Here is a 112,080-nt window from a genome sequence, read left to right as displayed (position 1 = left end):
GAGCAGGCAGCGGTAGGCGCCGTACCGGCTCGCCCACCGACCGAAGAACAGCGCTCCGCCGAAGGCGACGAACTGGATCATCAGGATCGCAGCGATCAGCACCGAGTCGGAGAAGTGCAGCTGCTTGGACCCGTAGATGGAGGCGCTGTAGATGACCGTCTGGATGCCGTCGTTGTAGAAGAGGTAGGCGAGCAGGAAGGTCACCGTCATGGGGAAGGCCCGCATCTCGCGCAGGGTGACCACCAGCTGACCGAAGGAACGCTGCCACAGGCCCCCTGCGGCCGGCTCGAGGCCCCGCGGTGGGACATCGCGCAACCGGAGCACGGGGATGACGGTGAACCCGGCCCACCACAGCGCCGCCGAGAGGAGTGAGAGCCGGACCGCGAGCTCCTTGCTCAGCCCGAACGCGTCGTGGCCCTGCACCATCACCAGGTTCACCAGCAGCAGGAGGCCGCCACCGAGGTAGCCGAACGCCCATCCTCGCGAGGAGGCCATGTCCCGCTCGTCCTCGGTCGAGATGTCGACGAGGATCGCGTAGTAGCTCACCAGGGAGCAGCCGCCCAGGATCGAGCTCACCACCACCGCGACGGCGCCGAGCCGCCAATGGTCCCCGTGCATGAAGAACAGCAGCGCGGCGGCGAAGGCCCCAGCCCATGCGGAACCGCCCAGGTGCCACTTCTTGTGGTGCGAGCGGTCCACCAGCGCGCCCACGACCGGAAGGACGACGGCACTGGCGATCGTCGCGAAGCTGGTCAGGTACGACGGCAGCGAGCCCGCCGCCAGGTGGAGCCCCAGCACGTCGACCGTCCGCTTGCAGGTGTCGTCCGGGCTGTCGCCGCAGCCCGCCGCCCGCCCGGCGACGGTGATCATGAACGGACCGAACAGGACGGTCAGCACGGTGGTGTAGAAGGCCGAGTTGGCCCAGTCGTACCAGTTCCATGCCTTCTGCTGGCGGCGTCGTAGCACCGGGGCGAAGTCGCCCAGGCCGGGACGCTCCGACGAGGAGTCCACCGTCATGCCCCGCCTCCCGCCGGCCACTGGCCGCGAGCCGCCAGGACGTCGCGCAGCAGATCGGTACGGTCGGTCATCAGTCCGTCCACCCCGAGGTCCAGCAGCTCCCTCATCTCCTCGGGATCGTCGATGGTCCACACGTGTACCTGTTTCCCGGCGCGGTGGGCGCGCTCGACGAAGCGTCGCGTGACGATCGGTAGCACCCGGCCGCGCACGATGCGTCGGTGCGGCACCTGGAAGGCGACGAAGTCGTCGCCGATGGCCAGCCGGGCCAGCCGGAGGCTGGGGGAGAGCAGGTACGCCGCCACCTCCGCCGGGTGAGCACTGGTAGCGACCTTGCCGCCGGTCAGCCGACGGAAGGCGCGCAGGCGGCGTCCGCCGAACGAGCCGACCACGACCCGCTCGTGTGCCCCCCGCTCGTCGAGGAACCGCGCCAGTGCGGGGCCGGCGCCGTCCGACTTGAGGTCGATGTTGAACGAGGCGTCGGGGAACGCGTCGAACAGCTCGGCCAGTGTCGGCACCTGGTGGTCACCCGCGATGCGGGCGCCGCGGACCTCCTGGAGGGTGAGGTCGAGGATCGAGCCGGTGCTGTCGGTGACGCGATCCAGCACGTCGTCGTGGAAGGCCAGCAGCGCGCCGTCGCGCGTCACGTGGACGTCGGTCTCGAGGTGGGTGTAGCCGAGCGCCACCGCATGCTCGAAGGCGGCGAGGGTGTTCTCCAGCCCCTCGATCTCGGGGTGGTAGGCCCCGCCCCGGTGGGCGAAGGCGAGCACGGGGCGCGTCACGGGAGCAGTATGGCGGTTCCTCCGATTTGCCCGGCGTCGTAGCGTTCCGGACATGGTCTCCTCTACGAACAGCACCGCCAAGAACTGGTTCATCACCGGCGCCTCGCGCGGCTTCGGCCGTGAGTGGACGATCGCCGCCCTCGAGCGCGGTGACCGCGTCGCTGCCACCGCGCGCGACCTCGGCACGCTCGACGACCTCGTCGCGAAGTACGGCGACGCCCTCGTCCCGATCCGCCTCGACGTCACCGACCGTGACGCCGCCATCGCCGCTGTCGGTCAGGCCCACGACGCGCTCGGCCGTCTCGACGTCGTGGTCAACAACGCGGGCTACGGACACTTCGGCTTCGTCGAGGAGCTGACCGAGTCCGACATCCGCCAGCAGATGGAGACGAACTTCTTCGGCCTCCTGTGGATCACCCAGGCAGCGCTGCCGATCCTGCGCGAGCAGGGCAGCGGCCACATCATCCAGGTCACCTCCATCGGCGGCCTGAGCGCGTTCCCCGGCCTGGGTGCCTACCACGCCTCCAAGTGGGCGGTCGAGGGGCTGACCCAGGCCCTGGCCGGCGAGGTGAAGGACTTCGGCATCCACGTCACGCTCGTCGAGCCCGCCGGCTTCGCGACCGACTGGGGCGGCGCCTCGTCGGTGCACTCCGAGCCGCTGCCGGCGTACGAGGAGGCGCACCGGCGCAACGAGGAGGCCCGCGCCAAGCGGAACACCTCCGGCCCGGGCGACCCGCACGCCTCGGCCGCCGCGCTGCTGGAGATCGTCGACGCCGAGCAGCCCCCGCTGCGTTGCCTCTTCGGTGCCGCCGCGTTCACCATCGTCCGGTCCGACTACGAGTCCCGGATCGCCTCCTGGCAGGAGTGGGACCGGGTCGCCCAGCTCGCCCAGGGCTGAGCCGCGGCGTCCGCCGAGCCTGCCGAGGAGTCCGGGCAGGCTCGGCGGACGTGCTCAGATGTCCCGGAAGGGCTCGATGTTGGCGCCGAGCTGGTTGAGCCGCTCGGCGAGGTCCTCGTAGCCGCGGGCGATGACGTAGGTCGAGCGCAGCACCGAGGTGCCCTTCGAGGCCAGCATCGCGAGCAGGATCACCACCGCCGGTCGCAACGCCGGGGGGCAGACGATCTCGGTGCCGCTGAAGTGCGTCGGCCCCTCGATCATCACCCGGTGCGGGTCGAGCAGCTTGACCTGGCCGCCGAGCTTGTTGAGCTCGGTGAGGTAGATCGCACGGTTCTCATAGACCCAGTCGTGCAGCAGCGTCTGTCCCTGCGCGACCGCGGCGATCACGGCGAAGAACGGCAGGTTGTCGATGTTGAGACCGGGGAACGGCATCGGGTGGATCTTGTCCAGCGGCGCGTGCAGCACCGAGGGGTGCGTCGTCAGGTCCACCAGCCGGGTCTTGCCGTTGAGCGCTGCGTACTCCGCCGACCGGGTGTAGTTGAAGCCCATCTCCTCCAAGGTGGCGAGCTCGATCTCGAGGAACTCGATCGGCACCCGGCGGATGGTGATCTCCGAGTTCGTCACGATCGCCGCCGCGAGCAGCGACATCGCCTCGATCGGGTCCTCGGAGGGCGCGTAGTCGACGTCGACGTCGATCTCGGCGCGCCCGGTGACCGTCAGGGTGGTGGTGCCGATGCCCTCGACCTCGACGCCGAGCTTCTGCAGATAGAAGCACAGGTCCTGGACCATGTAGTTGGACGAGGCGTTGCGGATCACGGTGGTGCCGGGGTGCAGGGCAGCCGCCATCAGCGCGTTCTCGGTCACTGTGTCACCGCGCTCGGTCAGCACGATCGGCCGGCCCGGCTCGATGGCCCGATTGACAGCGGCGTGGTAGGACCCGTCGGTCGCCTTGACCTCGAGACCGAAGGGGCGCAGCGCCGCCATGTGCGGCTCCACCGTGCGGGTGCCGAGCTGGCAGCCGCCGGCGTACGGCAGCTCGAAGGTGTCCTCGCGGTGCAGCAAGGGCCCGAGGAACATGATGACCGAGCGCGTGCGCCGCGCAGCGACCTCGTCGATGTTGCCCAGCCGGAGCTCCTTGGGCGGGACGATCTCGAGGTCGTTGTCCGCGTTGAGCCAGCGGGTCTGCACGCCCAGGGAGTTGAGCACCTCGAGCAGCCGGTTGACCTCCTCGATCCGCGCGACCTTCCGCAGCGTGGTGCGGCCCTTGTTGAGCAACGTCGCGCACAGCAGCGCGACGCCGGCGTTCTTCGACGTCTTCACGTCGATCTCGCCCGAGAGCGTGGTCGGGCCGGTGACCCGGAGGTGGGTCGGGCCCGCGCCGAGGGCGACGATCTCCGACTCCAGCGCACTGCCGATCCGGGCGATCATCTCCAGCGAGAGGTTCTGCTGACCCTTCTCGATCCGGTTGATCGCGCTCTGGCTGGTGCCCAGCCGTTCGGCGAGCTGGGTCTGGGTGAGACCGCGGTGCTTGCGAGCGTCCCGGACGAGATTGCCGATGCGCCCCTTGTAACCATCCGTCATGCCCTCACGGTAACTCACATGTGAGATATTGCAATCTCGACGCGGCCGGTGAGCGCTTCTCACCAGGATGGCACACCTCGCGCCACGGGCGTCATCGCCACCCGCGTAGTGGCCCGCATGATGGCCCCCGTGGCGGCCAGGACGACGGCCGGGACGACGGCCAGGACGCGTTCAGCGGCGGCGCTGCGTCAGCCGCCGCCGGCGGTCGTCGCGGCGCCGCAGGTCGCGACCGAGACGCCTGTCGCCGTGGTACAGGATCGAGGCCCAGTCGACCGACTGGGCTCCGCCCTGCGCCGGCGTGGGCGCCGCTGCGACGGGGCGGCGCTTGGGCACCATCAGCCAGTTGACCACGCCCATCCCCATGTCGATCAGCGAGTTGGTGATCCCGATGTAGGCCCGGATCGCCCCCGCGGCGAGGACCGCGTTGAACACGGCGAAGGCGAAGTTCGGCCAGTTGTGGTGGTGGTAGTCGCGCCAGGCGGTGAGCAGCGAGTAGAGCACCACCAGGTACGGCACCAGGACGTACAGCCCGGGGGAGGCGGTCCGGTTGCGCACCTTCGGCGTACGGACGAACGGGATCTTCTCCCCGGTGAAGGCCTGCTGGATCGACTTGAGCACGCCGGCCAGGTTGACCGGGAGCAGCACGAGGTTGAAGCCGTAGATGCGGAACACGTCCAGGTAGCGGTGACCACACAAGTTCAGGTCGCTCGACATGGCGATGAAGTAGGGGAGCGCCGCGCCGACCACCAGCGGGCTGAGCAGCCGGCCGTCGTACGGGTAGAACAGCAGGAAGAGCAGGCCGAGGCTGGCCCAGGCGAGCGAGGCCATGTAGTTGACCCGCAGCGCGATCTCCAGGCGCTTGAGCGGGCGCCCCGCCGCTGCCCGCTGACGGCGCTGCATCCAGAACTTCGGCAGGATCAGCAGGCCGCCGTTGGCCCATCGGCGCCGCTGGACCACCAGCGAGCCGAAGTCGGGCGGGGTGGCGCTGTAGCTGAGGCGCTCGGGGTAGTTGACCAGTCGCCAGCCGGCGGTGGCGATGTCGACGCTCGACTCGGTGTCCTCGATGACCGTCCGGTCCTGGATGTAGGTCCGGATCTCGTGACCCCCGACGGTGTCGACCTCGACGATGTCCTCCAGCGCGCGGCGCCGGATGACAGCGTTGGCGCCCACCCAGAACGTCGCGTCGTAGGCGGTCATGCCCTGGTGCAGGATGTGCTGGATGTCGGTGGTCGCACCGGCGATCCGCTCGATCCGCGTCGGCGCACCGCGGAAGGAGGAGTACGGCGTCTGGACGATCGCCACCTTCTCGTTCTCCGGCTGCTCGAGGAAGTAGACCAGGCGCAGGCAGTAGTCCCGCAGCAGCTGGGAGTCGGCGTCGAGGGTCAGGACGTAGGTGGTGTTCTCGATGTCCAGGTCGCCCGGCTGGGGCGGGCCGGTGGGCGCGACGCGGCGCAACTCCACACCGGCGGCCGTCTCGGTCGGCCGCCAGCGACCGCCCATCAGGCCCAGGTAGGAGTTGATGTTCATCGCCTTGTTCGCCTCCTGGGACAACGAGGCGTAGCGCTTGCGCTCGAAGACGCCGACGCGTGCGCCGAAGATCCAGATGAGGCGGCGGTGCAACTCCAGCAGGCGTACGGCGGGCAGCTCCGCGTCGCGCTGCAGGAGCACCGCGTCGAGGGCCAGCAGGCTCAGCCGCAGCTCGCTGGCCAGGCCCATCAGCACCTGGTCGACGAAGAACTCGCTGACGTGATCCGCCACGACCTCCGTCGTACCCATCTGCTCGAGCCACTCGGCCGCGGCCGTGTACTCCTCGGCCAGCCGGCGGACGAGCGGGAGCGGTGCGCTGACGTGCTCCAGCAGTGCCTCCAGGTCGTCCAGGTCGTCCGGGCCGCCGGAGCCGCTCGGATCGGGGGTCGCCAGGGCGAGCGCGGCAGCCTTCTCGTCGAGCTCAGCGGCCTCGGTGGGCTCGGCCTCTCCGGCGTGCCCGGTCTGCGCCCCGGCGTCGCCGCCGGCGCGCTCCACCACCTCGTCGGCGAGCAGGGTGCGGGCGTCGTGGTACGCGGTGAGTGCTCGCGCGTGCGGCTTGGTGAGCGTCTCGGTGATCTCCTCGGCCAGCGCGCGGGTCTGATCGAGCCGCTTCGTGACCTCCGGATCGGTCGGGAACGGCGGGTCGTCGACGAGGAGGACCACGCGCAGGTCGGGGTACTCCTGGAGGGCGGCGCTCCACAGGGTGAGCCGGACGACGTCGGGCTCCTCGGCGTAGGAGGGCACCAGCACGGTCATCGCGTCGTGCTCGTCGGTGAAGTGCGCGTCGAGAAGGCCGCGGGGGACGCGCCGGTGCTCGCGGAACCGGCGGAGCGCGCCCTGCCGGGCGACCAGGTACATCAGGGCGGACCAGGTCAGGAACGTGACCACCGACAGGTAGCCGACCGCCTCCATGGTGAAGCGGAATCCGCCCCCGTCGTCGAGGAAACGACGGACCACTGTCGAGACGACATAGCCCACCCAGCACGTGATCGTGACTACGATGGCGACACGCCCCCACGTCAGCTTGGCGATGCTGGGCTGGAGGTGGACGATGGGCATCGGCTCGGACCGGCGCTCGGCGCCCCACTGACGCCGGGGTCCCACGGGCTGGACAGGTGTCTCCCCGGTGACTCCGCTCATTTTCTCTCCGATTCCCCTACGAAGCCCGAGATCCCTACCGATCTCAAAGGTTCGGCAGGCAGTGCGCGGACATGAACGGAAGCCGCGGAGAAATCTGGAGGGCCGTGTGGGTCAGTTCGAAGGGCGTCGACTCTCGGTGACCCGTCTCGGCATCCTGGGCGTGCTCGTTCTCGGCCTGGTCTTCGCGTCGCTGCGCGGCTGGAACTGGTTCCAGGAGAGCCGAGCTCTGGGTGCGGCTGCCGACACCGGGTTCGCCGGGTACGTCGACGTCACCGCGACCCCGCAGCTCTCCTTCGAGGACCCGCAGAACGCCGCCTCCCGCGATGCGGTGCTCGCGTTCGTGGTCGCCGACCCGCACAGCGCCTGCGCGCCGTCGTGGGGAGCGGCGTACTCCCTGGACGACGCCGCCGAGCAGCTCGACCTCGATCGCCGCATCGCCCGGCTGCAGCAGCGGGGCGGCGCCGCGATCGTCTCCTTCGGCGGCCAGGCCAACACCGAGCTCGCGGTCAAGTGCACCTCGGTGCCGGATCTGCTCAACGCCTACAAAGAGGTCGTCACGCGCTACCACGTGAACGCGATCGATCTGGACCTGGAAGGCGCCGCACTCGACGACACCGCCGCGGCCCAGCGCCGCGCCACCGCCATCGCCGAGCTGCAGAAGAGCACCCACGTCCAGGTCTGGCTGACGCTTCCGGTGGCGCGTGCGGGCCTGGTGCAGTCCGGCCAGAACGCCGTCTCGACGATGCTCGCCGCCAAGGTCGACCTGGCCGGGGTCAACGTGATGACCATGGACTACGGCGCCGACCTGCCGAGCAACGAGACGATGGGGGAGGCCGCCCAGGAGTCCCTCACCGCAGCGCACGCCCAGGTCCGCGCGCTGTGGGCGAAGGCGGGCGAGGACCTGACCTCGGTGGCCGCGTGGCAGCGCGTCGGCGCGACGGCGATGATCGGTCAGAACGACAGCGCCGGCGAGATCTTCGGACTCCTGGACGCGCAGCGTCTGCGCAGCTTCGCCGTCGCCCACCGCCTCGGCCGGCTCTCGATCTGGTCGCTGAACCGCGATCGGCCCTGCGGCGCGAACTATCCCGACGTCACGATCGTGTCCGACGCCTGCAGCGGGGTGAAGCAGGAGGCCGGTGACTTCGCCGAGGCCCTCGGCGGCAGTGCGCACGTGGATCCGATCGTCTCGGCGACACCGAAGGCCTCGGCGCGCCCGTCGACCAACCCGACGGTGGTGCCGAGCGACAATCCGGCGACCAGTCCGTACGGCATCTGGCAGCCCGACCAGGTCTACCTCGAGGGCACCCACGTCGTGTGGCACCACAATGTGTACGTCGCGAAGTGGTGGACCTCGGGCGACGTGCCCGACAACCCGCTGAAGAACGGCGATGCCACTCCGTGGACGCTGATCGGGCCCGTGCTACCCGGCGAGACGCCGGAGCCCACGCCGACCATGCCGGTGGGCTTCTACCAGACGTGGAGGATCGACAAGACCTACCACGCCGGGGATCGGGTGCTCTTCGAGGGCGTGCCCTACGTCGCGCAGTGGTGGACCCAGGGCGACAGCCCTGCGACGCCGGGGACCCTCAACGCACCGGCGCCGTGGCGACCGCTGACCGAGAAGGAGATCACCGACGCGTTGAGCGGCTCCAGCTCGCCGACGCCGACGCCGGGCCAGCAGCAGCCGTAGCTCAACCGGTCGGCGCCCGGTAGGTCTGGGCGAGGTGGCGGTAGTGCTCGGCATTGAGCCGGATCAGCTCGACCTCGTCCTCGCCGAGCTCGCGGCGGACCTTCGCCGGCACGCCGGCCACCAGCGACCGGGGCGGGACGACCGTGCCCTCGGGCACCAGCGCGTTGGCGGCCACGATCGACCCGGATCCGATCACCGCCCCGTTGAGGACGGTCGCGTTCATCCCGACCAGGACGTCGTCCTCGATCACGCAGCCGTGCAGCACGGCACCGTGACCGACCGAGACATTGCTGCCCACGCGCAGCGGACGACCCGGGTCGGCGTGCGCCGTCACCAGGTCCTGCAGGTTGCTCCCCTCGCCGATGGAGATGGTGTCGGCGTCGGCCCGCACCACGGCGTTGAACCAGATGCTTGCGGCGGGGCCGACCTCGGCGGCACCGATCACGAAGGATCCCGGGGCGAGGTAGGCCGTCTCGTGGACGAGGGGCTGGGCGTGCGGAAGGGGCAGCAGCGTCATGCGGACATCCTGCCTCAGCCCAGCGCGGCTCAGGGCTGGCGGCGGTGCGCGACGGGCGAGCCGCTCCAGGCGCGTGCCAGGCTGTCCCGGAGGCTGCGCCGGCGCAGGATCGGGGTGTCGTCGTGGGCGGCCTCGCGCATGCCCTCGACGGTCTCCACCAGCACCTCGTGCGCTGTCCGTTGTGGCGACCAGCCGAGCTCGACCCGGGCCCGCGTGCTGTCCAGGAGCGGTACGCCGTAGGCCAGGTCGAGCCAGCCGACGTCCACCTGCTGCAGGTGGGCCCGCCAGCTGAGGTCCACCACCCGCCGCAGCGTGCTCAGCGGCACCTGGACATGCCGGGCGCGGAGGACCGCGGCCAGGTCCTCGACCCTCAGGACACCGTCGGCCGCCAGGTTGAACGGCCCCGCGGCCCGCTGCTCGATCGCCAGCCGGATGCCCGTGGCGACATCGTCGGCGTGGACGAACTGCAACCGCAGCCGACCGTCGACCGGGAGCAGCGGGACGCGCTTGAGCGCGATGGCCGGCACGAAGGCGGGCACGGTGTAGCGCAGCAGCCCCGAAGCACTGGTGCGCTGGCCGATCAACGACGGCCGGGTGCGGGTGATGACCAGCGCGGGATGCTCGGCCGCCACCTGGTCGAGAAGCTGCTCGGCGCTCACCTTGTGCCGGCTGTACGTCGAGGTGGCGATGCCGTTGCGTGCCCACGACTCGTCCACCGGCCGGTCGTCGGCCGGTGCCGGCGAGTAGGTGCCCAGGGACGACTGGTGCACCAGGTGCGGCACGCCGGCCGCCACCACGGCGGCGACCACCTTGCTGGTGCCGCCGACGTCGACGCGCTCGAGGTAGTCGATGTCATGGGTCGGCTGGAAGCCCCACACGAGGTGGACGACGGCGTCGGCCCCCTCGAAGGCCGAGACCAGGCGAGCGTCGGCGTCGGCGTCGGTGAGGTCGATGGCATGCCAGCGCGCCGCGGCGTACGGGCTGTCCTCACCGGGTGGGCGGCGCGCGATGCCGACCACCTCGTGTCCGTGGCCCAGCAGGGCGCGAACCAGCGCCGTGCCCACGTTGCCGCTCGCGCCGGTGACTGCGATCCTCATGGCGAGCCGGTACCCCGTTGTCGGGAATGCCTGAGGAAGTTGAGCGTTGAACCACTTGTGAAGAAGATCGGTTTCCTCTCCTTCGGACACTGGACCCCGTCGCCGCACTCGGCCACGCGGTCGGCCTCCGACGTGCTCCTGCAGTCGATCGACCTGGCGGTGGCCGCCGAGGAGGTCGGCGCCGACGGCGCCTACTTCCGGGTGCACCACTTCGCCCGACAGCTGTCCTCGCCCTTCCCGCTGCTGGCGGCCGTCGGCGCGCGCACCAGCAGGATCGAGATCGGCACCGGCGTGATCGACATGCGCTACGAGAACCCGCTGTACATGACCGAGGACGCCGGCTCGGCCGACCTCATCGCCGGGCACCGGCTCCAGCTCGGCATCTCGCGGGGCAGCCCGGAGCAGGTCATCGACGGCTACCGGTACTTCGGCTACCAGCCGGCCGAGGGCACCAGCGACGCCGACATGGCGCGCCGGCACACCGAGGTCTTCCTGGAGATGCTCAAGGGGGAGGGTTTCGCCCAGCCGAACCCGCGTCCGATGTTCGCGAACCCGCCCGGCCTCCTGCGCCTCGAGCCGTACTCGGAGAGCCTCCGCGAGCGGATCTGGTGGGGATCGGGCTCGGACTCGACAGCCCGCTGGGCCGCCGAGCTCGGGATGAACCTGCAGAGCTCCACCCTGAAGGAGGACGAGAGCGGCGAGCCGTTCCACGTCCAACAGCGCAAGCAGATCGAGCGCTACCTGGAGGCGTGGCGGGACGCCGGTCACGAGCGCACGCCGCGGGTCAGCGTGAGCCGATCCATCATGCCCATCGTGGACGACGTCGACGCGATGTACTTCGGCGGCGAGGGGGAGAGTCGCGATCAGGTCGGTCAGCTCGACGAGTTCCGGGCGATCTTCGGTCGCACCTATGCCGCCGAGCCCGACAAGCTGGTCGAGCAGCTGCGCGAGGACGAGGCGATCGCCGCGGCCGACACGCTCTTGCTCACCGTGCCGAACCAGCTCGGAGTCGACTACAACGCCAAGCTGCTGCAGAACATCCTGACCCACGTCGCGCCGGCGCTCGGCTGGCGCTGAGTCCGGGCGCACCGTGGCGGCCCCGCGGGGGTACCGGACCCACATGAGCAGCGATGCCGATCCTCGCCCCGATGAGCAGCACGTCGAGTCCCGCGCCGATCTGCTACCCGAGGAGGAGGCGGCCGGGAGCGACGATCCGCGCGAGCAGGCCGAGGTGATCCTGCAGGAGTCCGAGGAGCGGACCCAGGACCCGGGAGGGACGGCCGCTGAGTCGGTGCAGACCAGCACGCCCGACCAGCGACCGTCCTGACCGTCGCCGTCAGCCGTCAGGGCCGGAGCGACACCTGCTCGCCCCGGCCGACGGTGCGCAGGTCACCGGGCAGCCCGCGGCGTCCCCAGGCCGTCACGAAGTCGGCCAGCGGCGAGCGGAAGACCGTGTAGTCGTCGTAGTGCACGGGGACCGTGACCCGAGGCGCGATCAGGTCGACCAGGTCCGCGCCCTGCGCGGCGTCCATGGTGACCAGGATGCCCAGCGCCCGGGTGCCGCCCAGGTGGATCACCATGGCGTCGATCGGGCCGCAGCGGTCGACCACCTCGCGCAGCCACGGACGATAGAGCGTGTCGCCGGTCAGGTAGACCCGCAGCGCCGCGGTGCCGTCGCCGGCATCGAGCTCCACGACACTGCCCATCACCGGCGGCATGAGTGCACGCGCGAACCGCGGGGCGTGCTCGCCGGGTGCCGAGGTGATGTGCAGGGTGGCGGCTCCGGCCGTGAGCGTCCGCGAGCTCCACGGCGTCATCGGGACCGCTTCGCCGAAGCCCCAGTCCCTCAGCCTGTTCGACGCCGCGGGCGTGGTCAGGATCGGCAGCGAGCGGTCGAGGTCGCGGCGCGCCACCCGGTCGAAGTGGTCGCCGTGGAGATGGGAGAGGACCACCGCGTCGAGCGCAGGCAACTGGGCCGGTTGCAGCGACGGCTCGGTCCGCCGGCGTGAGAACAGCCCCTTGCCGAGATAGGCCCGCTGCCCCTCGTGCAGGAAGTTCGGATCGGTGAGCAGCGTGAACGGTCCCAGCCGCAACAGGGAGGTGGCGGTGCCGACGAACTCCAGGCTGGCGTCCTGCATGGGCTGCGGTACCCGTCCGGTCGCTCGACCAACCACCGGGGGACAATGTCGGGGACCGGCGAGAAGGGCGAAGCATGACTGTCTACGTGGACGACTACCGCACCGAGGCGCGTGTCGGGCACCTCACCGCTCGGTGGTCGCACCTGATGGCTGACTCGGTCGCCGAGCTCGTCGCGTTCGCCGGGCGGCTCGGCCTGCAGCCGGCGTGGCTGCAGGACAAGCCCGGCGGTGTCCACTTCGACGTCACCGATCCGACGCGCACCGAGGCGATCCGGCTCGGCGCCGTACCGATCCGATGCCGGTCCGAGGAGTGGCGGCGGGTCGTGGACGAGGCACGCCAGCAGCACAGCGGACCGCGTCGTCCGCGCCGCTATCCGGTCGAACCGGGTTAGGATGTCTGCGAGGGGAGTACCTCGCCAACGTCCCTCCGGTCAGTACGGCGGTCCCGTGGCCGCCCCGGAGGACGCCTCACCCGCTGCGGCGGCGTGAGGTGGGGGAGACCTCAGACGCATCCGTCTGAGGAGACCCCTGATGATCGACACCCTCGCCTCGCCCACCCTGTGGGCGATCTCCATCGCCGCCGTCGTGGCCCTGCTGGCTCTCGACCTCGCGCTCACCCGTCGGCCGCACGAGGTCGGAATGCGCGAAGCGCTCGGCTGGTCGGCCTTCTACCTGGCGCTGCCGCTGGTGTTCGGCCTCTGGCTGTGGGCCAGCCACGGCCACGGCGCCGGGACCGAGTTCTATGCCGGCTATCTGGTGGAGAAGTCCCTCAGCGTCGACAACCTCTTCGTCTTCATGCTGTTGCTCTCCGCCTTCGCGGTGCCGAGCGACCGGCAGCAGAAGGTGCTGCTCTACGGCATCGCCGGCGCCCTCGTGCTCCGAGGCGTCTTCATCGCGCTGGGGGCGGCCGCGCTGTCGGCGTACGACGTCGTGTTCCTGATCTTCGGTGCGGTGCTCGTCGCCACCGGGCTGAAGTTGCTGCGCGACACCCTTCGCGGCCACGAGCAGGAGGCGTCGCCGGACCGCATGCGGATCGTGCGCCTCGCCCGGCGCGTCGGGCTCTCGCCCTTCGCCGTGGTGGTGGTGACGGTGCTGGCCACCGATCTGGTCTTCGCCGTCGACTCGATCCCGGCGGTCTACGGGATCACGGGCGACCCGTACCTGGTCTTCGTCACCAATGCGTTCGCACTGCTGGGTCTGCGGGCGCTGTACTTCGTCCTCCGCGGCGCCCTGTCCCAGCTCGCCCACCTCGGGTACGGGCTCGCGGCGATCCTGGTCTTCATCGGCGCCAAGCTGGCGCTGCACTGGGCGCACGGCCGGTGGCACGGGGCCCCCGAGGTGTCGACGCTGCTCTCGCTCGCCGTCATCGTCGCGATCCTGGCGGTGACGGTCACGACCAGCCTGGTCGCCGGCCGCTGCGGTCGAGAGGCGTCGGTGAAGGCGGGGAGGAGGGCGGTAGCGAGTCGGGAGCTCAGCCAGCCTCGGTGACCTGGATGCGGTCCGGGTAGAACGCCAGGTACTCCTTGATCTCGGTCATGGCCGGGTGCGGCTCCTCGTAGGTCCACACCGCGTTGTCGAGCACGCCGTCGTCGGTGCGGACGCTGAAGTAGCTCGCGTCGCCCTTGAACGGGCAGTACGTCGCGTGGTCGGTGCGCGCGAGCACCGCCATGTCGACGTCGGCGCGCGGGAAGTACCGCACCGCCGGATAGTCGGCCTCCTGCAGGGTGAGGGTCGCCGAGGAGTCGGCGATCGTGCGCCCGCCCACCGCTGCGGTCACCCGCGCGCCGTCGTGCTCGATGGTGATGGGGTGGTCCGGGCCCGGGGTCTTGATCGGCTTGTCGCTCATGTGATCTGGAACACCGCTATCGGCGGCGGCATTCCGCCCGGGCGGCGACCGGGTTCTGACGATCCTCGATCGCCTCCGTCACGCCGCCGCGCTCGTCGGCTCCTTCGCCGGAGTCGCCGTGCTGGCCACGAAGTCCTTGCGCCGGATCAGCGCGATCGAGGCCAGGCCGCCGATCACCGCGAGGCAGCCGGAGACCACGAAGAGCTGGTTGAGCCCGTGGGCATAGCTGGCGTGGGGGTCCAGGCCGTGCGCGGCACCGTCGCGCAGGGCGGCGGAGAAGATCGAGCCGTAGGCGGCGATGCCCACCGCGATGCCGATCTGCCGGAAGGTGGTGTTGGCACCCGACGCCATCCCCGACTGGTGGTGGTGGACCACGCCGACGGCTGTTGAGGCGAGCGGCGGGTTGACCAGCCCACTGCCGACTCCGGCGAGCAGCAGGCCCGGGATGAGATGGGTCCAGCCGCTGTCGGCGTCGAGGTTGGCCATGAGGAAGAGGGCGATGCCGACCAGCAGCAGGCCGGGGCCGATCAGCCACCGCACCGGCACGTGCCCGGAGAGACGGCCGGCAATGGTCGCGACGACCATCGTCACGCCGGACATCACCAGCAGCCGCAGGCCGGTCTGGAGTGCGCTGTAGCCGAGGTCCTGCTGCAGGTAGAGCGTGAGGTAGAGCAGGATCGCGAAGAGCGAGCCGTTCATGGCGAACGCAGCGATCGAGCCGCCGAGGAAGGTCGGGATGCGCAGCAGCCCGAGGTCGAACATCGGGTGCTCGACCCTCCGCTCGACGACGACGAAGGCGCCCAGCAGCACGGCCGCGATCACGAAGCAGGTGACGACGATGCCCTCGCCCCAGCTCTTCTCGCTGGCGCGGATGAGGCCGTAGACGAGCGCGACGAGCGCGAGCGTCAGGGTGCCGAACCCGGCCCAGTCCGGCCGGCGGGCGTCGGGAGCGCGCGACTCGGTCAGGTAGCGCAGGCCGGCGAGGAGGGCGACGATGCCGATCGGGATGTTCACCCAGAACACGCCGCGCCAGCTCAGCCCGCTGGTGATCGCGCCTCCCAGGATCGGTCCGAGCGCGGTGGCGACGCCGGTGACGGCGCCCCAGACCCCGAACGCGACACCGCGTTCACGACCGTGGAAGCTCATCGCCAGCAGGGCCAGGGCGGTGGCGAACAGCACCGCTCCGCCGATGCCCTGAGCCGCACGGGACAGGACGAGCATCAACGGGCTCTGCGCGGCCGCACACAGCGCCGAGCCGACAGTGAAGATCGTGAGGCCGATGAGGAAGAGGCGCTTGCGACCGTATCGGTCGGCGAGCGCCCCCGAGGTGAGCAGCAACGCGGCGAGGGTCAGCGCATAGGCGTCGGTCACCCACTGCACGTCACTGAAGCTGGTGTGCAGGCTGGTCTGGATGTCGGGCAGTGCGACAACGACGATGGTCACGTCGAGAAGCAGCATGAAGGTCGCCGCGCACACCACGCCGAGGGTCCACCACTTGCGGTCCATCGTCGGTCCTTTCGATCGGGGCCGACGTACGCCGACACGTCACCAAGCCTCGGCCATGGCACCGACAGCCAGCCGCCGCAGGCGAAGGATCCGGAGGACTATGTCGCAAACGGTGCGCGAGACGACAGTTTCGGTCATGGGAGACTGGCTCCATGGCGATTTCGCAGGGCGTTGGCGAGCGATCGTGGGACGTCGACGACCTCCGGGTGATCCGCGCACTCCAGCTGGCTCCGCGGGCGAGCTTCGCCCGGATCGGCGCGGTGCTCGGCATGAACGAGCGCACCGTCGCCCGCCGCTATCGGGCGCTGCACCGCGAGGGCGTGCTGCGCGTCTTCGGCACGGTGAACCCGGTCGCGCTCGGGCAACAGATCTGGCAGGTGCGCGTACGGTGCCGACCCGATGCCGCCGAGTCGCTGGCCGCAGGCCTCTCGGCGCGCGACGACGTGGTCTGGGTGGGCCTCACCGCGGCGGGTTCGGAGGTCACCTTCAGCCTGAGCACTGTCACGACCGAGCGTCGCGACCTGCTGCTCACTCGCACGCTCCCGCGCGCCGCGCACGTCCTGGACATCGACGCCGCGGTGGTGCTGCACATCTTCCTCGGGATGAGCCCGGACGACTGGTCGGCGCTGGGCCGGCACCTGAACGAGGAGGAGACGGCCGAGCTGGCGACGCCCCTGGTCAATCCCGCCCGCACCGCCGAGCGGTTCGAGCTGGAGGAGTACGACGCCGCGATCCTGCGGCTGCTCGCCCGCGACGGCCGGGCGAGCAACGCCGCGCTCGCGCAGGCGGCCGGGATCAGCGAAGGCCGGGCGGCGCGCCGTGTGGCTACGCTCATCGAGCGGGGCGTCGTCATCATCGACAACGATCTCGCCACCGAGGCGTTCGGCTACGGCGTACGCGCTCATCTCCTGCTCCGGGTGGCACCGTCGCACATCGAGGCCGTCGGTCGCACGCTCGCCGAGCTGCCGGAGATCAGCTTCGTGGCCAGCACCTCGGGACGCAACAACGTGATGGCGTCGATGACCTGCCGGGAGCTCTCGGACCTCTACGAGTTCACCACCGCTCAGGTCGGCGCCCTCGACGGCATCCAGAACCTGGAGGTGCTGCCCTTCCAGCGCATCGTCAAGCAGTCCGGCGGGCTGCTGGTCGACGGCCGGCTCGTGGACCCGGCCTGATCCCCGACTCGGCGCCGTGAGCCGCGTGGCTAGCGGATCGGTGCGAGACCGGCCCCGGTCCGGGTCCCGGCCAGCAGCGCTGCCCCGAGTGCCTCCGCACGAGCGCCGAGCGCGGCGCGCACGATGCGTACGCCGTGGTTGGCCACCGGGGGCAGGGCGGCCTCCAGCGCGTGGCGCGCGGCCTCGAGGAGCACGTCGCTGGTGTCGGGGCGTGCGGTCAGGTCGCCCCCCACGACGACCAGCCGCGGGTCGGTCACGGTGCAGACGCCGGCGAGGGCCGTCCCGAGGACGCGCCCGGCATCGCCGAGCAGCCGCGTCGCGCCGCGGTCGCCCGCCTCGGCGAGGTCGAGCAGGGCCTCGACCGAGGCGCTGGCGCCGAGCGTGTGGGCCAGCGCCGCGACGAGCGCGCGCTTGCTGACCAGTGTCTCCAGGCAACCCCGGGCACCGCATCGGCAGATCTTGCCGTCGCTGACCACGGGCAGGTGGCCGAGCTCGCCAGCGGTCCCGGAGGATCCGGTGTGCAGCCGTCCGCCCAGCACCAGCCCGCTGCCCACGCCGTCGCCCAGCATCACGTACACCAGGTCGTCGACGCCGGCACCCGCACCGAGGCGCCACTCCGCCAGCGCACCGAGGGTGGCGTCGTTGCCGAGGTGGACAGGGAGACCGAGACGCTCGGTGAGGATCCCACCGATGTCGACACCGCCCCAGTCCAGCAGCATCGGCGGCGAGCCGAGAGAGCGCGCGTCGATCACGGGCGCCGAGACGGCCACGCCCGCACCCAGGATCCGGGTCGGATCCACGATGCCGTCGGCAAGGAGTGCAGCGGTGCTTGATGCCATCCGGTCCAGCGACGCCGCGGGTTCGTGGTCGACGTCGAGGGCATGCAGCTGCTCGGCGAGCAGCGTGCCGTCGAGCGCGGTGAGGACGACCCGCAGGCCCGCATGACCGATATGGATGCCGATCAAGGAGCCTGCCTCGGGCGCCACGCCGAGGGAGACCGAGGGGCGGCCGCCGCCTGCGGAGTGGTTCACACCGAGTTCGACGAGCAGTCCGGCAGAGATCAGGGTGCTGACCAGCATGGAGACGGCGGAGGTGGACAGGCCGGTAGCGCGGGCAACGTCGGCCCGGCTGCAGCGAGGTCGCGCCCGGACGGCCGCCAGTACCGCTTGGCCGTTCCGGCTCAGCAAGGGCTCCCGTCCCGTGGTGGTCACGACGGCAGCCTAGCCAATGGGTTAGTTCGGAAATGGACAAAGGGGATCAAAGACGCGGGATCTTGATCCTTGACGCGGACAATCAGCGCATCTACGGTCGAGAGACCCAGGTCACATCTGCAGTTCTCGGCAGGCCTGGGGGACCCATTGGTGCGCCCTGTCTCGGGCGCCTTCTCTCGGAGCACACATGGTCAGCAGAAAACCTCGGCGCGCCGTCAAGACCGTCGGCATCGCCGTAGCAGCGAGCGCGCTCGCCACCATGGCGGTCGGCGCCAGCGCCTCCACCCACGCCTCCGCCACGCCGCCGGCGTCGCACGGCGCCGCCGTCTCCACTCCGATCTACCTCAACCGGTCCTATACGCCGGCGGAGCGGGCCGCGGACCTGATCTCCCGCATGTCCCTGGCCGAGAAGGCCCAGGAGATGAACAGCAGTCAGGCTCCGGCGATCCCGCGCCTCGGCATCGCCGCGTGGGGCTGGTGGAACGAGTCCAACCACGGCGTCAACGCCTCCACCATCACGCCCACAGGCAACGCCACCACGCTCACGAACACGACGTCGTACCCCTCCGACCTGTCCATGGGCAGCAGCTGGGATCCCCAGCTGGTCTACCGGGAGGCCTCCCTGATCGGCGACGAGGCCCGCGACACCGCGCCGGACAACCGGCTCAACCTCGACTTCTACGCTCCCACCGTGAACCTCTCGCGCGACCCGCGCTGGGGCCGCAACGACGAGAGCTGGAGCGAGGACCCCACCCTCACCGCCGCCCTCGCCGGTCAGTACGTCGACGGTCTGCAGGGGCAGACGCCCGGCGGCAAGCTGCCGAAGTCGGCCAACGGCTACTACAAGGCGATCGCGACGCTGAAGCACTACGCGGCCAACAACAGCGAGGTCAACCGCCGCACCGGCTCCTCCGACATGGATCAGCGGACGCTGCGGGAGTACTACACCAAGCAGTTCGCCGACATCATCGAACAGGCCCATCCCGGCTCGATCATGAGCTCCTACAACTCCGTCAACGGCGTCCCGGCAGCGGCCAGCGTCCAACTCATCAGCGACCTGGCCCGCGACACCTACGGCTTCAACGGCTACTTCACCTCCGATTGCGACGCCGTCTACGAGATCCAGGCCGGTCACCACTGGCAGCCTCCGACGGCCAGCGCTCCGCTGGACCAGTACGGCCGGTCGGCGTACGCCATCTCGGCGGGGGAGGACCTGGACTGCAACTGGGGCTACCACGACCAGTACAGCTACGGGAACACCGTGCCGACGGCCATCGCGCAGAAGATCAAGACCGAGACCGACACGTTCAACGTCGGCGACGTCGACACCTCGCTGACCCGGCTCTTCACCGCCCGCATCGAGACCGGCGAGTTCGACGACGAGAACCAGGTGCCGTGGGTGCGCGCGGCTCGCCAGCGGCTCGGCGGCGTGACGTGGACGACCTCGGCCGACAACAACGCCATCACCGAGACGCCTGAGCGGCTGGCCCAGGCGCAGCAGAGTGCCGAGCAGGACCTGGTCCTACTCAAGAACGACAAGGTCGGCGACGCCCCGCTGCTGCCGATGAGCGTGCCCGAGGACAAGCCGTTCAAGGTGGCGGTGGTCGGCTACTTCGCCCACCCGCAGCAGCTGTTCACCGGCGGCTACTCGAGCATCCAGACCAAGGCGGGCGCGGCGAACAACATCGATGCCTACACCGGCATCAAGTCGGCGGTGCAGGCGCGCGACCCGCAGGCACAGGTCGACTTCCTTCCGGGCGTCACCGGCGGCACCACGGCGTCGAAGCTCACCACCGTCGACCCGGCCACGATCTCGGCTCTCAAGGGCTATGACGCCGTCGTCGTCGTGGCGGGTACCGACGGCAGCACCGCCTCGGAGGACCACGACCGCACCACGACGGCGCTTCCCGGCGCTCAGGCGGCCATGATCAGCCAGGTCGAGGCGGCCAACCCGCGCACCGTCGTCTACCTGCAGACCGTCGGCGCTGTCGACGTACGCAGCTTCGAAGCGACCAGCCCGGCGATCCTCTGGAGCTCCTATCTCGGCCAGCGCCAGGGACCCGCTATCGCCAACGTGCTGCTCGGCGCGGTGAACCCGAGCGGTCACCTGCCCTTCACCTGGTACACCGACGACAGTCAGCTGCCGCCGATCACTGACTACGCGATCCGACCCAGCCAGTCGGCGCCGGGACGTACGTACATGTACTACACCGGCACGCCGAGCTTCCCCTTCGGCCACGGCCTGAGCTACAGCGACTTCCGCTTCTCCGACCTCAGGGTCGACAAGGGCAGCGTGAAGGCCTCGGGCACGATCAGTGCCTCCGCGACCGTCACGAACACCGGTGACGTCGCCGGCGCCGCTACCCCGCAGCTCTACGTCACCACGCCGTTCGCCTCCGCAGCCGCGGAGCGTCCGACCAAGCGGCTCCTCGCCTTCGACCGGGTGGAGGTGCGGCCCGGGAAGTCCGTGCGCGTGCACTTCTCCGCACCGGCCTCCCAGCTGGCCTTCCTCGACGAGAAGAGCCAGACAATGAAGGTGGACCGCGGCACCTACGGGCTGCAGCTGGCGGCCTCCTCCGCCGACGTCCGTGCGCGGGCTTCGGTGAAGGTGACCGGGCGCCTGGGCCGGGTGCCCACGACGGTGTCGGTCCGCCCGGTGGAGACGGGTGACCCGGCGGCCGACGTCGCGCAGCGGGTCGCCTTCGACGCAGGCACCCGGATCGACCCGCAGGTCACGGTCGCCACCGACGACGAGGCACTGCACGGCTACATCAGCAAGGGCCGGAGCACGCCGCTCCCGCGGGGCATCCGGATCCGCTACCGGTCCGACCGTCGCGACGTGGTCGCGGTGAGCAAGGGCGGTACCGAGCTCCGCGCGGTCGGCCCCGGTGTTGCCACGGTGAGCGTCAAGGCGAGCTACCACGGCCGGACCGTCACCACGTCCTTCGTGGTCGATGTGGCGCCGCTGCAGTTCACGTCGAACCCGACGGCGAGCTTCACCGCCGGTACGGCGGGCACCTACACGGTGTCCACCGCGACGACGCAGTCGCCGACAGCCCAGGAGGTGCCGAGCCTGTCGATCGTCGGCAAGCTGCCTGCCGGGCTGACGTTCACCGACAACGGCGACGGCACCGGAACCATCTCCGGCACTCCGACCGCCGCCGGCTCGGCGACGGTGAAGGTCCAGGCGCGGAACGAGGTGAGCCCGGCAGCGTCCCAAACGCTGACCGTCACGGTCGGCTGAACCGTCGAGTCGGGCAGACGCGGTCGAGCGCAGCAGCGCTCGGCCGCGTCTGGCGTTTCCGGTCGGCGTCGCCCGGGGGAGCAGCGGCGCGGGCCTCTTATGGGCGTGGACGATCGGCCGGTCCTTGAGGAACTAGGTCCGCGAGCACTAAAGTACGCGGACCAAGCCTCATCGTGAATTGATTCGTTTGAATTGCTGCGATGATTTCGAGGAGTGCAACATGAGTCAATTGCCGACGAGCCCACGACGCGCCGCCGTCGCGCTACGGCAGTTCGGGTCTGCACTATGTCTGATAGGTGCCGTTGCGCTGTTGTTCGTGTCAAGCGGCAGTCCTGCCAAAGCGGCCGTTTTTGCAGCTTCGCTCACTGCGGTCGGCATTGCTGTTATCGGCGGAATATGGGAGGCGCGAATAAGCTTTCGTGAAGGCCTAAAGAAGGATGCATTTACTGAAGTAGCGTCCATTGCTGCGATTCTCTTGATTAGTTTCGTTTCTTATCTGAGTGCCAGAAACTGACGGCGCACGGCCTCTTTGGATCCAAACACGGGTGGGCGCTCGTTGGCAGAGCGATCGCCAGGCTGCGGCGAGCGGGATGCGCGAGGGCCGCCGCTATCGCGCCGGTCCACCGACTAACCCCGACCAACCCCCGGTCAAGCAAGACATCGCACAGGAGATCCATGAACCTCGAACCCCTCACCCCGACCGCCCAGGCACCTGCCACCAACTTCACCGGCCGTGTCTATGTCAACCCCCTGCACGCAAAGCAAGAACCCTCCCAGCTGATCGCGAGCATCGTGCGATTCACTCCCGGCGCCCGGACCAACTGGCACTCCCACGCCAACGGTCAGTTGCTCCACTGCACCGACGGTTCCGGGCTAGTCGTCACCCGCGACGGCACCGTGATCCGCATGCGCGCCGGCGACACCGTGTGGACCGCACCAGGCGAGGAACACTGGCACGGCGGCACCAGCCAGAACATGATGTGCCACATCGCCATGCTCGAAGGGTCAGACGGCGGCGACGGCACGACCTGGCTCGAGCCGGTGGCCGACGAGGAGTATCAAGCCGCGCAGGCATGAGTCGCATCACACCCGGGAAGTCCCGGTGGGGGAGTCAGGGACGACACCGATTAGGGTCGGCGCAGCAGTCGCGTTGCCAAGGTTATTGGGGCTGGTTATGAATCAAAATCTGTCTGCGTTGCTTGGGCTGTCCAAAAGCAATGTGCGCTTCAGTCATCTGTCTGCTACCGACAGAATCGAAGTTGTATTTTTGTTCATCGCTTATGTGATTGGCCTGATTGCCGGGATCGGCACTTACCATGCCTTCGTGGCCGCGGCGGTGGTCCGATGGGGTCTAGCCTTGATAGTCGGTGCGTTTGTGTGGGCTTTGCTATCGGCGCTCGTGGTGGTCACATCAACGCTTCTCGTACGGCATATAGGCGATAAGAACAATTCAGGTGGACCACCAGGCGGCGGTTCATACTGAACCGTCCTGGTCCGTCGGGAACAGCCGACGCAGCTGTACACGTGGGGCGGATGAACGGATCTGTGCCATCACCTTGGTCGCCCGGCGCAACTCCCGTTAGGTGACTGGTAGTGAGACGAGTTCGTGCGAGACGAGTCCCGCTTTCGTGGACGATCTGCGTTGGGCGCGGTCGCGGTGCGGTGGTGGCACGGTAGGCGAGGGGAGTGCGACGCGGTTGATCGTGCGGCTCCATGGACCGCCGTAGTGCTCGTGCTGGGCCGGCCGTGCGCGCCGTTGATGCTTTGTTCCTGAGAATCACCTGGCTACGTCGGGGATTTTGCTGAGAGGCCGCCTCGGTTTCCCCGAGATTTGCTTTGCCTCGTGTGGGGCATCTGGTGAGCCTCATGGGCTCTGGCGCTGGAGGGGCCCGATGCGCGGTCGTCTCGTTGGTCTGTCTGGCTCGGTTGAGGGGCCAGGGGTGCGCACGCTGCAGGTGGCGGTTCTTAGCCAGGTGCCTCGCGCCGCCAATTTGAACTAGACGATGAAGCGCGACCGGAGGCACCAGATGCTTCGTTCTCTTAACTATCAAATGCACGCCGTGGTCGCCGAACTCGAGCAAGGCCATGACGTAACAGTACGGCCGCCCGCAATCAGACTGATTTCCTATTCTGGCCTCAGCTTCTTGGCGATCCTACTCCTCTCCTCTATTGCAGCGAAGAATGACGTCGCAATCTCGGTCGGCGACCTATGGCTGCTGATTTCTATTCTTATATTTCCTAGCGCCTTTTTTCTTTGGCTCATGGGTAGTTATACAGCCCTGAAGTTGTCTAATCCGGGTATCGTGATCGTGAATCCTTTCACCGAAGCGAACATCCCCTGGCATGAAGTTGTGAGCATCTCTGAAGATACAAATGGGCGTATGAGGTTTGAAACCGCGACCATATCAGCCAGCTCTTGGGCGGTCGGAGCCTCCAATTGGGAATCATGGCTAAAGAGACCTGATCGCGTTCACCGTTTCTCCGAGATTCTCACGAAATATATCGACCCAGAAACTTCGTCGGCATCATCGGATTTTTCGGCGTGGATTAAGTGGCGACTACCACGATCTGCAGTCATATGTTTCTCGATCGCTTGGGCCGTGGCGAGTGCGGCGCTTTTCCTGACGTGAGCCGGGCGGCTCATCACAGCCGCACACGAGTTCTCTCACCTGCTTCGATCCGTCCTACCTAACTGGTAGGCACGGGAGTTCGACGGCCGGGAGTAGTCGTAGTGTTCGTGCGTCGCTGGCGATGCGCGCCGGTGGATGGGTGTTCCTGAGAGTCACCTGACTATGTAGGGGATTCCGCTGAGAGGTCGCCTCGGTCTCCACGAGATTTGCTCTGCCTCGCTTGGGGCATGTGGACGAGCCTCAGGGCTCTGGCGTGGGAGGGGCCCGATGCGCGGTCGTCTCGTTGGTCAGGCGGACTCGGTTCTCGTGCGGGGGCTGTTGCCCTGGCGACGCCGAGCTCAAGCACTCGGTGCTCGGGCGTGGGCTGTTCGCGCATTGGCACTGTTGTTGGCGGTGTTCGGTCTGCAGTTGGTCGCGGTGGCGACGGTGGCGGGTACTGCGTCGGCGGCGACGGTGACCACGGGGACCGGTGGTCAGTTCGTGGCGGCGACGGGGCGGGTGATGGACACCCGCAACGGCACCGGTACTTCCACCGGTGTCATGACCCCTGGCAATTGGCGCTCCCTGCAGGTGGCGGGTCTGAGCCAGTTCAACCTGCCAGCCACCGGCATCTCTTCAGTTCAGGTGACGCTCACGGCGGTGAATCCGACCGGCGAGGGTGCCATCCATGTCGGCGCCACGACCAGCTCGACGGCCAACGCCTTGATCTACAACGACGGCGTCAACGGCACCGTCACCAACACCGCGATCGTGCCGGTCGACGGGAACGGCAAGATCTATCTCGAAGCGACCGGATCCTCCACCGACCTGCTTGTGGACCTGGAGGGCTACTACACCGCCGGTGCACCAGCCGCGGCCGGATATGTGCCCTCACCCACGCCGGCGCGAATCGTCGACACCCGCAACGGCACCGGTCTACCGCAAGCCCCTCTGACGAACGGGTCCACCCCGACCATCACCGTGGCCGGTCACGCCGGCGTCCCGGCTGGCGCCTCGGCGGTGTTTGTGAACTTCGAGGTCCTCAACGGCTCGACCTCGGCCGGCTATCTGCTGGCCAACGCCTATGGGGCACCGACCTCGCAGTCCTCGCTGAACTTCCCCGGCAGCGTGTCCACCGCCTTGGGAGCCGTCGTGCCGCTCTCAGCCGACGGCAAGATGTCGGTGAAGTACGTCGGCGTGTCCGGCTCCATAAACTTGCTGGTCGACATCGCCGGATACTTCGCTCCCGCCGGGGGCACCCTGGCCGGAGGAGGACAGGGTGCCTTCACCCCGGCTGCGACCCGGGTCGTCAACAGCGTGACGATCCCGGCGTCCACGACGCAGACCTTTCCCGTCGCAGGTGTCAACGGAGTGCCTGTCGCGGGCAGCGGGATCACCGCGATCGCTGCCAACGTCCAGCTCGTCAATGCTGGCTCTGCCGGTGGCTGGTTGGCGGTCTACGCCGACAACGCGGCCAGTGCCGGCGCTGCGATAGACGACGCTCCGAACTCCACGCGCAGCAACTTCGTGACCGTGGCACTAGGACCCGATGGTGGCATCAAGATCCAGAACGGTTCACCGACCGACTCCGTGCGGGTCTATGTCGATGTCCAGGGCTGGTACACCAGCCTGTCGACCAACGTGGTGGTCAACCAGCAGAACACCACCCAACGGCAGGTCAACCTGAAGGCCTCGACGGCCGGTGGCGGATCGTGGGTGACCTACAAGTACCGGGTCGGGACCGCCGCATCGACGGCGTTCACCCCGATTCCGAACAGCGAGCTCACCGACAGCTCCAACTCCAGCCCGACCCAGCCCGTCACGACGAGCGGCAGTCCCGCAGCATTTGGCGCCTATACGTGGAACATCGCCGACACTCTTGGCACCTCGACCACCGACGCGCTGGTGCAGGTCGAGGCCTGCTACGGGCAGTCCTCGACCACCGCGGACGCCGATCTGGTGTGCTCGATGCCCTCGAACATCACCTACTCCCCAGCCGGGTTCGGCATGGCCAATGCCACCGCCGGCGTCGGGCCGGGCACCTTGTCGCTGCTGACCGGGGACTACCAGCTCTCGGCGACCGATGCCGCGGTCGCCTCCAGCGTCGACGGGCTCTCGATCGGACGCTCTCTGACCACCCTGGCACCCGCAGCAGCGAACACCACCGCGACCGGGGTCTTCGGTCCGGGCTGGTCGGCCGACCTGTCCGGCCCCAGTGCGGGCCAGGGAGACCTCACCCCGATCGACCACCACCCTCAGGGCTACCTGGAGTTCACCGACGCGTCGGGCTACAACGCCTACTACGCCGCCACCACGAGCCTGACCGCCTACCCGATCACGTTCGCTGGGGTGGGGGACAACGCCGGGGACGGCGAGTCCGTCAAGATGACCGGTGCTTCGACCATCACGATGGCCGATCCCGACGGCACGGTGACGACCTGGACCAAGGCCAGTACCGGTGCCTGGCAGGTGTCCGGCATCACCGAGGCCGGATCGAACACCACGGCGACCTACACCTACAACGGCACCGGTCTGGTCACCCGGATCATCGCGCCCACCCCCGCCGGGCTGTCCACGACCTGCACCAACGCGACGGCGGACACCACCGTCGGGTGCCGATCGCTAGTTCTCGGCTACACCACCATCGCTGGTGCCAGCCGCCTCACCACCATCAGCGCCTCCATCCCCACCGGTGTCAGCGGCTACGCCCCGACGCCGGTCGAGCACTACGACTACGACAGCACCGGTCGACTCCAGGACGCCTACGACCCGCGGATCAGTCCCCACCTGGTGACGTCCTACACCTACGACAGCACTGGACGCGTGGCCAGATTGACCGCCCCCGGGATCAATCCCTGGGCCTTCGTCTACGACGGCACTGGCCGGTTGATCAAGGTCCAGCAGGCGGTGCCTGTCACCGACCCGACCACGGGCACCTTCGCGTATCAGTTCGCGACCTCGACCATCGTCTACGGCGTCCCCAACGCCGGGATCGACGGCAATCTGCGTCCGAACCTGAACGCCTCAGTCACCGCAACCTGGGGCGAGTCCAGTGATCTACCGGTCGATGGTGACGCGACAGCGATCTTCCCCCCAGACCACGTCCCGGCCGGCACAACCGCCTCAACGGTGGGGGACAGCGACTGGCCCTACGCGGCGATCCACTACCTCGACGTGCAGGGTCGCGAGGTCAACACCGCCACCTACGGCGCCAACGACTGGCAGATCGAGTCCACCCAGTACGACACCAACGGCGACGACATCTGGGACCTCTCCGCCAGCAACCGTGACCAGGCCCTGAACCCGACCACCGGCCCGAGTAGCCCCACCGACTCCTACGTCGCGGCCATCACCAGCCCCGACCCGACGACCGGCCAGGCCGCATCAGCCCTGCGGGCGAACCTGCTGGCCACCACCACCGCCTACAACCCCCTCGACACCAGCGAGGTCACCGACACCTACGGCCCCACCCACCCCGTCACCCTGTCGACCGGTGCCGTGGTCCACGCCCGCAGCCACACCTCGACCACCTATGACGAGGGCGCCCCCTACAGCGACGTCGACCCCGCCACCGGCGCCGCCTACCGGCTGTCCACCACCGTGGTCACCGACCCCTACAACGTCGCCACCAACGCCGACTCGGCCTACCCCGACGCCTCCACCACCACCAGCGGGTACACCGCCATCGGATCGATGAGCGGTCAGACCGTGAAGAGCTCCGATGGAACAGTCCTCAAAGACTCCAGCGGCAACGCCGTTCCCCTGACCGGCTGGAGTCTGGGTCAGGCCACCACCAGCACGGTCCGGATGGGCGCTACCGCCTCCGCAGCGGACATGACCGCCACCACCGTCTACGACGCCGACGGACGCACCATCCAGACCCGCCTGCCCGGCGACACCACCGGAACCAGCCCGCGGGCGACCAACACGACCTACTACACCGCGACCGGTACCGGTGCTTGCGTGAGCCCGCTCTCGGCCGGTCTGGTCTGCCAGACAGCACCCGGCGGCCAGCCCTCCACCGGAAAGCCGCTCCCCACTACCACCGAGGCCTACGACGCCTGGGGCAACACCCTGACCACGGCGCAGACCTACGGCACCGGCACCGGCGCCACCGTGCGGACCACCACCAACACCTACGACAACGCCGAACGGCCGCTGACCACCGGCACCAGCGTGACCAACGCACCCTCGGACAACACCGACGTCCCGACCGTCACGATCACCTACGACCCGAACACCGGGCAGGTCGCCACCAAGACCAGCGGCACCGGTACTAACGCCCAGTCTTTGACCTCGGTCTACAACAGCGTCGGTGCGCTGGCCTCCTATGCCGACGCCACCGGGAACGTCACCGCTACCGGCTATGACATCGACGGACGTCCCATCACCCAGACCGACAACAAGGGCACCGTCCAGCTCGCCTATGACAGCGCCGGTGAACACCGCGGCCTGGTCACCAGCGAAGACATCGGAACCACCAGCAATTCGCGCTTCACTGCCACCTACGACGCCGACGGCAACCTCACCCAGACCTACCCCGGCGGCACCACCGCGACCGGGACCTACGACAACGCCGGCAACCAGACCGTCCTGACCTACACCAACAACGGCTCCACCCTGGCCTCGTTCACCCAAACGTTCGGCACCACCAACACCGGCACCGACCATGTGGTGGCCCAGGCCAGCACCGTCAACGGGACCCCGTACTCGAGCCAGGCCTTCACCGACGACGCCGCCGGCCGCCTCACCACTGTCGCTGACACCTACAACGGCACCTGCACCACCCGGAAGTACGGCTTCGGCGACCCGACCAGCGACGCTGCTGACTACTTCGACTCCAACCGCACCAGCCTGACCAGCTACCCCGCCGCCACCAGTGGCGCCTGCTCGAACTCGACCACCCCGACCACCACCTCCTACAGCTACGACCAGGCCGACCGCCTCACCAGCGACACCACCGGCGGCAGCACGAACACCTACGCCTACGACGCCCTCGGTCGCACCAGCACCCTGCCGGGCGGGGACGCGACCGGGATCGGGTCACACAACGCCGCCAACGGCGGACCCACCGGCGACCTCACCCTCGGGTACTACAGCAACGACATGGTCGCCACCCAGGCCCAGGGCACCGGCAGCAACGCGGCCACCATCGGGTTCACCCTCGACCCCGACCAGAACCGCATCTCTACTCAAGCCACCACCACGGCGGCCGGGGTCAAGACCATCACCAATCACTACGACGACGGCTCCGACGCCACGGCCTGGACCAGCACACGGAAGGTCGACGGCACCACCGTCACCAAGCGCTACGTCGACGGCATCGACGGTGGCCTGGACGCCGTCGTCGCCGACGACGGAACCGTCAAGCTCGACCTCACCAACCTCCACGGCGACACCGTTGCCACCATCGACCCCGACGCCACCAGCATCACCAGCTACCACGAGACCACAGAGTTCGGCCTCCCACGCGACCCCGCCACCGCAGCCGACGACTACGGGGCACTCGGCGCCAGAAAACGCTCCACCGACGACCTTGGCGGCCTCACCCTGATGGGCGTACGCCTCTACAACCCCGCCACCGGACACTTCCTCTCCACCGATCCCATCAGCGGGGGCAACGACAACGCCTATGTATATCCCGCCGACCCAATTGACGGCAGTGACTACACTGGGCGAAATCATGAGGCGAACGGCGCGCCGTCGGATCAAAGCGTGGCCGATAACCTCGGATTGAACGATCCGACGCTGAAATATCCGTATTCGGGCCCAGAAAAGACCGCGGCCATAAAGAAAGCTCAAGGCAAGGATTACATCCAGAGCGATTGGAACAAGTACAACGCTAAAAAAGTGAAAAATGAGAAGTACGCCAAACAGCGAAACAAGGAAAAGCGAAGCAATAATAACAGGAAAAATGGAAAGTCGCGCAATGACGCCGACACATCTAGTTCTGGAAGCAAGACGGCGGCCGTTCTCGGCACGGTCGCAGGTGCGGCGGCCGGCCTGGGCGGGCTCCTGCTCAAGGGAGACCAAGCCGTCGCTGAGACGGGGTACTAATATGAATAGCGTTGATCACCACACCGTGCTCACGTTCTCTTTGGCCAACCCATTGGGCCCGACGCAGAGCGACCTGCCGGTTCTCCTCGAACGAGTTGCAGCTAGAATACGCGATCTCGGGAGCGTTATGCTTCTCGATATAACCGTATCGTCAGAGTTCCACGAAGACGGTCGATGGTGGTCCGCGACCATTTATTACGACGAAGACTAATGGCAACGCTAATCTAGATCACCGGACGTAGCGGTCGATGACGGCGCGGTTGTCGTCGTCAGTGAGGCGATCGAGTGCTGATCGCGCCCACTCCTGGTAGCGCACGATCGTCTCGTCATGACGGGGGAGGGCCCCGTATTCAACGAGCAGTCCGTGGACGTAATCGCGTGTGCGTGAGCGCGGAATCTCGTCGAGCCCTTCGTGGGTGATGCGCGGGTGAACCGCCAGCTCTGTTTCTCTCACTAAACGAGAGACACCGCCGTTGATCTGCGCCGTTATCCCGCAGCACCCGCGCTGTATGCAGCACGGACTACGAGCGACACAGTTGCTGACCTGCACAGACGCCTCATCACAGCCGGAGACGAGCTCTCTCACCTGCTTTGGCTCGTCCTACTAAACCGCCGATAAGCGACATTATGTCAACTTGTAGTGTCCAGCAGCAGGCTTGGGCATCGCATGCAGACCGAGCTCCAGGCTTCGTCGTTCAGGCCATACTGGAGACATGCCGGTCCTCGGAGCACTCCTCCTCGGTACGACGCTGACAGCGGTGGCCATGCTGGTCGCGCTGACAGCCGTCGGTGGTCGCCGCCGGGGTCATCGCTATCCGGTGGCGCTGGTCGAGGGTGTGCTCTTCCCGGTCGCCTGGGCGGTCTGGTACGCGCGGGACCGCCGCGACTAAGGCGTCTCCAGCAGGATCGTGACCGGCCCGTCGTTCACCGAGGCCACCTCCATGTGCGCGCCGAAGACGCCATGCTCCACCTGGGCGCCCAGCGCGGTGAGTGCCGCGCAGAACGCGTCGTAGAGCGGTTCGGACACTCCCGCCGGCGCGGCCGCTGTCCACGACGGACGGCGGCCGCGTCGAGCGTCGCCGTACAGCGTGAACTGCGAGATCACCAGGATCGGCGCATCCACGTCGGCGGCGGACTGCTCCCCCTCCAGGATCCGCAGGCCCCAGACCTTGCGCGTCAACCAGTCGATCTGCGATGGGCCGTCGTGGTGACCGATGCCGAGCAGCACCAGCAGCCCCGGTCCGGACAGCGCACCGACGGTCTCCCCCGCCACCGACACCGAGGCTGACGACACCCTGGTCACGACCGCTCGCACGCGGGCCAGCCTGTCATAGGCTCGCCCCGTGCCCCAGGACCCGAACCAGCGCTTCCGCATCAGGCCGCTCGAGGCCGACGACGCGTCGGCGCTGTACCGGCTGATCGTCGCCAATCGTGACCACCTCGCGCCGTGGGATCCGCACCGCCCGGAGCACTACTTCACCCTCGAGGGTCAGCAGGAGCATGTCGCCGGTCAACTCGCGCGCGCCCGCAACGGGCACGACTACCCCTACGTGATGACGCTCGGTGGGGCGCTCATCGGCCGGATCAACCTGAACAACGTCGTCCGCGGTCCGCTGCAGAGTGCCGTGCTGGGCTACTGGATCGACAGCGAGCACCAGGGCCGCGGTCTGACGACCCAGGCCGTGCGGACCGTGATCGACCTGGCGCGGGACGAGCTGGGCCTGCACCGGCTCGAGGCCGGCACCATGCTGGACAACGTGGCCTCACAACGGGTGCTGATCAACAGCGGCTTCGAGGAGTACGGCGTCGCCCGGAAGCTGCTCAAGATCGCCGGCGAGTGGCGCGATCACCGCCTCTTCCAGCGCATCCTGCACGACTGACGAGCCGGTCGGCCGGCGAGCACGTACTCGGCGGTAACCTGATGCGGCGAGCGTCGTTGGTGTGACATGCGACGCATCGTGAGTGTGCTGCTGGCGGTCCTCGTCGGCATCCTGGCGGTCCTGACCCTGCCCGGCTCACCGGCTCGAGCCGGCACCGGCACCGGCACATGGACCCCACGCCCGGAGGATTATCCGCAGACCGTCACCCGGCGTGACCTGGCGATCCCGATGGACGACGGCACCGTGCTGCGGGGAGACCTGACGCTGCCGGCCGATGCCACCGGCACGGCGGTCGTCGGCAGGTTCCCGGTCGTCGTCACCATCACCGCCTACAACAAGTCGGTGACAGCACTGCCGGGCGGCAGCGGACTGGCCGGGTCGGATCCGTCGTACCTGGTCAAACGCGGCTACGCCCAGCTGACCGTCGATGCCCGCGGCACCGGGTCCTCGGAGGGCACCTGGTGCGCGTTCTGCACCCGCGAGACCCAGGACTACGGCGAGGTGATGACCTGGGCCCACGAGCAGCCGTGGAGCGACGGCGACACGGCGATGACGGGCCCCAGCTACATGGGCATCGCGCAGATCTTCGCCGCCGCCGAGCATCCCGCCGGCCTGAAGGCGATCTTCCCGCAGGTTCCGGCTGCCGACGTCTACCGCGACGTGGTGGCCAGCGGCGGCCAGATCGACGTCGGCTTCATCCCGCTGTGGATCGGGCTGGTCACCCTGACCGGGATCGTCCCGCCGGCCGTCACGGCCACCGATCCGACCTCGGGGCTGGCCGCGCTCGTCGACCATCTCGCCTCGCTCGCCACCTGGAGCGCGCCGACCATGATCAGCGCGCTGGGCGGTCAGGAGGACGCCTACGACGGCGACTTCTACGCCCAGCGCTCCCCGATCAACGTGGTCGACAAGGTCGACGTGCCGACGTTCCTCGTGGGCGGCGAGTACGACCTCTTCCAGCGCGGCACCCCGTTGCTCTTCGAGAACCTGCAGAAGCGCGGCGTGCCGACCAAGATGATCATCGGCCCCTGGAACCACCTGCAGGGCTCCTCCGGGGCGGACGTGGCGGACGCGGGTGACGGCTCGCTCGCCGAACTGCAGCTGCGCTGGTTCGACCACTACGTCAAGGGCCTGCCCGACCCGGAGCTCGACAGCAGCGACGGTGACATCGCGCCGATCACCTACTACGAGCAGGGCACCGACCGCTGGCGGACGGCTCGGACGTGGGTCGACCCGCGAGACACCCAGGCCACCGTCGTACCGCTCTCGGGCAGCGCCTCCCCCGGCACCCCGGCGACGCTCGGCACGACGGCCGGCAGCGCTGACGGCGTCTCGACCGTCCCGCCGATCCCGGTGGCGGGGTTGTGCTCGCGCTCGGCGGACCAGTGGACGGCAGGCATCATCAGCGAGCTGCAGCTGTTCAACTCCAGCTGCCTGGAGTCGAACAACCTCAACGACCAGACGGCCACCCTCTTCCGGACACCGCCGCTGACCCACGACCTACCGATCCTCGGGCCGATCGATGCCCATCTGTACGTCGACAGCACCAGCGGGGACGGTCTGCTCTCGGTAGCGGTGAACGACGTCGCACCGGACGGCACCGTCTCGCGGCTGACCGGCGGCTGGCAGGTGATCTCGCTGCGGGCGCTCGAGGCCTCGAGGACGCGCTACCTCGACGGCCGGGTGCTGCAGCCCTATCACCCCTTCACCAAGGCGTCCGAGTCGCCGACGGCGCCGGGGCAGGTCGTGCCGGTCGACGTGGAGGTGTTCCCGACGGGCGCCGACATCCAGCCGGGTCACCGGCTCGAGCTCTCCGTGCAGTCCTTCGACGTACCGCACCTCCTGCCGACCCTCCCCGATCTGCTCAGCACCCTTGGCACGATCCATGTGCACGCCTCGACGACGTACCCCTCGGCGCTGGTGCTGCCCACGCGGGACAAGGCGTACAGCGACGGCGTCGGCGTGCCGGTCACGGGCCCGCAGCAGTCGGTCACGCCCGCTGGGACCGGCGCACCCGCCACCGACACGGCGGCGCCGCACGTGCGGATCGCGGTGCACGGCCGGCGGGTCGTGGTGAAGGTGCCCGCCACAGGCACCGTCTGGCTCAAGGTCGACAGGAGGGCGCTCGCCCATCGGCGACTGCACCACGGGAAGGCGGTGTTCCGGCTGCCGCGGCTGACCGGCGGACGGCACCGGGCCAAGGCGATCTACCTCGGCAGCGTGCGAACCAGCGCCGTCAAGGTCTTCCGGGTGAGCTGAGCTCGTCGGCCACGCTCAGGCGCCGTCGAGGAAGGCCTTCGCCAACCCCTTCGGCGCCTGAGCGATCCAGCCGTCGGTGATCACCTCGCGGAGCTGGTCGACCGGGATCGCCTCGAGCTCGACCAGGACCGCCGGGTAGCCGGTGAAGTGCGGCACATGGAAGGCGCCCGGCACCGAGGCGAGCACCGCCTCCTTGTCGGCACCGGCCACCCGTACGCCGACGATGTCACCTCCGGGCACCCGCTCGCCCGCACCCGTCAGATCGGCGATGTCGCGCTGACGCAGCGGCCGCTCCCAGACGAACGACCTGCCACGCACGCTCCACCCGGTCATGTGGTCGTGGCCCTGCGTGCCCTCGACCACCTCCGGTAGGGACGTGGCGATCGACCGTACGTCGTCGAGCGTGGCCATCGCGAGGCTCAGCCGATCTGCTTGAGCCTCGGCAGAACGCGCTCGACCAGGTCGGTGGCGTAGGCCACCGGATCGTCGATGCCAGGCACGATCGTGATGGTCGTGAGGGTGGCGCCGAGGGCGGCGTACTCCTCCATCTGTGCCAGCCACTCGTCGGTCTGGCTGACGGGGTCGAGGCCGCCCGCGCCGCCGATGGTCTTCTCGATCGCGTCGTAGTCACGGCCGACGTCGTCGCAGTGCCGGCGCAACACGTCCAGCTTGTGCTTGAGGCCGTCGACGCCCTCGCGGACGAAGAGGTGACAGGCGTCGCCGTACTGGGCGACGAGCCGCAGCGTCTTCTTCTCCCCTCCCCCACCGATCAGGATCGGCATCGAGCCGTTCACGGGCTTCGGGAGACAGATCGTCTCGGCCAGCTGGTAATGCTTGCCCTCGAACGGACCGTCGTTGTCCGACCACATCTGCCGCGCGATCTGGATAGCCTCCTCGAGCATCTCGAAGCGGTCCTTCAGCGGCGGGAACGGCACACCGAGGCCGGCGTGCTCGCGGTCGTACCAGGCGGCGCCGATGCCGAGCAGCGCCCGTCCGTCGGACAGCACGTCGAGCGTGGTGGCCGTCTTCGCCAGCAGGCCCGGGTGCCGATAGGTGACACCGGTGACGAGCATCGAGAGGCGCACGTTGCTCGTGATGCCGGCAAGATGGCCCAGTGTCGTGTAGCCCTCGAGCATGGGCTCGAACGGGCCGTTCATCATCTCCATCTGGAACCAGTGGTCCATGACGGTCAGGAGGTCGACCCCGCCCTCGTCGGCGACCTTCGCCGTCGCGGTGAGTCGCTCGTGCAGCTTGTGCTGCCAGTCGGGATTGGTGAAGTTGGCGTAGTGAATGCCGAGGTCCATGCTCTGCACAGTAGCCCGGTGGGTGCAGGTGCGCTCCTCGGAGGTTGAGGCGTCATCGCGTGACCGTCGAGGTGTCGGTGCGTGACCGTCGAGGCGTCGGTGCGTGGTCGTTGAGTTGCGTCGAGGCAACTTGGTGTCCGGGGTTGGTCTGAGGAAGAACGAAAAGCGTGGGCCAGTCCCAGCGTGGCCCGGTGTCTTGGCCGGGTCGAGTGCCTTAAGCACAGTTGCGTCGGGCCACCATGGCTGTGATCCAGTACGACGAGATTTCCACGCTGGTCTGGTTGTGAGAAGAGGGTTGACCACACACATCCGACCACCTAGGCTTCGAACATGCGTTCGAATTGATCTCTCTCAGTGGTGGTCCTCATGCGTCAGATCCAGGCGGCACTTGCCACGATCGCTGCTGCCCTCGATGACGCCACGGACGCGAACCCGATCTTCCTGGGAACGAGTGAGAAGAGAGACGTGCTCGCCGCGCTGATGCGGTCCCGCGCGCGGCTCGAGGAGCTGTACCTGCGCGTGGTCGCTTCCGCGGACGACGTGGCCGAGGAGGTTGGTGCTCGGGATGTCGCTGCCTGGCTGGTTGCCCAGCACCGGGTCGAGAGTCCCGCCGCGCACGCCACGCTACGTCTCGCCCAGGCGCTCGAGGCTCGGCCGGTGGTCCGGGCACGGCTCGCACGCGGTGCGTTCAGTCTCGAGCACGCCCGCGTGATCCTCCGTGGCTTGGACGACCTCCCCGACGACCTACCCGCCGAGGTGCTGGCGCGAGCGGAGGTCACCCTGTGCGACCTCGCCGGTGAGCACCGGCCCAAGGACCTGCGCCGCGTCGCCAGCCATCTGTTGGAGGTCATCGCCCCCGACATTGCGGAAGCCGCCGAGGCCGAGGCGATCCAGCGGCTCGAAGAACAGGCCCAAGCGAGAGCGACGCTGTCGATCACCGACCTCGGTGACGGGACGACCCGCATCCACGGCATCGTGCCCGAGGTCGTGGGTCATCGGTTGCGGACCTACCTGCAGGCCTACACCCAACCCCGGGTAGCTGCCCTGGAAGCCGACGGCAGGGTCCAGCCCCGGAGCCGGCTCCTCGCGCACGCGTTCGCCCAGCTCCTGGAGAACACCGACCCCACCCGACTCCCCGCCCACGGGGGTGACGCGACAACGGTGGTGGTGACCATGACGCTGGACCAGCTGCAGGCCGGTCTGGGTGTTGCTTGGCTCGATGACGGCACCCCCATCAGCACCGGGGAGACCCGCCGGCTGGCCTGTACCGCGGGGATCATCCCCGCCGTCCTCGGCGGCAACTCCGAACCCCTCGACCTGGGCCGCACCCGGCGACTCTTCACCCCATCCCAGCGCAAAGCCCTGGCGCTCCGCGACAAACACTGCCGAGCCGAAGGCTGCACCGTCCCCGCACCCTGGTGCGACGCCCACCACGACCAACCCTGGTCAACCGGCGGCCACACCGACCTCGCCCACGGATCCCTCCTCTGCGGACACCACCACAGACGCGCCCACGACCCGACGTACGAAACCACCCGACTCCCCGACGGCCGCTACCGCTTCCGACACAGAGCCGGGGCCATCCTTCGTCGGTGAGCTAGTGAACGCCCGGCTCGTGCTCCTGGTGGGACCGTGGCTCGAGTTGGAACGTGGAGTGCTCGACGTCGAAGTGGCCGCCGAGGCACTCCTGCACCTGGTCGAGGATCTGCGGCGCGTGTCCGTCGTTGAAGCACGCGTCGTCGAGGACGAGGTGGGCGGACAGGCTGGGCAGGTCGGACGTCACGGTCCAGACATGGAGATCGTGGACGTCGAGGACGTGGTTCACCTCGAGCAGGTGGGTGCGGACGGCGGTGAGCTCGACGCCGCTGGGGGCGGCCTCGAGCAGCACCCGGCCGGAGGCCGCCAGCAGGCCGGAACCGGCGTGGGCCATCAGCACCGCCACCAGCAGCGAGGCGACGGCGTCAGCCTGGGTCCAGCCGGTCGTCACGATCACGACGGCGGCGACAGCGGTACCGACGAACCCGAAGAGGTCGGTGAGCAGGTGCAGGTAGGCGCCTCTGACGTTGAGGCTGCGGCGGCTCGCCTTCGCCAGCAGCCAGGTGGCGGCGATGTTCACGGCGATCCCGACGAGCGCCACGGCGAGTACGGCGCCGCCGCTCACCTCGGGATGGGTCGTCAGCAGTCGGCGCAACGCCTCCACCGCGACGACAGCGGCGATGACGACCAGGGTGATGCCGTTCGCCGCCGCAGAGAGGATCTCCGCCCGCTTCCACCCGAAGGTCCAGGCGCCGGACGGTGGCCGTGCCGCCAGCCGCATCGCCCACAGGGCCGCCGCTATCGCTCCGACGTCGGAGAGCATGTGCCCGGCATCGGAGAGCAGCGCGAGGGAGCCGGCGACGATGGCGACGACCACCTCGCCGAGCATGAACGCCACGAGCAGCACGAGCACGCCCACCAGGTAGCGTCGGTCGGCGTCGACGGAGACACCGTGGGCGTGGTCGTGCCCGTCGTCGTGTCGTTCGGCATGCCGGTGCCCGTCAGGGCGGCCCGCCACAGCGCTCATGACGTCGTCGCTCTCCGGAGTGGCTCGGCGTACTCCCTGGCGAGCCACTCCTCGAAGGTGCCGCCGACGATCTTCGCGTCCGGTGGTGCCTGGAGCACGCCGTGGCGCACCTTCCGGGCGCCCTCCCCCGGCAGCCACACCGGCACCACCACCAGCCGCCGACCGCGCGCCTTGGCCACCGCGCGGACCAGATCCGCCAGGAGGCGACGCTCGGGGCCTGCGATGTCGCGGCGTACGCGGTCGCTCGTCAGTCCGCCACCGGCAGCCTCATCCGCGAGGGCGACCAACTCGTCGGCCACCGCACCGACGTCGACCGTCTGTACGGGCTGCTTGGGACACGGCATCAACGGCCCCTTCGCCACCCAGTCGATGAGCTGTCCAGCGAAGTCGTGGAACTGCGTCGCCCGCAGGATCGCGGTGGGCACCGTGCCCGCCTCGGTCTCGCGCTCCTGCGCGTTCTTGCCGTCGTAGTGAGCGAAGGCCCCGCCGCCCAGACCGTCGATCCCGACGATGGACAGCGTCACGATCCGGTGTACGCCGGCTGCCGCGGCGGCCGTCTGCAGGTGACGGGCGACGGCGCCGAAGAAGTCGACGTACTCCTGGGAGCTCCGCGCCACGATCGACGTGGTGTCGACGACCACCTCGACGCCGGCCAGTGCCTCGCTCAGTCCGGTGCCGGCGACGATGTCCACGCCCGTGGACCGGGCCAGGACGACGACCTCGTCACCCCGGGCGCGCAGCCTCTCGACGACGCGGCTGCCGACCAGCCCCGTCCCGCCCGCGACCGCCACCCGCATCCGCGCCTCCTCATGTCGATCCCCCGCCCCGACTCTAGTGGTGACCGCGCCCGGCCGATCAGCGCTGCGCGGCGTCGGTGATGGCCGTGATCCACGACTGGTGCGTCGACGCATGCTTGGTGATGGCCAGCAGTGCGTCCATGTGCGGCTCGAGGCCGGTCACCTTGTCCAGCGGCACGCCGACGATCAGCTGGAACCCGAGCCCCTTCCACGCCCGCACGGCGCGTCCGGCGAATTCGGAGTCGGCCTTGACGAATCCCTCGTCGAGGAAGACCGGCGCGAAGCGCGGCCGCGAGCGCATCTCGTCACCGAGCCGGAACCGCAGGGCGGAGCCGACGATGAAGGCGACCAGCTCCTGCGACTCACCACCGGACTTCTCGCCGAGGGTGCGGTAGGTGGCACGCAGCTCGCCGGTGAGGTGGTCGTAGCGCTCGGCGCTCACCTCGACGTGGCGGCGGACGTCGAGCAGGCGGTCGCGCTCGGACTCCTGACCCGGCTCGCCGGCACGGAGCTGCTGCATGAACCGGCTCAACTGGTCGAAGCGCCGCTCCAGCCCGGCCTCGTCGAGCTCGGCGGTGGAACCGGCGGAGAGGGCCCGGAGATCACGCAGGAAGACCTGCACGTGTGCCGGTGCGAGCCGCCGCAGACGGATCCGGAGACGGTCGCCGGCGGAGCCGAACTCCAGCCGCCGCAGGATCGCGTTGATCGGCTCGAGCCGATCCTCGATCTCCTCGACGGAAGCCGCCATCGCACCGACCAGGGGGACCAGGTCCTGGCCGCTCCACTCGGTGAGCCGACGACGCCACTCGGCGCGCCGCTCCGCCAACCCGGTCGCCCTGATCTGCTCCAGGATCCGGGCGTAGTCGGGGTAGGACTCCGGGGTGGCGCCCAGGTTGGGCGAGTCCCAGCGGAGCTTGTAGGCCCGGAAGATGGCGACGAGCTCGTCCTCGACCCGCCCGGTCTCCGCCTCCACGTCACCCACCGCTCGGCGAAGCCGTTCGGCAAGCCGCTGGCTGTTCTCGGCGAACCGGTCGAGCTCGTCGGGATCGGCCGGCGCCACCGCGAGAGCGAACTCCTCGCTCAGGGCGGTCGTCTGCTCGGCGCTCAGGGTCACCCGCCCCGACCGGTCCATCGCCTCGAGCCGGTCCTTGACCAGGTCCTCGGACTCGACCAGCTCGCCGTGCTCGGCGTCGAGCTCGCGCTGCCGAGCGGCCAACGCGTAACGCGAAGCGCGGGTCTCGTCCAACCGGTGCTCGAGCTCGGCGATCTGCTGCTGGAGCGCCTGCAACTGGTCGTCGCTGTCCAGGATCGACGCGCGGCGCTCCTCGACCTCCGCGATCCGGCGCTCGGCCGCCGCTACGTCGATCTCCTCGAACCGGACGCCCACGACGGCCTCGTGGGCGGCCTGCTGCGCGCTCAGGACCCGTAGGCGGCGATCCAGCTCGGCGACCTCACCGTCGAGCTCGCCGAGCTGATGCTCCAGCGCGGCCAGCTCGTCGTCGATCTCGCCGAGCGCCGCCTCGTTGGAGAACCCGATGATGTCGCGGCGCTCACCGCGACCGTGCGAGCCGCGGCGTCCGTTGCGGGTCTGACCCGAGGCCGTCACCCGCAGACCCGGACCGGCGAGGTCGGCCGCGGTGTCGACGCACAGGGCGTTGCGCGCGGGCTCGGCGACGTACCGCTGCACCCACCCGGAGAACGGCGAGTCGCAGAACAGCAGCTTCCCGGCCACCCGCTCAGGGTCGGCAGGGTCGAGGGCCGCCAGGTGCAGCTCGGCACCCTCGAAGGTCAACCTGCCTCGGAGTCGCAGACCGTCGATCGCGGCGGAGAAGTCGTCCAAGCGGTCCACCGGGACCAGCATCATCCGAGCAGCGCTGCCCAGGACCGTCTCGATCGCGGTGCGCCACCGGGCCTCCTCGGGCGCGACATCGATGAGCTCGGCCACGAACGGCAGTTCGGACGCCGACAGCCCACTGGCGCGCGCGACCTCGGCCCGCAGCTCGTGCAGCATCGCCGGCACGCGACCCGCGCGGCCGTCGAGCGAGCCGCGCTCGCGATGCAACTCCTCGCGCCGTTGCAGCAGGGGGAAGCTGCGCTCACGCGCACGGTCACGCTCCTGGGCCAACGCCGCCTGGCGGGCGGATCGCCCATCCAACCAGGTCCGCGCGCGCTCCTGCAGCACACCGAAGGCGGCCACGTCACGCAGGGCATCCTCCGGCCCCTGATCGGGAGCGGAGACGATCGGCGCTATCCGCTCCTGCAGGGCCTCGCGGCGCGCCAGGCGCTGGTCACGGACGGCCTGCTCCTGCTCCAAGGTCAGGCCGAGGGTCTGCAGGCTCGCTCCCCCCGCGGCGCGGTGAGCGTCCTTCGCTGCCTCCAGGTCGCCCACCAGTGCGGCCTCGGCGCTGGCACCGTCCGCGAGAGCAGCGGTGGTGGCCCCGCGCTCGGCCCGGTTGGTCTCCACGGCCCGCTCCAGCAACCGAGCGTGCGTCTGCAGCAGCCACAGCCGCAGCGGGGTGTCGTCCCCGGAGACAGTGACCCCGTAGGCGTCGAGCTCGGCGGCCCGTGCCCTCGCCCGCGTGGCCCGGGACGCCAGCTCGGTGATGGGCGCGAGGATCTCGAGCTTCTGCTCCTCGGTGCGCATCGCCGCGTAGGCGGTGTCGAGGTCGTCGAAGTGCTCGACCGCGCGGTCGGCGGCCGCGTAGGTGGCAGGCCGCTCGAGAACCATCTCCTTGTAGAGCTCATCGACGCTGCGCACCTGGTTGCCGGCCTGGATCCGCGCCAGCAACCGGAGCGCCTTGGAGCCGTCACCGTTGGCGCCGATCCCCAGCCGGGCGTGGAGCACGGCGGCGAACTCGGCGTAGGTGCGGTGCACGCGGACGCCCGGGAAGAGCTTCTTCAAGGCGTTCGCGTGGAACCGGTCCGGCACCGCCGCCTCGATCGTCTCCAGCGGCAGCCCGGACTCGTGGGTGACCAGCTGCATCTGCACGTCACCCGACCGGGTCGCCCGGCGCGGCACGTAGTAGGTGCGCACAGCGGTGAAGCGGCTGCCCTGGTCGTTGACGAAGGTCATCGCGATGGCGCCCCACGTGTCGGCGTTGCGACCGCGCAGCAGCTTCTCCACCGGCCGGCCGGTGCGGGGGTCGTCGACGACGTCGACCGCGCCACGCAGGTAGGAGAGCAGGTTGCGCTGGCCGACGCTGCGGGCACGCCCCGCGACAGCGTCGTTCGACGCGCCGTTGAACTTGGTGTCGGACGGCATCATCAGCGCCGTGTAGGCGTCCAGGATGGTCGACTTGCCCGCCCCCGATGCCCCGGAGAGCATCGTGGCGTCGCCGGCGACCGGGATCCGGGTGAGGCCGCTGAAGCCGCCCCAGTTGACCAGCTGGAGGAGCTCGGCGCGCCACTGCAGCGTGTCGTCCGCGGGGGTGGCGACCACGTGCTCCTCGAAGAGGCCGTCGTCGTGCTCGAGCGTCTCGTCCAACATCAGATCGCCTCCTCGGCTCCGAACAGACCCTCGCCCTCGCCGGCGGATCCGTCCGGGTCGTCCTCGCCACCGTCGGCGGGCACGCCCTCGCCCTCGCCCGCGTGCGCGTGCCGCAGCGCTGCCAGCAGCTCCTGCAGCACCTCGATCGGCAGCAGCGGCTCCACGGCCTCGCTGACCTCGAACCGCTCCTCGTACGACGTGGGGAGCAGCAGCCCCGCCTTGGCGATCGACGCCACCGCGTTGCGGGTGCGCCGCTCGTCCCCTGCCTCGTCGGTGGCGTGGGCCGGCCGGAAGCTGGCCGCGTACTCGACCAGGTCGGCCACGTCGACGAAGACACGTTCCTCGCCGTCTGCGGACCCGGTGCGCAACCGGTCGCGCAGATGCACGAGCACGATCGTCTCCTCGCGCGTCCAGGCCAGGTCGTGCAGCAACGTCGGGAACCGCTGCCCCGCCTCACCGACGGCCTGCCGCTTCCAGGCCACCTCGCGGAGCCGGTCGATGTGCAGCTCCAGGAACAGGTCGTTGAGCCGCGACCGCAGCACGCGTTCGTGTGCGACCAGCACCTGCCAGTCCCGCGGATGACTGCGCGCGCTGATGAAGCGCTGCTTGAGCAGCGCGACCAGCGCCTGGCGCTGGGCATGCTCCAGGCCGCCCTCGTCGCCCTCCCAGAGCGAGACGGAGCGCTCGTCGCCGAACACCTCGTCGATGCCCGCGATGCCCGCGAGGTTCGTGACGTCCGGGGCCGCCGGCACCTCCGACTTCTCCGTCGCCGCCGACTCGTCGATGCTCATGAGCGCTCCTCCAGGTCGGACAGGTCGGACAGGGCAGGCCCGTCGGGCAGGTCGGGCAGATCGGGCAGGTCGGGATCGGGCAGCGCCAGCCGCGGTACGGCGAAGGCCCGCGTCGTACCGTCGGGGCGGATCGTGCCGTAGGACTCGGCCTCCGGCGGGGCATCGCGCCCCTCGTCCGCCCGCCAACCGCGATCGGCGGCCAGGTGCAGCAATCCGAAGATCTCCACCGGGCGGCGCAGTGAGGGCTCGAGCTCGGCGAACAGCTCGCCCAGGGTCGCCGGCGGGATCAGCGCGCCGAGGGCGTCGTCGAGCCGCTCGCGCAACTCCCCGATCTGCGGGCCGCCCTGAGCGCGCAGCTCGTCCAGCGAGAGCACCGGCGCCTCACCGGCGTCGGCGAGCCTGATCCGCTCCGGCAGCACGTCGTCGGCCGGGTCGTAGAACCGCTCCCGCAGGTGCTCGATCCCGGCGCGGCCCGGCAGGAGCGGCACGTCGTGGGTCGCGCGCGGCCCTGTCCGTGCCATCCACGACATCAGCTCGGACTCGAGCTGGCGCAGCGTCTGCTCCAGCTCGCGGTCGCGGGCGGCGTCGCGCCACACGATGTACTCCCGCAGCGTCGCCGTGACCTTGGAGCGCTGGGCCAGCACCCGTTCGAGGCCGTCGCGGACCAGCCGCACGGTGCCGCGCAGCTCGGCCCTGTCGGCGTCACCGAGGATCCGGTCCGAGAGCGGGTGCTCCAGGAGTGCGTTGAGATCCTGGCGCAGGCCGGTGACCAGGGCGTCGTCGCGCAGCAGCGCGAAAGCACCCTCGAACGCCCGGCCCTCCTGGGTCGAGGTCATCAGGGCGTCGGCTCGGGCCAGGTACTCGTCGATCACCTCGCCGGCCGGACGGTCCTCGGCCCGGAACGCCGTCAGGATCTCGGCGCGGATCTGTGCGTAGCGCTCCTCCACCCGGGCGAAGTCGCTCGGCAGCGCGGAGACCAGCGACATCAGCTCGGTGAAGCCGTCGACCATGTAGTCCTCGGTGGCATCCACCAGCTCGGCGCCGTCCAACAGCCGGTCGCGCTCGCCCTGCAGCCGCGCGATCTCGGCGGTGAGGATCTCGACGCGGGCGGAGCGATCCGGGTTGGCCTCGGCGTTGAAGCGGCGCACCGTGCTGACGATCGTCGCCACCCGGTGCTCGCTGAGCGTGGCGCGGTCGCGGGCCAGGCTCTTGACCAGCTCGAGCGCCTGCTGCGCGTGCGAGGTCAGCGTGTAGACCTCCTGGCCGGTCTCGTCGAGTGAGCGGACCAGCCATTGGCCCCGCATCCAGCGGTGGCACAGCTCGCGGCCCGTCCCGGCGGGCACCTCCTCCCCCGAGGCCTGCAGCTGGGCGAGGTGGGTCTCGACCTGGGTGTGCAGCCGCCCCGTGGGCACCGGCTTGTTGCTCCGGTCGAAGGCGGACCGGAAGACGGTGATGATGACCGGCGCCTGGCGCTGGTGGAGGAGCGTGAGGGTCGGCTGGGCGAAGGCACCCTTGACGCGCGCCAACTCGTCGGCGATCTGGTCCACGGCCCCTCCCTCGCTGTCTCGTCCCCGGTGGCGGAGGGACAGCATTCCAGAGGCGGCCGACAATCGCGGCAGCGAGGCGACCAGACGGATCGGGGCCGCTCGGTGCTAGGCCTCGAAGGTGCCGTGCTCGGCCAGGTGGCCGCCGAGGTAGCCGGCGCCGCCCGACAGGCCAGCGCCGATCAGGCCGAGCGCCGCTCCCAGGCGGTGGCGGCCGCGACGACGGGCGATCCACGAGCAGGAGTACGCCGCCAGCGCGGCGGCGTTGCCGGCCGCGTGCACCACGCCCACCCGCCGGTCGCGGCGCTCTGCGAGCGCGTGCCAGTCGGCCAGCCCGCTCAGCGCGGTCGGGAGTGCGCCGAGGACGCCCAGCCCCACCAGCCGGGTTGCCGCCTCCTCACTCCCCTCGGGCCCGACGAGGTCGAGCAGCGTCGCCGACATCCACGCGCCGAGCGGGAAGTCGGTCAGGGTCGGGTGCAGGTGATGACCGAACCAGTCCCCGCGCAGGGCACCGAGCAGGCCGGGGCGGCCGGCGAGGACCTCGGCGTACCTGCCCACCAGGTCGACCGCGTCGTCGAACGCGGTGTCCTCCTCCAGCGTGCGGGCGAGGTCGATCAGCGGACTGCGGGGCGCGTTCTCGGGAGTGCTCATGGGTCGCCGGTGCCCGCGCGACCCGACTCCGAAGCGCCAGGGCTCCCAGGCGCCGTGTCGCGTCGGCGCCTAGCCGCGATGTTCCCCGTGGCCGGCGTGCCCGAAGATGCTGCCCTGCCGCGCCCCCGTCCCCACATGCAGGTCGTACGCCGACTCCGCGTGCACGATCAGGTCGATCCCGGCTACCTCGTGCTCGGGGTCGATCCGGAAGCCCATCGCCCGATCGACCGCCAGGCCCAGCAGGCCCGAGACGGCGAAGGCGTAGACCAGCACCACCAGTGCACCGAGGCTCTGGCGCCCCAGCTGGGTCGCTCCCCCGCCGTACAGGAGACCGTCGACGCCGGTCGGTGCCACCGAGCTCGCCAGGAGGCCGATCAGCACCGTCCCGACGATGCCGCCGACCAGGTGCACGCCGACGACGTCGAGCGAGTCGTCGTACCGGAAGCGGTACTTCAGCGCGATCGCACCCGCGCAGACGGCGCCGGCGACCACGCCCACCACGATCGCGCCCAACGGCGTGACCGAGCCGCAGCTCGGCGTGATCGCGACCAGGCCGGCGACCATGCCCGAGGCGGCGCCCAGCGAGGTGGCGTGCCCGTCGCGGACCCGCTCCACCGCGAGCCAGCCACCGGCGCCGGCCGCGCCGGCGACGAGCGTGGCGGCGAAGACCACCGCCGCGCCCTGGTCCGCACGCAGCGCGGAGCCGGCGTTGAATCCGAACCAGCCGACCCAGAGCAACCCGGCGCCGAGCATCACCAGGGTGAGGTTGTGCGGACGCATCGCGTCGTTGCCGAAGCCGACCCGGCGCCCCAGGACGAGTGCGAGCGCCAGCCCGGACGCCCCCGAGCAGATCTCCACGGCGGTACCGCCGGCGAAGTCGATGAGGTGCACCTTGTCGACCAGCCAGCCGCCGGTGTGGCCGGCACGCGAGCCGTCGAACACCCAGTGGGCCACCGGCGCATAGACCAGCACAGTCCACAGGCCGATGAACACCACCCAGGCGCCGAAGCGCGCCCGATCGGCGATCGCCCCGGCGACCAGACCTCCGGTGATCACCGCGAACAGCCCCTGGAAGCAGGCGAACAGGATGACCGGCACGTGCAGCCAGCTGGTCCGGCCGCTGACCAGCGACTGCAGCCCGATGTACTGGAACGGGTCGCCGACCAGACCGCCGCCGGCGTCGTCGCCGAAGGCGAGCGAGTAGCCGACCACCACCCACACCAGCGTGATCACACCGAGCGCCGAGAACGTCATCATCATCATGTTGAGCACGCTCTTGGACCGGACCATGCCGCCGTAGAACAGCGCCAGGCCGGGCACCATCAGCAACACCAGAGCGGCGGCGCCGAGCAGCCACGCGGTGTCACCGGGGTCGACGACGGTCGAGACGAGAGGAGACACGGTCGTCGAGGCTCCAAGCCCGATGTTTCAACCTTCGACACCGACTGTTACAGGCACGTTAACGCTGCCTGGCACGTCCCTGGACCGAGTAGCCTCGGGGCCACCCGAGGAGGCGCCATGTCCGATCAACCCCCTTCCCCGCAGCCGCCCGTGCGCGGCTATGCGCCTGTCGACGGCCCTCCCGGCAAGGTCCGCTCGACCGGCCTGTGCATCCTGCTCACGGTCGTCACGCTCGGCATCTACCCGCTGGTCTGGTTCTACTCCGTGCACGAGGAGATGAAGCGGCACACCAACCACGGGATGGGCGGTCCGCTGGCCCTCGTGCTGGCCTTCTTCATCAGCTTCGTGATGCCCTACCTGACCTCGGGCGAGGTGGGCGGTCTCTACGAGCGCACCGGCCGCGCTCGACCGGTCTCGGCTCTGACCGGGCTGTGGTACTTCCCGGGCGCCCTGATCATCGTCGGACCGCTGGTCTGGTTCATCAAGACCAACGGCGCACTCAACGCCTACTGGCGCTCGCAGGGCGCCGCCTGACGAGCCGGCCAGTGGCCGGCTCGTGCACGTGATCCTTCACCACGGCGAAACCTGCGCGTGACACGCCCGTCCTAACGTCGCGCCATGGAACCGGGGGTGGAGTGGATCACGACAGCCGCTGGCAGCGCGTACGACGAGATGCACGACTCGGACGGCCCGGTGCGGCCGGAGTACGAGGCCCTGCGCAAGTCGCTGGACTCGCTCGACGGGGTCGATCTCCGGGCCCGGATCGACGCGCTGGCCACCTCCTACCTGGATCAGGGCGTCACCTTCGACATCGGCGGTGAGGAGCGCGCCTTCCCGATCGACATCGTGCCCAGGGTCATCACCCACGACGTCTGGTCGACCATCGATGCAGGCGTCCAGCAGCGGGTGCGCGCCCTCGAGGCGTTCCTCGCCGACGCGTACGACGCCGGCCGCGTCTTCGCCGACGGGGTGGTCCCGCGGACCACCATCGTCTCCTCCGGCGCCTTCCACCGCGAGGCGGCCAGCATCCTCCCGGCCAACGGCGTGCGCTGCCACGTCGCCGGCGTGGACCTCATCCGGGACGCGGACGGACGGTTCCGGGTGCTGGAGGACAACGTCCGGGTGCCCTCGGGGGTGTCCTACGTCATGACCAACCGGCGGGCGATCGGCGCGGCCCTGCCCGAGGCGATGTCCGAGCACCGCATCCGGCAGGTGGCCGACTACCCGCAGCGGCTCCTGGCCGCGTTGCGGGCCGCCGCTCCCGCCGGGGTGTCCGACCCCACCGTGGTCGTGCTGACCCCGGGGGTGTTCAACGGCGCCTACTTCGAGCATGCCCTGCTGGCCCGCACGATGGGTGTGGAGCTGGTCGAGGGCCGCGACCTCGAATGCCGCCGCGGGCGGGTGATGATGCGCACCACCCGCGGGCTCGAGCCCGTGCACGTGATCTACCGGCGGGTCGACGACGAGTTCTTGGATCCGGTGCAGTTCCGTGCCGACTCCATGCTCGGCTGCCCGGGGCTGGTCAACGCGGCTCGCGCCGGCAACGTGACGCTCGCCAACGCCATCGGCAACGGCATCGCCGACGACAAGCTGCTCTACACCTACGTGCCGGACCTGATCCGCTACTACCTCGCCGAGGAGCCGGTGCTGCCCAACGTGGACACCTGGCGGCTGGCGGATCCCGAAGCCCGCGTCGAGGTGCTCGACCGCCTCTCCGAGCTGGTGCTCAAGCCGGTCGACGGCTCCGGCGGCAAGGGCATCGTGATCGGTCCGGCCGCCTCCGCCGCCGAGCTCGACCGGCTCCGGCAGGCGGTGCTCGACCGGCCGCGCGCCTGGATCGCCCAGCCGGTCGTGCAGCTGTCCACGGTCCCGACGTACGCCGACGGGGCGATGCGACCGCGCCACGTCGACCTGCGACCGTTCGCCATCAACGACGGTGACCGGGTCTGGGTGCTGCCCGGCGGTCTGACCCGCGTGGCGCTGCCGGAGGGCGAGCTCATCGTGAACTCCTCGCGCGGCGGCGGTTCGAAGGACACCTGGGTCCTCGCCGGGCCCGACGCGGTCACGCCGGAGTCCGCGCCACCACCGCCCGCGCCGGCTCCGATCGCAGCCTCCCCGCAGGTCACCGGGCCGGCCCTGCGCGACCTCACCGCGCAGGAGGAGCAGCAGCAGCAGGCTCGGGCCGCGAGCGGCAGGGAGGCGGCATGCTGAGCCGGATCGCCGAGTCCCTGTTCTGGATCGGCCGGTACGTCGAGCGGGCCGACGACACGGCCCGGATCCTCGACGTGCAGACCCAGCTGATGCTGGAGGACCCTGCCGTCGTCGTGCCGGCCACGTGCCGGGCGGTGCTGTCCATCATGGGAGCCGAGCCGCCCAAGGACGGCGTCCTGGACGCGCGCCGGCTCCTGGACCTGCTCGCCTACGACCGCACCTCGCCGGAGTCCATCGCCGCCAGCCTGCAGGCTGCCCGCGAGAGTGCACGGCGCGCTCGCGAGACCCTCTCCGAGCCACTGTGGGTGGCGATCAACACCACCTACCGGGCGATCCCCTCGGGTGCGTTCCGGGCGATGGGCCCCACCCGCGGTCTGCGCTGGGTGCGCGACCAGACCGCCCTGATCAACGGCACCGCGGAGACCACGATGTCGCGCGACGAGGGCTGGCAGTTCCTCATGCTGGGGCGCTCCTTGGAGCGGGCGGACATGACGGCACGGCTGCTCGCCAGTGCCGCGCTCTCCCCCGGCCACGCCTGGACCACCGCCCTGCGGGCCTGCGGGGCGCACGAGGCCTTCCTCCGGTCGCGACGAGGCCTGGAGACCGAGCTGGAGGTGGTGGAGTTCCTCCTCCTGGACCGGCTCTTCCCCGGCTCGGTGGTCTTCGCCATCACGCGGGCCGAGCGCTGCCTGGCCAGCCTGGAGTCGGCCTCGCGCACCGGCGTGGAGAACGACGCCCACCGCCTGCTGGGTCGCACCCGGGCCGAGCTGGAGTACCGGCCGATCGAGGAGCTCGTCGCCGACCTGCCCGCGGCGATGGACCACTTCCAGCGTGCCTGCGCGACGGTGACCGACGCGATCACCCGTCGGTTCTTCTCCGGCTCGGAGGCGCTCGCCTGGCAAGGGACCCGATAGGAAGCATGCGATGGACCTGAGGATCGTGCACGTGACCGGCTTCGAGTACGACGGCCTCGTGCGAGCGTCGTACAACGAGGCCCGGATGACGCCGCAGACCGACAGCACCCAGACGGTGGGTCACTCGCGCGTCGACGTCACGCCGCAGCCGTGGGCGCACAGCTACCGCGACTACTGGGGTACGGCGGTGACCGCCTTCGAGGTGCTCGATCCGCACCGGGCGCTGACGGTCACGGCGACCTCCACCGTGCGCACCGCGTCCCGCCCCGAGCCGGTCGCCCACGCCTCGTGGGACGAGGTTCGATCGGGCCGGCTCGTCGACGATCTGGTCGAGTTCCTCACCGTCTCCGACCGGGTCAGACCCCCGGCCGACCTGCTCGCGCCGGTGCACGCGCTGGTGGACGCGGGTGCCGCCCCGGGTGAGGTGGCCCGGGAGGTGTGTCGCCTCATCCATGCCGAGGTCGAGTATCTGCCGGGGTCGACCGACGTGCTCGCCGAGGCGAGCACGGCGTGGGACCAGCGCAGCGGCGTCTGCCAGGACATGGCCCACCTGGTGGCGGGCGCGCTGCGCAGCGTCGGCGTACCGTGCCGCTACGTGTCGGGCTACCTCCTGCCGCGGGTGGATGCGGCGGTCGGGGAGGTGGTGCACGGCGAGTCGCACGCCTGGATCGAATGGTGGGACCAGGGCTGGCAGGCCTTCGACCCGACGAACGACACCACACCCGGCGAGCGGCACGTCACCGTCGCCACCGGCCGCGACTACGTCGACGTCCGTCCGCTCAGCGGCATCTACACCGGTGCCGGCACCTCCAACATGTTCGTGGACGTGCAGCTCACCCGGCTCGCCTGACCGCCCCTGCGACCGAGCGCACGCACGGAACCGCGTCGCGGTCGTGTGACCTCAGCGCAGACCTCAGCGCAAGCGGATCGACCCGGTGTGCCCCGCACGCCAGCTGCCACCGCCGAAGCTGACCCGGTAGACACCCGGTCGGTGCACCCGGATCGTCGCCTTTCCGTGGGCGTTGGTCCGAGCGTGTGCGACGGTGTGCCAGCCGCCGGCCGTGCGGCGCGCGACGACCAGCGGCACCTGCGTCGCTGCGGCCCGCCACGGCGCTGTGGCGCTCGCGCGCAGCCGCCGGCCCGCCGCCCGCGCGGTGAGGTGGACGGCGAAGGAGGACACCCGGACCGTCGGCGAGGTGCTGGCGCCGTGCGCCGTGTCCCCGCCGTAGACGACCCGGTAGGACGTCGGGCCGTGCGGCCGCGCGCTGTAGCTCAGCGTGCCGTCGGGACCGGTGCTCCGGGTGGCGAGCAGGATGAAGCCGCTGCCGGTGTCGGCCTCCACCAGCGCTGTGGCGCCGGCGACCGGGGCACCGGTCGTCGCATCGACGAGTCGGTAGTTCAGCGTCGCCGGATAGCCGGCACCGCTCCGGCTGAGCCCGCTCGCCGTCGTCGGCGCGGCCAGCGGCAGGGGTGTGGCACCCGTGGCCTGGAGGCCCGCCAGACCGGCCGGCGTCCCGACCCCGGTGGGCCCGTCCCAGCCGGTGGCGGCCTGGCACAGCACCGTGCCGCAGCTCCCGGTCTGGCCGGACGTCACGTCGACGAACGAGCCCGGCCGGTCGGTGACGTTGCTGTAGACCGACAGGGGCGCGGTGTGGTTGCCCGCCAGGGCATAGAGCGACGCGACGATCGGAGCCGCCAGCGACGTGCCGCCACCGCTCCACCACGTCCCGCCTCGGTAGAACAGCAGCCCCGTGTTCGGGTCGGCGAGCGCCGACACGTCGGTCACCGCCCTGCCTCGCGGGCAGGCCGAGCCGCTGAGGATCGATTGGACCAGCTGGGTGACCACACCGAGCACGCCCGCCGTCGCGCAGCCCGAGCCGGCGTCGGACCAGGCGCTCTGCCGCCAGGTACCGGCGACCAGGCGGGCGCTCGTGCCGCCGGCCGCGACGACGTTGGTGGCCGACGAGGGGAAGATCGTGCCACCGGCGTACCCGCTGTCCCCGCTGGCCGCGACATAGGTGACCCCGACGCTGTTGTAGTAGCTCAGGTTGAGCGTCGCATCGAAGCTGCTGTCCGGCGAGCCGTAGGACAGCGACAGGTACGTCGCCCCGAGTCGTACGGCGGTCTTCGCCGCCGTACCCAGGTCGGCGCTGTCCGCGCTGGAGGCGTCGACGAGCAGGATGTGGCAGCTCGGGCAGACGGCGGAGACCGCCTGGGTGTCCATCGCGATCTCGTCGACCCATCCTGCGTCGGTGGCGGGCAGCTTGGTGCTGCCGCTCTGCCCGACCTCGCGGAAGCAGCCGCTGGCCGCCGTACAGGCCGGCAGGCCGAAGTAGGAGCGGTAGTAGCTCAGCTGTGCCTGGGTGTTCGGGTCGCTGCCGACGTCGACGATGCCGATCGTCGCGCCGCTGGTGACGTTCGCCGGGATGCGGTAGAGGCTGGCAAGGTCGGCGGGCGTGTAGCTCCCGGTCTTCGTCACCGCCTGCGGGACGGCGGTGTCGGGCAGCGGCGTCTGCGCTGTTCCCGTGGAGCCGATCGCGTCGGAGCGACCGGCGTCGGCGGCAGTCGCGTCGCCGACGTGTCCGTGCACCTCGGTCAGGCAGGTCGCCGTACCTGCGGCGGGATGTGCCGGGCAGGTCGTGGCGGGGACGGGCACCAGCGCCGGCTCGGGCGGCGGCGTCCACTGCGCCGCCGGATTGGGCGCGGCCGCGTCGGGTTCCGGCGCGAGGCCGTCGGCGAGTGCCGCCGGGGCCGGGAGGCCGACGACGGCACACAGAACGGCGAGCGGGAGGATGAACACGATCCGGGTGGGGGCCACCATGTGCTGCTCCGAGAGGTGGTGCGACCAGCTGGCGTCCGGCCGCTGCGACGCCTCTCCGGTACCCGCGCCGCGCGCAGGCATGTCCTGTCGCGCCCGTGCCGCGCGCCAGGATGCGGCCGATACGGCGGTGGTCCGGTAGTCTGGTGACATCGACTCGTGCTCTCGCCGCGAGTTGTCCGCACGTCGAAGCCTCGTTCTCGTAGGCGTCCGTGCGTAGCCGCCCGAGACCTCGGACCACGGCTGTTCGGCGAGAAGCCCAACAGAGAGATTCTGCGTGACCTCCTTCGCCAGTCTTGGCCTGCCCTCATCCCTGTCCGACGTGCTTGACCGACAGGGCATCACCACCCCGACACCCATCCAGGCAGCAACGCTGCCCGACTCCCTGGCCGGACGCGACGTGCTCGGCCGCGGCCGGACCGGATCCGGCAAGACCTACGCCTTCCTGCTGCCGGTCATCGCCCGGCTCGCCGCGGAGCGCCGTACGCCTCGGCCGCGGGCGCCGCGCGCGCTGATCCTGGCTCCCACCCGCGAGCTGGTCAGCCAGATCGAGGCCGCCGCCGCGCCGCTGGCCAAGGCCGCCGGTCTGACCACCCGGACCGTCTTCGGCGGCGTCGGTCAGAAGCCGCAGGTCGACGCCCTCCACCGCGGCGTCGACATCGTGATCGCCTGCCCGGGCCGCCTCGAGGACCTGATCGGTCAGAAGCACTGCACGCTGGCCGACATCGAGATCACCGTGCTCGACGAGGCCGACCACATGGCCGACCTCGGCTTCCTCCCGGGCGTGCGCCGGCTTCTCGCGGCGACGCCGAAGGGCAGCCAGCGACTGCTCTTCTCCGCCACGCTGGACAAGGCCATCGACGCGTTGGTGAAGCAGTTCCTCGCCAACCCGGTCACCCACCAGGCCGACTCCGCGCAGTCGCCGGTCGCGACCATGTCGCACCACGTCCTGCACATCGAGCGCGACCAGCGCGTCGCCATCCTCACCGACCTGGCCAGTGCTCCCGGCCGCACGGTCGTGTTCACCCGCACCAAGCACGGCGCCAAGGCGCTAGCGCGGCAGCTCAACCGCAACGGCGTGCCGGCTGTGGACCTGCACGGCAACCTGTCGCAGAACGCGCGTACCCGCAACATGGACGCGTTCCACAGCGGCGAGGCCACCGCGCTGGTGGCCACCGACATCGCCGCCCGCGGCATCCACGTGGACGATGTGGCGCTGGTGGTGCACGCCGACCCGCCGTCGGAGCACAAGGCCTACCTGCACCGCTCCGGGCGCACGGCCCGGGCCGGCAACGAGGGCACGGTCGTCACGCTGATGACCAGCGACCAGGTCAAGGACGTGCGCGACCTCACCAAGGCCGCCGGCATCAAGCCGCAGACCACGCGGGTGGACAGCGTCGCGCACCCCATCCTGGTCCAGCTCGCCCCCGGCGAGCGCAGCCGTCCAGGCGCGTTCGAGCCGGTCGTCGTGCAGCCCGAGCGCCGTCCCGCCGGTGAGGGTGCCGGCAGCCGGAAGAGCCGTCCGGGCAGCCGCGCCCGCAAGCGCCAGGCGGCCGACGGTACGGCACCCGCCCAGCGTGGGCAGGGCTCGTCGAAGGGCGGCTCCGGCAACGGCGCCAAGCAGGGCGCCAAGCCTGCGGCAGCCGCGTCCGGTACGAAGCCGGCCGGATCGGGTGGCGGTCGTCGTCGCGGCGGTCGCGGCGGCGGCAGTGGCAATGGCGGTGGCAACGGTGCCGGCACCGGTGCTGCCACCGGCGGCGGCCGGCCGCACAGTGCCGCGTCGTTCAGCTCCGGTCGCCGCTGAGACCCGCGACCCGTCACCTTGTCGCACTCGACGCGTCACTGAGTGACGGCGGTCTCCGCAGCGTGCACGAGCCTGTGACACGCTCCCCCGCCCTCCGGCAGGTTTCCCGAAGAAGCCCCCGGGGGTACCGGGCCTGATCGGCCTGCGACCGCGGGCCCGTCGGAAGGAGTCGCCATGATCATTCTCGGCCTGATCCTGCTGATCCTCGGAGCGGTACTCAGCGTGCCGGTCCTGTGGACCATCGGGATCATCTTGATCGTCGTCGGGGCTGTGCTGTGGATCCTGGGCTCTGCCGGCCGGCAGGTCGGTCCCCGCGCACACTATTGGTGATCGCGAGGATCCTCCTCTCGATACATCCAGCCATGGCGGTGGCGGCGCGAGCCGTCACCGCCATGTGCTGTCCGTACGCGTGATCAGGTCGTCCACGACACCCTCGACGCTGCCACTGCGCTCGTACGCCGCCCGCTGTCGGGTCGCGCCACCCGCCTGCAGCACACGCTCCACCCCCGCCCTGACGAGGTCCAGGTCGCCGGCCGCCTCCAGCGCCGGCCGGACGTGCTCCACCAGGGCGCCCACCACCTCACGCGCCGGCCGCAGCTCCCGCAGACCGGGATGCACCAGGGAGTCGGCCAGGCCGACGTGCGCCGCTCGCCAACTGCTCGCACGCAGGATCTCCGCCCGCCAGCGCTCCAGCGGCTCCCCCGCCGCCCACGCGTCAGCCGCCGTCTCCACCAGACCGCGCACCAGCGCTGCGCAGAGCACCGTGTCAGCCAGGTCGGTGCATACGTCGAGCACGCGCACCTCGACGGTCGGCTGTCCCTTCGACAGCCGGGCGTCGTAGTAGAGCATGCCGTCGTCACGGGCGGCGCCGGTCATCTTGAGCAGACGGGAGGTCTCCTCGTAGCCCTCGACCGACCCGAAGGCCTCGGTCGGACCCGCACTCGGCCAGCGCGTCCACGCCTGGCTGCGCCACGAGGCGTAGTTGGTGTCGCGGCCCTCGAAGTACGGCGAGTTCGCGGCGATCGCGACCAGGACCTGCAGCCACGGCGTGATCCGGTCGATCACGCCGACCCCCTCCTCGGGAGAGGCGATCGCGACGTGCACGTGGCAGCCGCAGGTCTGGCCCGTCCGAGCGGTCTCGCCGAACGTCGCGACCATGTCCCGGTAGCGATCGTTCGGCGAGACCTGCGGGTCGGCACCGCCGATCGGCACGATCCCCGACGCCACCACCGCCAGCCCGGAGGCCTCCGCCGCGGTACCGGCCGTGCGCCTCCCGGCCACGAGCTGGCGCTCGATCTCGGCCAACGAGTCAGACGGGTCGGTGCGGGTCTCGACCTGGTGCAGGAACAGCTCCTGATCGAGCTCGTCGCTGGCCGCTCGTGGGGCCGCGCCGGAACGGTCCTCGTTGGCCCGGATGACCTGGGTGGACCGAGGGCTGATCGTGCGGGTCTCCGGGTCGATGAGGAGCAGCTCCTCCTCGACCCCGACGGTGCGTGGTGTCTCCATGCCCCTCCGTTACCCGGAGCGGCACGGCCATGCTCAGGCGGTCAGGGTCGGGTAGTCGGTATAGCCCTCGGCGTCGCCGCCGTAGAACGTCGCCGGAACCGGCGCGTTCAGCTCGGCGCCCAGCCGCAGCCGCTCCGGCAGGTCCGGGTTGGCGATGAACGGCCTGCCGAACGCCACCGCGTCGATCAGGTCGAGGCCGACCAGGCGCTCGGCCTTCTCGATCGTGTAGGCACCCGCGCCGAAGATCGCTCCGTCGTACGCCGCCCGCAGCTCCTTGCGGAAGTCGTCCTGCAACGCGGGTCCGCCGGCCCAGTCGGGCTCGGAGAGGTGCAGGAACGCCACCTTGCGACGGGAGAGCTCGCCGGCCAGGTGGATCGCCATCGGAAGGTCGTCCTCCTCCAGGCCGTTGAACGAGCCCTGCGGGGAGATCCGGATGCCGGTGCGGTCGGCGGACCAGGCGCCCACCACCGTGTCGACGACCTCGAGGGCGAACCGGGCGCGGTTCTCCTGCGAGCCTCCGTACTCGTCGTCGCGGTGGTTGCTGCCGCGGCCGAGGAACTGGTGGATCAGGTAGCCGTGGGCGCCGTGGATCTCGACCAGGTCGAACCCGGCCTCGCGCGCGTTGCGGGTCGCGCGGGCGTAGTCCTCCAGCGTCGCGGCGATCTCCTCGGCGCTCAGCGGCCGCGGCGTCGGGGAGTCGGCGCGCTGCGGCAGCCCGTCCGGGCCCTTCAGGGTCGCCCGGCTGCGGTAGCTGTTGGCCGAGGCCGAGACCGGCAGCTCGCCGCCGATCAGGTCGGGGTGCGACACCCGGCCCACGTGCCACAACTGCGCGGCGATCCGGCCGCCCTCGGCGTGCACCGCATCGGTGATCTGCCGCCATCCCTCGACCTGCTCGTCGCTGTAGATGCCAGGGGTGTCCATGTTGCCCTTGCCGATCGGCGAGATCTGGGTGCCCTCGGTGACGATCAGGCCCGCTCCCGCGCGCTGGCGGTAGTACTGCGCCATCAACGGGTTCGGCACGTCGCCGGGGTCGGTCGCGCGCATCCGGGTCAGGGGCGCCATCAGCACGCGGTTGGGCAGCGTGATCGCGCCGACGGACAGGGGCTCGAAGAGAGTGCTGGTCACGCCGGGCTGCAACACGCCCCTTCCCGCGATGATTCCGGACGACGCCTGATCCGTGCGGCACGATGGGCCCGTGCCCGATGAGGAACCGCAGCCCTGGAACGGCATCGGGCTGCCGCCCGCCGCCCGCGAGCGACTCGCCCGCGCAGCCGACGCCCAGGTGGCGACCTCGCTGCTGAGCGTCCCCGACGCGGCAGCCCTGGCCGAGGTCGGCTTCGCACCGGTCGGCGAGGTGATGGGCTGCATCGTCGAGCAGGTGGGCTGGCAGGGCTTCGGCTGTGACATGGCCTACGGCTGGAACACCTCGCGTACCGTCACCTCGGGGACGCGGAGTCGCTGGGCGGGGCTGAGCCCGTACGTCGAAGCGCTCTACCGCGGATGGGACACGGCGTTGCGTCGGCTGTTGGAGGAGGCTCGCCTCCTCGGGGCCGACGGCGTCGTCGGCATCCGGCTGAGCGATCACCACCTCGGCTCGGACAACCTGGAGTTCGTCGCGCTCGGGACCGCGGTGCGCGGGCATGGTCCCGGCCGCGCGAGTGTCCCGTTCACCACCGAGCTGGCCGGCGCCGACGTCGCCAAGCTGTTGCACGCCGGCTGGGTCCCCACGGGCATCGCCGTCGGCATCGCCGCGGCCGTTCGACACGACGACTACCGGACCCAGCAGCAGCGCTGGCGCTGGCAGGCCAATACCGAGATCGACGGCTACACCGACCTCGTCCAGACCGTGCGGCACGACGCCCGAACGCAGTTCGAGCGGCGTGCCCGCAACCACGGCGGAGAGGCGGTCCTCGTCTCCGACCTGGACCTGCACGTCTGGGAGCGCGAGGTGTCGGACAACCACACCGACCACTACGCCCGCGCCCGGTTCGTCGGTACGGCGGCCACGTCCTTCCGGCGTGCCCCCGCCGATCCCACCTCGAGCCTCAGCATCCTGCCGCTCGGCCGACCCAAGGAGACCCGTCGATGACGCTCGACGACACCACCATCCCCCAGGACGCGATCAACCGCCTCAACGCCATGCGCGAGGGCGAGCACCGGGGGTTGTTCACCTCCGACCTCAGCGTCAACGAGTTCCTGCTCGTCCGCGAGGCGGGCTTCCGTCCCCTCGGCCTGGTGCTCGGCTCGAGCATCTACCACGTCGGGCTCCAGCTCAGCCGCTGGGGCAAGAACCAGGAGCTGACCACGCTCTCGGAGGCGATGTACCACGCTCGCGAGCTGGCGATGACGCGGATGGAGGCCGAGGCGGACGCGTTGGGCGCCGACGGCATCGTCGGCGTCCGGCTGGAGATCGAGTTCAAGGAGTTCGGCGAGAACATCGCGGAGTTCATCGCCGTCGGCACCGCGGTCAAGGCCGACCCGGATCACCCGTTGGCGCCACCGAACCACTCCTGGCGCAACGACCTCGGCCAGCCGTTCACCTCCGACCTCTCCGGCCAGGACTTCTGGACGCTGCTGCAGGCCGGGTACGCGCCGCTTGGGATGACGATGGGCACCTGCGTCTACCACATCGGCCACCAGAAGTTCTGGCAGGCGCTGGGCAACGCCGGAGCGAACGTGGAGATCCCGCAGTTCACCGAGGCCCTGTACGACGCCCGCGAGCTGGCCATGGGCCGGATGCAGAACGAGGCCGAGCGACTTCACGCCGAAGGGATCGTCGGCGTGCAGCTCCTCAGCCTGCCGCACCGCTGGGGCGGCCACACCACGGAGTTCTTCGCGATCGGCACCGCCGTACGGGCGTTGCGGGAGGACCACATCATCGCCAAGCCCACGCTGGTCCTGCCGCTGACCGACTGAGAGGATCGGCAGGTGTCCGATTCCCCCGACGATCCCCGCGCAGGCGACCTCGACATCGCCATGGTCGCCGCCGCGCTCCGCGCCGATGTCCGCGATCTCGAGGCCTACGCCACCGTGCTGACCGGAACCCTCGGTGATGCCCTACCGCCGGGAGCGGTCGAGGTCGACCGGAGCCGCTCCGTCGGTGACCGGCTCGCCGGCCGGCCGGGCACGGTGACGCGGATCCGGGCGCACCTGGACGAGGTGACGCTCGAGCTCGAGCCGGTGCGCGGCCGAGCGCCCCGCGCCCGGATCGTCACCGAGGTCGGCGGCGTGGTGATCTCACGTCGGGAGACCACTGTCGAGGAGTGGTCGCAGACGCTCGCCGCGGGACTGGCCGCACAGGCCCGTCGCTCCGAGGAGGCCCGGCGCGCCCTGGCGCGTCTGCTGGGCCTCTGAGGCTCACTCCCCCGCCGCTGACGGTGGAGGTGGGCTCGGTCGCGACTGTGGCTTCGGTGGCGTCGGTGGGCGCTGCGGCGTCATCGCCCATCGGATCGTGCTGGTGGCCACGGTCCCCAGCGCGCGCACGACCGTGCGCTCGGTGACCGGCAGCCACGGTAGGCGCAGCGGCCACCTGGCCCAGCGAGGCATCAGTCCGATCGCCGCCACCGCGAGCACCGTGTACGGCACCCGCTCCGCCAGGCCGAGCGGAGGCCTGAGCAGCAGGAAGCTCACGGCCTCGCGGGCCTCGGGCGTGGAGCGGAGCTCCGGACGGAAGGCCTCCAGCCGCTCCTTGAGGTCGCGTTCGGTCAGGGGCGGATCGAGGACGCCGAGACGCCGCGCCACCTCGGCGGTCTGGGCGACGTACTCGTCGCGCTCGGCGGCATCGAGCGGCCGGGCGCCGTAGGTCTGGTGGGCCGTCAGGAAGCTGTCGATCTCCGCGACGTGCACCCACTCCAGCAGGTGCGGGTCGTCGGCCCGGTACGGCGTGCCGTCCGGCATGGTGCCGCGCACCCGGCGATGGATCCGACGCACCACCTCGATCGCCTCCTCGGCGTCCTCGACGTGGCCGAAGGTGGTGGTTGCCAGGAAGGTGCTGGTCCGTGCCAGCCGGCCCAGCATGTCGCCGCGGTAGCCGCTGTGCTCGGAGACCGCCCGCATCGCAGCCGGGTGCAGCGCCTGGAGCAGCAGCGCGCGCAGGCCGCCGATGAACACGGCCGCGTCGCTGTGCACCCGCCAGATCGGCGTACCCGGCTCCGCCAGTCGGGGTCCGGGGCGGCCGTGGATCCGGTCGCGCCGGGTGGGGCCGTCGGGTCCGGCCACCCGGTCGAAGATCACCGCACCGGCGGCCTGGCGAACGCGAGTCAAGAGCACGTCAGGTCGGTACCCAGATCCGAGAGCAGGGTCGACGCGCTCGTGTTGAGCCTGCCGATCGCGGTGCGCAGCTCGGCCAGGCTGCCGGCGTCGGGCAGCGCCTTGAGCTGGTCCTGGAGGTCGGTGACCTGCGGTTGCAGCCGGTCGCGCTCCTGAGCGCTCAGGTCTCCGACCGCGTCACCGAGGGCCGAGACCTTCGCGCGCACGTCGCCCAGCTGGTCCCGGGCATCGCCGACGTTGCCCTTCCGCAGGTCGGTGATGACCTTCTGCACCGACGTCGACAGGTCGTCGCGGGCCGCGCACGCGCGGTCGGTGGCCGAGTCGCCACCGCAGGCGGCGAGGGCCAGGGCCGACGACAGCGCCAGGGTGAGCGCCGGGAGGGCGACGGCGACGGGTCGGCCCGACCGCCGGCGCGCGGTGTGGGAAGCAGTCATGGCGTGCACTCTGGCCGCACTACGGGGACGGCGCTTCCCCGGAAACCGGTGATCGCCGCGGCCGGGATCAGCATGCACGGATGGGGGCTGGAGACGGCACGGGTGGGACCATGACACCGTGCAGACGAGCCTCGCCCGCGCGGTTCCCGCCCCCGGTCCCGTCCCCGAGTCGACGTACGGCCGCATCGGCGCGCTGCTGTTGGACGCGGGGATGTCGGTCTCCGACGTACGTGACGGTCTGGAGGCGGCATGCGCCACCGCGACGCCCGAGCTGGACCTGACCTTCTCGGTGCTGCCCCAGACGGTGATGGTCAGCGACGACCGGACAGGAGAGACCCGCATGGCCAGCGCCGAGGGTGCTCTGACCTTCCGGCAGTCGGCGCAGGCCAGCCGGCTCTCCCGCGGCATCGCCCGGGGCAGCGTGGGGCTGGCCGAGGTCCCCGAACGCATCGACGCGATCCGTGCCCAGGTACGCCGACACCCGGTCGCGGCGACCACCGTGGGAAGCGCCCTGATCGCCACCGGGCTCGCCACGCTGTTCCGCTGTCCCTGGTGGGCCGAGGGTGCCGCCCTGGTGCTCGGTGCGTTGATCGGTGCCGCCGTCGCCGTCTCGGAGCGGAGGCGTCCGGCGGCCTCGGTGATGCCGTTCGTGACGGCGTTCCTCGCCGCCTCGGCGGTGGGGACGCTCGCCGACCTCTTCGACATCGGGACCGTCCCACTCGCGGCGGTGTGCGCACCCTTCGCCGTCCTGGTGCCGGGCGCCCTGATCACCAACGCTCTGCTCGAACTCACCTCGACCGACATCGTCGCCGGTGCGGCCCGGCTGATGTACGGCGCCATCGCGCTGGCGTTCATGGCGGCCGGCATCGCGGCCGGCGCCTCGCTGACCGGGCTGCACCTCGATCCCACCTCGGCGGGACTGGTGGGCGACATCCCCGGCAGCGAACATCACGGGTCGGCCTGGTCGGCCTGGTCCTCGGTGCCGCCGGAGTGGCTCTCGGTCCTGGGCGTGGTGCTGCTGGCGTTGGGCGTCAGCGTCGCTTTCGGGGCGGGCCGGCGGCTCGCCGGACTCGGCGTGGTCGTCATGCTCGGCACCTACGCCGTGGTCACCCTCGCCTCCGTCCTCACCACCAGCGTCGTCGCGTCCGGCATCGCGGCCGGGCTGCTGCTGGTGGTCGCCCGGGCGGTCGAGCGGCTCCGCGACGCGGTCCCGGCGACCGTCACCTTCCAGCCGGCCTTCCTGCTGCTGGTGCCCGGGACCGTCGGCCTGGTGGCGATCTCCTCGACGAGCACAGCGGCGCTCGCCACCGCCGGCGCGACGTTCGCGAGCGTGTGCATCGGCACCCAGCTCGGCGCGTTGGTCGCCTCGGCGATGATGGCCCCATGACCACGTGGACGCCCGGCTGGGACGCCTTCCCCGCCGACCTGCTCGAGTTCTGGACCGAGCGGCACCTGTGCTCCCTCACCACGGTGCGGCCCGACGGGCGACCGCACGTCGTCCCCGTCGGTGTGGCCCTGGACCACGAGCAGCGCTGCGCCTGGGTGATCACCTCGCGCGCATCGCACAAGGCCCGGCGGATAGCGGCGGCTCCCGACGGGTCGCCCGTCGCCGCGTGTCAGGTCGACGGCGCCCGCTGGTCCACCCTCGAAGGGAGGGCGCTGGTGCACAGCGACGGCGACGCCGTACGACGGGCGGAGCAGTGCTATGCCGGTCGGTACCGCACGCCGCGCCCCAATCCGGAGCGGGTGGCGATCCGGATCGAGGTGGACCGGTTCCTGGTCTCGCGGGCGCTGGTGGGCTGAGCACGGCGGTGCCGGTGCGGCTGCCTCCCTCGTCGGTGAGCCGACGATCCTCTACGGTGCTGACGTGCGCACCCCCGACTTCTCCGACGGCCAGCTGATCGACGGCCTGCGGGCCGCGGCCGCCGAGCTGGGTGAGCCGTTGACCAACGGCGCGTACGACGCCTGGCAGCGCGGCCGCGACATCGCCGCCTCGCCGGCGCTGCTGATCCGGCGGTTCGGGTCGTGGCGGGCGGCGTGCGAGGCCGCCGGGCTCCGCGCCAACGCCACCCGCTCGACGAGCCGGCGCTGGTCGGAGGAGGACCTGGTCGCCGTCGTCGCCACCTACCTGTCGACCGAGGGCGCGACAGGCTCGTTCGCCGACTACTCGGCGTGGGCCAGGACGCGGGAGGACACGCCTAGTGGTGCCACCCTTCGGCAGCGCGGCTCGTGGGCTGAGCTGAAACGGCAGGCGCAATCGCACTGAACGCCTGCGCGCGATCTCGACGTTGTGCGACGCTCGTCGCTGGGCTCCCCGGCCCGTCTCTCGGGACTCCCCCCACCCGGAAGGATCCTGCCTTGCCGCGACCTCGCTCCCTCCTCGGCGCGCTCACCGCCGCGTCGGCCCTCGTTCTCTCCTCGTTCCTCGTGGCAGCGCCCGCAGCGCACGCCGACGACACCGGCACGCTCACGGTCAAGGTCGTCGACCAGTACAACCACCCCACACCGGCGCTGATGGAGGTGCTCGGCGACGACGGCCTCCCTGCGGACAGCAGCGCTTCGCCGAGCGCGTCGGCCAGCCAGAGCTTCGCGCTCGCGGCGGGCGACTACGGTGTCTTGACCCTCACGACATTCTCCGGCTTCCACTGCGTGGGCATCTCGCCCTGTGGCGTCGCGGGACTGTCCTTCGACCCCGCCACTGCGCTCACGGTGACCGCCGGTGAGCCGACGGTGTACGTCATGCACGTCACCGTGCCGAGCATCAGCGGTGCCAATGCCGTCGGCTCGCGCCTGTCGGTGCACATCCCTGCCTCCCTGACCGCGGCGATGAACGTCGCCGGCGGCGGCGGCCCCAACTACACCGCCAGCGTCACCCAGCAGTGGATGCGCGGCAGCGTCCCCATTGCGGGCGCGACCGGAACCGACTACCGCACCGTCCGGGAGGACGGCTCCCGAGCCGTCCAGGCCCAGCTGACGATGACCGGCTACCTGGCCCAGTACAGCGTGCTCGGTCTCCCGACGACGCTCACCACCAACGCCGTCACGATGCAGCCGGCGCCCAAGTCCAAGACCACGACGACGATCAAGGTCCCGAAGAAGTTCAAGCGCGGTCAGCGGGTGAGCGCGAAGGTGAAGGTCGCCTCCCCGGGCTGGGTGGTCGACGGCTACGTCACGGTGTCGATCGGCAAGTTCAAGACGAAGAAGACCCTCAAGCAGGGCGTCGCCTATGTCACGCTGCCGCACCTCAAGACCGGCCACTACACGATCGTGACGAAGTACCTCGGCGCGCTCTACTACCAGGCGTCGAAGGCCAAGAAGACCAAGATCACGGTCCACTGAGGCTGGTCGCGACCGACCGTGGAGGGAAGCGCACACCGGGTGCGCCTGCCAGCCACGGTCGGTCGCTAGGGTTCGACCATGGCAGTCATCCACCGGGCCACGATCGCGCCGACCAAGGCCGAGGTGCTCGAGCGGCGACTCGGCAGCCCGGTGACGGTCCTCGGCGCCTACCGGTTCGACGACCCGGAGGGCCAGGTCGGCGTCGAGGGCTTCCTGCTGGACGCGGGTGGGACGGTGCTGCATGCGGTGCTCACCTACCGCAATGCCCCGCTCGCGGGCGCTGACGCGCACCTGATCTGCACCATGGAGCACAGCGTGCTCGGCACCCGCTGGGTCTACGACGGCCTCGGGGACCCGGTGGCCCTGGGCTGCTACGACCGCGCGCTGCGCGGCGACCAGGCCCAGGCCACCGAGGAGGTCTGGGACGGCGCCGAGCGGATCCAGACCCGCGAGCCCACCGTGCGGGTCACCCTCGTCCTGCCCGACGGGCACGACCAGGAGGCCGGCGTACCGGTGATCGCGACCGACCCGCGCGAGTCGGACGGGTCGCGAGCGCACCTGCTGGCGCGTTGGTCGGGCGGTACCGCGATCGTCGCCGCACGGGGTCATTGACCTCCCCGAGGTCCACGGACCAGGCGACCGACGTTGCGCAGCACCGCGAGGACGCCGAGGCCCCGTCGAGCTCGACCCCCGTCGTCACCGCCTTCGCGGACGTGGTGCGGCGCCAGGACGTTGCCCGGCCCCGGCGCCAGCGGCGCGCCGAGATCGCGGGCTGCGGCGGCGAACAACGGCCCCACGAGCGCGTCGTACAACCGCGGGAACACGGTGAACCCGAAGCGCATCAGCTCATTGGTCAGCTCGAGCTGATCGCGCCCCCGGCGGGTGTCGACCCGATCGAGGAGCTGGCGGGCGACCCGGTCAGGACGGCGCACCGGCGGTGGCGGCATGCCCTGGAACCCCGCGTAGTTGGCCGCCAGCCGGTAGATCGGGGTGTCGATGCCCCCTGGTGCGACGTAGCGCACGCTCACCCCGGGCACGTCGCGGTTCTCCAGCTGTAGCTGGCGCGCCAGCGCCCGCACGCCCCACTTGCTGAGCACGTAGGGACTCATCGTCGGCACCCCGAGGTGCCCGATCACCGAACCGACCAGGACGAGCGTGCCGTGGCGCTGACGCCGCAGCACCGGCAGCACGTGGCGGGCGAGATTGACCGAGCCGGTCAGGTTGGTGGCGATCACGCCGTCGAACACCTCCGCCGGGATCTGCTCGGTCCGGCCGTACGCCGCCACGCCCGCGCAGTGCACCGCGACGTCCACTCGCCCGTGTCGTTCGAGCACGGCCCCGACCAGCGCCTCGACGTCGGAGTCGAGGCCGATGTCGGTCGGGACGGCGAGGGCTGAGGCGGCGCCGGCGCACTCGCAGGCGTCGGCCGTCTCCTGCAACGCGTCGGGGTCACGCGCTGCGAGGACGAGGTGGGCTCCGGCCGATGCCGCCGCGAGGGCTGTCGCGCGGCCGATCCCGCTGGAGGCACCGGTCACCAGGAGGATCCGCTCGGAGTCGATCACGGCTGTCCGTTACCCGCGGTGCGAGCCGCGATGCCCGCACCGTCGGCCGACGCGTCGGCCCGAGAGCCGAACTCACCGCATCCGCGCCATGGCGCTGCCACACTGACCGGGTGATGGATCGAGAGCGCCGCTCGTGGAGCCCCTCCTCCCTCGCTCGGAGCCGGGCATGGCGCGAGGCGCCGTCGGTGGCGACGATCAACACCCTGCGCTGGACCGCCGCGAGCCTCTACCTCCTGGGTGGCACGATCCTGCTGATCGGGACCGCGGTGCGGCTGGGTTCGGATCGGGTCGATGTCCGCAGCATCGCCGTCATCGGCGTGGTCGGGGTGGTCGTCGGCGGGCTGATCCTGGCGACGGGGCGGCGGCTCCCCCGCTGGGCCTACCACGCGGTCATCGCCCTGGGAACCGGGCTCATCTGTGCGCTGGTCCTGCTCGGCCACGGCGATGCCGCCTCGATCGCGCTGAGCATGCCGTTCCTCTTCATCACCATCAACGCGGTCTTCCTCTTCCCGCTCTCCCAGGGCCTCGTGCACGTACTGGTCACCGAGGCCGCCTGCACGATCTGCCTCGCGGCCGTCGACATCGCCCCTGGGTCGATCGTGCTGATCCAGGGCTGCACGCTCGGGACGACACTCGTCGTCGCCTGGCTGGCACGGGCCGCCAGCGCCGCCGACCGGGACTTCCTGACCGGGCTCGCCAGCCGCCGCGGCTTCGACCGCCGGCTGGAGGAGGCGCTGCGGAGCGCCGAGCGCGACGGTCGCCGGCTCTGCCTCGCGGTGCTCGACGTGGACCGCTTCAAGCAGATCAACGACACTGCGGGCCATCCGGCCGGCGACCGGTTGCTGATCGCATGCGCCCGGAGCTGGGCACCGCTGATCCCGCCGGTGGCCACCCTCGCCCGGTACGGCGGGGACGAGTTCGCGCTGCTGCTTCCCGACAGCACCCTCGGCCGGGCGGCCGATCTCGCCGACGTGCTGCGCAGCGGTGCCCCGGCGGAGGTGACAGTGTCGGTCGGCGTGGCCGCCTGGCAGCCGGGCGACTCCGGCTCGATCCTGATGAACCGTGCCGACGTCGCCCTCTACGAGGCCAAGACGGCCGGGCGGGACCGCATCGTCGCCTACGGCGACCCGTCGCGATCGGCCAGCGAGCTGGAGGCCGCCATCGCCGCCGGCGAGATGGTGCTCGCCTACCAGCCCGTCGTGCAGCTGGCCACCGGCGAGGTGATCGGCTGCGAGGCGCTCGCCCGGTGGCAGCACCCGCAAAAGGGGCTGATCATGCCGGACCAGTTCATCCCCGAGGCCGAGCGCACCGGGGCGATCCACGCGCTGGGCGCGTGGTCGCTGGGGACTGTCTGCCGGACCCTGATGGCGAGTGCCGAGCCGCGGCGCTCGGTCGGGGTGAACGCCTCGGCGGTGGAGCTGCGCAGCCCCGACTACGCCTCGAGGGTGATCGCCCTGCTCGATGCCTGGTCGATGCCGGCCAACCTGTTGGTCCTGGAGATCACGGAGGGGGCGTTCGACGACGAGGAACCCCAGGTGCTGGCGAACCTGCGCGCCCTGCGCGCACGCGGCGTCCTCGTCGCCATGGACGACTTCGGCTCCGGCTACTCCTCGCTGCGACGCCTCGAGCAGCTGCCGATCGACGTGCTCAAGATCGACGGCGCTCTCGTCGGAGCCATCGGCGAGGACCGCGACGAGGCTCCGATCCTCGAGGCGATCGTGAGCATCGGCCGCAGCCTCGACGTACGGCTCGTCGCCGAGCGGATCGAGACCGCCCATCAGGCGGAGGTCCTGCGCCGGCTCGGCTACCACCTCGGCCAGGGCTACCACTTCGGTCGGCCGGTGATCGGGGTCCTCCCGCGCTAGGCCGGCCGACGCCGGCACGGTGGTGTCGACGCAACGGGACGGAGGCCCGCGTCGACGGGGACGGAGGCCCGAGTCGACGGGGACGGAGGCCCGAGTCGACGGTCCGGATCGCGCAGCAACCGGCCGAAACGCGCCCCGGCGGCGACGCGGTGCACTAGCCTCCGCCCATGTCCCCGAGCACCGAACCGCGGCGGCGGCGTACGGGCTCGACGGTCCGGCTGCTGCTGACCCACGTCGTCCTCATCCTGATCCCGGTGCTCCTGCTCGGGCTGGGGCTCTCGCTGGGGATCAGGGGTACGGCGCAGAGCCGTGGTCTGGACGAGGCGCGGACCGAGGCGCTGCTGGTCGCCCAGACGGCGGTCGCGCCGCAGCTCGACGGCCAGCCCCTGAGCAAGGGCCTCTCCGCTCGCGAACGCACCGCTATGACCCGCCTGGTGACCCGTGCCGTGACCGACGGGCGGTTGCTCCGGCTGCGGCTGCGCGACGAGCACGGTGCGGTGGTGTTCTCCCAGGATCCGAAGGCGAAGGGAAAGGGGAAGGGGCCGGCGTACGGTGACGATGACGACGAGATCGTCGCAGCGGCGCACGGGGACGTGGTCGCCCAGCTGACCCACCTCAACGCCGACCCGGGAGACTCCGGCCCGGTCGGTCCCGCCGCCGTGGAGGTCTACCTCCCGCTGACGGTCGGCACCTCGGCCAAGCAGATCGGCGTCCTGGAGGCCTACCTGCCCTACGCCCCGATCCAGGCCGACGTGCGCGCGAGCCTGCACGTGCTCTACCGCGACCTCGCGCTCGGCCTGGCCGGCCTCTCGGTGATGCTCTTCGTGATCACGCTCTCGGTCAGCCGCAGGCTCCGGCGTGAGCTGGCGGCCAACGAGTGGATGGCGCGCCACGATGCCCTCACCGGCCTGCCCAACCGAGCCCTGTTCGTCCAGCGGGTCGAGGAGGCGGCCGGATGGGCGGCTCGGACGGGTCGGCCGGTCGTCGTGGCGATGATGGACCTCGACCACTTCAAGGATCTCAACGACACCCTCGGCCACTCCCGGGGCGACGAGCTGCTGGGCATCATCGCCTCCCGGCTGCGGGAGCGCCTGCGCCGCTCCGACACGGTCTCCCGGCTCGGCGGCGACGAGTTCGGCCTGGTGCTGCGCTCGCCCCGTGACCCGCTGGCCGAGCTCGCCGAGCTCGCCGCTGTCGTCGCCTCCGAGGCGCAGGTGGGCGGCCTGCCGTTGTCGGTCGCGCCGAGCGTGGGCTACCTCACGCTGAGTGACGACCGGCTCTCCGCCGAGACGGTCATGCAGCGCGCCGAGGTGGCGATGTACGCCGCGAAGGGCGACCACACCGTGGTCGCCGAGTACTCCCCCGCCCTCGAGCACTTCGTCGCCGCCGACATGGAGCTGATCGCCGAGCTGCCGCACGCACTGAGCAACGGCGACCTCGTGCTGCACTACCAGCCGCAGATCGCTGCAGCCTCGGGCGAGGTGGTGGCGGCCGAGGCGCTGGTGCGGTGGGACCACCCGGTGCACGGCCTCCTCGCGCCGGGCCGCTTCCTGCCGATGGCCGAGCAGACCGACCTCATCGAGCGTCTCACCGCGTGGGTTCTCGGCGCGGCGCTCGCCGACGCCGCCCGGCTGGCGAGCCTTGGCCGACCGATCCCGATCGCCGTCAACGTGTCGGCGCGCAGCGTGGTGCGCGAGGACTTCGCGGGCCAGGTCATGGCCGCCCTGGAGGCGGCAGCGGTGCCGGCCGCGCAGCTGGTGGTCGAGGTGACCGAGACGGCCCTGCTCACCAGCCCCGAGCGAGCACGTCTGGTCCTCGAGCAGCTGGACAGCGCGGGGGTGCACGTGAGCATCGACGACTTCGGCCAGGGCCAGACGTCGCTCGGCTACCTCGCCGACCTGCCGATCGCCGAGCTCAAGATCGACCGCGGCTTCGTGACGGGCATGGCGACCGACCGCGTCCGGACGGCGATCGTCGAGTCGGTCGTGGACCTGGGCCACAACCTGGGTATGCGGGTGGTCGCCGAGGGCGTCGAGACCGAGGAGGACCTGGCCGCCGTGCGCGACCTGGGCTGCGACCTGGCGCAGGGCTACCACATCGCCCGGCCGATGCCGCTCCAGGCTCTCGTCGAGCTGCTGGTGCCGACGGCGATCCGGAGCTGAGGGCGGAGCGGCCGAGCCGACGCCGGGGCTCGCCCTCCGGTGCGGCTCCACGGTGCGGCTCCACGGTGCGGCGCCGCGCGTGCACTAGCGTCCGCACCATGGCCCGCAGCACCGATCGACGGCGCCGTCGAGCCGACTCGACGGCGCGGTCGCTGCTGACCTACGGGCTGGTGATCCTGGTCCCCGTCGTGCTGCTCGGAGCAGGGCTGGTCTGGAACCTCCAGGCGACCGCCAAGAGCCGTGGCCTTGCCCAGGCCCGGTCGGCGGCGCTGCTGCTGGCGCAGACGGCGGTGGCGCCTCAGCTCGACGGCCGCGGTCTCAGCGCCGGCATGTCGAGCCAGGAGCGCGGCGCGATGGCGCGGGTGGCCGCCGACGCGGTCGCGGACGGCCGCGTGCTGCGACTGCAGCTGCGCGACGAACGGGGCGCTGTCGCGTTCTCCTACGACCGGAGCAGCGGGCGCAGGACCGCGAAGCCCCCGGCCAGCCCGGGCGGAGACGTGACGGCGCGCTCCGACGACGACGTCGCCGCCGTGCTCACGCACCTGGACGCCGGCGGTACCGGTACGGCCGGCCCCGCCGCGGTCGCCGTCTCCGTCCCGCTGACCGCCGGCTCGCCCGCCCAGCGCATCGGGACCCTCGACGTCTACCTGCCCTACGCGCCGTACGCCGCTGACGTCGCGGCGATCCGGCGCGCGCTCTACCGCGACCTCGCGCTCTGGCTGCTCGCCGTCCTGGTCTGCCTGGGTGTGGCCGCCGTCGTCCTCGAGCGCAGGCGACGCACGGAGGCGTCGACCGAGAATGCGCTGGTCGGTCTCGACGCGCTCACCGGTCTGCCCAACCGCGCGCTGTTCATGCGGCACGTGGAGGAGGCCGTGACCTGGGTCATCGGGATCGAGCGCACAGCGATCGTCGCGGTCATGGACCTGGACAACTTCAAGAACCTCAACGACACCCTCGGGCACGCCAGCGGCGACGAGCTGCTGGGCATCGTCGCGCGTCGGCTCACCGCGGGCATCAAGCGCCCCGACGTGGTCTCGCGCCTCGGCGGCGACGAGTTCGGTCTCGTCCTGCGCGGCCCGCAGGACCCGCACGCGGCCCTGACCAGGCTCGCCGCGATGGTCTCGGCCGAGGCCGAGGTGGGTGGGCGACCGCTGTCGGTGGCCCCGAGCGTCGGCTACGTGCAGGTCAGCGACGGGCAGGTCTCGGCGCAGACGCTGATGCAGCAGGCCGAGGTGGCGATGTACGCCGCCAAGTCGGACCACACCGTGATCGCCGAGTACGCCGCCGAGATGGAGCGCTTCGGTGCGGCCGACATGGAGCTCATCACCGAGCTCCCGCATGCGCTCAGCAGCGGTCAGCTGGCGCTGCACTACCAGCCACAGATCGCCGCCAGGTCGGGCGCGATCATCGCGGTCGAGGCCCTGGTGCGCTGGAACCACCCCGTCCACGGGCTGCTGCCGCCAGGGCGCTTCCTGCCGATGGCCGAGCAGACCGACCTCATCGAGCGACTGACCGCGTGGGTGCTCGAGCGGGCGCTCAAGGACATGTCGCGGCTCTCCGCGCACGGCACGCCGATCCGGGTCTGCGTCAACGTCTCGGCCCGCAGCGTCGTACGGACGGACTTCGTCCAGCAGGTGACCGACGCGCTGCGACGCGCGGACCTGCCGGCGTCCCAGCTGGTCATCGAGGTCACCGAGACGGCACTGCTCACCAACCCCGAGCGTGCTCGCAGCGTGCTCGAGCAGCTCGCGCAGGCCGGCGTGCACGTCAGCATCGACGACTTCGGCCAGGGCCAGACCTCGCTGGGCTACCTCGCCAACCTGCCGATCGCCGAGCTCAAGATCGACCGTGCCTTCGTCACCGGCATGGCGACCGATCAGGTGCGCAAGGCGATCGCGCGGACGGTGATCGACCTCGGTCACAATCTCAGCATGCGGGTCGTCGCCGAGGGGGTGGAGACGGCGGCCGACCTCGATGCCGTACGCGATCTCGGCTGCGACCTCGCCCAGGGCTACCACATCGCGCACCCGATGGCGCTCGGTGCGCTCGCGGAGCATCTCAGCGCCCACCGCTCGCAGGAACTGAGCGGCGGCCAGGCCGCCGCGGCGACCGTGCCGCCGGCCACCGGCCGCCGCGCGCCCGAGCGCTGGTAGGCGCGGCGTTCTACATTGGCCGCATGCGCGGACACACGGTGCGACAGGCTGCCCTCGCCGTCCTGACGGCGAACGCGGTGCGTCCTCTCGACACGCGGGCGACGGCGGTGCCGGCCTTCGCAGCCGGGTGGATCACCGGCGAGCTGGCACCGCAGCTGCTGCTCGCCGGGCTGGCGGACACCGCTGTGGGCCTCGTACGGCGGCGGGTGTCGCCGCTGGGCCTGGCGCTCGCGGCCGCGACCACAGCCGGGCTGGGGTACCTCACCTGGCGCGCCAGCGGCGCCGGCGCCGCGTTCAAGGAGGTGCTCGACGAGACCCTCGCGGCCGTCTCCCCCGAGCCGTCGGCGCAGGAGAAGCGCACCGACCGGACCTCGCTGCGCACGCTGGCGCGGCCGTTCGCGCTCGCAGACCCGCGCGTGGAGGTGATCCGCGACGTCCCCTACACCGAGGGCGGCGTCAAGGCGCGGCTGGACATCTACCGGCCGCGCGAGGAGCACCGCGTCCCCGACGCCCCGGTCCTGGTGCAGATCCACGGCGGCGCCTGGACGATCGGCCGCAAGGAGGAGCAGGGCCTGCTCCTGATGAACCGGATGGCCGCGCAGGGCTGGGTCTGCGTGGCGATCAACTACCGCTTGGCACCGAAGTACCGCTGGCCCACCCAGATCAACGACGTGCGCAACGCGATCGCGTGGGTGCGCGATCACATCGACGAGTACGGCGGCGACCCGGGGCACCTGGTCCTCACCGGTGGCTCCGCCGGCGGTCACCTGGCCGCTCTGGCCGCCCTCACGGCCGACCCGCCGGTCGCCGGCTGCGTACCCTTCTACGGCGTCTACGACATGGCGAGCGACGATCCCTACGCGGTCTACGTCCGGCGCTTCCTCACCCGCCGGGTCTTCGCCGACGGAGCCACCATCGAGGACTTCCGCGAGGCCTCGCCGATCGAGCACATCACCCCGGACGCGCCCGACTTCCTCGTCATCCACGGCGACGCCGACACGATGGTCTCGGTCCGGCAGGCGCGCGCCTTCGTGGAGCGGTTGCGTGAGGTGTCCCGTGCGAGCGTCACCTACGTGGAGGTGCCGGGGGCGCAGCATGCCTTCGAGATCTTCGGTTCGATCCGCGCGCACGCGGCGATCGGCGCGGTGCAGCAATGGCTTGAATGGCACCGCCAGCACGACCATCAGGAGTCGGAGACCGCCCCGTGACCAGCACGGGCGCCACCGAGGCGCGCTCCCGCGCCGGATCAGCCGCCCGGCTCGAACGTCGGCGGCGGATCCTGGACGCGACGATCGCGCTGGCCTCCGAGGGCGGATTCGAGGCCGTCCAGATGCGCACCGTGGCCGAACAGGCCCAGGTCGCGCTCGGCACGCTCTACCGCTACTTCCCCTCCAAGATCCACCTGCTGGTCGGTGCCCTCGATCGCGAGTTCGAGCAGGCGGAGCAGCGCACGGCTGTTCGGGCGATCCCCGGTACGTCGCCGCAGGAACGCGTGATGTTCCTCCTCGGCCGCACCACCAGGCTGCTGCAGAAGCAGCCGCTGCTCACCGAGGCGATGGTGCGGGCCTTCATGTTCGCCGACGCGTCGGTCTCCGGCGAGATCCACGGCGTCGCCCGGCGGCTCAGCACGATGATCGCCCGCGCTATCGCAGGCTCTCCCGAGCACGGTGAGGCCACCGCCGCGGAGGCGGCCGTCATCCGGGTGATCTCGGACGTGTGGCTGGCCGCGCTGGTGGGCTGGGTGACCGGCCGCACCGCCCCCGAGGACGTCGAGCACCAACTGGAGGTGGCGGTCGGCCTCCTGCTCCGCTAGCCGGCCTGCCCCGGCAGCGACGCCATCTTGCGGTGGTCCCAGCTGGCGATCCGCTCCGGCTCGATGACCACCCCGACGCGCTTGCGCGCCTGGGCGTCGAGCACCTGGTCACCGAGCTCGCCGAGATCGGCTCCGCCGGCCATCCGCCTCATCACCCGGGCGCCGAGCACGCGCACCTCGTCGTACTCCTCTACCAGACGCGCGGTGCCGCGGATGCTGACGCCGCGCAGCTCGAAGTAGTCCGTGCCGTCCTCCACCAGAGCGCTGACCCGCGCGTCCCGGCGCAGGTTGGTGATCTTCTGCGAGGACGCATAGGTCCAGAAGGCGATGTGGCCGGCCTCGTCGAGCGCGTAGAACAGCGTGGCCAGGTGCGGCGTACCGTCCAGGCCGATGGTGGCGACCTGGACCTTCATCTGGTCGGCGAGGAAGCCGGCGAGCTCCTCCTCGGTGAGTCGTACGGCGTCGCGTCCGGCGGCCATCGTCATCCCTCCTCGCCGCGATCGTGTCGCGGCCCTACGAGAACACGTTCTAACCTAGCAGCGATCCGCAGGGGCGATCGGGTCGCAGCGGTTTGGCCGACGGTGAAGCAGGGCACCGAGACCCACGATCACGCCCGCAAGCAGAGCGGGCTGGACACGAAGGAGTCTGTCATGGGCTACGGCGGTGGAGCATTTCTTCTGGCGGTGGGCCTCATCCTTGCCCTGGCCGTCGACAAGCAGGTCCAGGGTGTCGAGGTGCACACCATCGGCTGGATCCTCGCAGCGGTCGGCGCGGCGGTGATCGTCCTGACGGCGATGACCTGGAACCGCGGGCGGGCCAACCGCACGGTCGCGACGACGACGCACGCGGACGGCACCCAGACCGTCCAGGAGCGTCGGACCAGCGAGTACTGAGCAACCGGGAGGGCGACTGAGCTCGGTCAGTCGCCCCAGAACACCCGGTCCACGATGCCGCTGGCCAGTCGGGTGGCCCGCAGGTAGTCGTTGACCATCTCGTCGCTCGCGTCCGCGGGGTAGCCCAGGATCGAGGCGACAGCGCGACGTTCGGTGACGTTGGTGGGCAGCTGGTCCGAGGGCCGGCCGCGCACCAGCGTCACCGCGTTGCGCATCCGGCTCACCCGCCGCCAGGCCTCGGCGAGCCCGTCGGCGTCGTCCGCCGCGATCAGGTCCGCGGCGACCGCCGCCGTCAACGCTTCCAGCGTGCGCGGCGTCCGGAGCCCGGGTACGGCGTGGGAGTGGCGCATCTGCAACAGCTGCACGCTCCACTCGATGTCGGCCAGGCCGCCGCGTCCGAGCTTGAGATGCGTCGCCGGGTCCGCCCCGCGCGGCAGCCGCTCGGCGTCGACGCGGCCCTTGATCCGGCGCACCTCGCGCACGTCGCCCTCGGCCAGCCCCGTCGCCGGATAGCGCAACGGGTCGATCATCGCGGTGAAGGCGTCGCGCAGACCCGCGTCACCGACGACCGCGTCCGCACGCAGCAGAGCCTGGGCCTCCCAGACCATCGACCACTTGGCGTAGTAGGCCGCGTAGGAGTCGAGGGTGCGCACCAGGGCACCCTGCCGACCCTCGGGACGCAGGTCGGCGTCGAGCAACAGCGCCGAATCCGAGCCGGGCGAGTTGAGCAGGCCGCGCAGCCGCTCCACGACGGCGCGGGCGAAGGTCGCCGCCACCTCGGTGGCGACACCCTCCTCGGGCTGGTGCACGAACAGGACGTCCGCGTCGCTGGCATAGGACAGCTCGAAGCCGCCGTAGCGGCCCATCGCGACGATGGCGAGCCGCGTCGGCGGCGCTGCCAGCCCCTGCTGGGCGGCCACCTCCTGGACCACCGCCCCCAGCGTGGACTCCAGCACCGCGTCGGTGAGTCGGCTCAGCGCGGCGCCGACCTGCTCGACGTCGAGCACGCCGACCAGCTCACCCGCGCTGATCCGGAACAGCTCGCGCCGCCTGATCCCGCGCACCAGATGCACCGCTGCCGCCAGGTCCCGGTGGCGCTCGACGACGCCCCGCATCTCGGCGAGCAGGCTCTCGGACGGGGTCGGCTCCAGCGAGCCGCCGAGGATCCGCACCCCCTCGGGCTCCCGCTCGAGGAGCGCGGTGGTGTAACGCGAGGTCGACAGCACGCGAGCCAGGCGCTCGGCGATCAGCCCCTCGTCGCGCAGGGCGCGCAGGTACCAGGGCGAGGATCCGAGCGCCTCGCTGATGCGACGGAAGCCGAACAGGCCCATGTCCGGATCGGGTCCCTCGGCGAACCACTGCAGCATCACCGGGAGCAGGGTGCGCTGCATCGCCGCGCTCCGTCTGACCCCGCTGCTGAGCGCGTCGAGATGCCGCAGCGCGGCCGCGGGGTCGGCGTACCCGAGGGCGGTCAGCCGCTCCTCGGCCGCGGCGAGTGAGAGCCGGGCCTCCTCGCCGGGTATCCGGGCCACTGCCGAGAGCAGCGGGCGGTAGAAGAGCTTCTGGTGCAGCCGTCCGACCGTCATGCGGTGGAAGGCGAGCTCCTTCTCGAGCGAGGCGGCGGGGTCGCGCATCAGACCCATCGAGCGGCCCAGGTGACGCAGCGACTCCTCGTCGCGCGGGAGGACGTGAGTACGCCTCAGCCGGCGCAGCTGGATGCGGTGCTCCAGGGTCCGCAGGAACGTGTACGCCGCGTGCAGCGCCTCGCCGTCCTCGCGGCCGACGTACCCGCCCTCGGTAAGCCGCGCGATCGCGCTCAGCGTCGCCGGCACCCGCAACGAGGTGTCCGCGCGCCCGTGCACGAGCTGGAGCAGCTGCACGGCGAACTCGACGTCGCGCAGCCCGCCGACCCCGAGCTTGAGCTCGCGGTCGGCGTCCTTGGCCGGGATGTGATCGACCACCCGGCGGCGCATGGCCTGGGTGTCGGCGACGAAGCCGTCGCGCTCGGCGGCGCGCCACACCAGCGGCGAGAGCTGTTCGACGTAGGCGGCACCGAGCTCGCGGTCGCCGGCCACCGGGCGTGCCTTGAGCAGCGCCTGGAACTCCCAGGTGGACGCCCAGCGCTCGTAATAGGCGACGTGGCCGGCGAGGGTGCGGCTCAACACGCCCGACTTGCCTTCGGGACGCAGGGCCGCGTCGACCTGCCAGATGGCGCCCTCGCGGGTGTGCTCGGAGCAGATCCGCATCAGCGCGCTGGCCAGCCTGACGGCGATCTCGTCCGGGCCGTCGTGCACGAAGATCACGTCGACGTCGGAGACGTAGTTGAGCTCGTGGGCACCGCACTTGCCCATCGCGATGACCGCCAGCCGCACCCGGTCGGCGCCGTCGACCTCGGTGCGCGCGATCGCCAGCGCTGCCTCCAGCGTGCCGGCGGCCAGGTCGGAGAGCTCGGCGGCGACGTCGTCGACGCCCATCTCGTGACCCAGATCGCGGGCGGCCAGCCGCAGCAGCAGCCGCCGGTACTCGACCCGGAGGGCGTCGCGCGCAGCCACCGGGTCGAGCCCGGCGACCGCGTCGAGCAGGTGATCGCGCAGGAAGTACGCCGCCGGCCTGGTCGAGCCCAGCATGGGGTCGCACAGGTCGCGCCACTGCTCCGGGTGCCGGGCGAGGTGGTCGCCGAGCGCCTCGGAGGCACCGAGCACGGACAGCAGCCGCATCGCGGTGCCCTCGTCGTCGGCGAGCTCGTCGAGCAGCTGCTCCCGATCGGGGACCGCATCGGCCAGCCGCACCAATGCGGCAAGCGCGAGGTCCGGGTCGGCGGTGCGGCCGAAGAGCGCGATCAGCGGGTCGGTGACGGTGCCGAGGGAGGCCATCCCCGCGGCTGCCGCGTCGGTGTCGGTGAAACCGAGCCGCAGCAGCAGCCCCTTGCCGGTCATGGTCCGAGGGCTCACGTCACTCCCACAACGCTCCGTTGGCCGCGGAGCGGCCCCGTGCCATCCGGGCGAAGGCCTGCGCCAGCGGGCGCCAGGCATCGGTGAGCTCCTCGGCCGCCGCCCTGGTCTGGGACACCAGTTCCTCCGCCGTCAGGCCGGCCGCGTGCACCCCACCGGCGTCGACGGCCGTCCAGGTCGCCACCACCTCGCCGTCGACCTCGGGGTGGAACTGCACACCCCACACCGTCCGGGCCAGCCGGGCCGCCTGCACCTCGCCGTGCGGTCCGCGCGCGAGCACCTCCGCCTCGGGAGGCAGGCCCACCACGACGTCCTGGTTCCAGTGCACCGCCCGGCCCTCGCCGGCGATCCGGTCCACGAGCGGATCCAGCAGCACCTCGCAGCCCCAGCCGACATCGAGCACACCGATCTGCGGACCCGCCTCGCGGCGGGCCACGGTGCCGCCGAGCGCGATCGCCGCCAGCTGGTGGCCCAGGCAGATGCCCAGCGTGGGCGCGCCGAGCAGGGCGGCCTCGCGGATCCGGTCACGGGTGGCGGGCAGCCACGGGCAGCCGGCGTCGTCGTCGGCGTCCATCGCGCCGCCGAGCACGAGCAGGCCGTCGTACTGCCGCACGCTGGGCTGCTCCTCGCCGAGGTGGGCCCGGCGCACGTCGAGCCGGCAGCCCGCCTCCTCCAGCCAGGTCCCGAACAGGGCCGGCGGGCAGGTGGGATCGTGCTGCACGACCAGGACGCGCGTCATCGGGCGGCCTAGAGCACCGGCAGCATCCGCGAGCGCTCGAAGGCGCTGACCTGTGCGCGGTACTCGGCCCACTCGGCACGCTTGTTGCGCAGGAAGAAGTCGTACACGTGCTCGCCGAGGGTCTCGGCCAGCAGCTCGGACTTCTCCGCGACGGCGATCGCCTCGTCGAGCCCGCGCGGCAGCGGGTCGATGCCCAGCGCCGCACGCTCGCGGTCGGTGAGGGCCCACACGTCGTCCTCGGCCTCGGGCGGGAGCTCGTACTCCTCCTCGATGCCCTTCATCCCGGCCGCGAGCACCGCGGCGAACGCGAGGTAGGGGTTGCAGGCGGGGTCCAGGGTGCGGATCTCGACCCGGGTGGACTGGCCCTTGGACGGCTTGTACATGGGCACCCGGATCATCGCCGAGCGGTTGTTGTGCCCCCACGAGATGTGCGCCGGCGCTTCGCCCTCGGCCACGATCCGCTTGTAGGAGTTCACCCACTGGTTGGTCACCACGCTGATCTCGGGTGCGTGCCGCAGGACCCCGGCGATGAAGCGGCGGCCGGTCTGGGAGAGCTGGTACTCGGCGCCGGCCTCGTAGAAGGCGTTCTGGTCGCCCTCGAAGAGGCTCACGTGCGTGTGCATGCCCGACCCGGGGAAGTCGGTGAAGGGCTTGGGCATGAACGAGGCCCACACCCCCTGGCTGAGTGCCACCTCCCGGATGACGGTGCGGAAGGTCATGATGTTGTCGGCGGTGGAGAGCGCGTCCGCGTAGCGCAGGTCGATCTCCTGCTGGCCCGGACCGCCCTCGTGGTGGCTGAACTCCACCGAGATGCCCATCGCCTCGAGGTAGTTGATCGCCTCGCGCCGGAAGTCGGCGCCCATCGACTGCGCGGTGTGGTCGAAGTAGCCGCTGGAGTCGACCGGAACCGGCGTCACACCGTCCGACGGCTCGTCCTTGAAGAGGTAGAACTCGATCTCGGGGTGGGTGTAGAAGGTCAGCCCCTTCTCGGCCGCCCTCGACAGCGTGCGCTTGAGCACATAGCGCGGGTCGGCGTACGACGGGCTGCCGTCGGGCATCACGATGTCGCAGAACATGCGCGCGGTGGCGGGGCCGTGGTCGACCCGCCAGGGCAGGAGCTGGAAGGTGCTGGGGTCGGGCAGCGCCAGCATGTCCGACTCGGTCACCCGGGCGAAGCCCTCGATCGCGCTGCCGTCGAAGCCGATGCCCTCGGCGAAGGCCCCCTCGAGCTCGGCGGGAGCGATCGCGACGGACTTGAGGAAGCCGAGCACGTCGGTGAACCACAGTCGCACGAACCGGACATCGCGCTCCTCGAGCGCCCTCAGGACGAAGTCCTCCTGCTTACCCATGGGCGTGAGCCTAGTGGTCGCCGGGCCTCAGCGAGCCAGGAGCACCAGAGTCGTGAGCGCGACGAGCCAGGAGACGAAGCTGCCGACCAGGAAATACTCCGTCACGGCGGCGATGTCGAGCTCCCGGCGAGCGGCTTGGAGCTCGGGGAAGCGCAGCAGCCCCTTGGCCGCCACGACGATCCCGGCCGCCGTGTAGTCGCCGGCCAGACCGAGCCCGAGGATGACCAGCCGCTCCATCGGCCCGAGCAGCCGACCGCCCTTGAGCCGCGGCGCCGGCTCCCGCGCGCCGGCCTGGGCCGGGTTGATGGTGTGGGTCGCGAGCAGCACCAGCCGGACCAGGACGTTGCCGGTCGAGCCCTGCACCAGCAGGCCACCGGCGAGGAGCAGCGCCCGATCGGTCGAGACGTCGTGCAGCAACGGGATCGGCGTGGCGCGCAGCCACGCGCCGAGCGGCCCATCGTGGGGGTGCACCCAGGGGGTGGTCGCCAGGGCGAGCACCAGCAGCGTGGTCGCGAACGCGAGCGGGAGCCAGGCCCTGTCGGAGCCGAAGCCGATCCGCACCACCAGCCCCCACCCGACGACGGCCGCGGCGAGCAGGACGAGGGCGAGCACGTCGCGGGCGCCCTCGACGCCCGCGAGCAGGCCGACAGCCACCGTCACCGCCGCCGCCACGGACTCCGGCAGCCAGCGCGTCGGACGCAGGGCGTGCGCGAGGTCGGCCAGGCCGAAGCCGATCAGCAGGAGCGCCAGCCAGGTCACCGCACCGTCCCCAGGCTGCTGTCGATGTCGATCAGCACCGCCAGGCCGTCGCGCCGTACCCGCTGGGAGACGGCCGACGGGCTGATCCCGAGGTCGTGGGCGATCTCGCGCTGGCTCATGTCGCGCAGCATGCCATCGAGCACCGACAGCGAGACGGCGTCGAGCCGACCGAGCAGCTCGTCGCGGGCCGCCAGGGCGGCGTCGATCGCCGCGCGGTCGGGGGCGGCACTGTCCGGGGCCGGCACGTACGCCGTACGCAGCCTGCTCCGCGCCGGCTCGCGCTGGAGGCGGGCGACGCGCTCGATCGCCTCCCGGGCCGCCCACCATCCGGGGCCGTCCTCCACGCGCGGCTCGTCGCTGAGCGTGCGGATCTCACCCCACCCGATGCCGTGCCGGACGTCGACGTCGGGAGCCAGCAGCAGCCGTAGCCGCAACGTCGCCGCGATCGCGGCCCCCACGCCGGCGAAGACACCCTGGTACTCGTCGCCGACGGTCACCCGCAGCGGCGTGACCACCCCGAGCTCCCGGTTGACGCGGTCGAGCGTGGCGAGCAGGACGCGGTGCAGCGAGTCGCGGTCGGACGCGCCGCGGGACCCCACCACGTCTCCGATGACCGTCGCACGCTCGACCATGTGAAGAGAATACCTTCATTTCTCGAAAATGAAGGTATTCGCTTCATTCTCCCGTCGAGAAGCTGTCGGCTTCACACGCTCGGGACCCGTGCCTCCAGCTCGGCGAGCCACACGGCGGCGCTGGCATCCGACGGCATCCGCCAGTCACCGCGCGGGGACATCGAGCCTCCGTGGCTCACCTTCGGCCCGTTCGGCAGCGCCGAGCGCTTGAACTGGTTGGCGAAGAACCGTCTGATGAAGACCTCCAGCCAGTGCCGGATCTCGGCGAGGTCGTACGCCGTTCGTTTGCCCTCGGGATAGCCCGCCGGCCAGTCGCCACCCTCCACGTCGTGCCACGCCTGCCAGGCGAGGAAGGCGATCTTCGAGGGGCTGAAGCCGTAGCGGATGACGTGGAAGAGCGTGAAGTCCTGCAGCGAGTACGGACCGACCTTCGCCTCCGTGGACTGCGGCTGCTCCCCCGGCACGAGCTCCGGACTGATCTCCTGCTCGACGATCGTCTCGAGCACCGCGTTCGTCTGGGCGTCGAACCGGTCGGTCGAGATCACCCACCGGATCAGGTGCTGGATCAGCGTCTTGGGCACCCCGGCGTTGACGCCGTAGTGCGACATCTGGTCGCCGACGCCGTAGGTGCACCAGCCCAGCGCCAGCTCGGAGAGGTCGCCGGTGCCGACCACGATGCCGCCGCGCTGGTTCGCCAGCCGGAAGAGGTAGTCGTAGCGCAGCCCGGCCTGGACGTTCTCGAAGGTCACGTCGTACACCGCAGGATCGGTCGAGGTGCCCTCCGAGACCCCGAACGGATGCCCCATGGCCTTGAGCATCTGGGTGGCGGCGGGTCGGATGTCGAGCGTCTCGTAGGTCGTCCCGAGCGACTCCATCAGCGCGTTGGCGCTGGATCTCGTGCTGTCGCTGGTGGCGAAGCCGGGCATGGTGAACGCCAGGATGTCGCTGCGCGGGCGGCCGAGCTGGTCCATCGCGTCGGCGGCCACGATCAGCGCATGGGTGGAGTCCAGGCCGCCGCTGACGCCGATCACGACCTTGGTGCCCGGACCGATCGCGCGCAGCCGCTGGACCAGGCCGCTGACCTGGATGTGGTAGGCCTCGTAGCAGTCCTGCGCCAGCCGATCAGGGTCGTCGGGCACGAACGGGAAGCGGTCCACCTTGCGCCGCAGCGCCGAGGCGACCAGCGGCGGCTCGAGCTCGAACTCGATCACCTCGAAGGAGTCCACGTCGCCGGTCTCGCCGCTCAGCGTGCGGCGGTTGTCGTCGAAGGTCCCCATCCTGATGCGCTCGGCACGGATCCGGTCCAGGTCGACGTCCACGACCGTACGCCGGGGACCGTCCGGGAAGCGCTCGCTCTCCCCCAGCAGCCTCCCGAGCTCGTAGACCATCGTCTGCCCGTCCCACGACAGGTCGGTGGAGGACTCGCCCTGGCCGGCGGCGGTGTAGACGTAGGCGGCCTGGCAGCGTGCGCTGCCGCTCTGCACCAGCTGCCGGCGTGCCTCGGAGCGGCCGACGGTGATCGGGCTGGCACTGAGGTTGAGCAGCACGGTGGCGCCGGCGAGGGCGGCCCGCGCGCTGGGCGGGACCGGCACCCACATGTCCTCGCAGACCTCGACGTGGAAGGTCAGCCCCGGCACGTCGGTGGCCCGGAACAGCAGGTGCGGGGAGAGCGGCACCTCCGCGCCCCCGATCGCGATCGTGGAGTCGAGGTCGTCGCCGGGTGCGAACCAGCGCCGCTCGTAGAACTCGCGGTAGGTGGGCAGGTAGGACTTCGGGGCCACGCCGAGGATCTCGCCGCGGTGGATCACCACGGCGGCGTTCAGGATCCGGTTGCCGTGCAGCAGCGGCGCGCCCACCACGATCACCGGCAGCAGCTCCTCGCTGGCGACGGCGATCGCCTGGATGGCGGCGGTGACGGCCTCGAGCAGCGGCTGCTGGAGGAACAGGTCGTCGATCGCGTACCCGCTCAGGCTCAGCTCGGGGAAGACGGCGACCGCCACCCCGTCCTCGTGGCAGGCGCGCACCTGCTCCAGGACGGTGCGGGCGTTGGTCGCCGGATCGGCGATCTCGACCGGGATGGTGCAGGCCGCGACCCGGGCGAAGCCGTGGGCGTAGGGCGAGTAGAAGTCCACGCTGTGAGTCTAGGGATGGGCGCAGCCGTCGCGTGCGCGGCTCGGATGGGGTTGTCTGGACCCATGACACCGCAGGCGACCACCGAGGACACCCGGGACGTGGCCGCTCGCGCGATCGACCTGAGCAAGAGCTACGGCTCCGGCGACTCCGAGGTGCGGGCGCTGGACGGTGTGAGCGTCGCGTTCCAGCGCGGTGCGTTCACCGCGATCATGGGGCCGTCCGGCTCGGGGAAGTCCACGCTGATGCACTGCCTGGCCGCCCTCGACACCCCGACCTCGGGCCGGGTCATCGTGGACGGGACCGACGTGGGCTCGCTCAACGACAAGGCGCTGACGACGCTGCGCCGCGAGCGGATCGGCTTCGTGTTCCAGGCGTTCAACCTGATCCCGACGCTGACCGCTCGGGAGAACATCCTGCTGCCCCTCGACCTGGCCGGGACCAGGCCGGACCCGGCGTGGTTCGCCACCGTGATCGAGGCCGTCGGGCTGGCCGACCGGCTGGGACACCGGCCGGCGCAGCTCTCGGGCGGCCAGCAGCAGCGGGTCGCCTGCGCCCGCGCCCTGGCTAGCCGGCCGGCGATCGTCTTCGCCGACGAGCCCACCGGCAACCTCGACTCCGCCTCGGGCGCGGAGGTGCTGGGCTTCCTGCGCCGCAGCGTCGAGGAGTTCGGCCAGACGGTGGTGATGGTGACCCACGACGCCGTCGCGGCGTCGTACTGCGACCGGGTGGTCTTCCTCGCCGACGGCCGGATCGTCGACGAGCTCGACCGTCCCACCCGCGATGGCATCCTCGCCCACATGACCGCCCTGCAGGACGCCGCCGTACAGGCGCGGGCGGAGCTCGACGAGCGGGACGCCTGATGCTGCGCCTGGTCCTGCGCAACCTGTGGGCGCGCAAGGTCCGGCTCGTCATGAGCGGTCTGGCGATCGTGCTCGGCGTGGCGTTCCTGTCCGGTGTGCTGGTCTTCAGCAACGGCCTGTCCAGCACCTTCGACTCGATCATCAAGGGCTCCACCCCGGACGCGACCGTGCGGGCGAAGGGCCTCGACTCGTTCGGACCCGGCGACGCCGGCACGCCGACGGCCACACTGGGCCCCGACGTCGTGACGCGGCTCGCCGCCCTGCCGCAGGTGGCGTCCGCACGCGGCAGCATCGACGGCAAGGGCATGAGCCTCCTCGACAGCCACGGCGCCCTGGTCGGCGGCACCGGCGCCCCGACGCTGGCGTTCAACCACTCCGGCGCGCTCGACATGGCCGGTCAGCCGATCCTCCTGCTCAAGCGCGGGAGCTGGCCCGGTCCCGGTCAGCTGGTGCTGGACGAGGGCAGCGCGAAGCGGGCCGGCTACCACGTCGGCGACATCGTCTCGCTGCTGCCGCCGACCACCAGCCGGCAGCTCAAGGTGCCGCTGGTGGGCACTGCCGAGTTCAACGGCGGCTCGACCGCCGGTTCGACGCTGCTGATCTTCGACACCGCCACCGCTCAACGGATCTTCCTGGGCGGTCGGGACGCGTTCACCTCGGTGGCGCTCACCGCAGCGCCCGGGGTCTCCCAGACCGCGCTCGTGGAGGCGGCCAGGATGGTGCTGCCGGCCGACTTCGAGGCTGTCACCGGCGACCAGGTCGTCCACGAGTCGCAGGACGCGATCAGCCGGCTGCTCGACGTGATCTCGGTCTTCCTGCTGGTCTTCGCCCTGATAGCGGTGGTGGTGGGCGCCTTCATCATCGTCAACACGTTCACGATCCTGGTGGCCCAGCGCACCCGCGAGCTGGCGCTGCTGCGCGCCCTCGGCGCCACCCGCCGCCAGATCACCCGGTCGGTACTGGCCGAGGCGCTGGCCATGTCGGTCGTCGCCTCGAGCATCGGCATCGCGCTGGGGTGGTTGCTGGCGCGTGGCCTGGCGGCGGTCTTCCGCGCCGCCGGGCTCGACATCGCGGGCCGGGTGCTGACCCTGGACGCCGCGTCGGTCCTGATCAGCTACGCGGTCGGGGTCGCTGTCACGCTCCTCGCCGCGTGGCTTCCGGCCCGGCGAGCGGGTCGGGTCGCGCCGGTGACGGCGATGCGCGGCGACCTGGCCCGTACCTCGGCGCCGCTGCGGGCCCGCGCTGTCGTCGCGGCGCTCCTGTTCGCCGTCGGCGCGGTGCTGGCCGCGCTCGCCTTCCTCGATGCGCCCGGGTCGCCGGCCGCGTGGGTCGGCGCCGGCGCCCTGGTCTGGGTGCTCACCCTGGCGGCGAGCAGTTCCCTGGTCGGGCGGCCGGTCCTGGTGGTGTGCCGTGCGGTCTTCACCCGGCTCTTCGGCGCGACCGGCCGGCTCGCGGGCGAGAACGCGCTGCGCGACCCTCGACGCACGGGTGCCACCGCATCGGCTCTGATGATCGGGCTCGCACTGGTCTCGACCATCGGCGTGCTGGCGGCGTCGCTCAACAGCACCGTCGGCGACATCGTCGAGGAGCAGTTCTCCTCCGACTTCCTGGTCCAGTCGACGACCTTCGCGCCGTTCCCGACGGCGATCGGCGACCAGCTGAGGAGCGTGCCGGGGGTGGCGACGGTGAGCCGGCAGCAGATCGTCGGCGCCACCATCCTCGACCGTTCCGGCTCCGACAGCGGGCGGAGCACGCCCCTGGCCGGGGTCGACGACGCGTTCACCGGGATCTACCGGCTGGAGATGCGCTCGGGCACCGAGCAGCTGCGCGGGAACGGCGCCGTGGTCGCCAGCGACCTGGCCCGGCAGCGCGGCTGGCACCTCGGCAGCCCCTTCGAGCTCGCCTTCCCCGCCGGCCGGACGCTGGCGCTCACCGTCACCGGCATCAGCAAGCCGAGCGCGATCACCGCGCCGATCAGCATGCGGCTCGCCCTCATCGCTCAGGCGGGGCTGCAGCGTCAGGACACCTCGCTGAGCATCATGCTCGCGCCCGGAGCGTCGGCTGCCACCGTGCTGCCGGCGCTGAAGAGGGTCACCGACGCGGCCAAGATCGTCGAGGTCTACGACAAGGCCAGCTTCGCCGACCAGATCCGCGGCCAGGTCGACCGGCTGCTGTACCTGATCTACGGGCTGCTCGCGCTGGCCATCGTGATCGCCGTCATCGGGATCGTGAACACCCTCGGCCTCTCGGTCATCGAGCGCACCCGCGAGATCGGACTCCTGCGCGCCGTGGGGATGAGTCGCGCCCGGCTGCGGCGGATGGTCACCCTGGAGTCCGTCGCGATCGCCCTCCTCGGCGCGGTGATGGGGATGGTGCTCGGACTGCTCATCGGCGTCCTCCTCCGCCAGGCGCTCGCCTCCCAGCTGACCTCCCTCGGCCTGCCGCTGGGTCAGCTGGCGCTGTTCCTGGTGGTCGCGGTGGTGGTCGGCATCCTCGCGGCGGTGCTGCCTGCGGCCCGGGCGGCGAGGTTGAACGTGCTGGCAGCGATCACCTCGGAGTAGCGCCGAGAGGTCACGTACGGCGGGTCGAGTGGTCACCTTCTGCGGGTCGAGTGGCCGACGCGCCGACCGGCGGTGACCACTCGACCCGCAGAAACTGACGCCTCGGCGTGGGTCAGAAGGTGTGCTCCGCGCCCGGGAACTCCCCCGATCGCACCTCGGCGGCGTACTGGCGGGCACCCTCGAGCAGCTGGGTCCGTACGTCGGCGAAGGCCTTCACGAACCGCGGCAGCCTGCCGTCCTGGGGGCCGCGGATCCCCATCGCATCGGTCCACACGAGGACCTGACCGTCGCAGCCGCTGCCCGCACCGATGCCGATGGTGACGATGTCGAGCTCCGCACTGATCCTGGCCGCGACGTCACCGGGGACCATCTCCATCACGACCGCGAAGGCGCCCGCCTCGGCCACCGCGCGGGCATCCTCGACGACCCGGTCGGCCGCGGTCCCGCGACCCTGCACGCGGTAGCCCCCGAGGGCGTGCTCGGACTGCGGGGTGAACCCGATGTGGGCGCAGACCGGGATCCCGCCGTCGACCAGCTTCTTGATCGTGGGTGCCATCTCCACGCCGCCCTCGAGCTTGACCGCGTGTGCCAGACCCTCCTTCATGAACCGGACAGCGGTCAGGTAGGCCTGCTCGGGTGAGGCCTGGTAGGAGCCGAACGGGAGGTCGCCCAGCACCATCGCGCGGGTGGTGGAGCGGGCGACGGCGCGGGTGAGCGGGAGCAGCTCGTCGACGGTGACGGGCAGCGACGTGTCGTTGCCGAAGACGTTGTTGGAGGCGCTGTCGCCGACGAGGAGCACGTCGATGCCCGCCTCGTCGAAGATCCGGGCGGTGTACATGTCGTAGGAGGTCAGCATGGTGACCTTCTCGCCGCGCTCCTTCATCTGGCGCAGGTGGTGGGTCCGGACCTTGCGCACCGCCGGCGCGGTCGGGCCGCCGCCGCCGTACGGGGCGGGTTCTTCTGCACTCGTGCTCGACATGGGACTGCCTTCCTCGTCATCTCGCGGCTCCCGAATGGAGTCCACGGACCGCGTCCAGCCTAGGTGTGGACCGACGCCGGAGGCGCTGTGGCGATGGTCACGCGGTGCCCACTCGACCAGCACTTCGTGACCTGTCGACCGCCACGATGTGACGTTTCGGCAGGAGGCTTCCTGACATCTGTCATCCCGACCCCGTGAGTCTCGGCAGAAGCGGCGAGCGGTCGCCTTCACCAGACTGAAGCCATGACAGTTCCTGCGGTGCGCCTCGTCGGCGTCACCAAGACGTTCGGCCAGGTGCGGGCCGTGAACGGGATCGACCTCGAGCTCCAGCCGGGCGAGGTGGTCGCTTTCCTGGGTCCCAACGGCGCCGGCAAGACGACGACCATCGACATGATCCTCGGGCTCTCCCAGCCGACCAGCGGCACCGCGAGCGTGCTCGGGCTCAAGCCGCGCGACGCCATCGCGCGCGGCCTGGTCAGCGCGGTGATGCAGACCGGCGGCCTGCTCAAGGACCTGACGGTCCGCGAGACCGTCACCTACACCGCGAGCCTGTTCGCCGACACCCTGCCGGTCGACGAGGCGCTGGCCAACGCCGGGATCAGCGCGATCGCCGACCGCAAGGTGGGCAAGTGCTCCGGTGGTGAGCAGCAGCGGCTGCGGTTCGCGATGGCGCTGCTGCCCGATCCTGCCCTGCTGCTCCTCGACGAGCCGACGACAGGGATGGACGTCGAGGGCCGACGCACCTTCTGGAACGCGATCCGCAAGGACGCGGACCAGGGTCGGACGGTGCTGTTCGCGACGCACTACCTGGAGGAGGCCGACCAGTACGCCGACCGCATCGTGCTGATCAGCAAGGGCCGCAAGGTCGCCGACGGGACCGGCTCGGAGATCCGCGCCCTGGCCGCCGGCCGGACCGTGCGTGCCACCGTGCCGGGCCTGGACGGCGCCGTCGAGCAGAGCCTGCGCGCCCTCGGTGGCGTGGACCGGATCGACGTGCGCGGCGACCAGGTCGTCGTGCACGCCAAGGACAGCGACGCCGTGGCGCGCTACCTGCTCACCGAGACGGGTGCGCGCGACCTGGAGATCACCAGCAAGAACCTCGAGGACGCGTTCCTCAGCCTGACCGGAGGCGACCAGTGAGCACGACGACTTCCTTCGACATCGAGGCGCGCCGCGTTCCACGGCGGGGCGGCTTCAGCCTGACCCTGCTCGGGATCGAGCTGCGCCGGGTGCTGCGCAACCGGCGTACGGTCGTCTTCAGCCTGCTGCTGCCGACCCTGATGATCCTCATCTTCGGCGCCCAGTCCGGGTGGCAGGAGCGGGCCGGGAGCGGCAACGTCGCGGCGTACATCCTGATCTCGATCGCGCTGTACGGCGCCGCGCTGACCTCCGCTGCCGCCGGCGCGATGGTGGCCCTCGAGCGGGCGACCGGCTGGTCCCGGCAGCTGCGGCTGACGCCGCTCAACCCCGTCGCCTACATCGTCGTCAAGGCGCTGGTGGCGCTGTTCATGGGCGCCCTGGCGATCGTGGTGGTCAACGTCGTCGGCATCGTGATGGGGAAGGCCGACATGTCGGCGAGCGTCTGGATCGCCAGTGCGGTCCTGGCACTGGTCTGCACTGTCACCTTCGCCGCGCTCGGGGTGTTCGTGGGCTACCTGGTCCCCGGCGAGAACGCGATGCAGCTTCTCGGCCCCGGGATGGCCGCGCTGTCGTTCCTGGGCGGCGTCTTCATCCCGCTGAGCAGCTATCCCGAGGCGGTGCGCGACGTCGCCTACTGGACCCCCATGTACGGCGTGGCCGAGGTGGCCCGCGCGCCGCTCACGCACGAGCTGCCGTGGTACGCGATCGTGAACGCGCTGGGGTGGCTCGCGATCTTCGTCGCCGGCGCCGCGTGGCGGATGAGCAAGGACACGGCCCGGGTGTGACTACCGTCGTCCCTGTGAACGAGGAGCGCGTCCAGGGGCTGGACGTCCCGGTGGGCCAGGCCTTCCCGTGGGCGTCCGGCCGTCGGTGGGGCGCGGGGCCGTGGCTGGGCGCGATCTGGCTGATCTTCATGGTGCCCGCGCTGGTCGACGGCTGGCAGGCCCGCGGTGAGCTCCACGGTGTGATCGGCCTGATCGCCACCCTGTCGTTCATGGCGCTCTACACCTTGATGTTCGTGGGGACCGACCGGGTCCGGCTGCGGATGATCGAGCAACCGCCGCTGCGCCAGGCGCTGCCCTTCATCGGCGCTCTGGTGGTGCTCGGCGTCATCAGCACCGCGGCGCTCGGCACGAACGCCACCGCCGCCGCCGTCTTCGTGGCGGCCGCCGCGATGATGTCGCTGCCGCTGCGGATCACCGTCGTGCTCGACGTCGCCATGGTCGCCGCGGTGATCGTGGTCGGTCAGCTGCAGGGCTGGCCCGGGCAGGGCGGCGTGGCGTTGGGCACCCTGATGGCCTCGCTGGCGATCCTGGGCATGCGCACCGTCGTACGCCGCAACGTGCAGCTGTGGCGCGCCAACGAGCAGAACACCGTGCTCGCGGTCGACAACGAGCGCAACCGGTTCGCCCGCGACCTGCACGACATCCTGGGCCACTCGCTGACGGTCATCACCGTCAAGGCCGAGCTCGCCCAGCGGCTGATCGAGGTCGACGCCGCGCGGGCGCGGGTGGAGATCGCCGACCTCGAACGCCTCTCCCGCGACGCGCTGGCCGACATCCGGCGCGCCGTCGAGGGGTACCGCGAGCTCACCCTGCCCGGCGAGCTGGCCCGCGCCCGGGCCGCGTTGGCCACGGCCGAGATCTCGCCGCACGTCCCGCAGGCGACCGAGATCGTGCCGACCGAGCTGCGCGAGCTCTTCGCCTGGTCGGTGCGCGAGGGCGTCACCAACGTCATCCGGCACTCGGGCGCCCGACGCTGTGACATCCTCCTGTCCGAGTCCTGCGTCGAGATCCGCGACGACGGCCACGGTCCGTGCGACGAGCACGAGGGCTCCGGCCTGACAGGGCTGCGCGAACGCGCCGCCGCTGTCGGCGCCGTCGTCACCACCCGCACGCTCTCCCCCGGCTTCTCCCTCCAGGTGGCTCGCCCGTGACCTCATCCATCAGGCTCCTGCTCGCCGACGACCAGGCGCTGGTCAGGGGTGCGCTCTCCGCGCTGCTCAGCCTCGAGCCCGACTTGGAGGTCGTCGCCGAGGTCGGGACCGGCACCGAGGTGGTGCCCGCGGTGCTCGCGCACCGGCCCGACGTCGCGCTGCTCGACGTGGAGATGCCCGGCATGGACGGCATCAGCGCCACCGCCGCGGTGCGGGCAGCCTCGCCGTCGACGAAGGTGCTCATCGTGACGACCTTCGGCCGCCCGGGATACCTGCGCCGAGCGCTGCAGGCCGGTGCGAGCGGGTTCGTCGTCAAGGACACCCCGGCGGCGCAGCTCGCCGACGCCGTACGGCGGGTGCACGCGGGGCTGCGCGTCGTCGACCCGGCGCTGGCGACCGACTCCCTGCTGGCCGGCGAGTCGCCGCTGACCCAGCGCGAGACCGAGGTGCTGCAGGCCGCTCGGGACGGGTCGAGCGTCGCCGCGATCGCCGCCAAGCTGTTCCTGTCCGAGGGCACGGTGCGCAACCACCTCAGCGCCGCGATCGGCAAGACGAACGCCACCAACCGGACCGAGGCCGTCCTGGTCGCGGACGGGAACGGGTGGCTGTAGGCGGCAGCCAGCGTGGCGCCGTGACAGTTTGCGCGGCGGCGGCGCCTGCCGCGACGCCAGCGGGATACCGGCACCAGCATGGTCCGCTCCGTCTCCTCGACGGCGGCCCGCAACCTCGGGACCGCCGTACTCGCGCTCACGCTGCTCGCCGCGCCCGCCGCCGCGTGCACCACCTCCGACTCCCCCGCCTCCGCCTCCGGCTCGCGCCCCGCCCAGCCGGCGACCCGAGCGGCCGTCCCCCGCCTGAGCGTGAAGACGCTCGCCACCGGCCTCGACCATCCGTGGGACGTCCAGCCGCTGCCGGGACACCGGTTGCTCCTCACCCAGCGGGATCGCGCCGCGCTGACGCTGTGGCGGCACGGTCGCACCACCAACGTCGGCTTCGACAACAGCCACATCTGGGTCTCCGGCGAGACCGGCCTGCTCGGCCTCGCGGTGGATCCGGACTTCAAGCACAACCGCCGCATCTACACCTGTCAGGGCTGGAGCCTCGCCGGCGGCGGCCATGACGTCCGGGTGGTCTCGTGGCGGCTCGACAAGGGCTACACCCACGCCACGCTCAAGCGCACCCTGCTCACCGGGCTGCCCAGCACGAGCGGCCGGCACGGCGGCTGCCGGCTGCTGATCACCCGCAACGGCGCCCTCAACGTGGGCACCGGCGACGCTGCCACCGGGACCAACCCCGAGAGCCTGACCTCGCTCGGCGGCAAGACGCTGCGGCTCGACCGCAGGACCGGCAAGCCGTGGCGCACCAACCCGTTCCGGCACGCCGCGAACGGCGCGACGCGCTACATCACCAGCTACGGCCACCGCAACGTCCAGGGGCTCGCGCAGCGCTCGAACGGCCAGCTGTGGTCGATCGAGCAGGGGACGTCGCGCGATGACGAGGTGAACAAGATCAAGGAGGGCGGCGACTACGGCTACAACCCGGTGCCGGGCTACAACGAGTCGGTGCCGATGACCGATGACGCGCTTCCCGGCAAGCAGATCGCCGCGAAGTGGTCCAGCGGGCCCTCGACGATCGCCACCAGCGGTGGGACGTTCGTGCCGAACGGCCGCCGCTGGGGCGCCCTGCGCGGCACGCTCGCGATCGGCGTGCTCAAGGGCGAGGAGGTGCTGTTCGCGAAGTTCACGAAGAAGGCCGGTCGGCTGGTCTCGACCACCGCGCCGGCCGAGCTCAAGCGCTACGGGCGGATCAGGACCGTCGTCGACGCACCCAACGGTGACCTGCTGATCACCACCGACAACGGAGGCGGCGACGACGTACTGCTGCGCGTGAAGCCCGCCTGAGGACTGCCGGGCTCGCCGGGGCGGTCACCACACCCACAGGCCACCTGCCACCTCGACGACCAGCCAGAGCACGAGCCCGCCTGCCGCTGACCACGCCACCCGCACGGGGGCGCGCGTGAACCAGCGGCAGGCGCGGGCGAAGAGCACCACCCAGGCGACCAGCAGGACGAGGACCGCCCACCACGGACCGATCAGCAGCGCGGCCAGGTCGAGGAAGAGCAGACACGCGAGGGCGCCCATCCCGACGAAGCCCCACGGGGAGACCTTCTGCGGATACGACTCCGGCAACGGGTCAGTCGTCGTTCCACTTGGGATCGTGGTCCCAGTCCTCGTTGCGCTCCTCGACCTTCTCCAGGGCGTGCGCCGCCTCCTGCTCGGTCGGGTAGGGCCCGAGCCGGTCGGCGGCGCGACATCCCTCGCGCGGCTCGACGGTGTGGTGCTTGAGGCAGAAGTAGTACTCGCTGTCGCTCACGGCTCGAACCTACCGCGCCCTGTAACGCGGTGTCCGGTCGACTTCCGCGGCGTCGCAACACCGCGGAAGTGCTGTGGACACCGCGTTACAGCTCGGCCTCAGTCGGCGGCGCGAGCGAGCTGCTGCTCCACCCGGTAGGCGGCGGCCTGGTAGTCGTAGTCCTCGCACATCACCGCTGCCAGGCGCAGCGGCCCGAGGGCCTCGGCGTACCTGCTCTGGCGCTCCAGGGCGCGGCCGAGCGCGTGCTGCGCCCACGCGTCGCTGGGATCGGTCTCGACCAGGTCGCGCAGCACCTCCTCGGCCTTCTGCAACTGGGCGCGCTGGAGGTAGGCCCAGGCCTGCAGGGTGCGCAGGCCGGTGTTGGTGGGATCGTCGGCGAGGACGGGCTCGATCAGCTCGAGCGCCTCCCGCGGGAACCGGCGGCTCAGCAGATCGTGAGCGGTCCGGTACGCCGACTCCGGGCCCTGCCCGGGGAACATCACGACGGGTGCCATCAGCTCGTTCATGGGCCCTTCAACGCCCGGATGAAGCTGCGCATTCCGGCGCGGTAGGGTGTGCGAGCGGACGGGCTGGCCGGGCGACCGCGTTGCTCCCTCGGGAGCACCGAGGAAAGTCCGGGCTCCACAGGGCAGGGTGGTGGCCAACGGCCACCCGGGGTGACCCGCGGGACAGTGCCACAGAAAGCAGACCGCCCTCCTCGTCGGCCGAGCTTCGGCGATGCCGATGATGAGGGTAAGGGTGAAACGGTGAGGTAAGAGCTCACCAGCGGCCTGGGTGACCAGGCCGGCTAGGTAAACCCCACCCGGAGCAAGACCAGACAGTGCTCGCCTGAGGGCTGCCCGCCTGAGAGTACGGGTAGGTCGCTCGAGGCCGCCGGCAACGGCGGTCCTAGATGGATGGTCGCCGCTCCGCGAGGAGTACAGAACCCGGCTTACAGGTCAGCCCGTCCGCCCGCCCTCGATCCTGAGCGTGAAACGCTCCGGATCGAGGGCGTTTTCGCGTCTACTGTCCGATTACTGTCCGGCCGAGCAGCGGACGGACTTCCACCGAGCGCCTGCTCCATCAGCGAGCGCGAGTGGGCGCGGTCCTCCTTCATCAGGTGACCGTACGTATCGAGCGTCTCGGAGGCGTTCTTGTGCCCGAGCTGCGCCTGCAGCTCCTTGATCGAGATTCCACCTGCCAGCTGCACCGAGGCGAAGTAGTGGCGCAGGTCGTGCGGGGTGGCATCGGTGCCGACATTCTTAGCGGCGTGCGCCCAGGCTGATTGAAGCGTGCTGGCCGTGAGCACGAGGCCGAGAGAGTTCGAGAACACCAACCCGGCTGGCCCGAGGCCGTATGCCTCCTCGTGGTCCTTGATGGCCTGAACGACGATGGGCGCCACATGGATAGTGCGATTCGAGCTCGCTGTCTTCGGCGGCCCGAACACGATGCGGTCCGATGTCGAGGACCTCGCCTGCTGACGGTCGATCAGGATCGTGCCGAATGGGTCAGCCACGCGATCCCGCGTCAGACCGAGCAGTTCGCCGCGACGCATGCCTGTGCCGGCCGCCACCAGCACCAGCGCGCGATAGCGCGGCGTGATCGACTCGGCGAGCGCCAGCACCGTCTCGGTCGAGATCGGCGTCAGCATGTGCTTCGGGTCGAGGGCTGGGAGCGAGATCTTCTCGGCAGGCGTACGCACCAGGACCCGGTCGGAAACCGCAGCGCGCAGGACGATCGCGAGGGTGTGGTACCGGCTATGCGTCGTCGAGGCGGCGGCCGTCTGCGACCACTTCTTGACTAGCGCCTGCACCATCGGGCGCGTCAGTTCCTCGAGCCGTACGGGGCCGAGCTCGGGCAGGATGTGCTTGTCGAGGTGGTGGCGGTACAGCTCCTCACTGCTGGGACGAACCACCTGTCGAGAGATCCAATCCTCGACGTACGCACGCAGTGTCTGCCGGGTTGCGGCCGGGCTCACCCACTGCCCTGAGACGAGCCCCGCGGTCTGCTCGTCAATCCAGTTCTGCGCGTCACGCTTCAGCTTGAAGTCGCGGGCGTACTCCTTGCCGGAGCGGTCGGCGTAGCGCGCATGCCAACGCTCGGCCGTCCGCTCATCGCCGTCCTTCGTCTTCCAGCGGATCGTGCGCTTCCGGATGCTGGCCATCACGCCACCTCGCGCATGCGTCGGCGGAGATACTGCTGCTCGGTTCTCGTCAGGTAGTCGCGCCGCACAGCGAGAATCGCGTCCGACACACGCAGTTCCACGGCCATGGCCGACAGGTGGTTGTTGTGCAGGACCATCGCGTCGCCAAGATCCTCGATGTCAACTAGAAGCTTCGCCGCTATGCGATTGGCTCGAATCTCCTGCCGCAGGGTCGTCGTCGCACACTCGGTCTGCTCGTCGGCCGTGTCGGCATGTCGGAGCTCATGGCACAGCACGCTTCGAGCCTGACGGCGAGACATGCATGGGTCGAGGTGAATGCGCCGCAGGTCGTGAACGTACTGGCCGAGGAGCGAGCCGGCGAGTGGCTTCCACTTCAGCTCGATCTCGGGCCGCTCCGACAGCTCTGCCCAAGGGCTGTAGCTGTTGCGCATCAGATCGAGTTCTCTCCGGGGTCTTCGAGCTTGCCCTTGTTGGCAACGGCACGGAGGCTAGGCGCCTCCCCTGACAGTTCCGCCTCGTCGGCCTCTCGGCGCCGACGCTCAACAGCGTTGGCTTCAGCCTGGCGGTTGGCGTCCTCGATGAAGCGTGCGTGATGCTGGTCGACTGCGCGCTGCAGAAGGTCGGTGGGCTCCTCGCCGAGTGCCGCGCAGATCATCTCGACGTCGTCGAGGGTCAGCGGCTTCTCGTCCCGGAGGCGAATCGCCAAGTAGTTGTGAGAGCGGAAGCCGGCCGAGAGGGCGAGTTCGCGCACGGAAATGCGTTCGACGGCCATCAGTGCGCGAACTTCGGCTGCGACAGCACGCGCGAGGGCGGTCTGCGTGCCGTGAGGGAAGTACTCCATGACTCCAACGTACTCGAAATTCGAGTATTTGTCCGTTCGTGTTGTTTACGTACCCGCATCGTGTCTACTGTACCGACATGGGTACACGAACCACTTCGCTTCGGCAGACCGTAGCCGCGGAGCTGCGAGCCGAGATGGCTCGCCAGAAGCGCACCGGTGTGGAGCTAGCCGCAGTGCTGCAGTGCAGCCAGCAGTCGGCTTCCCGTCGCCTCAGTGGCGGGGCAGGCCTCGACCTCGACGAGCTCCCCCTGATCGCAGAGTGGCTGGGTATCTCCGTCCTAGACCTGCTCATCCCGCGCGACCGGGACGTCACAGAGCCGGTGTCGGCGTGATGGCCGGCCAGCTCCTCCGCATCGAGGAGGTCTCCGAGAAGACGGGGGTTCCTGTCGAGACGCTCCGCTGGTGGCGGAAGCGTGACAAGGGCGAGGGCCCGAGGTCAGGAAAGCTCGGTCGTCGCGTCGTCTACTACGCCTCCGACGTCGAGGCCTGGATCCGGTCGAGCTTGGGCGCTGAGGAGCACCCGGATCTGGCCCCGGCTCCGCCGACACAGCTCCGGGCTATCTGACCCCAGGCCTCTCCCCCATCCATCTCAGGCGCCCTGATGTCACGGGGTCGTCTATCTCGTCCTGCCCGAAAGGGGCTGTCAGATGGTCACGAAGACACACACGATGCCGCGTTCCGGCGCGGCGCGCCGCCGGGCGAAGGCTGTTGCTCGCGCTGAGGCGGTCGTCGAGCTGGACATCCGCTGGGCGTTCCGGCTGAACCGGTTCCCGCTGCGTGCGGAGTCCTGCTTCTGGTGCTCGTGCGGCTACATGGCTTGGTTGATGCCGGGTGCGACGGACGAGGAGTACGGCGAGCACGCGTTGGCGTGTTCGGACCACACGACGTGGTGCTACGAGGAGTACGACGACCTCGACGGTGGCGTCGAGGAGCTCCTCACCGCGCCGTCCGCCGACGACGTCGCCCGGCATCCGTCGGTGGTGGCGGCATGACGGCCCGGTACTCGCTGGCGCTGCGTCTGGTGTCGGCGATCCGTCTGGGTGCGGTGCTGGTGATGCGTCCTCGTCGGCCGGTGGCTCACCTCTATCTGGGGCCGGTCACTGAGACGGGCTCGTTCGTCCGGTCCGGGTTCGCCGTGCTGTGTGGTGCACGGACGCGGCGTCTGTCGGTGGTGGTCGAGGGGCTCGACGGTCTGGGTCCGCAGCTGCGGTTGTGTCGGCGGTGCGCGCCGCTGGTCCAGGCGCTGGCTCCGTCGTCGCCGTACGCCGGCCGGGTGTTGGTGGCGTTCGATGACATGGCTGCCGCGTTCGCGCACCTGACGCCGGCCGACTTCGAGACCGCGGCCCGCTGGTGTCGCACGGTAGATGAGACCTACCAGGTCGGCACCCTGTCTGGTCTGGTGCTGGGCCCTGTGCCGCTGGTGGCCCGCACCGAGGAGCAGCGGGTCCGCAAGCGGGTCGACGAGGTGCTGTTGAAGCGCCGCAATCGGCTCCGGAACGCGGAGCTGTCGCCGGAGGAGCGCGCCGACCGGGCCGCCCGCCGTGAGCTCGAGGCCGACGAGCGGGCTCGTGTCCAGGCCGCCCGTGCCCGAGCGGACCGGATCGCCCGTGCCAACGACCGCGCGAACCGCGGCCAGTACCTGATGCCGTCCCAGCGCGAGCTCCTCGCGCAGGTCGCCAACGAGTGACCCGGGAGGACGCCGTGTTCGCCCTGCTCGCCGTCATGTGGCACGTGCTCGTCGCCGGCCTCTGGTTGCCGCTCGCCCTGATCGCCCTTCTTGTCGTGATCGGTGTGGTCCTCGACCGCCCGACGTCCACCTTCTCGAAGGAGTCCTGATGAACGACTTCTACTCCACCCCGACCGACGACCAGGTCCCGGCCGACGTCGCGGTGTCGACCGCTGGCCCGCTGGTGTTGCTGGTCGTCGACCCGGACACCGCCGAGCAGCTCGCCGCCGGCATCCAGCTGGCCGCGGACCTGAAGGCCCGTGGCGCGGAGAACCGCCTGCGGCTGGTGTCGGAGGTCGAGGCCATCGAGCAGGCCGCGATCCTTGCCCGCCTCAACGCCGGTCTGCGCCGTGTCGACGCCGCGATCGACGCCCTGCCCTCGAACGTCGTCCCTCTGATCCCGCTGCAGTGCGGGGCCTGACCCATACGAAGCCCTGAGTCGATGGCCTCGCTGTCTCGCTGCAACCCGTGGGTGCGGTTCTGCTGGGAGCACTGGCACCTGCTGGCCCACACGTGGGAGCTGGCGTGCGAGGCCGAGACCAAGGGCTACGCGACCGAGATCGCGGAGTACGCCGAGCAGCATCCGCGCCCGCTGTTCCGGGACGCCCTGATCCACCTCTCGCCGGCCTGGCGAGCCACCCATCCCCACCTGACTGAGCGCGCCGACCAGCGCGCCGCCTGAGGAGAGTCCATGCCTTCTGACCTGATCGTGCTGACGCCGATCGCTGAGATCAAGGCGGTCGTCGACACGCTCGCCGACCTCGGCATCGACCCGCTGCACCTGCACATCGACGGGCAGCGCCCGACCGACCGCCGCCCGTCCATGACGACGTGGATCCGGTACCGAACCGACTTCGAGCGGGTCTGCGACGCGTTCAAGGCCAAGCCGACCGAGCGCCGGTACAGCCAGCCCGGCCAGCGCGAGTGGTACGCCGAGTCGGACACCGCGACCCGACGCCTGTTGATCCAGTGCGTGTCCTTCGAGCACCACGAGGACTGGCAGCCACGGGCGGTGTCGGCGTGAGCACGGTGTTCGCCTACTACGGCTCGAAGAACTCGATCGCTGACGAGATCGTGTCGCTGATGCCGGCGCACCGCGGCTACATCGAGCCCTTCGCCGGCAGCCTCGCCGTCTTGCGCGCCAAGCCGGCAGCGGCTTTCGAGTGCGTCAACGACCTGGACGGTGACGTGATGACGTTCTGGCGAGTGCTGCGCGACCGTCTTGAGGATCTCGAGCGGCTGGCGGCGCTCACCCCGCACAGCCGGGCGGAGTACGAGGCCTCGTGGCCGATCGACACCGATGACGACCTCACGCGCGCCTGGCGGGTGTGGGTGAAGCTCTCCCAGGGGCGTGGCGGTCAGCTTCGTCCGACCGGGTGGCGCTACCACGAGATCACCCGCGGTCGCGGGTCCGGGATGCCGGTCACGCTTGCCGGCTACGTCGGCAGGTTCGCCGCCGCGGCGGACCGCCTGCGCAACGTCTCGCTGGAGTGCTTGCCCGCGCTCGAGCTGATCGACCGGTACGGCCGTGACCCGGAGACGCTGCTGTACGTCGACCCGCCGTACCTCGGCGACACCCGCTGCCGGACCGGCTATCAGGTCGAGATGCAGCACGAGCCCGAGCATCGTGAGCTCGCCGAGGCGCTGAGGTCCTGCAAGGCGATGGTGATGCTCTCGGGCTACGCCTCGCCGCTTTACGATGACGAGCTGTACACCGGGTGGCACCGGCACGAGATCCGCGCCTACACCGGCCAGTCCAACAACGGCGCTGGCGAGCGCACCGAGGTCCTGTGGTCCAACGTCCCGCTGCTCCAGCACCTGTTCATGGACGACCCACATCTCAACGTCTCGACGGTGACCATCGACGGCGGTGACGAGCGATGAGGGCGCTCACGATCCGGCAGCCGTGGGCTGGCGCGTTCTTCGCCGACTCGAACGCGAAGGACGTGGAGAACCGGTCGTCGGCGACGCCGTACCGCGGACCGTTTCTGATCCACTCAGGTCAGCAGGTTGCGATCGAGGCGACGGCGCTCTCGACCGTGCGCCAGCTGCTGGGCTACGAGCCGCCGGTCGGTGTCCCGCGTGCTGGCGCGCAGTGGGCGCTGGGTGCGGTGATCGGTGTCGCCGAGCTGGTGGAGATCCACTCGGTGGAGCAGTGCCGCCGCTCGTGCTCGCCCTGGGCGTTGCCAGCTCGGGCGCATTGGCGGTTCGCCAACGCTCGGGTTTTGGTACGTCCGGTGCCGGCAGCGGGGAAGCTCGGCCCGTGGGTGCCGTCGGCTGACCTGCTGGCCGAGGTCAAGCGGATCGGGTTCCGCTCATGAAGATCCGGACGAGTCTCGCTGTCGTGCGCGCGGCATTGGATGCTCGCGCTGCTGGTGCGTCGTACGTCGAGATGGGCCGCCTCGCCGGCGTCGAGTGCACGACGGCCCGCAAGTGGGTGCTGTTCGCCGCGACGCAGCCCGAGGGATGGCCAACGCCGGCGGATATCGCAGCGCAGGCAGCCGAGGACAAGGCAAAGGCCCAGAAGCGGGCCAGGAACGCTGCTCGGGCGAGGTCGTACGCGAAGCGGCGTTACCTCGCGGGCGGCGCCCCGCTGATGGTCTCATCGCTGGGCACGGCCCGGCGTTTGCAGGCGCTCGCTGCGCTGGGGTGGACGACGATCGATCTCGCGCCGCTGCTCGGCGTCAGCCCCTCGCGGGTGGGCCACATGACGACGGGCATGTACGGCCAGGTGTTCCGCTCCACCGCTGCGCGGGTGGCTGCGGTGTACGACGAGCTGTCGATGCAGGTCCCGGTCGACCCCGAGGAGACGCAGCGCTACCTGGTCAAGGTCCACGAGCGTCAGCGGAAGATGGCGCTCGCGAAGGGCTACGCCCCGCCGTTGGCGTGGGACGACGACCAGCTCGATGACCCGAAGGCACGGCCGGCGGTCGAGTGGCGCCCTAGGCCCCCGACTCGGGTTGAGGTGCTCGAGGAGATCGACGACGAGGCGGGCACGGTCGTCGATGCGTGTGCTCGGCTCAAGGTGAGCCGAAAGGCGTTGGAGCGGTGGTGTCTGCGCCACGGTCTCAACGAGCTGTACTCCCGCCTCGTCGCGCGGGCGAACCCTGACCGGCCTGGCGCGAGCGAGCACCTGAGGACGGCATCGTGACGACGCCGTTCTACCAGGACAAGCTGGTGACGCTGCTTCAGGGCGACAGCCTCGACGTGCTCACCGCCGACACCCTCGGCTACGACTACCGGCTGGGCTACGCGCCGCCCGCGATCGCAAGCAATTCGGTCGACGCTGTCGTGACGGACCCGCCCTACGGCCTCGAGTTCATGGGCCGGGACTGGGACGCCCCGTGGCGCGAGACCGACGTGAACGCAGACGCCGGCTTCAAGGGCGGCGGGATCGCGCAGACCCGCGGACTGCCATCGTTCACCGGGTCGACCAACCCGAAGTGCCTGCGCTGCAAGGGCACTCGTCGCGGCCGACGTGACGGTACTGCCAAGGTCGCGGTGTGCCTGTGCGAAGACGGCGGGCAGTTCCCCAATGTCCGAGCCGTGGAGATGCGCGCGTTCGGCGAGTGGTGCCAGCTCTGGGCGGTCGAGTGCCTTCGAGTACTCCGTCCCGGCGGTCACATGTTGGCCTTCGGCGGCACTCGGACCTGGCACCGCCTCGCTGCCGCGGTCGAGGACGCCGGGTTCGAGATCCGTGACTCGATCGCGTGGATGTACGGGTCGGGCTTCCCGAAGTCGTTGGACGTCTCGAAGGCCATCGACAAGGCCGCGCGCGGGGTTCCGCAGGGCGGAATGGACGCGACCTCGCCGAATCACGGCAAGTACCGAACAACGGCAACGGAGGGAAAGCGATGGGACGGCGATTCTGGTCATGGCTACGGAGCTGGCGGAAGCCGGTTCCTGGCGGATGGGATGGCAAGTGGCTCGGCTTCGGCGCCTGCGGCGTCTGGGGATGCCGCCGCTGTAAGTGAGGCCACCCCGTGGGTGGGCTGGGGTACGGCACTCAAGCCGGCGTTCGAGCCGATCGTGGTTGCCCGCAAGCCGCTCGCCGGCACGGTTGCCGCGAACGTGCTTGCCTACGGAACTGGCGCGCTGAACATCGACGGCTGCCGGATCGAGGCCCACGACTCACAGCTCGCGGAGAAGTACGCCAGCGTGCAGCACGCGGGCAGCCGCGAGAACAGCGTCTACGGGACGGACAACCGGTCCCGGGCTGGATCAGTCCCACATGCTGGGGGCCGCTTCCCGGCCAACGTCGTGCTGGACGAGTCGCAGGCTTCCGTGCTGGATCAGCAGAGCGGGGAATCCCGGTCTCGTGCCGGTAGTCCGCGCGGCGCCGCAGCTGGCGACGGATGGGGTGTGACGGCGACCGGTGCCGAGTACGACGACCTCGGCGGCGCGTCGCGGTTCTTCTATGTAGCGAAGGCCGATAGCGCCGAGCGGGTGAGGGTGAATGGCGTCGCGCACCCGACCGTGAAGCCGATCGATCTGATGCGTTGGCTGGCCCGGCTGGTCACACCGTCGGGTGGCACGGTGTTGGAGCCGTTCGCGGGGTCGGGCACGACGGTCGAGGCGTGCCTGCTTGAGGGCTTCCGGTGTATCGCGATCGAGCGGGAGGCCGACTACCTGCCGTTGATCCGCCAGCGCATCGACCGTCGCCGCGACCCCGTGGCTGCGGTGCGTGGCCAGGGCGAAGACGGCGGCCTGTTCGACCTCCTCGACGGCGAGGTGTCGGCGTGATCCCGCGGTTGGCGATGACCTACGTCATCCGGTGGCCCGACCTGGGTGTGGTGAAGGTCGGTCGGGCGTGGCGGATGTCGCGGGTGCGGTCGCTGATCGCGGCGGGTGGCGAGGTGCTGATGCTGCTCGACCACACCGCGGCGTGTGTGGAGCGGTCGCTGCTTGAGGTGTTCAGGGCGCGGTTCGGCCGCGCGTTCGCCTCCGAGGCCGATGCGCGCTGGCTGTTGCCGGGCGGTCGTGGGTTCACGGAGTGCTTCTTGGTCGCTGCCGATGGGTGGCCGGCTGTGTTGAGGGCGATCAGCGAGGGGCTGCGCAATGGGTATGACGAGGCAGCGCACGATCAGGGCGGAGCTGTGGCGCCGCCGGAAGTGGGTGGCGCTGGATCCGGCGGTGAGGTTCACCTCGATCGGGTTGCAGGCATCGGCGGACGATCAGGGCCGCGGTCCGGCGGAGCCGCGGTTGATCATGGCGGACGTCTACCCGTTGACGCAGTCGGTGACGGAGGACGTGATCGACGCGCACCTGCTGCAGCTGGACGACGCCGGGTTTCTGGTGCTGTACGCGGTGGGCGAGGAGACGTTCTTCGAGATCGTCGACTGGCCGCGTGTGGACCGGCCGGGCGTCTCGGACATCCCGCCTCCACCTCCCCCGTTCGCGAGCGATTCCGGAACGTCTCCGGAGCGGCTCCGGGTAGTAGAGGGAGAGAGCAGAGCGAGAGCGGGAGAGGGCGAGAGGGAGCGCGAGGGCGCGGGCTGGGTGAGGTCATCCGGAACCGATCCCGACACCTCCAACGCGCCACCTTCCCCGTTCTGCAGCCGCCACCCCGAGGGCACGGATCAGCCCTGCCGCGCCTGTGGGACTGCCCGCCTGCGCCACTCGCAGTGGTGGCAGCAGGACCGGCAGCGCGCCACCGGGGTGGACGTGTCGTGACCGTCCGCCAACGACACCACCGACGGCCGGATGCCGCACGCCTGAACCCGCCCGTGACCACGACCTTCGAGGAGAACCGATGAGCACCACCGACACCAACCGGCCCGTCGAGGGGCTCCCGACGCCGCGCCAGGCCGCTACCGCGGCGGACGACGTGACGAGGGCGATCGCGGAGTACACGACCGCCCTGTCGGCCCTCAAGGCGCTGCGCCGGGCGGCTGGGATCGACGAGGCCGAGCGGCATCTGCGTGAGGCGGGGATGACGCTCGACGCTGCGTGGTCGGCGTTCGGGCAGGTCGTTGCTGCGGCGGATCGGGTCGTGGCCCAGTGAGCCTTCGACGTGCCGCGTTGGTGCGGAAGACGCCGCTGCGGCAGGGCAAGCCGTTGGCGGCTACCAGGAAGGCCGCCCGGAACCGTGCCGTGGTGAAGGCTGCTCGCCGGCCTCGTGACACGGGCCCTACGCAGCAGACCCGCGAGATCGTGATCGCCCGGGCGGTCGGCTCTTGTGAGCTGTGCGGGGTCGGGCTCCGGTCGGCTGACCGGTGGGTTGCCGATCACTCGTTCCACCACCGCCGGCCCCGTGGCATGGGTGGCACGTCTCGACCGGAGACCAACGGCGCCGCGAACTTGCTGCTGCTGTGCGGGTCGGGCACGTCGGGCTGTCACGGCCGGATCGAGTCGAACCGGGCCGAGGCCTACGACCAGGGCTGGCTGGTCTCGCAGCGGGACGACCCGCGCGAGGTCCCGGTCTCGATCCTGTGGTGCGGCCCCGATCTCGCATCCGTCCGTCTCGACGACGACGGCGGGCATTGGCCGGTGGCGGCATGACGACGCTGAACACCGAACTCGATGTCCACGACATGGTCCGTGAGCTGACCGAGTCCTATGAGCACCGGGAGGTGTTCACGTTCGATGCGCCGTCGGGCACAGCGTGGCAGGTTCCTCATGGGTTCCGGGTGGGCTCGCTGATCGATCAGCTCTTGACGTTCGGTGCTGACTCAAGCGGCGGCGCTGGCTCGCACGCCGGAAGTGTCGCGCACTCTCAGCCTGCTCTCCCGTTGGGGCCGTTCGATCTGCTCGCGGAGATCGATCGGATGGCGGCGGGCTGGATCACGTACCTGGGCGGCCAGCTGCCGGCGGCGAGGTGGGTCGGTACGCGCCGGGTTCGCGGGTCGCTGGAGAAGGCGAAGTTGCGTCGACTGCACGCGTTGATGCCGCAGGCCCAGCACTGCCGCGCGTTGCGCTGGAGTTGGGACCCCGAGACGGAGTGGTGCTGCTCGTGGCACTGCATTGAGTTCCTGCTGTCGGGCTGGTGGCACCGAGCTCGGGTGCTTCTCGGGTGGGACCCGGGCGCGTACCGGCCGTACAACACCTGCCCGACCTGCAACCACAAGGGCCTCGTGGTGGATCCAGAGGCCGAGTTCGGGTCGTGCTCTCACTGCCCGGCGACCTACGCCGGCGCCGACTGGCGACTCCTGCTGCTGCACATCCGCGTCGAGAACGACTTGACCCGAGAGGACTCGAAGTCATGACCTATCCGCTGGCGCCGCGTGAGCGTCCGCCCGGGCAGTCCTTCCCATTCGTGGAGGACGAGAACGGCAACATCACGGGCGACGGGCACCAGGACCGGGCGGCGTTTGCCGCGGCGGTCAACCGCTACGAGGAGGCCCACCCGACGGGCGCTGACCCGGTCGAGGCCGATGACGTCGCCCACCAGTGGGTGACCGTCGACGAGGGCGGCGAACTGCTGACGGCGTGCGAGGAGTCAACGCCGGGCGCGGTGGCCGTGACGACGCTGTGGGGGCAGCGATGAGGTACACGACGCGCCCGCTCTCCGACCGTACGTGGCTGCGCCCAGCGTCTGCACGGAAGCGTGCACGGTTCGACGCAACCTGGTCGCAGACGCTCGCGCTGCTCGGCCGCGAGATCGAGCACTTGAAGGGCCGCGACGTCGTAATCGAGGTAGACGTCCGCGAGCAGGACATCCGCCTTGACGGTCAGCTCCGCGCGAATGCCAAGGCCGAGACGCCTGCTGTGGTCGTCGCCTTCGAGAGCGCCAAGCACGGGCCGATGCTCTACCGCGCAGACTCCTACGCGCACAGCTGGACCAATCGGCCTGGCTGGCAGGAGAACGCCCGCGCGATCGCGCTGACCCTGGAGGCGCTGCGCGCGGTCGACCGGTACGGCGCGACCGAGACCGGTCAGCAGTACACCGGCTTCAAGGCGCTCCCGGCCGGCCGGGCGATGCCCGCCAGTCACATGACCCGAGACGAAGCGCTCGCGCTGCTCTGGAAGTACGGCCGCACGGAGCGTGACGCCGGCGCTACGACGGGGCTTCCCGGCTCGACGGACGCGATCGCGCTCGCCCGCTACCACCGGGCGGCGAAGGCCGCGGCCCACCCCGACCGGCACAGCGGCGACCGCACGCTGTGGGACCAGATCGAGCAGGCCGCTCACGTTCTGGGACTAGTGCGGTGAGCGGCCAGTCCGCCGGCGGGATGCACGTCCTGAGCGCGGCAACCCTGGGTTGCCGCCTGATCGTCCCCCGCCCGCTGGCCGCATCGAAGCCTCGACGAAGGCGCCGGAAGCGCTCGTACGAGTGCCCGGACATCACGGCGTTCGTGGGCCGCCAGCTGCGTGGCCTGGTTCGTCGCGCGGCTGGCGGCGACCTCGAGGCGATGTCGGCGCTGAAGGAGATCAGTCGCCTGACCGGCGTGGCGCTGGGTGATGCCGCGCGCGCCCTGAACGACCCGGACGGCCCTGCCTACTCGTGGGAGCAGATCGCTGCCGAGTACGGGTCCAGCAAGCAGAACGCCATCAAGAGATGGGCCAACACGAAGGAGCAGACAGCATGACGACGATCGACACCCGAGCCAAGAGCAGCGTGCTGCAGGATTGGCTCGCCGAGCTGCCGATGATGCAGCAGACCGTGCTGCTGACGGCCGTCCGCGGTCCGGACGGCCTGCCGAAGTACCACCCGACGAAGTTCGTGCTGCGCTGGTATCGACGGTGCATCCTGCTGTCGGCACTCGACGGCGTCGTGCTCTCGGATCCCGGTGCGGTGGGCGGTGGCTCGTTCACTGGCCCGGCAATCGAGTCCTTCCCGGGGATGCCGTGGCGCGCTGCGATGGACCAGCGGGTGACCGACTACCTGCGTTCGCTCGACGAGGTCCCGCATCACTTCCAGATGCACCTGATGCACGCGGTCGAGATCCTCGGTTACAAGCACCCCGACGAGCGGATCCGGTCCTGGTGGCACGGCGTGTACCTGCGCCTGGTGCACGACATGCACCTGTGGCCCGAGACCGAAGAGCAGATGGATGCTCGTCTCGGGGACTCTCGCGAGGGCTGGCTTGCGCGAGGGGACGTGGCGACCAATGACTGAGACCACGGACACGGCCGCCGTCGTGCGCGCCGCCGCTGCCGGAATCAAGGTCGGCGACCGGATCCGTTTCGTCCCGCTCGGTGGTACTGGCGTGCGCTGGTGGACCGTCCGTGTCCGTGACGAGCGGTTCATCCTCGCCACGATGCAAGCGCCGTTCCGACCGAAGAGCGAGCTGATCTACACGGTCGTCGACCTGACCGGCTGGCAGCGCACCTACAACGGCGTTGGCCCTGGCGTCGTTCGGTCGAGTCTGAACGCCCTCGGCGGGGGCTGGGACACCGACGACGAGGGCATGGCCGCGGCGCTCGCTGGTCTGCAGTCCGGCAAGTGGGAGCTGTCGGTGCGTCGTGTCTTGGCGGTGCAGTCGATCGAGATCAAGGGGGCAGCCCGATGAAGTTCGATGGACCTACTCTCGCTCACGCCTGGCTGGCGGTGTACGCGGCGGCGAGCACGAAGAAGGACGGCCCTGGTCAGCTGTTCAAGACGATCGCGATCGAGGAGCACACGACGGGTGTGCGCCTGGTCGCCACGGACACGTTCATGCTGTTGACGGCGTGGGTGCCTGACCTGGATCACCACCACGGCTCGGGACCGGAGTTCGGCGAGATGCCGGAGCGGGTGATCGTGGCTTCGGATGCGGACGGCCGCGGCAAGGGCTTGATGGGTTACGTCTGCTCGTTGGCGAACCGGATCGATGAGAACGACTACGCGCCGGGCCAGGTGTCGCTGTCGTTGGACTTCGATGTCCGTCTGCCTGCTGGGCGGCCTGGGTCGCAGGAGACGTTGGAGGGCATGGAGCCGACGTTCGTCGTGCTGAACGTCCCGGACGTCGAGAAGGTGTTCTTGGAGATCGTCCCGACGACGTATCCGGAGTGGCGCCCGGTGGTGGGTGAGCATCATCCGGATCTGACGGCGTCGATCGCGCTGAACCCGGAGGTGGTGGAGCGCCTGGCTGCGGTCCGTAAGCACGCCGCCGGCGCGCTGTGCTGGTCGTACGGCGGGAAGGAGAAGGCCGCGTTGGTGGAGTTCGCGGAGTCGGATCCGTTCGTGCATGGCGCGGTGATGCCGGCGCGTGACCCGGAGGCCGAGAGCAGGAAGGCGGCGGTGATCGACGAGCTGTCGGCCGCTGATGCTGCCGAGCTCGCGGCGCGGTTGCTGCGTGAGGCTGAGGTGACGGTCGAGCACCGTGAGCAGGGCAGCGACCGGGTGACGCGGGTGACGTTCAACCCGGCCGACTATGTGGTCCTGGACTCTGCCGCTCGCCACAAGGTCGACGACGAGCCGGCGCGCCCCAGCATCGATCTGCGTACGGCGTCGGGTGTGGTCACGGCCGCGGATCTCGACGCTGCCCGGCCAGCGGCGCCGCCGGATCCGGATCTGTTGCGGGAGGCCGCCGAGCTGGTGATCTCGACACAGTTCGGTTCGACCTCGATGCTGCAGCGCAAGCTCCGCGTCGGGTTCGCGAAGGCCGGACAGCTGATGACCACGCTCGAGGAGAACGGCATCGTCTCGCCGGCCGACGGATCCCGTGCGCGTGACGTGCTCGTCCGACCTGACCAGCTCGCCGATGCGATCCACAGCCTCGGCCTGACGCCGATCGGAGCAGGCCGATGATCGAGCCTTCGGCCGAGAGGGGCCTCTGATGGCCGAGAAGGCAGGACGCCCGGTTGCTGTTGGACTGCTCCCGCCCGTCGGCGTCGAGCAGGTCTCGAACGGAGAGGCAGACCAGCTGCTCGCGACCTGGGGCCACTACCTCGGGCCATGCAGCCGGCCGTTCGGCAAGCAGTCGTTCGTGCTGCACATCGACGGTCGACCGATCAGTCTCGCGACGTCGGCAAGCACAGTGAGCAGCGCCGTCCGGTTCTCCGACGACTGCACGATGCCGCGCGGTGAGCTGGTTGAGCTGGCGCGCCTGTGCACCGCCCCGGGTGAGCAGTGGGCGACCCGCGTCATGCTCCGGCTCTGGCGCGAGGTCCACGCCCGACAGTGGCCGCACTGGCAGGTCCGCGCAGCTGTCGCCTACAGCCAGAACGACCGCCATGAGGGCCGCATCTACCGCTTCGATGGATGGACGAAGGTCCGCGAGCTGCCCGCTTCGGGTGGTGGCGGCCAGTGGTCCGGCAGACGCACAGAGGGTCACGTTGCGCGTGGCCCCAAGACGCTCTGGTCCTGGCGCTACGACTCTCACATTCCGCCCGCCCCGACCACAGGAGATGACCATGACTGAACACATCCTCAAGGTGGTCGCTCCGTACTTCGACGCAGTGGCCGATGGCTCGAAGACGTTCGAGGTTCGCAAGAACGATCGCGCCTACCAGCGCGGGGACACGCTCGTGCTCTGGGAGTACGACGACAGCGGCCCGGGGCGACCGTGCCAGCGCTGGAACTGCCCCGAATGCAATCCGAGGCACGTCCGCAAGGTAGTCACGTTCGTCTACAGCGGCGATCCCAGGTTCGGCGGGATCGAGCCCGGAACAGTCGTCCTCGCCCTCGGCGACCCGTCGAGCCTTCCGTCCGAGGCGGGTGGCGGCCGTGGCTGACGCGAACGGTCGCCACATGGCGCAGAACTACGACCCCGAGACGGGCATCGCGATCATGAACGCCTGCGCGCCGAACTGCCGCTACCCGTGCACGCCGATCTGTCCACTGGACCCGGCCATCGAGACAAGCGCCGTGTTTGGACCAGCCGGCCTCGACTTCACCCCCGACGACTGGACGCGCTGGACCCACGACCCGGAGTACGCCCAGCCGTCGACCAGTACGTCCGGAGGCCAGTCATGAGTAAAGCAAGCAACGAGGCGAGGGCCGACGCCGCTGCTGCGGCCGTGCGTCTCGCAGAGGCCTGGGTTGCCTTCTGGGATGCCGTCGAAGCGTTGAGCCTTCCGTCCGTCGAGCAGGGAGGCAAGTGATGCCGACGACGCTCAGCGAGACGCGGCCTACGGCCCGAGCCGTGGCCTTGTGACAACTACTTGGCTCCGGTCACGTGCCTCACCGCGCCGTCGAGCGAAGCGGGTCGCTGTGACCACTGCGCAGCCCGCGCCGCATCGAGTAGTACGCCCGTTCACGACGACGGACCGGCATCAGCCGGCTGATGCGCGGTGGGCAAGCGGCCGGAGCTCGGCACCTACGTCTCGAGGGACGTGGGTGCCGGGCAGCTGTACACGGAGGTGCGCCTGTCGTCGGTGCGGTGCATGGTGTGCAAGATGCGTCTGGTCGATGTGCTGGCTGAAGCTGGCGAGACAACGCATCCGGCGTGCGCTGGCTGGCCGACCGCGTCGGGCGCCCGGCCGGTCAGCTCGGGACAGATGAAGCGGTTGCGAAGCGCCGTGACGCGCAAGAGGTAGGCAAGGCCACGCTCGATGTGACATGATTCGTCCCGCATACATCTCGCGCGCCCTGGAACAGGTTGAAGCGCGAGCGATAGAGACGCCCGAGGCCTAGTGGTCTCGGGCGTCTCTGCATTCCGGCTGAGCTCGGAGGTGGCTGATCGTGGCGAAGGCGCAGCATCGGACGGCCGAGTACGTCGCCGCCTACAAGGCGCTGAGGCGGGCACAGGCCGCAGGCGAGTGGCATGAGTGCGTCGAGCCCCTGTGTCTGGCGCCCACACGCTTGATCGCCCCTGACGACCGGGCCTCGATCAGTCACGATCCATCGGGTCTGCTGATCCTCGGCCCCAGTCACCTGAGCTGCAACCTCAGCGAGGCGGCAAAGCGCGGCAACAGGATGCGAGCGACGCGGCGTCGGCGCCTGGTCCTCTGACCCACCCCGGGGGCGGGGTCAACGACGGGCCAGCGCTCAGGCTGCTGACCGCCGCAGTCGGCTTCTACTCACACGCCAGATTTTTTTCGTCGGGCAGGAGGGCCCCCAGGGATGGCCACGAATCGCCCTCTGCGCGCCGTCGGGCCGGATGAGACCGCTCAGGACGCGGCGCGGGCTACGACGAAGAAGACGGCCGCCAAGGCGCCCGTGAAGAAGACAGCGGCGAAGCGCCTAGCCGCCAAGCGCGCGCCGGCGAAGACGGCGACCACCCCGAAGAAGGCACCCGCAAAGCGGGCCATCGCGATCCAAGGGGCTCCGCCGAAGAAGAAGCCCGTCAAGTCGCTGGTCGACGCGATCGAGCACGGCAGCTACGAGGACGTCCTGGTGTGGCAGCGGAAGGAAGCCGTCAAGTCCCTCGCCACTCTCGGCGGCCCGGCTCTGGCCGCCATGCATCGCCAGATCGCGCAGCTGTCGAAGGAGATCGAGTCGATCCGGGCGGCGAAGACCGAAGGGACGGACATCGGTGAGTCAGCCGACCTCCCGGACGAGGAGTACGACCCGGACGAGGACTAGCAATCCACGCGGGCCGGCCAACCGCAAGCCGGGCTCCGGGCCTCCTACGAAGAAGCTCACCGAGGCGGCCCGGTACTTCATCCGGCCAGCCGGGATCAAGACGACTGCATGGCCATCGGTCGGCGAGACCTGCCGCAGGCTCGGTGCGACCTTCGACCCGTGGCAGGACGGCGCGGCTCGCGCGATCCTCGGTAAGCGGGCCGACGGGACGTTCGCGGCCGACGCCGTCACCCTGTCGATCCCCCGCCAGGTCGGCAAGACGTACCTGGTCGGATGGATCGTCATCGGGCTGTGCATCGTCCAGCCCAAGACGCTCGCGGTTTGGACGGCACACCACGGTGCCACCGCAGCGGACACGTTCCGCGATCTGAAGGCGATCTGCCAGCAGGCGAAGGTCGCTCCGTTCGTCCGGTCGATCTACGACTCGGGCGCCCGGCTCGAGATCGTCTTCACCAACGGGTCGCGAATCGTCTTCGGCGCCCGGGAGCACGGCTTCGGCCGAGGCTTCAAGAAGGTCGGGATCCTGATCTTCGATGAGGCCCAGATCCTCACCGCTCGCGCTGCCGACGACATGGTGCCGACAACCAACCGGCACCCGAACCCGCTGATCTTCTACATGGGCACCCCGCCCAAGCCGTCGGACCCGAGCGAGCACTTCACCGCGCTGCGCACCGAGGCGCTCTCGGGCGAGTCATCCGACACCCTCTATCTGGAGTTCTCGGCCGACCCGGGTTGTGACCCGATGGACCGTGAGCAGTGGGCCAAGGCGAACCCGTCCTACCCGCACCACACCACCGCCCGCGCGATGCTCCGCATGCGGAAGAACCTCAAGGGCGCTGGCGCGTTCGAGCGCGAGGCTTTGGGGATCTGGGACGACTCCACGCTGACCGGGGTGTTCACCACCGGCGCGTGGGGACGAGCTCTGCTCAAGACGGGAGAGCCAGCGCCAGGCGCACCACTCGCGCTGGGCGTCGCTTCCGATCTGGACCAGGTGTGGCTCTCGCTCGGCGCGATCCTCGCCGGCGAGACGCCGCACATCGGCTCGGTGCTGCGGGTCAGGGTCGGTAGCGGGACAGCGACCTTCGTCGCCGAGGTCAAGCGCATCCAGGTCGAGCG

The 112,080-nt window shown here is 70.5% G+C and carries 110 protein-coding genes, 1 other RNA gene and 2 pseudogenes (2 of these 113 only partly in view); 72 read left to right on the top strand and 41 right to left on the bottom strand.

Annotation, left to right across the window (positions count from 1 at the left end; translation table 11 throughout):
- Positions 1-1,017 carry the 5' portion of an MFS transporter gene (locus P5P86_RS12360; protein ID WP_280607740.1) on the bottom strand. The gene continues 378 nt to the left of window position 1, outside the view, so the window shows 1,017 of its 1,395 coding nt (coding positions 1-1,017); the start codon lies at positions 1,015-1,017; its stop codon lies beyond the left edge, outside the window.
- A complete protein-coding gene (locus P5P86_RS12355) occupies positions 1,014-1,796 on the bottom strand; it encodes a glycerophosphodiester phosphodiesterase family protein (protein WP_280607739.1) in 783 nt (260 codons plus the stop codon). The genes P5P86_RS12360 and P5P86_RS12355 overlap by 4 nt, the downstream gene beginning before the upstream one ends.
- 52 nt (positions 1,797-1,848) lie before the next feature.
- On the opposite strand from P5P86_RS12355, the gene P5P86_RS12350 reads away from it, so the two are divergent.
- Positions 1,849-2,694 (top strand): SDR family oxidoreductase, encoded by an 846-nt coding sequence (locus tag P5P86_RS12350; RefSeq protein WP_280607738.1) that lies wholly within the window; start codon positions 1,849-1,851, stop codon positions 2,692-2,694.
- Between the two features lie 54 nt (positions 2,695-2,748).
- On the opposite strand, the gene P5P86_RS12345 is transcribed toward P5P86_RS12350, so the two are convergent.
- On the bottom strand, positions 2,749-4,275 hold the full coding sequence (locus P5P86_RS12345) for a helix-turn-helix domain-containing protein (protein WP_280607737.1): 1,527 nt from the start codon (positions 4,273-4,275) through the stop codon (positions 2,749-2,751).
- Positions 4,276-4,446: 171 nt separating this feature from the next.
- Complete coding sequence (locus P5P86_RS12340) at positions 4,447-6,942, bottom strand: glycosyltransferase family 2 protein (RefSeq protein ID WP_280607736.1); 2,496 nt, start codon at positions 6,940-6,942, stop codon at positions 4,447-4,449.
- Between the two features lie 106 nt (positions 6,943-7,048).
- Between P5P86_RS12340 and P5P86_RS12335 the strand changes: the two genes are divergently transcribed.
- On the top strand, positions 7,049-8,632 hold the full coding sequence (locus P5P86_RS12335; RefSeq protein ID WP_280607735.1) for a chitinase: 1,584 nt from the start codon (positions 7,049-7,051) through the stop codon (positions 8,630-8,632).
- Position 8,633: 1 nt separating this feature from the next.
- Here P5P86_RS12335 and P5P86_RS12330 read toward each other — a convergent pair whose 3' ends face one another.
- Both P5P86_RS12330 and P5P86_RS12325 read right to left on the bottom strand, forming a co-directional pair.
- On the bottom strand, positions 8,634-9,149 hold the full coding sequence (locus P5P86_RS12330) for a gamma carbonic anhydrase family protein (protein WP_280607734.1): 516 nt from the start codon (positions 9,147-9,149) through the stop codon (positions 8,634-8,636).
- A 29-nt stretch (positions 9,150-9,178) separates the two neighbouring features.
- Positions 9,179-10,246 carry an NAD-dependent epimerase/dehydratase family protein gene (locus tag P5P86_RS12325; protein WP_280607733.1) on the bottom strand — a complete coding sequence of 356 codons (1,068 nt, stop codon included), beginning with the start codon at positions 10,244-10,246 and terminating at the stop codon, positions 9,179-9,181.
- A 57-nt stretch (positions 10,247-10,303) separates the two neighbouring features.
- On the opposite strand from P5P86_RS12325, the gene P5P86_RS12320 reads away from it, so the two are divergent.
- Positions 10,304-11,323: an LLM class flavin-dependent oxidoreductase gene (locus tag P5P86_RS12320; RefSeq protein WP_280607732.1), complete on the top strand. Its 1,020-nt coding sequence runs from the start codon at positions 10,304-10,306 to the stop codon at positions 11,321-11,323.
- A 43-nt stretch (positions 11,324-11,366) separates the two neighbouring features.
- Complete coding sequence (locus P5P86_RS12315) at positions 11,367-11,573, top strand: hypothetical protein (RefSeq protein WP_280607731.1); 207 nt, start codon at positions 11,367-11,369, stop codon at positions 11,571-11,573.
- Positions 11,574-11,589: 16 nt separating this feature from the next.
- Here the strand turns inward: P5P86_RS12315 and P5P86_RS12310 are convergent, their stop codons facing one another.
- On the bottom strand, positions 11,590-12,384 hold the full coding sequence (locus P5P86_RS12310) for an MBL fold metallo-hydrolase (RefSeq protein ID WP_280607730.1): 795 nt from the start codon (positions 12,382-12,384) through the stop codon (positions 11,590-11,592).
- Positions 12,385-12,458: 74 nt separating this feature from the next.
- Here P5P86_RS12310 and P5P86_RS12305 point away from each other — a divergent pair, with 74 nt between their 5' ends.
- The gene (locus P5P86_RS12305; protein WP_280607729.1) at positions 12,459-12,776 is read left to right on the top strand and encodes a DUF4031 domain-containing protein; all 318 of its coding nucleotides are present in this window, start codon (positions 12,459-12,461) and stop codon (positions 12,774-12,776) included.
- Positions 12,777-12,915: 139 nt separating this feature from the next.
- Positions 12,916-13,872 carry a TerC family protein gene (locus P5P86_RS12300; protein ID WP_280607728.1) on the top strand — a complete coding sequence of 319 codons (957 nt, stop codon included), beginning with the start codon at positions 12,916-12,918 and terminating at the stop codon, positions 13,870-13,872.
- Here P5P86_RS12300 and P5P86_RS12295 read toward each other — a convergent pair.
- Together P5P86_RS12295 and P5P86_RS12290 are read right to left on the bottom strand one after the other, a co-directional pair.
- A complete protein-coding gene (locus tag P5P86_RS12295; RefSeq protein WP_280607727.1) occupies positions 13,856-14,230 on the bottom strand; it encodes a DUF427 domain-containing protein in 375 nt (124 codons plus the stop codon). The two genes, P5P86_RS12300 and P5P86_RS12295, sit on opposite strands and share 17 nt — an antisense overlap.
- Positions 14,231-14,308: 78 nt before the next feature.
- Positions 14,309-15,736, bottom strand: a complete 1,428-nt coding sequence (locus tag P5P86_RS12290) for an MFS transporter (protein ID WP_280607726.1) — start codon at positions 15,734-15,736, stop codon at positions 14,309-14,311.
- 152 nt (positions 15,737-15,888) lie between these two features.
- Here P5P86_RS12290 and P5P86_RS12285 point away from each other — a divergent pair, with 152 nt between their 5' ends.
- Positions 15,889-16,911, top strand: a complete 1,023-nt coding sequence (locus tag P5P86_RS12285; protein WP_280607725.1) for an Lrp/AsnC family transcriptional regulator — start codon at positions 15,889-15,891, stop codon at positions 16,909-16,911.
- A gap of 29 nt (positions 16,912-16,940) precedes the next feature.
- Here the strand turns inward: P5P86_RS12285 and P5P86_RS12280 are convergent, their stop codons facing one another.
- Positions 16,941-18,122, bottom strand: a complete 1,182-nt coding sequence (locus P5P86_RS12280; protein ID WP_280607724.1) for an ROK family transcriptional regulator — start codon at positions 18,120-18,122, stop codon at positions 16,941-16,943.
- A 187-nt stretch (positions 18,123-18,309) separates the two neighbouring features.
- On the opposite strand from P5P86_RS12280, the gene P5P86_RS12275 reads away from it, so the two are divergent.
- The 6 genes from P5P86_RS12275 (at position 18,310) to P5P86_RS12250 (ending at position 30,032) form a co-directional block, all read left to right on the top strand.
- Positions 18,310-21,366, top strand: a complete 3,057-nt coding sequence (locus P5P86_RS12275) for a glycoside hydrolase family 3 C-terminal domain-containing protein (protein WP_280607723.1) — start codon at positions 18,310-18,312, stop codon at positions 21,364-21,366.
- A gap of 220 nt (positions 21,367-21,586) precedes the next feature.
- Positions 21,587-21,880, top strand: coding sequence for a hypothetical protein (locus P5P86_RS12270; RefSeq protein WP_280607722.1), 294 nt, complete (start codon positions 21,587-21,589; stop codon positions 21,878-21,880).
- 161 nt (positions 21,881-22,041) lie between these two features.
- Positions 22,042-22,443: a (R)-mandelonitrile lyase gene (locus tag P5P86_RS12265; RefSeq protein WP_280607721.1), complete on the top strand. Its 402-nt coding sequence runs from the start codon at positions 22,042-22,044 to the stop codon at positions 22,441-22,443.
- A 97-nt stretch (positions 22,444-22,540) separates the two neighbouring features.
- Positions 22,541-22,849 (top strand): hypothetical protein, encoded by a 309-nt coding sequence (locus tag P5P86_RS12260; RefSeq protein ID WP_280607720.1) that lies wholly within the window; start codon positions 22,541-22,543, stop codon positions 22,847-22,849.
- A 577-nt stretch (positions 22,850-23,426) separates the two neighbouring features.
- Positions 23,427-23,996: a hypothetical protein gene (locus tag P5P86_RS12255; RefSeq protein WP_280607719.1), complete on the top strand. Its 570-nt coding sequence runs from the start codon at positions 23,427-23,429 to the stop codon at positions 23,994-23,996.
- Positions 23,997-24,389: 393 nt separating this feature from the next.
- Positions 24,390-30,032: an RHS repeat-associated core domain-containing protein gene (locus P5P86_RS12250; protein WP_280607718.1), complete on the top strand. Its 5,643-nt coding sequence runs from the start codon at positions 24,390-24,392 to the stop codon at positions 30,030-30,032.
- A 229-nt stretch (positions 30,033-30,261) separates the two neighbouring features.
- On the opposite strand, the gene P5P86_RS12245 is transcribed toward P5P86_RS12250, so the two are convergent.
- On the bottom strand, positions 30,262-30,582 hold the full coding sequence (locus P5P86_RS12245) for a hypothetical protein (RefSeq protein ID WP_280607717.1): 321 nt from the start codon (positions 30,580-30,582) through the stop codon (positions 30,262-30,264).
- A gap of 163 nt (positions 30,583-30,745) precedes the next feature.
- Between P5P86_RS12245 and P5P86_RS12240 the strand changes: the two genes are divergently transcribed.
- On the top strand, positions 30,746-30,922 hold the full coding sequence (locus P5P86_RS12240) for a hypothetical protein (RefSeq protein WP_280607716.1): 177 nt from the start codon (positions 30,746-30,748) through the stop codon (positions 30,920-30,922).
- On the opposite strand, the gene dtd is transcribed toward P5P86_RS12240, so the two are convergent.
- Positions 30,919-31,347, bottom strand: a complete 429-nt coding sequence (gene dtd / locus P5P86_RS12235; protein ID WP_280607715.1) for a D-aminoacyl-tRNA deacylase — start codon at positions 31,345-31,347, stop codon at positions 30,919-30,921. The two genes, P5P86_RS12240 and dtd, sit on opposite strands and share 4 nt — an antisense overlap.
- Positions 31,348-31,375: 28 nt before the next feature.
- Here dtd and P5P86_RS12230 point away from each other — a divergent pair, with 28 nt between their 5' ends.
- Both P5P86_RS12230 and P5P86_RS12225 read left to right on the top strand, forming a co-directional pair.
- Complete coding sequence (locus P5P86_RS12230) at positions 31,376-31,912, top strand: GNAT family N-acetyltransferase (RefSeq protein ID WP_280607714.1); 537 nt, start codon at positions 31,376-31,378, stop codon at positions 31,910-31,912.
- Positions 31,913-31,978: 66 nt separating this feature from the next.
- Positions 31,979-34,171 (top strand): CocE/NonD family hydrolase, encoded by a 2,193-nt coding sequence (locus tag P5P86_RS12225; RefSeq protein WP_280607713.1) that lies wholly within the window; start codon positions 31,979-31,981, stop codon positions 34,169-34,171.
- A gap of 15 nt (positions 34,172-34,186) precedes the next feature.
- Here P5P86_RS12225 and P5P86_RS12220 read toward each other — a convergent pair whose 3' ends face one another.
- Together P5P86_RS12220 and P5P86_RS12215 are read right to left on the bottom strand one after the other, a co-directional pair.
- Positions 34,187-34,582 (bottom strand): MmcQ/YjbR family DNA-binding protein, encoded by a 396-nt coding sequence (locus P5P86_RS12220; RefSeq protein ID WP_280607712.1) that lies wholly within the window; start codon positions 34,580-34,582, stop codon positions 34,187-34,189.
- Between the two features lie 8 nt (positions 34,583-34,590).
- Positions 34,591-35,475, bottom strand: a complete 885-nt coding sequence (locus P5P86_RS12215) for an LLM class F420-dependent oxidoreductase (RefSeq protein ID WP_280607711.1) — start codon at positions 35,473-35,475, stop codon at positions 34,591-34,593.
- A gap of 366 nt (positions 35,476-35,841) precedes the next feature.
- On the opposite strand from P5P86_RS12215, the gene P5P86_RS12210 reads away from it, so the two are divergent.
- Entirely contained in the window at positions 35,842-37,071 is a 1,230-nt protein-coding gene (locus P5P86_RS12210; protein ID WP_280607710.1) for an HNH endonuclease signature motif containing protein, read from the top strand.
- A gap of 1 nt (position 37,072) precedes the next feature.
- Here P5P86_RS12210 and P5P86_RS12205 read toward each other — a convergent pair whose 3' ends face one another.
- From P5P86_RS12205 to P5P86_RS12175, 7 genes are all read right to left on the bottom strand, one after another.
- Positions 37,073-37,900, bottom strand: a complete 828-nt coding sequence (locus tag P5P86_RS12205; RefSeq protein WP_348537920.1) for a cation diffusion facilitator family transporter — start codon at positions 37,898-37,900, stop codon at positions 37,073-37,075.
- A 134-nt stretch (positions 37,901-38,034) separates the two neighbouring features.
- Positions 38,035-38,835: an SDR family oxidoreductase gene (locus P5P86_RS12200; RefSeq protein ID WP_280607708.1), complete on the bottom strand. Its 801-nt coding sequence runs from the start codon at positions 38,833-38,835 to the stop codon at positions 38,035-38,037.
- A 58-nt stretch (positions 38,836-38,893) separates the two neighbouring features.
- Positions 38,894-42,322 (bottom strand): ATP-binding protein, encoded by a 3,429-nt coding sequence (locus P5P86_RS12195; RefSeq protein WP_280607707.1) that lies wholly within the window; start codon positions 42,320-42,322, stop codon positions 38,894-38,896.
- Positions 42,322-43,113 (bottom strand): DUF4194 domain-containing protein, encoded by a 792-nt coding sequence (locus tag P5P86_RS12190; RefSeq protein ID WP_280607706.1) that lies wholly within the window; start codon positions 43,111-43,113, stop codon positions 42,322-42,324. Before P5P86_RS12190 ends, P5P86_RS12195 begins: the two co-directional genes overlap by 1 nt.
- A complete protein-coding gene (locus P5P86_RS12185) occupies positions 43,110-44,660 on the bottom strand; it encodes a DUF3375 domain-containing protein (RefSeq protein ID WP_280607705.1) in 1,551 nt (516 codons plus the stop codon). Before P5P86_RS12185 ends, P5P86_RS12190 begins: the two co-directional genes overlap by 4 nt.
- Positions 44,661-44,765: 105 nt before the next feature.
- Positions 44,766-45,308, bottom strand: coding sequence for a DUF2231 domain-containing protein (locus P5P86_RS12180; protein ID WP_280607704.1), 543 nt, complete (start codon positions 45,306-45,308; stop codon positions 44,766-44,768).
- Positions 45,309-45,377: 69 nt separating this feature from the next.
- Positions 45,378-46,709 carry an ammonium transporter gene (locus P5P86_RS12175; RefSeq protein WP_280607703.1) on the bottom strand — a complete coding sequence of 444 codons (1,332 nt, stop codon included), beginning with the start codon at positions 46,707-46,709 and terminating at the stop codon, positions 45,378-45,380.
- 117 nt (positions 46,710-46,826) lie between these two features.
- On the opposite strand from P5P86_RS12175, the gene P5P86_RS12170 reads away from it, so the two are divergent.
- The 4 genes from P5P86_RS12170 to P5P86_RS12155 all read left to right on the top strand — a co-directional run bounded on the left by P5P86_RS12170 (position 46,827) and on the right by P5P86_RS12155 (position 50,684).
- Positions 46,827-47,243 carry a DUF4234 domain-containing protein gene (locus tag P5P86_RS12170; RefSeq protein ID WP_280607702.1) on the top strand — a complete coding sequence of 139 codons (417 nt, stop codon included), beginning with the start codon at positions 46,827-46,829 and terminating at the stop codon, positions 47,241-47,243.
- Positions 47,244-47,327: 84 nt separating this feature from the next.
- Entirely contained in the window at positions 47,328-48,920 is a 1,593-nt protein-coding gene (locus P5P86_RS12165) for a circularly permuted type 2 ATP-grasp protein (RefSeq protein WP_280607701.1), read from the top strand.
- Entirely contained in the window at positions 48,914-49,834 is a 921-nt protein-coding gene (locus tag P5P86_RS12160; protein WP_280607700.1) for an alpha-E domain-containing protein, read from the top strand. The genes P5P86_RS12165 and P5P86_RS12160 overlap by 7 nt, the downstream gene beginning before the upstream one ends.
- Before the next feature lie 10 nt (positions 49,835-49,844).
- Positions 49,845-50,684 carry a transglutaminase family protein gene (locus P5P86_RS12155; RefSeq protein WP_280607699.1) on the top strand — a complete coding sequence of 280 codons (840 nt, stop codon included), beginning with the start codon at positions 49,845-49,847 and terminating at the stop codon, positions 50,682-50,684.
- A 63-nt stretch (positions 50,685-50,747) separates the two neighbouring features.
- Here P5P86_RS12155 and P5P86_RS12150 read toward each other — a convergent pair whose 3' ends face one another.
- Positions 50,748-52,655, bottom strand: coding sequence for a S53 family peptidase (locus tag P5P86_RS12150; RefSeq protein WP_280607698.1), 1,908 nt, complete (start codon positions 52,653-52,655; stop codon positions 50,748-50,750).
- A 319-nt stretch (positions 52,656-52,974) separates the two neighbouring features.
- Here P5P86_RS12150 and P5P86_RS12145 point away from each other — a divergent pair, with 319 nt between their 5' ends.
- A complete protein-coding gene (locus P5P86_RS12145) occupies positions 52,975-54,456 on the top strand; it encodes a DEAD/DEAH box helicase (protein WP_280607697.1) in 1,482 nt (493 codons plus the stop codon).
- A 174-nt stretch (positions 54,457-54,630) separates the two neighbouring features.
- Positions 54,631-54,786, top strand: a complete 156-nt coding sequence (locus P5P86_RS12140; protein WP_280607696.1) for a DUF6131 family protein — start codon at positions 54,631-54,633, stop codon at positions 54,784-54,786.
- A gap of 54 nt (positions 54,787-54,840) precedes the next feature.
- Here P5P86_RS12140 and P5P86_RS12135 read toward each other — a convergent pair whose 3' ends face one another.
- Entirely contained in the window at positions 54,841-55,962 is a 1,122-nt protein-coding gene (locus P5P86_RS12135; protein WP_280607695.1) for a carboxylate-amine ligase, read from the bottom strand.
- 33 nt (positions 55,963-55,995) lie between these two features.
- Entirely contained in the window at positions 55,996-57,087 is a 1,092-nt protein-coding gene (gene nemA / locus P5P86_RS12130) for an N-ethylmaleimide reductase (RefSeq protein ID WP_280607694.1), read from the bottom strand.
- A gap of 70 nt (positions 57,088-57,157) precedes the next feature.
- Between nemA and P5P86_RS12125 the strand changes: the two genes are divergently transcribed.
- The 3 genes from P5P86_RS12125 to P5P86_RS12115 are packed head-to-tail and all read left to right on the top strand — an operon-like array spanning position 57,158 to position 59,316.
- Entirely contained in the window at positions 57,158-58,051 is an 894-nt protein-coding gene (locus P5P86_RS12125) for a heavy metal-binding domain-containing protein (RefSeq protein ID WP_280607693.1), read from the top strand.
- Positions 58,048-58,878, top strand: a complete 831-nt coding sequence (locus P5P86_RS12120) for a heavy metal-binding domain-containing protein (RefSeq protein WP_280607692.1) — start codon at positions 58,048-58,050, stop codon at positions 58,876-58,878. The genes P5P86_RS12125 and P5P86_RS12120 overlap by 4 nt, the downstream gene beginning before the upstream one ends.
- 12 nt (positions 58,879-58,890) lie before the next feature.
- Positions 58,891-59,316, top strand: a complete 426-nt coding sequence (locus P5P86_RS12115) for a hypothetical protein (protein WP_280607691.1) — start codon at positions 58,891-58,893, stop codon at positions 59,314-59,316.
- A 3-nt stretch (positions 59,317-59,319) separates the two neighbouring features.
- Here P5P86_RS12115 and P5P86_RS12110 read toward each other — a convergent pair whose 3' ends face one another.
- Positions 59,320-60,231, bottom strand: a complete 912-nt coding sequence (locus tag P5P86_RS12110; RefSeq protein ID WP_280607690.1) for an oxygenase MpaB family protein — start codon at positions 60,229-60,231, stop codon at positions 59,320-59,322.
- On the bottom strand, positions 60,222-60,665 hold the full coding sequence (locus P5P86_RS12105; protein ID WP_280607689.1) for a hypothetical protein: 444 nt from the start codon (positions 60,663-60,665) through the stop codon (positions 60,222-60,224). Before P5P86_RS12105 ends, P5P86_RS12110 begins: the two co-directional genes overlap by 10 nt.
- A gap of 118 nt (positions 60,666-60,783) precedes the next feature.
- Between P5P86_RS12105 and P5P86_RS12100 the strand changes: the two genes are divergently transcribed.
- The 5 genes from P5P86_RS12100 (at position 60,784) to P5P86_RS12080 (ending at position 64,616) form a co-directional block, all read left to right on the top strand.
- Complete coding sequence (locus P5P86_RS12100; protein ID WP_280607688.1) at positions 60,784-62,052, top strand: threonine/serine exporter family protein; 1,269 nt, start codon at positions 60,784-60,786, stop codon at positions 62,050-62,052.
- Entirely contained in the window at positions 62,049-62,468 is a 420-nt protein-coding gene (locus P5P86_RS12095) for a pyridoxamine 5'-phosphate oxidase family protein (RefSeq protein ID WP_280607687.1), read from the top strand. Before P5P86_RS12100 ends, P5P86_RS12095 begins: the two co-directional genes overlap by 4 nt.
- Positions 62,469-62,532: 64 nt before the next feature.
- Positions 62,533-62,931 carry a homing endonuclease associated repeat-containing protein gene (locus P5P86_RS12090; RefSeq protein ID WP_280607686.1) on the top strand — a complete coding sequence of 133 codons (399 nt, stop codon included), beginning with the start codon at positions 62,533-62,535 and terminating at the stop codon, positions 62,929-62,931.
- A gap of 92 nt (positions 62,932-63,023) precedes the next feature.
- The gene (locus P5P86_RS12085; protein ID WP_280607685.1) at positions 63,024-64,004 is read left to right on the top strand and encodes an Ig-like domain repeat protein; all 981 of its coding nucleotides are present in this window, start codon (positions 63,024-63,026) and stop codon (positions 64,002-64,004) included.
- Positions 64,005-64,082: 78 nt separating this feature from the next.
- Entirely contained in the window at positions 64,083-64,616 is a 534-nt protein-coding gene (locus P5P86_RS12080; RefSeq protein ID WP_280607684.1) for a maltokinase N-terminal cap-like domain-containing protein, read from the top strand.
- Here the strand turns inward: P5P86_RS12080 and P5P86_RS12075 are convergent.
- A complete protein-coding gene (locus P5P86_RS12075; protein WP_280607683.1) occupies positions 64,610-65,566 on the bottom strand; it encodes an SDR family NAD(P)-dependent oxidoreductase in 957 nt (318 codons plus the stop codon). The genes P5P86_RS12080 and P5P86_RS12075 overlap by 7 nt on opposite strands.
- A 113-nt stretch (positions 65,567-65,679) precedes the next feature.
- On the opposite strand from P5P86_RS12075, the gene P5P86_RS12070 reads away from it, so the two are divergent.
- The 5 genes from P5P86_RS12070 (at position 65,680) to P5P86_RS12050 (ending at position 73,559) form a co-directional block, all read left to right on the top strand.
- Positions 65,680-67,431: a putative bifunctional diguanylate cyclase/phosphodiesterase gene (locus P5P86_RS12070; RefSeq protein ID WP_280607682.1), complete on the top strand. Its 1,752-nt coding sequence runs from the start codon at positions 65,680-65,682 to the stop codon at positions 67,429-67,431.
- A gap of 167 nt (positions 67,432-67,598) precedes the next feature.
- Positions 67,599-69,593 (top strand): putative bifunctional diguanylate cyclase/phosphodiesterase, encoded by a 1,995-nt coding sequence (locus P5P86_RS12065; protein ID WP_280607681.1) that lies wholly within the window; start codon positions 67,599-67,601, stop codon positions 69,591-69,593.
- Between the two features lie 98 nt (positions 69,594-69,691).
- Positions 69,692-71,746, top strand: a complete 2,055-nt coding sequence (locus P5P86_RS12060; RefSeq protein WP_280607680.1) for a putative bifunctional diguanylate cyclase/phosphodiesterase — start codon at positions 69,692-69,694, stop codon at positions 71,744-71,746.
- Positions 71,747-71,769: 23 nt separating this feature from the next.
- Positions 71,770-72,954 (top strand): alpha/beta hydrolase, encoded by a 1,185-nt coding sequence (locus P5P86_RS12055; protein WP_280607679.1) that lies wholly within the window; start codon positions 71,770-71,772, stop codon positions 72,952-72,954.
- Entirely contained in the window at positions 72,951-73,559 is a 609-nt protein-coding gene (locus P5P86_RS12050) for a TetR family transcriptional regulator (protein ID WP_280607678.1), read from the top strand. Before P5P86_RS12055 ends, P5P86_RS12050 begins: the two co-directional genes overlap by 4 nt.
- Here the strand turns inward: P5P86_RS12050 and P5P86_RS12045 are convergent.
- Positions 73,556-74,038 carry a pyridoxamine 5'-phosphate oxidase family protein gene (locus tag P5P86_RS12045; protein ID WP_280607677.1) on the bottom strand — a complete coding sequence of 161 codons (483 nt, stop codon included), beginning with the start codon at positions 74,036-74,038 and terminating at the stop codon, positions 73,556-73,558. The two genes, P5P86_RS12050 and P5P86_RS12045, sit on opposite strands and share 4 nt — an antisense overlap.
- A 102-nt stretch (positions 74,039-74,140) precedes the next feature.
- Between P5P86_RS12045 and P5P86_RS12040 the strand changes: the two genes are divergently transcribed.
- Complete coding sequence (locus P5P86_RS12040; protein ID WP_280607676.1) at positions 74,141-74,452, top strand: DUF6458 family protein; 312 nt, start codon at positions 74,141-74,143, stop codon at positions 74,450-74,452.
- Between the two features lie 26 nt (positions 74,453-74,478).
- Here P5P86_RS12040 and P5P86_RS12035 read toward each other — a convergent pair whose 3' ends face one another.
- The 6 genes from P5P86_RS12035 to P5P86_RS12010 all read right to left on the bottom strand — a co-directional run bounded on the left by P5P86_RS12035 (position 74,479) and on the right by P5P86_RS12010 (position 83,014).
- The gene (locus P5P86_RS12035) at positions 74,479-77,388 is read right to left on the bottom strand and encodes a bifunctional [glutamine synthetase] adenylyltransferase/[glutamine synthetase]-adenylyl-L-tyrosine phosphorylase (protein WP_280611254.1); all 2,910 of its coding nucleotides are present in this window, start codon (positions 77,386-77,388) and stop codon (positions 74,479-74,481) included.
- A 16-nt stretch (positions 77,389-77,404) separates the two neighbouring features.
- The gene (locus P5P86_RS12030) at positions 77,405-78,142 is read right to left on the bottom strand and encodes a type 1 glutamine amidotransferase (protein ID WP_280607675.1); all 738 of its coding nucleotides are present in this window, start codon (positions 78,140-78,142) and stop codon (positions 77,405-77,407) included.
- Positions 78,143-78,150: 8 nt separating this feature from the next.
- Entirely contained in the window at positions 78,151-79,491 is a 1,341-nt protein-coding gene (locus tag P5P86_RS12025) for a glutamine synthetase family protein (RefSeq protein WP_280607674.1), read from the bottom strand.
- 27 nt (positions 79,492-79,518) lie between these two features.
- A complete protein-coding gene (locus P5P86_RS12020; RefSeq protein ID WP_280607673.1) occupies positions 79,519-80,250 on the bottom strand; it encodes a hypothetical protein in 732 nt (243 codons plus the stop codon).
- Entirely contained in the window at positions 80,247-80,882 is a 636-nt protein-coding gene (locus P5P86_RS12015) for a SatD family protein (RefSeq protein WP_280607672.1), read from the bottom strand. The genes P5P86_RS12020 and P5P86_RS12015 overlap by 4 nt, the downstream gene beginning before the upstream one ends.
- 71 nt (positions 80,883-80,953) lie before the next feature.
- Positions 80,954-83,014 (bottom strand): NAD(+) synthase, encoded by a 2,061-nt coding sequence (locus P5P86_RS12010; RefSeq protein ID WP_280607671.1) that lies wholly within the window; start codon positions 83,012-83,014, stop codon positions 80,954-80,956.
- A 63-nt stretch (positions 83,015-83,077) separates the two neighbouring features.
- Here P5P86_RS12010 and P5P86_RS12005 point away from each other — a divergent pair, with 63 nt between their 5' ends.
- On the top strand, positions 83,078-83,875 hold the full coding sequence (locus P5P86_RS12005; RefSeq protein WP_280607670.1) for an ABC transporter ATP-binding protein: 798 nt from the start codon (positions 83,078-83,080) through the stop codon (positions 83,873-83,875).
- The gene (locus P5P86_RS12000) at positions 83,875-86,436 is read left to right on the top strand and encodes an ABC transporter permease (RefSeq protein WP_280607669.1); all 2,562 of its coding nucleotides are present in this window, start codon (positions 83,875-83,877) and stop codon (positions 86,434-86,436) included. Before P5P86_RS12005 ends, P5P86_RS12000 begins: the two co-directional genes overlap by 1 nt.
- A 112-nt stretch (positions 86,437-86,548) precedes the next feature.
- Here the strand turns inward: P5P86_RS12000 and panB are convergent, their stop codons facing one another.
- Entirely contained in the window at positions 86,549-87,415 is an 867-nt protein-coding gene (gene panB / locus P5P86_RS11995; RefSeq protein WP_280607668.1) for a 3-methyl-2-oxobutanoate hydroxymethyltransferase, read from the bottom strand.
- A 243-nt stretch (positions 87,416-87,658) separates the two neighbouring features.
- Between panB and P5P86_RS11990 the strand changes: the two genes are divergently transcribed.
- The 5 genes from P5P86_RS11990 (at position 87,659) to P5P86_RS11970 (ending at position 92,392) form a co-directional block, all read left to right on the top strand.
- Entirely contained in the window at positions 87,659-88,555 is an 897-nt protein-coding gene (locus P5P86_RS11990) for an ABC transporter ATP-binding protein (RefSeq protein WP_280607667.1), read from the top strand.
- Positions 88,552-89,340 (top strand): ABC transporter permease, encoded by a 789-nt coding sequence (locus P5P86_RS11985; RefSeq protein ID WP_280607666.1) that lies wholly within the window; start codon positions 88,552-88,554, stop codon positions 89,338-89,340. Before P5P86_RS11990 ends, P5P86_RS11985 begins: the two co-directional genes overlap by 4 nt.
- Before the next feature lie 14 nt (positions 89,341-89,354).
- The gene (locus tag P5P86_RS11980) at positions 89,355-90,491 is read left to right on the top strand and encodes a sensor histidine kinase (RefSeq protein ID WP_280607665.1); all 1,137 of its coding nucleotides are present in this window, start codon (positions 89,355-89,357) and stop codon (positions 90,489-90,491) included.
- Positions 90,488-91,102 carry a response regulator transcription factor gene (locus tag P5P86_RS11975; RefSeq protein ID WP_280607664.1) on the top strand — a complete coding sequence of 205 codons (615 nt, stop codon included), beginning with the start codon at positions 90,488-90,490 and terminating at the stop codon, positions 91,100-91,102. Before P5P86_RS11980 ends, P5P86_RS11975 begins: the two co-directional genes overlap by 4 nt.
- Positions 91,103-91,180: 78 nt before the next feature.
- The gene (locus tag P5P86_RS11970) at positions 91,181-92,392 is read left to right on the top strand and encodes a PQQ-dependent sugar dehydrogenase (RefSeq protein ID WP_280607663.1); all 1,212 of its coding nucleotides are present in this window, start codon (positions 91,181-91,183) and stop codon (positions 92,390-92,392) included.
- A 24-nt stretch (positions 92,393-92,416) separates the two neighbouring features.
- Here the strand turns inward: P5P86_RS11970 and P5P86_RS11965 are convergent, their stop codons facing one another.
- From P5P86_RS11965 to P5P86_RS11955, 3 genes are all read right to left on the bottom strand, one after another.
- Complete coding sequence (locus P5P86_RS11965) at positions 92,417-92,680, bottom strand: hypothetical protein (protein ID WP_280607662.1); 264 nt, start codon at positions 92,678-92,680, stop codon at positions 92,417-92,419.
- Between the two features lie 4 nt (positions 92,681-92,684).
- Positions 92,685-92,864: a hypothetical protein gene (locus P5P86_RS11960; RefSeq protein WP_280607661.1), complete on the bottom strand. Its 180-nt coding sequence runs from the start codon at positions 92,862-92,864 to the stop codon at positions 92,685-92,687.
- Positions 92,865-92,962: 98 nt separating this feature from the next.
- Entirely contained in the window at positions 92,963-93,370 is a 408-nt protein-coding gene (locus tag P5P86_RS11955; protein WP_280607660.1) for a tetratricopeptide repeat protein, read from the bottom strand.
- Between the two features lie 59 nt (positions 93,371-93,429).
- Here P5P86_RS11955 and rnpB point away from each other — a divergent pair.
- Positions 93,430-93,814: RNase P RNA component class A (gene rnpB, locus P5P86_RS11950), an RNA gene on the top strand.
- Positions 93,815-94,014: 200 nt separating this feature from the next.
- Here rnpB and P5P86_RS20105 read toward each other — a convergent pair.
- The 3 genes and pseudogenes from P5P86_RS20105 to P5P86_RS11940 form a co-directional block, all read right to left on the bottom strand.
- Positions 94,015-95,007 (bottom strand): annotated as a pseudogene (locus P5P86_RS20105) (tyrosine-type recombinase/integrase); the annotation flags it as partial.
- Positions 95,007-95,438: an ImmA/IrrE family metallo-endopeptidase gene (locus tag P5P86_RS11945; RefSeq protein ID WP_280607659.1), complete on the bottom strand. Its 432-nt coding sequence runs from the start codon at positions 95,436-95,438 to the stop codon at positions 95,007-95,009. The gene P5P86_RS11945 and the pseudogene P5P86_RS20105, both read right to left, overlap by 1 nt.
- Positions 95,438-95,848, bottom strand: a complete 411-nt coding sequence (locus tag P5P86_RS11940) for a helix-turn-helix domain-containing protein (protein WP_280607658.1) — start codon at positions 95,846-95,848, stop codon at positions 95,438-95,440. The genes P5P86_RS11945 and P5P86_RS11940 overlap by 1 nt, the downstream gene beginning before the upstream one ends.
- Before the next feature lie 331 nt (positions 95,849-96,179).
- Here P5P86_RS11940 and P5P86_RS11935 point away from each other — a divergent pair, with 331 nt between their 5' ends.
- The 27 genes and pseudogenes from P5P86_RS11935 to P5P86_RS11805 form a co-directional block, all read left to right on the top strand.
- Positions 96,180-96,413, top strand: a complete 234-nt coding sequence (locus P5P86_RS11935; RefSeq protein WP_280607657.1) for a helix-turn-helix transcriptional regulator — start codon at positions 96,180-96,182, stop codon at positions 96,411-96,413.
- Positions 96,414-96,495: 82 nt separating this feature from the next.
- The gene (locus P5P86_RS11930) at positions 96,496-96,840 is read left to right on the top strand and encodes a hypothetical protein (protein ID WP_280607656.1); all 345 of its coding nucleotides are present in this window, start codon (positions 96,496-96,498) and stop codon (positions 96,838-96,840) included.
- Positions 96,837-97,535: a hypothetical protein gene (locus P5P86_RS11925; RefSeq protein ID WP_280607655.1), complete on the top strand. Its 699-nt coding sequence runs from the start codon at positions 96,837-96,839 to the stop codon at positions 97,533-97,535. Before P5P86_RS11930 ends, P5P86_RS11925 begins: the two co-directional genes overlap by 4 nt.
- Positions 97,532-97,684, top strand: a complete 153-nt coding sequence (locus P5P86_RS11920; protein WP_280607654.1) for a hypothetical protein — start codon at positions 97,532-97,534, stop codon at positions 97,682-97,684. The genes P5P86_RS11925 and P5P86_RS11920 overlap by 4 nt, the downstream gene beginning before the upstream one ends.
- On the top strand, positions 97,684-97,995 hold the full coding sequence (locus P5P86_RS11915; protein WP_280607653.1) for a hypothetical protein: 312 nt from the start codon (positions 97,684-97,686) through the stop codon (positions 97,993-97,995). The genes P5P86_RS11920 and P5P86_RS11915 overlap by 1 nt, the downstream gene beginning before the upstream one ends.
- Positions 97,996-98,016: 21 nt before the next feature.
- Complete coding sequence (locus P5P86_RS11910; protein ID WP_280607652.1) at positions 98,017-98,256, top strand: hypothetical protein; 240 nt, start codon at positions 98,017-98,019, stop codon at positions 98,254-98,256.
- 9 nt (positions 98,257-98,265) lie between these two features.
- Positions 98,266-98,598, top strand: a complete 333-nt coding sequence (locus P5P86_RS11905; RefSeq protein ID WP_280607651.1) for a hypothetical protein — start codon at positions 98,266-98,268, stop codon at positions 98,596-98,598.
- Entirely contained in the window at positions 98,595-99,458 is an 864-nt protein-coding gene (locus P5P86_RS11900; protein ID WP_280607650.1) for a DNA adenine methylase, read from the top strand. Before P5P86_RS11905 ends, P5P86_RS11900 begins: the two co-directional genes overlap by 4 nt.
- Positions 99,455-99,895, top strand: coding sequence for an ASCH domain-containing protein (locus P5P86_RS11895; protein ID WP_280607649.1), 441 nt, complete (start codon positions 99,455-99,457; stop codon positions 99,893-99,895). The genes P5P86_RS11900 and P5P86_RS11895 overlap by 4 nt, the downstream gene beginning before the upstream one ends.
- A complete protein-coding gene (locus P5P86_RS11890; RefSeq protein ID WP_280607648.1) occupies positions 99,892-100,725 on the top strand; it encodes a hypothetical protein in 834 nt (277 codons plus the stop codon). Before P5P86_RS11895 ends, P5P86_RS11890 begins: the two co-directional genes overlap by 4 nt.
- Positions 100,722-102,317: a DNA methyltransferase gene (locus P5P86_RS11885; RefSeq protein ID WP_280607647.1), complete on the top strand. Its 1,596-nt coding sequence runs from the start codon at positions 100,722-100,724 to the stop codon at positions 102,315-102,317. The genes P5P86_RS11890 and P5P86_RS11885 overlap by 4 nt, the downstream gene beginning before the upstream one ends.
- A 390-nt stretch (positions 102,318-102,707) precedes the next feature.
- Entirely contained in the window at positions 102,708-103,247 is a 540-nt protein-coding gene (locus P5P86_RS11880) for a hypothetical protein (RefSeq protein WP_280607646.1), read from the top strand.
- Between the two features lie 79 nt (positions 103,248-103,326).
- Complete coding sequence (locus P5P86_RS11875) at positions 103,327-103,578, top strand: hypothetical protein (RefSeq protein WP_280607645.1); 252 nt, start codon at positions 103,327-103,329, stop codon at positions 103,576-103,578.
- A 254-nt stretch (positions 103,579-103,832) separates the two neighbouring features.
- On the top strand, positions 103,833-104,075 hold the full coding sequence (locus P5P86_RS11870; protein ID WP_280607644.1) for a hypothetical protein: 243 nt from the start codon (positions 103,833-103,835) through the stop codon (positions 104,073-104,075).
- Positions 104,072-104,779 carry a hypothetical protein gene (locus tag P5P86_RS11865; RefSeq protein ID WP_280607643.1) on the top strand — a complete coding sequence of 236 codons (708 nt, stop codon included), beginning with the start codon at positions 104,072-104,074 and terminating at the stop codon, positions 104,777-104,779. Before P5P86_RS11870 ends, P5P86_RS11865 begins: the two co-directional genes overlap by 4 nt.
- Entirely contained in the window at positions 104,776-105,060 is a 285-nt protein-coding gene (locus P5P86_RS11860; RefSeq protein ID WP_280607642.1) for a hypothetical protein, read from the top strand. The genes P5P86_RS11865 and P5P86_RS11860 overlap by 4 nt, the downstream gene beginning before the upstream one ends.
- Positions 105,057-105,725 carry a hypothetical protein gene (locus P5P86_RS11855; protein ID WP_280607641.1) on the top strand — a complete coding sequence of 223 codons (669 nt, stop codon included), beginning with the start codon at positions 105,057-105,059 and terminating at the stop codon, positions 105,723-105,725. Before P5P86_RS11860 ends, P5P86_RS11855 begins: the two co-directional genes overlap by 4 nt.
- A complete protein-coding gene (locus P5P86_RS11850; RefSeq protein ID WP_280607640.1) occupies positions 105,722-106,102 on the top strand; it encodes a hypothetical protein in 381 nt (126 codons plus the stop codon). Before P5P86_RS11855 ends, P5P86_RS11850 begins: the two co-directional genes overlap by 4 nt.
- Positions 106,099-106,632, top strand: coding sequence for a hypothetical protein (locus tag P5P86_RS11845; RefSeq protein WP_280607639.1), 534 nt, complete (start codon positions 106,099-106,101; stop codon positions 106,630-106,632). The genes P5P86_RS11850 and P5P86_RS11845 overlap by 4 nt, the downstream gene beginning before the upstream one ends.
- Positions 106,625-107,026: a hypothetical protein gene (locus P5P86_RS11840; RefSeq protein WP_280607638.1), complete on the top strand. Its 402-nt coding sequence runs from the start codon at positions 106,625-106,627 to the stop codon at positions 107,024-107,026. Before P5P86_RS11845 ends, P5P86_RS11840 begins: the two co-directional genes overlap by 8 nt.
- Positions 107,027-108,000: 974 nt before the next feature.
- Positions 108,001-108,246 (top strand): annotated as a pseudogene (locus P5P86_RS11835) (DNA translocase FtsK); the annotation flags it as partial.
- A gap of 28 nt (positions 108,247-108,274) precedes the next feature.
- Complete coding sequence (locus tag P5P86_RS11830) at positions 108,275-108,859, top strand: hypothetical protein (RefSeq protein ID WP_280607637.1); 585 nt, start codon at positions 108,275-108,277, stop codon at positions 108,857-108,859.
- Positions 108,852-109,172: a DUF3850 domain-containing protein gene (locus tag P5P86_RS11825; RefSeq protein ID WP_280607636.1), complete on the top strand. Its 321-nt coding sequence runs from the start codon at positions 108,852-108,854 to the stop codon at positions 109,170-109,172. Before P5P86_RS11830 ends, P5P86_RS11825 begins: the two co-directional genes overlap by 8 nt.
- Positions 109,165-109,413: a hypothetical protein gene (locus P5P86_RS11820; RefSeq protein WP_280607635.1), complete on the top strand. Its 249-nt coding sequence runs from the start codon at positions 109,165-109,167 to the stop codon at positions 109,411-109,413. Before P5P86_RS11825 ends, P5P86_RS11820 begins: the two co-directional genes overlap by 8 nt.
- A gap of 708 nt (positions 109,414-110,121) precedes the next feature.
- Positions 110,122-110,391: a hypothetical protein gene (locus P5P86_RS11815; protein ID WP_280607634.1), complete on the top strand. Its 270-nt coding sequence runs from the start codon at positions 110,122-110,124 to the stop codon at positions 110,389-110,391.
- Positions 110,392-110,502: 111 nt separating this feature from the next.
- Positions 110,503-110,964: a hypothetical protein gene (locus tag P5P86_RS11810; protein ID WP_280607633.1), complete on the top strand. Its 462-nt coding sequence runs from the start codon at positions 110,503-110,505 to the stop codon at positions 110,962-110,964.
- Positions 110,915-112,080, top strand: the 5' portion of a protein-coding gene (locus P5P86_RS11805) for a terminase large subunit domain-containing protein (protein WP_280607632.1). 337 nt of this gene lie beyond the right edge of the window; 1,166 of the gene's 1,503 nt are visible here — the first part of the coding sequence; the start codon lies at positions 110,915-110,917; its stop codon lies beyond the right edge, outside the window. The genes P5P86_RS11810 and P5P86_RS11805 overlap by 50 nt, the downstream gene beginning before the upstream one ends.

Origin of the sequence: Nocardioides sp. BP30 (genome assembly GCF_029873215.1) — a bacterium.
GTDB lineage: Bacteria > Actinomycetota > Actinomycetes > Propionibacteriales > Nocardioidaceae > Nocardioides.
This window is presented reverse-complemented; position numbering and strand designations above follow the sequence as displayed.

Bases quoted from the DNA above. Each gene is read 5' to 3' on its own strand.
- P5P86_RS12350 (WP_280607738.1), top strand. From the start codon at position 1,849: ATGGTCTCCTCTACGAACAGCACCGCCAAGAACTGGTTCATCACCGGC.
- P5P86_RS12345 (WP_280607737.1), bottom strand. From the start codon at position 4,275: ATGACGGATGGTTACAAGGGGCGCATCGGCAATCTCGTCCGGGACGCT.
- P5P86_RS12340 (WP_280607736.1), bottom strand. From the start codon at position 6,942: ATGAGCGGAGTCACCGGGGAGACACCTGTCCAGCCCGTGGGACCCCGG.
- P5P86_RS12330 (WP_280607734.1), bottom strand. From the start codon at position 9,149: ATGACGCTGCTGCCCCTTCCGCACGCCCAGCCCCTCGTCCACGAGACG.
- P5P86_RS12325 (WP_280607733.1), bottom strand. From the start codon at position 10,246: ATGAGGATCGCAGTCACCGGCGCGAGCGGCAACGTGGGCACGGCGCTG.
- P5P86_RS12315 (WP_280607731.1), top strand. From the start codon at position 11,367: ATGAGCAGCGATGCCGATCCTCGCCCCGATGAGCAGCACGTCGAGTCC.
- P5P86_RS12310 (WP_280607730.1), bottom strand. From the start codon at position 12,384: ATGCAGGACGCCAGCCTGGAGTTCGTCGGCACCGCCACCTCCCTGTTG.
- P5P86_RS12305 (WP_280607729.1), top strand. From the start codon at position 12,459: ATGACTGTCTACGTGGACGACTACCGCACCGAGGCGCGTGTCGGGCAC.
- P5P86_RS12300 (WP_280607728.1), top strand. From the start codon at position 12,916: ATGATCGACACCCTCGCCTCGCCCACCCTGTGGGCGATCTCCATCGCC.
- P5P86_RS12295 (WP_280607727.1), bottom strand. From the start codon at position 14,230: ATGAGCGACAAGCCGATCAAGACCCCGGGCCCGGACCACCCCATCACC.
- P5P86_RS12290 (WP_280607726.1), bottom strand. From the start codon at position 15,736: ATGGACCGCAAGTGGTGGACCCTCGGCGTGGTGTGCGCGGCGACCTTC.
- P5P86_RS12285 (WP_280607725.1), top strand. From the start codon at position 15,889: ATGGCGATTTCGCAGGGCGTTGGCGAGCGATCGTGGGACGTCGACGAC.
- P5P86_RS12275 (WP_280607723.1), top strand. From the start codon at position 18,310: ATGGTCAGCAGAAAACCTCGGCGCGCCGTCAAGACCGTCGGCATCGCC.
- P5P86_RS12270 (WP_280607722.1), top strand. From the start codon at position 21,587: ATGAGTCAATTGCCGACGAGCCCACGACGCGCCGCCGTCGCGCTACGG.
- P5P86_RS12265 (WP_280607721.1), top strand. From the start codon at position 22,042: ATGAACCTCGAACCCCTCACCCCGACCGCCCAGGCACCTGCCACCAAC.
- P5P86_RS12260 (WP_280607720.1), top strand. From the start codon at position 22,541: ATGAATCAAAATCTGTCTGCGTTGCTTGGGCTGTCCAAAAGCAATGTG.
- P5P86_RS12240 (WP_280607716.1), top strand. From the start codon at position 30,746: ATGCCGGTCCTCGGAGCACTCCTCCTCGGTACGACGCTGACAGCGGTG.
- P5P86_RS12225 (WP_280607713.1), top strand. From the start codon at position 31,979: ATGCGACGCATCGTGAGTGTGCTGCTGGCGGTCCTCGTCGGCATCCTG.
- P5P86_RS12220 (WP_280607712.1), bottom strand. From the start codon at position 34,582: ATGGCCACGCTCGACGACGTACGGTCGATCGCCACGTCCCTACCGGAG.
- P5P86_RS12215 (WP_280607711.1), bottom strand. From the start codon at position 35,475: ATGGACCTCGGCATTCACTACGCCAACTTCACCAATCCCGACTGGCAG.
- P5P86_RS12210 (WP_280607710.1), top strand. From the start codon at position 35,842: ATGCGTCAGATCCAGGCGGCACTTGCCACGATCGCTGCTGCCCTCGAT.
- P5P86_RS12205 (WP_348537920.1), bottom strand. From the start codon at position 37,900: ATGCTCGGCGAGGTGGTCGTCGCCATCGTCGCCGGCTCCCTCGCGCTG.
- P5P86_RS12200 (WP_280607708.1), bottom strand. From the start codon at position 38,835: ATGCGGGTGGCGGTCGCGGGCGGGACGGGGCTGGTCGGCAGCCGCGTC.
- P5P86_RS12195 (WP_280607707.1), bottom strand. From the start codon at position 42,322: ATGTTGGACGAGACGCTCGAGCACGACGACGGCCTCTTCGAGGAGCAC.
- P5P86_RS12190 (WP_280607706.1), bottom strand. From the start codon at position 43,113: ATGAGCATCGACGAGTCGGCGGCGACGGAGAAGTCGGAGGTGCCGGCG.
- P5P86_RS12180 (WP_280607704.1), bottom strand. From the start codon at position 45,308: ATGAGCACTCCCGAGAACGCGCCCCGCAGTCCGCTGATCGACCTCGCC.
- P5P86_RS12170 (WP_280607702.1), top strand. From the start codon at position 46,827: ATGTCCGATCAACCCCCTTCCCCGCAGCCGCCCGTGCGCGGCTATGCG.
- P5P86_RS12165 (WP_280607701.1), top strand. From the start codon at position 47,328: ATGGAACCGGGGGTGGAGTGGATCACGACAGCCGCTGGCAGCGCGTAC.
- P5P86_RS12160 (WP_280607700.1), top strand. From the start codon at position 48,914: ATGCTGAGCCGGATCGCCGAGTCCCTGTTCTGGATCGGCCGGTACGTC.
- P5P86_RS12155 (WP_280607699.1), top strand. From the start codon at position 49,845: ATGGACCTGAGGATCGTGCACGTGACCGGCTTCGAGTACGACGGCCTC.
- P5P86_RS12150 (WP_280607698.1), bottom strand. From the start codon at position 52,655: ATGGTGGCCCCCACCCGGATCGTGTTCATCCTCCCGCTCGCCGTTCTG.
- P5P86_RS12140 (WP_280607696.1), top strand. From the start codon at position 54,631: ATGATCATTCTCGGCCTGATCCTGCTGATCCTCGGAGCGGTACTCAGC.
- P5P86_RS12135 (WP_280607695.1), bottom strand. From the start codon at position 55,962: ATGGAGACACCACGCACCGTCGGGGTCGAGGAGGAGCTGCTCCTCATC.
- P5P86_RS12120 (WP_280607692.1), top strand. From the start codon at position 58,048: ATGACGCTCGACGACACCACCATCCCCCAGGACGCGATCAACCGCCTC.
- P5P86_RS12105 (WP_280607689.1), bottom strand. From the start codon at position 60,665: ATGACTGCTTCCCACACCGCGCGCCGGCGGTCGGGCCGACCCGTCGCC.
- P5P86_RS12095 (WP_280607687.1), top strand. From the start codon at position 62,049: ATGACCACGTGGACGCCCGGCTGGGACGCCTTCCCCGCCGACCTGCTC.
- P5P86_RS12080 (WP_280607684.1), top strand. From the start codon at position 64,083: ATGGCAGTCATCCACCGGGCCACGATCGCGCCGACCAAGGCCGAGGTG.
- P5P86_RS12070 (WP_280607682.1), top strand. From the start codon at position 65,680: ATGGATCGAGAGCGCCGCTCGTGGAGCCCCTCCTCCCTCGCTCGGAGC.
- P5P86_RS12065 (WP_280607681.1), top strand. From the start codon at position 67,599: ATGTCCCCGAGCACCGAACCGCGGCGGCGGCGTACGGGCTCGACGGTC.
- P5P86_RS12060 (WP_280607680.1), top strand. From the start codon at position 69,692: ATGGCCCGCAGCACCGATCGACGGCGCCGTCGAGCCGACTCGACGGCG.
- P5P86_RS12055 (WP_280607679.1), top strand. From the start codon at position 71,770: ATGCGCGGACACACGGTGCGACAGGCTGCCCTCGCCGTCCTGACGGCG.
- P5P86_RS12045 (WP_280607677.1), bottom strand. From the start codon at position 74,038: ATGGCCGCCGGACGCGACGCCGTACGACTCACCGAGGAGGAGCTCGCC.
- P5P86_RS12035 (WP_280611254.1), bottom strand. From the start codon at position 77,388: ATGACCGGCAAGGGGCTGCTGCTGCGGCTCGGTTTCACCGACACCGAC.
- P5P86_RS12030 (WP_280607675.1), bottom strand. From the start codon at position 78,142: ATGACGCGCGTCCTGGTCGTGCAGCACGATCCCACCTGCCCGCCGGCC.
- P5P86_RS12025 (WP_280607674.1), bottom strand. From the start codon at position 79,491: ATGGGTAAGCAGGAGGACTTCGTCCTGAGGGCGCTCGAGGAGCGCGAT.
- P5P86_RS12015 (WP_280607672.1), bottom strand. From the start codon at position 80,882: ATGGTCGAGCGTGCGACGGTCATCGGAGACGTGGTGGGGTCCCGCGGC.
- P5P86_RS12005 (WP_280607670.1), top strand. From the start codon at position 83,078: ATGACACCGCAGGCGACCACCGAGGACACCCGGGACGTGGCCGCTCGC.
- P5P86_RS12000 (WP_280607669.1), top strand. From the start codon at position 83,875: ATGCTGCGCCTGGTCCTGCGCAACCTGTGGGCGCGCAAGGTCCGGCTC.
- panB (WP_280607668.1), bottom strand. From the start codon at position 87,415: ATGTCGAGCACGAGTGCAGAAGAACCCGCCCCGTACGGCGGCGGCGGC.
- P5P86_RS11990 (WP_280607667.1), top strand. From the start codon at position 87,659: ATGACAGTTCCTGCGGTGCGCCTCGTCGGCGTCACCAAGACGTTCGGC.
- P5P86_RS11970 (WP_280607663.1), top strand. From the start codon at position 91,181: ATGGTCCGCTCCGTCTCCTCGACGGCGGCCCGCAACCTCGGGACCGCC.
- P5P86_RS11955 (WP_280607660.1), bottom strand. From the start codon at position 93,370: ATGAACGAGCTGATGGCACCCGTCGTGATGTTCCCCGGGCAGGGCCCG.
- P5P86_RS11945 (WP_280607659.1), bottom strand. From the start codon at position 95,438: ATGCGCAACAGCTACAGCCCTTGGGCAGAGCTGTCGGAGCGGCCCGAG.
- P5P86_RS11940 (WP_280607658.1), bottom strand. From the start codon at position 95,848: ATGGAGTACTTCCCTCACGGCACGCAGACCGCCCTCGCGCGTGCTGTC.
- P5P86_RS11935 (WP_280607657.1), top strand. From the start codon at position 96,180: ATGGCCGGCCAGCTCCTCCGCATCGAGGAGGTCTCCGAGAAGACGGGG.
- P5P86_RS11930 (WP_280607656.1), top strand. From the start codon at position 96,496: ATGGTCACGAAGACACACACGATGCCGCGTTCCGGCGCGGCGCGCCGC.
- P5P86_RS11925 (WP_280607655.1), top strand. From the start codon at position 96,837: ATGACGGCCCGGTACTCGCTGGCGCTGCGTCTGGTGTCGGCGATCCGT.
- P5P86_RS11915 (WP_280607653.1), top strand. From the start codon at position 97,684: ATGAACGACTTCTACTCCACCCCGACCGACGACCAGGTCCCGGCCGAC.
- P5P86_RS11910 (WP_280607652.1), top strand. From the start codon at position 98,017: ATGGCCTCGCTGTCTCGCTGCAACCCGTGGGTGCGGTTCTGCTGGGAG.
- P5P86_RS11905 (WP_280607651.1), top strand. From the start codon at position 98,266: ATGCCTTCTGACCTGATCGTGCTGACGCCGATCGCTGAGATCAAGGCG.
- P5P86_RS11895 (WP_280607649.1), top strand. From the start codon at position 99,455: ATGAGGGCGCTCACGATCCGGCAGCCGTGGGCTGGCGCGTTCTTCGCC.
- P5P86_RS11890 (WP_280607648.1), top strand. From the start codon at position 99,892: ATGAAGATCCGGACGAGTCTCGCTGTCGTGCGCGCGGCATTGGATGCT.
- P5P86_RS11875 (WP_280607645.1), top strand. From the start codon at position 103,327: ATGAGCACCACCGACACCAACCGGCCCGTCGAGGGGCTCCCGACGCCG.
- P5P86_RS11870 (WP_280607644.1), top strand. From the start codon at position 103,833: ATGGGTGGCACGTCTCGACCGGAGACCAACGGCGCCGCGAACTTGCTG.
- P5P86_RS11865 (WP_280607643.1), top strand. From the start codon at position 104,072: ATGACGACGCTGAACACCGAACTCGATGTCCACGACATGGTCCGTGAG.
- P5P86_RS11860 (WP_280607642.1), top strand. From the start codon at position 104,776: ATGACCTATCCGCTGGCGCCGCGTGAGCGTCCGCCCGGGCAGTCCTTC.
- P5P86_RS11855 (WP_280607641.1), top strand. From the start codon at position 105,057: ATGAGGTACACGACGCGCCCGCTCTCCGACCGTACGTGGCTGCGCCCA.
- P5P86_RS11845 (WP_280607639.1), top strand. From the start codon at position 106,099: ATGACGACGATCGACACCCGAGCCAAGAGCAGCGTGCTGCAGGATTGG.
- P5P86_RS11840 (WP_280607638.1), top strand. From the start codon at position 106,625: ATGACTGAGACCACGGACACGGCCGCCGTCGTGCGCGCCGCCGCTGCC.
- P5P86_RS11830 (WP_280607637.1), top strand. From the start codon at position 108,275: ATGGCCGAGAAGGCAGGACGCCCGGTTGCTGTTGGACTGCTCCCGCCC.
- P5P86_RS11825 (WP_280607636.1), top strand. From the start codon at position 108,852: ATGACTGAACACATCCTCAAGGTGGTCGCTCCGTACTTCGACGCAGTG.
- P5P86_RS11810 (WP_280607633.1), top strand. From the start codon at position 110,503: ATGGCCACGAATCGCCCTCTGCGCGCCGTCGGGCCGGATGAGACCGCT.